Below are 115,343 nucleotides of genomic sequence, written 5' to 3' on the forward strand. Positions count from 1 at the left end.
CGTTCTCGATCTGCATAACCTTGTCGCCAGGGGCGAAGGTCCAGCCAAACCGTTCGACCTTGCGCTCGCCGGCAGGGTTGAGAGCGGCCTGCAATTCGACGTTCAGAGATCGGGCGCCGACACCGCCCCGGTTCATCGGACACAGGATCTGGATGTCACGAATCGGATTGAGGCCAAATCGCTTGGGGATGCGGGTTTTCACGAGCTCGATGATGCGAGCAACGACCTTCTCTGGTTCATCAGCCTGGACGAAGTAGAAGTCGCTTTCGCCTTCCGGCGGACTGAGATCGGGGATTGCGCCCTGATTGATGCGATGGGCGCTGACAATGATCCGGCTCTGAGCTTGACTTTGGCCAATTTTACACTTGTTCATCTTGTACGCGGAACCCTGAACATCGGATCGTTCTCGACGATTTCATGAGCGCTCGTGAGCATGAGTTTCATGCGCCCCATATTGCCAAAGGTCGTCCAGCGCCCCTTCACGTTCGACCAGTAGAAGAGCTCGAAGCGATCGGTATCTGGAATGGGGCGCAGCCGTGCGACCGGATTTGAAGTCCGACGGTTGATAACTAAATAACCGCCACTGCTCTTTTCTATGTCGTGATGCGTGAACTGAGCAGCAATCTGGGCAAGCGTTGGGTCGGATTTTGCCATAGCGCTCAATGTGCTCGATGGGTGCCGCGCGGGCCAGGATGAATCGGTTTGCCGACTCAATTTGTCGCAGCTGGACGAGGTTGCTGCGATTCATCGTGCCGATTCTACCGATGGGATGCAACATGCCCGCCTTCTCCCCCGCTCTTGCGATCCGCTGCCGCCGCGTTTTGTGGCCCGGCTTGCCGTCTTCACCGATCTGTTCACACGCCCCACTTGGCTGAATGTTCTGACGCTGCTCGCCGGCGTTATCCTGGCGCCCGGCCGGCGCACTGTCACGGCGGCGCTGCGCATCTTAGGGCGGGAGCGCGATCGCGATTTCTGTACTTTCCATCGCGTCCTCAACCGAGTGGCGTGGTCGTCGCGGGCCGCGGCAGGCCACCTGCTGCTCCTGCTGATCAAGGTCTTCGTGCCGGCCGGCGAGGCGGTGGTGATCGGGCTCGATGACACCATTGAGCGGCGCTGGGGGCCCAAGATCAGCGCCCGCGGCATCTATCGCGATCCGGTGCGCTCCTCCAAGGGGCACTTCGTCAAAGCCAGCGGCCTGCGCTGGCTTTCTGCCATGTTGCTGGTGCGCGTGCCGTGGGCCGATCGCGTCATGGCGCTGCCTTTCCTCACGCTGCTCGCCCCCTCCAAACGCTTCTATGACGGCAAATCGCGCTCGCCCAAGACGCTGCTCGATTGGGCCCGCCAGGCCGCCCGGCAAATCCGCCGCTGGTTGCCCGATCGATATATCGTACTGGTCGCCGACAGCGCCTTTGCGGCCATCGAATTCCTTGCCGCAGTCCGCAAGCACGTCTGCGTCGTCACCCGCCTGCGCCTCGATGCCAACCTGTTCGAATTTCCCCGACCAAAGCGCAAAGCTCGTGGCCGCCCTCCAATTCGAGGCAAGCCCCACAAAAAACTCTCTGCCATCCTCAAGGATCGCAACGTGTCCTGGACGCGTTATCGGGTCAGTCTCTGGTACGGCCGAACCAATCGCACCGTCGAGATCGCAACCGGCACTGCGCTGTGGTATCGCGGCGGTGTTCCGCCGGTGCCGATCCGCTGGCTGCTCGTCCGCGACCCAACCGGCGAACTCGACCCACAGGCTTTCCTGGCGACCGATCTCAACGCTCATCCCCGCGACATCCTCGCTTGGTTCGTCAGTCGCTGGCAGGTCGAAGTCACCTTCGAGGAAGTTCGCGCTCACCTCGGTGTCGAGACCCAGCGCCAGTGGTCGGACAAAGCCATTCTGCGCTCCACCCCGATTTTGCTCGGCCTCTACTCCATCATCACTCTATGGACCCACGACCTCGCCAAGGCACGAAAGCTGAAGCCCAGAACCGCAGCTTGGTATCCAAAAGCCACCCTGACCTTTAGCGATGCGATCGCCGCCGTTCGACGCCAAATATGGGCTCATCAGATTTCTTTCATGTCCCGGCCGCGCCGTGACAGCATAGAAATTCCGCGCCATATCTGGCGCCGGATGGAGAACGCGCTCGCCTACGCCGCATAAATCGGCCAAAGTCGAGCTGAGCGGCCTGCCGGAAAACCTCGGTGAGCCGCACCACCGGCACGGCGCCGGAGAAAATGATGTCGGCCAGCACCTGGCCGGGACCGACCGAAGGCAGCTGATCGATGTCGCCGACGATCAACATGGCGGCCCCGTCCGGAACTGCCTTCAGCAACGCCCGCATCAGCATGGTGTCGACCATCGAGGCCTCGTCGACGACCAAGAGGTCGCAGTCGAGCAGGTTGTTCTCGCCGCGTTTGAAGCCACCTGTCTTGGGGTCGACTTCGAGCAGGCGGTGAATGGTCTTGGCCTCGAAGCCGGTCGCCTCGGTCATGCGCTTGGCGGCGCGGCCGGTCGGCGCACACAGCAGCAGGTTGGTGCCCTTGGCCGCCAGGATATTCAGGATGCCTTTGACGATCGTGGTCTTGCCCACCCCGGGTCCGCCGGTCATGACCACGACCTTGGATATCAGGGCGAGGCGAACCGCGGCGACCTGGCTTTCCGCGAAGGACATTCCGATTTGCTTCTCCACCCAACGCAAGGCCTTGTCGGGATCGATCGTTGGCCACGGTGGCACGCCGTTGGCCAGATGCAACAGGCGATCGGCAACGGTACGTTCGGCCCGATGAAGAGCGGTAAGGAAAACACACGGCGCATCACCAACCCGCTCTGCGACCACGGTCCCCTCTCGCAGTTCAAGTTCGAGCGCGGCACGGATCAGGCCCGAGGGAACCTCGAGAAGCTTCTGCGCGAGCGGGATCAGTTCGTCAGTCGGTAACCCACAATGCCCGTCATCCATCGCCTCGGTCAGGGCATAGGAGATTCCAGCGCGCACCCGCATCATCGCTGTCTTTTCGACGCCGAGCTTCATGGCGATGGTGTCGGCCGTCTTGAAGCCGATGCCGCGGATATCGCGTGCCAGCCGATAGGGGTTCTCGGTCATCACCTGGATCGCATCGGAACCGTAGGTCTTGAAGATCCGCACCGCACGTGCCGTTCCGACGCCGTGGCTGTGTAGGAACACCATGATCTCGCGGACGGCCTTCTGCTCGGCCCAGGCAGCCAAGATACTGGCGGCGCGGACCGGGCCGATGCCGCCAACCTCGCGCAGCCTGGCAGGGGTCGACTCGATGATGTCGAAAACCTTGTCGCCGAAGGCGCGTACGAGCTTCTTGGCATAGACCGGTCCGACACCACGGATCATTCCCGAGGCGAGATACTTCTCGATGCCGTCAGCCGACGTCGGCGGCGATGTTCGCAGGAACCGTGCCTTGAACTGCTGACCGTGGGTCCGGTCATTGATCCAGTCGCCTGTGGCTGTGATCCACTCGCCCGCGGCGATGGTCGCAGCATGGCCGACGGCCGTCACGAGGTCCCGATGGCCACGCGCCTTGACGCGCAGCACGCAGAAGCCGTTTTCGGCGTTGTGGAACGTGACACGCTCGACGATGCCGGCCAAGACGTCCTGGGGTGATGCGTCGCTCTGAGGTTTCAATAATGTCGCCGTTTCAGGGGACTATCGGCTGCGCGTCGGGCCGACTCGCCGGTAGCTTGGCTGAATTGGTGGCGCGGGATATTGATGATGGCGAAGCGTCTGCGCTCCTCCGCCGCTGTCTCAGCGTCCGCTTCGACGACGATTTCGACAGTCTCCTCGCTCGCATGAATCTCCACGCGAACGGGTGATTCGCCAAAATCGACTTCATGTCGCCGCCCACTTCGACCGCGAATGATCGCAAAGGACATTTGCATATACTCCTTGGGGATGCCCCGGGTTTCGTTGAATTTCTGAAGAGGTCGGCGTTGCCCACCCTGAGCCGGTAGGCTCAGGGTGCCGCTTCCACAAAGGAGAGCAACGCCATGACGAGGGATATCACACCCATTCAGCATGCAAAATCGATTATGTGAATGCTGATCGAACATTGACCCCCATCGGCGTCGTCGAGACCCTTTCAGGCCGTTGATTTCATTGATTTGAGATGGCGGGACCCTACGCCGATCATGGTCGAGACCCCACGCCGAAACACAACGAAAGCATTTATCCGTTTGGGCGCGAGGAAGGCACGCGCGTTGGCACGGCGCTGCGAATGGTTCTTTTGCGATCCGCCCACAGCTATCCTGATTTTGCCAAAGCGATCTTTCAGCGCGCCATTGGTGACAAGGACAGGCGTCGGAAGGTTTACAGCGACCTGATGACGTTCTCGCCCATCATGTCTCAGGTTGCCCCCGACTTGCTGGCCGATCTTGCCGAAGCTCAACTCATGGAAGAGCTTCCACTTGATGAATACAACCGAAAGCGCAAAGAGCGGGAGGAATATTACAAGCGCCTCGAAGAAGTGCGCGCTATTCCCGAGGGTGACCACACGCCTAACCAGCAGCGCATGCTGGATCACACTCACTTTCCCATCGGCGCTGACCGCTTCGATGAGGACGATATTGGCATCGAGCAATACAACAATTTCTATCAGCCGCCATCGGCACTCCATGAACCGTTCAAAAGCCTGTTCGAAAACAGTCCGGCGGTCGCTCTGCGGTTGATCCGCAATCTCTCGAACCATGCGACGGAAGGCTGGAAGCAGCTTCACATCATGCGGAAACGAGAGCTGGGTACCCCGATCCCGGTGCCCGTTGAGTTTCCGTGGGGCAAGCAGGAATTTTGGGGAGACTGGCGCGCCTATAGCTGGGGCCAAGGTCAGCTGGCACCGACCGCGCTTGAATGCGCGTTTCTTGCGCTCACCTATTGGGCGTTCAAACAAGTCGATAGCGGTAGGCCCCACCAGCGACGTCATCAAAGACTTCGTGGAGGGAAACGAGTGCCTTGCGGTTCTTGGCATCGCCCTCGACCTCCCACTTGAATCGTGGGCAACGACCGAGACGACGCTGGCCTTGGCGGCGTGCCAGCGTATTTGGGCTTTCGACCGGGCGCCCCATTCGCAAGAGTCATCGAAAAACATCGACCTCTTGGGCTACGGCTTCCTATCTCGCCTGCACGGCGAAAAGGCCGAGGCAAAAATCTATCTGGACGACCGTAAATATCGCAAGCGAACCGTCACGCAACTCGCGATGTTCTTCGCTCTGAACGAGGACGAAACTCTTCGCAACAAATTCAAAGATTCGCTTGCTCAATTCCCGAACGATCTTCCGTACGAAAACGAAGAGGACAGGACTGATCAAAGCTGCACCGATCATTTGAAGGAAGACGCCGACGGCTGGGCAGGTCTTGGTGACAAAGCAAACTACAAGCAAAGCCCATACGGCGAGGATCGCGTTGCGATCACGTACGATCGCCCAAATCCTCTCACGCCCGCACAGGAAAAGAGGCTAGAGAAGAGCACGATGGTACTTCAAGGGTTCAGCATCGCCGGCTGGGCTGGCCAATCGTTGTCAAGCAACAAGCTCGAAGACGGTATGACCCTCGCCGCCGCCGTCTCTCACGTGAAAGGCCTAGACACCGGGGCAGCTTTTGATTTCCGCGACGATATGGCGTCGTCGCTGCCGTCCGTGGCGGCGAGCGTTGCGGCGTGTGTCGTCCGTTTCGGTCCCCCGGATAACGCGGATCGCACGTGGGCTTCTTGGGGCGTGCTGGCGCGCATCGAAACGATGCTGGAAAATCCAGACAAATTCGGCGGTTCGATTATTCCTTGGCATCCGAAACGACGCCTGGCAGTCGCCGTGTTTCACGACCGCCGCTCCGAGACGCCCCGCGCGGACAGTGTCGAGCGACTTATGAAGCTGACGCTTCACCCGATCAACGTGGTGAGCGAGCTCGCATTCGAAGCGCTGTTCGCTGACAAGGACGAACACGGTCGCTGGGTCGCCGGGCAACTTGCTATGGGCCTGTGTATCGTTCACAGCGCCCGTGCCGATAACCTTGCGCGTGCTCTGGCGGCCCTCAAGAACAACACGCCGGGTCCGATGCCCAAGCTCCCTCCGGCATGGGCCAAGGGTGGGTCGCACCGAGGCCGGGAAATGCCAAACAATTACTGGCACATTCCGGACCCGTTCTTTGACTCGCAGACTGCCGCAAAACTCTTCAAGAACATGCCCCTCGAAGCGTGGATGGCGTCTGACACTCGACCGCGTATGGAAGGGTTGCTTGTCGAACTCACCGATTGGACGAGGGAAAGCCTTCTTCCTTCGTGGCGCGACGACAAGAAGAAAAAAACGCAGCGATGATCGGCGTTCAGACCTCCATGAATGGACCGCGGCCTTCGGCGATATTCTGGCACGGGCCGTTCCGTTCGTTACGCTGGATGTAGCCCGCAAAAGGCTTGTCGCGCCTTTCCTTGAAGAAAACGAGGTGGCGCTGTCCGTCCTTGCCAGCTTTGCCGACCGATTGGTCTGTCGTCATGTATTTGATGCGGCGGTTATCCCTGCCAACACCTTCCCGCTGTTGGACGACTGCGTGACGCGACTGATCAATGACGGCGTGTTCAGGCCGAACGGTTGGCGTGCGGGAGAAGTGCATGGCCTTGCGGCGGGCTGACCTGATGGTTGAGAACTGTACGTATGGACAGCCATACGATCAGCGCGCTGAATCGACTTGAAGTGGTGGAGACGGGCCGGCCACGGCGTTGGTCTGAGGAGGAGAAGGCGCGGATTGTTTTGAAAAGAGGTCTCATGCGCAACCTTCTGTTTATCGGTGTGCTTGCACTTCCCATCCTCGTCGGCTTTGGGTCGCCTTCGACCGCGGCTCCGCGGGGTCGTTCGTACATCCCCCCGGCTCGGCAGGACGTTTACTGCCGCAGGGACTACCTGGGGATATCCGGGCAATTGCCAGTTCTCGACCTATGACCAGTGCATGGCTACTGCATCCGGCACCCACGCCTATCGCGGCATGAATCCGATCTACGCGTTCCAGCGACAGGCAGGACAATTGCGCTGATGTGTGATCGTCACACGTGATTGAGACATCAGGCTTGCTCATATAACGGGACCTACCGCGCGAGGCTGAGAGAGACGTTGGACTTCCGGACTTCCGCCTGACCGGACGTCCCCCGTTCGAGTGCGCTCGCAACGAAGCCCGCAGGTGTATCAAGACGCGAAGCAACAGGGATTGGGACGCAGTGGCTCATCCGCATCTCGCGCTGACGTGCGCCGCTCTTCGATTCAATTAAAAGGAAAAACAACGCGAAAGCTGTCAAACAGACATCTGCTTGTTGCGTTCTTGTCAGCTTCTTCTATGGTGACCACACGAATGTTCTACTTTGGGTAGTTTTCACGTAGCGCTCGTGGCGCGAAATCGACGCTACCCGACCTGCCAGAGAATGAGGGAGATCTCCAAATGTTGGATGCCCCCACGACTGCGCTCCTACGGGTGGTCCTCGACGACGTCTGCAAGAATCTTTCACGGTACGATAACGGTGCTCGCACCCATGTCGCCTCGAAAATTCTGGAAGCCGCGACCACAGGTGAGATAAGACCTGACCGCCTCAAACAGATCGGTCACGATGCCCTTTCTAAAGCTCCGACAATGTGGCGAGAGGCTCGCCAAGTATGATGTTGTCACTGAGGTGCCACGAGACCCGGTAAGCGATCTCGTCGAGGAACAGCGTGCCGCCCGAGGCACGCTCGAAATAGCCCGCGCGTGAGGCGACGGCGCCGGTATAGGCACCCTTCTCGACGCCGAACAATTCTGACTCGACGAGCTGCTCCGGAATCGCGGCGCAGTTGATCGCGACGAACGGACCAGCATTGCGCCGGCTCATCGTGTGCAGTTGGCTGGAGAACAGCTCCTTCCCGACGCCGGACTCGCCGACAAACAATACGGTCGCATCAGTCGCCGCAACGCGCTCAAGCTGCCACCGCGTACGGACGAAGGCCGCGGAGACGCCGACCGCAACATCGCCCCTAGTCGCTCGCTTCAATCAATTTGCAAGGACATGAATTTTGTGATTCGCTTTGGTCGCATCGGATGCGGCGGAGGCAATCATGGCTGCGAAGGAGATTTCGGTAAAGAAGTATGTTGTGCGGCTGAGCGGTGAGGAACGTGAGCAACTCGAAGCGCTGATACGCAAAGGCAAGAGCGCAGCGCAGCGGCTGCTGAAGGCGCGGATATTGTTGAAGGCCGATGTGTCGGAAGCCGGCGAAGGCTGGAGTGACAACCGGATTATCAAGGCGCTGGAGACCAGCGCATCGATGGTTTACCGGGTCCGGAAGCAACTGGTGGAAGAAGGCTTCGAGGCTGTGTTGAGCCGCAAGCAACGGGCGACACCGGCGGTTGCACGGATTTTTGACGGCGAGAAAAAAGCCAAACTGATTGCGCTGGCTTGTTCCAAACCTCCCAAGGGACGCGCGCGCTGGACCTTGCGGCTGTTGGAGAAAAAGGTCGTGGAACTGCAAATTGTCGATCGCGCCAGCGACTCGACGATTGGGCGGGCACTAAAAAAAACATTCTCCAGCCCCATCGCCAGCAGTGCTGGGTCATCCCGCCGAAGGCCAATGGCGCGTTCGTAGCCGCCATGGAAGATGTGCTGGCGGTCTACACGCGGCCACGCGATCCCGATTACCCGCTGGTGTGCCTGGACGAGACCTCCAAGCAGTTCCTTGCCGAGACGCGCCTGCCGATCCCGATGAAGCGGGGACGCCCGGCCCGCTGCGATTACGAGTACGAGCGCAACGGCACCGCCAACATCTTCATGATGTTTGCACCGCTCGAAGGCTGGCGCCACGTCAAGGTCACCGATCGCCATACCGCCGTGGACTACGCTCACGTCTTGAAAGAATTGGCCGATCGCTACTTCGCCAACGCCAAGACCGTCGTACTGGTCCAGGACAATCTCAATATCCACGGCAAGGGGTCACTCTACGAAGCGTTTCCAGCCGCCGAGGCCAGGCGACTGGTCGAGCGCTTCGAATGGCACTACACTCCAAAGCACGGTAGTTGGCTTGATCTGGCCGAGTCCGAACTCGGCGTCCTCACGTCCCAGTGCCTCGACCGTCGGATTGCCGATAAACAAACCCTCGTCGAGGAAATCGCCGCATGGGAGCACGACCGCAATGCCAACCACACCAAGGCCAATTGGCAATTCTCAACCCCCAATGCCCGTATCAAACTCAAGCATCTCTACCCTGCAATCTGAATGAATCGGGCGACTAGCATCCACCTCGGCAGGCACCTCCTGTTCGGCAAGGGACTTTTGCCGAAGCGTGACGCGGGCGGCTCTTCCATTCAAGGCCGAAATACTGCCGCTCAGGCGCGTCGTCGCCCCAGGCATCGGCATGCTGACCGATGATCACGCAGCGCGGCGCGCCCATGGCGGCGCATTCGATCTCGCGAAAGATCACGGGGGTGTCGAACAATTTCGTGGTGTAGCCCGCGGGATAGCCGACCTGGAGCCAGCATACCGGTGCGGCGGCAAGGCCGTAGCTTGCAATATGCTCGGCGGCTTCCGATGAATCGTCCCAGTAGAACTCGCCGAAATAGGTGCCGTTGTCGCGGTCGAACTCGAAGTGCCGCGTGGTGTTGTGTCAAGAAGGCGCGAGAGCGTCATGCTGTGCGAGAGATGGAGGATGTGGACCCTTAGCTCGACTTTGGCCGATTTATGCGGCGTAGGCGAGCGCGTTCTCCATCCGGCGCCAGATATGGCGCGGAATTTCTATGCTGTCACGGCGCGGCCGGGACATGAAAGAAATCTGATGAGCCCATATTTGGCGTCGAACGGATGCGATCGCATCGCTAAAGGTCAGCGCGGCTTTTGGATACCAAGCCGCGGTTCTGGGCTTGAGCTTTTGTGCCTTGGCGCGGTCGTGGGTCCATAGCGTGATGATGGAGTAGAGGCCGAGCAAGATCGGGGTAGTGCGCAGAATGGCTTTGTCCGACCATTGGCGCTGGGTCTCGACACCGAGGTGAGCGCGAACTTCCTCGAAGGTGACTTCGACCTGCCAGCGAGTGACGAACCAGGCGAGGATGTCGCGGGGAAGAGCGTTGAGATCGGTCGCCAGGAAGGCCTGCGGGTCGAACTCGCCGGTTGGGTCGCGGACGAGAAGCCAGCGGATCGGTACCGGCGGAACGCCGCCGCGATACCACAGCGCGGCGCCGGTTGCGATCTCGACAATGCGATTGGTTCGGCCGTACCAGAGACTGACCCGGTAGCGCGTCCAGGACACGTTGCGATCCTTGAGGATGGCAGAGAGTTTTTTGTGGGGCTTACCTCGGATTGGAGGAGCGACGTGAGCTGATACTGCATGAAGCCGCGACTCGTCTTGGCATCAACAAAATGACGGTCATTCGCTTGATCCGGGACGGGATACTGCCCGGCAGACAGATCTGTGCCGGGGCGCCCTATGTGATCCGCGAAGAAGATCTCGATCGGCCCACGGTGCGTCGTGCAATCCGCAACGGCCGTGCAGTATCATCAGACGCACGACAGCAAAAGCTGCCTTTTCAATAACATCATGAGGTAGTGCATCATGTCACGAGCCTGTTCAACCCCAGAAGCAGTCGGTCGTTGCCGTGCCGCGGAGCATAGATAGCTTCCTGGTCGACCAGCACCGTGTCGACGACGCGACACATCTCGATCAGCTGTTGCCAATCCCGGCTATTGCGGGCGAAGCGCGAGACCTCCCGCGCACAGACTGCGCCGACCTTGCCGAGGCAGACCTCGGCCACCATCCGCTCGAAGCCAGCGCGCTGGACGCTGCCGGCAGCGGAACGTCCAAGATCATCGTCGATCACCTCGATCTTGGACCACCCCAGCGCCGTCAATCTGTCGCGCATCGCGTATTGCAACGCACTGCTCTCACGATTGTGCAGAACCTGATGGGCGGAGGACTGACGCACATAGAGGATCGCCTTGCGCTCAAGGTGGTGAGGGCGGACCTTGTCACTGATCATGACCGTCCTCCCTCTTCGCGGGCGTTGCGCTTACCCGTGCATGGTCCAGCACCAGCTGCGTCATCAAGTTCACCAGCGCATCCTGCGCCTCCTTCGGCAGCTCCCGCCACTCCGGAATCCCGACGGTGCTGTGCGCGATGCCGCCCGCGAACAGGTCCATCTGATGCATGCCGAACCGCCGGTTGCGCCGAACCTGGTTCGCCGATATCGCCGTCCTGCTTGCCATGAGCCTCTCCCCGATTCTGGTCGTGAGAGACTCCGCATGCACCGGAAAGCGGCTCATTCAATGTTGATGCTGCGCTCTTGACCGCTGAATCGAGAAGCGCCGACAGCGCGTTGAGCGCTTCCACGCTGACAAAGGGCTCTGCTGTTAGGCTGCCACCGCCAGCACATGCCGCGCGGTCGAACATCCACGATGGGATCTCCAGAAAACGCTGCGTCTCCGATCCATCCAGCGTACAGCGGAAAATAACGCCGTCCGCCTTGTCGATCACAGCATGGACGAAAACCTCGCGGCCTGCCCAAGGGTGAAGCCGGTACAGAACCTCACGGCAAACGGTCCCGTGGGCGTTCTCAAGCCTTGTTGTACAATGGCCGACGTCCACACTCGAGCCTTGACGGCGGCACACCGGATCAAGCCTACTTCAACCCGCTGCCAATCCGCATGGCAGCCTAACCCCGGCAGATGCTCCACTTATCGACGCGGAGATTCTGTTCAGACAACCGGGGCCACCTCTGCTTTGCGGGAATTCTTCACCATGGTCCGCCCTCCGAATGCTTATGGCTAGGCAAAGGAACGCGGCGCGCCGACGCGCTCCGGAAATCGATGAGGTTGCTCATGCTGTCCTCGCTTTTATGTTGCGAATGGGTGGAAATTTCGTCGGAAAATGCCAGCCACCGCGGCGGTTGGCGCCCCCGGCGTGAACTGGCGCCCTCATGGCACCTCGCGAATGTGCGGTGACGCTGGCTTCCCCACAACGAAATAGACGAACCCGTACCCGGGGACGAATGCCGACAAGACGGCATTCAGGAGGATCTGTTTTGCAATCCTCGAAAGATCCCCATTACCCGGCTAGCAAATACGGCAATCGTCAAAATCCAGTGCGAAAATGAACCCATAATCGAATCCCAATTTCTGACGCGTCTAGCGAGCTCCGACTAAAAACGGCCTCAGCTGGCCGGGGGTAAATGCTGAGGCCGTTCGTAACTGCTCGAGCTGTTCCGCAACTCGAAGCCTAGTTGAAACGCCACCTATCGGCCGCTTGTTCCCGAACAGGAACGGCCGACACTCGGACCGGTCTGCGCACGCCATGCGTGCCCATCGACCGCTTCCAGACCGGACTGAAGAGACGGCCCAACGCATGACAAGGCGCATCGCAGCCATAAAAACAGCAATGCAATTTTGAAGGCTCTCAGCATCGTCGCATTCAACGATCGAGCCTATGACGATCGGCAAGATCGAGCGATGCAGCGCATAGCGCTAATGCTCAGCTCCACTCATAATCGCGCCATCAACATGTGGTCATTGCGAATCGCTACCATTCGGCACTCAAGAAGCCTCAACGTCACAACTTAAATGCCGAAGAATCTCGTGGCCGCTTTTGGAGCCACTTCATCTTCTCATACGTGCTCTGCAATAAGAGGTGGACCCTCTGCTCCACGAAGCGAGACTGAAAAAACTCGCGATGGGGTTTATGCGTCGGACGATCTCTGCGATAAGGCGACCGAATACTTGACGGCAACAGCGGTCGAGCGGCCTGCAAAATGAAATGGGAGACATCGGGTTGCGAATGGAATTCTCGCGCATCAATCAGTCTAAGGCCGTCTTCGATGACATTTATGCTTTGGATGATCCCAGGACATATTTCTCTGTGCTGGGAGACTTGGATTATATGATCCCGGACGTGGCCGAGCCGGTGGTGCGCCAGATTCTGGCGGCGAAAGCTTCGGCAACTGGCCTTAGGCCGAGTGTGCTTGATGTTGGCTGTTCATACGGCATCAACGCCGCGGTGCATCGGTTTCCACTGACCTTCGGGGGCTTGCGTCATCGCTACGCGCGGCGCGAGATGAGGGCGATCAGTTCCGAGACACTGGTGCGTCTCGATCGCAATTTCTACGCGTCTTGGCCGGATGTCGGCCTGGCGCGATTTATCGGTCTCGATATATCGGCACGGGCGATCAGCTATGCAACGAGTGTTGGTCTTCTTGAGCAGGGCATTGTCGCCGATCTTGAACGTGAGTCGCTATCGACGGACAGCGCGCGCATTATCCGTTCCGCTGATGTCATCATGTCGACGGGTTGCATCGGCTACGTCACCGAAAAGACGTTCAGCAGAATCCTCGATGCGACAGAGAAGCGTCCATGGATCATCTCCTTCGTGCTGCGAATGTTCCCGTTCGATGCATTGGCTGCGACGTTCGCGAAGCATGGCCTTGTGACGGAGCGTCTGACCGGAGCGACATTTATCCAGCGTCGCTTTCGCGATGCCGAAGAATTCGAAGGTAGCTTGGCCGCCTTGGCGGCTCTTGGCGTCGATGCGACAGGTCTTGAATCGGAAGGGCTGTTTCACGCCGATCTGATCTTGTCCCGCCCTGAGGCGGATGTGCACGTCGCCCCCCTGGAAGACATTGTCACCGTCGCCAGCGGCAGGGGGCGGCCGATCGGGCCTCGTTATGTCCGTATTGAAGGCAACGAGGGCTTGCAGGTCGCACTGGAGCCGTGACGGGCTTGTTTTCCGAAGACAGCCGTGGGTGTGAGCCAGAGAACCGGGCACCCAAGTGGATCATGCCCTGACTCCTTGCATGGTCCCTTTCTATCAGGTAGGTCGTCTACAGGGAGGCCTTGCTCATGACAGTTTCGCCGATTTCGAATCCATCCGCGTCCGCGCCGTATATCGAGATCGATGCTGTGTCGAAGTCCTACGATGGGGGACGGAGTGTTGCCGTTTCCAACGTATCGCTCGACGTGCAGCAAGGTACGCTGGTCGCGCTGGTAGGTGGCTCGGGATCTGGCAAGACCACGCTGTTGAAGACCATCAATCGTCTCGTCGATCCTGACGTTGGAGAAGTCAGGATCGACGGCGTGCCTGTCAGCGCGGCCGAACCGCCGATGCTGCGGCGGAGCATCGGCTATGTCTTTCAGGGGATCGGCTTGTTCCCGCACATGCGGGTCGCCGACAACATTGCGGTGACGCTCAGGCTGCTTGGCTGGAAGGCGAACGAGATCGAAACGCAGGTGGCCGAGATGCTGGATGTGGTCGACCTGCCGCAGGACTACGCCAGCCGATTTCCACATATGCTGTCCGGAGGCCAGCGCCAACGGGTTGGCGTCGCGCGTGCCATCGCCGCCCGACCGCGCATCGTTTTGATGGACGAGCCGTTGGGTGCGCTCGATCCTGTCACACGCGACAGCCTGGGGTCCTCCTACCGCGAGCTGCACGACCGGTTTGGCATCACGACCCTGATGGTCACCCATGATATCCAAGAAGCTGTGCTGATGGCTGATCGGATCGTCGTCATGAAGAACGGCCACGTGCTTGCGGACGATACGCCGCACGCCCTGATGATGGGGTCTGATGATCCCGACGTTGCCGCTTTGATGGAGGTGCCGAGACGTCAGGCGGAGCGTATCGCCGCGCTTGCGGCCAGGAACGGATCTGCCCGTGCCTGATGCTGGCGCAGAGCTGCTGTCCGGTGCCCAATCAGACGCTTTGTTCGACGCCTGGCGTCTGCTTCCGACCTATCTCACACCGCACATTGTCCTTTGCGCCACGGCGCTGGGGCTTGGGCTTCTCATCAGCCTGCCGCTGGCGGCCCTCGCCGCGGATCGGCCATGGCTGCGCAGGCTGGTGCTTGCCATCGCGAGCCTGATCCAGACGATACCGGGGCTTGCGTTGCTCGCCCTGTTCTATCCTTTGCTCCTTGCGCTCTCGACATTGACCGTGCGGCTGTTCGGCTTCGGCATCCCCGCGCTCGGTTTCCTGCCGACGCTGATCGCGTTGACGCTCTACGCCATGCTTCCGATTCTGCGCAACGGCGTAGTCGGCCTGAACGGCGTCAATCCGGCCATCGTCGAAGCGGCGGAAGGCGTTGGCATGACGCCGGGGCAGATTCTGACGCGGGTCAAGGCGCCGCTCGCCACGCCCGTCATCATGGCCGGGGTGCGGACTGCAGCCGTTTGGACGATCGGAGCGGCCACGCTGTCGACGCCCGTTGGCCAAACCAGCCTTGGCAACTACATCTTTACGGGATTGCAGACCGAGAATTGGGGCTCCGTGTTGTTCGGCTGCGTTGCCGCCGCCGGGCTTGCTCTGGTCACCGATCTCTTTCTCGGTCTGGTGGAGACAGGCGCGTCTGAACGCAGGAGAAAGCGCGTGGCGATCGGGATCGGCGGGCTTGCTTTGGGCACGCTCGCCGGCCTGACATCGCTGCTCTCGAACGAAGCCGCAACCTATACGATCGGCGCAAAGAGCTTTTCCGAGCAGTTCATCCTGGCGAATCTGATGGGTGACCGGCTGAAGGCCGAGGGAGCCGGTGTGACGCGCAAGGACGGGCTCGGCTCGGCCATCGCTTTTCGCGCCCTGGTGCACAATGACATCGATGCTTACGTCGATTACTCCGGCACGCTCTGGCGCAATGTCATCGGCCGCGCCGATGCGCCATCGCACGAGAAGATGCAGGCGGAGATCGTCCGCTGGATGAAAGCAGAGCGGGGCGTGACAGTGCTTGGCGCGCTCGGCTTCGAGAATGCCTACGTTCTCGCGATGAAGCGAGAGCGAGCGCAGGAGCTAGGGATCACGTCGATCGCCGATCTCGCCCGTGTCGCACCTCAACTCACCATCGGCGATGATCTCGAATTTCTGGGACGACCGGAATGGAGCTCGCTGAAGAGCGCCTATGGCCTGTCCTTCAAAGCGCGACGCTCGTTCAACCCGACGATGATGTATCACGCCCTCGAATCCGGCGAGGCCGACGTCATCTCCGCATTCTCCAGCGACGGGCGTATCGCGGCGCAGAACCTTCTCGCGCTGGCCGACCCGAAGCATGCGATACCGTCCTACGACGCGTTGATCCTCATCGCACCGAAGCACGCCGGCGATGCGCGGTTGAAGCGAGCGCTTGCGCCTCTTGTCGGCTCGGTTTCGGTCGAGGCCATGCGCGCCGCTAACCTCATGGTCGACAGCGATATGGACAAGGCTTCTCCGGAAGCGGCGGCGCGAGCCTTGGCAAAGGCACTGCACTTGCGGTCGCGATAGATGTAAAAATAAGATCAAGGGTGCTTTCGTTCGATGCTCGCGGATGACCGTCACTCGTCTTATAAGATGCGTCGACGAGGGCCGTAGCGGCGTCCACATAAAACGTCGGCCGGGCTGCTTTCGTTACCTTTTTAAAGTCGGGCTGATTCTGATTCCGGAGCAGTCTGGCTTGCCAGTGCGCGCGCTTTGGCTTCTGCATCGCCGCCCTTGGGCGCGATCCAGGCTTTGAAGTCGGGTGAGCGTCATGCAGCGACCACGCTCTGAGGGCTGATCTGGTCGGCTAGAAAGATCTCGCGGAATGGTTGGTTCGCGAGGTCACAATGTCAAAGGATAGTCGTAAGGATAGCGATAAGGATAGTCATACGCCTATGCTCGAACACGGTGCCGACACGCTGCAGCGTGTCGAGATCATCACTGGGACGGGCCGGCGTCGGCGCTGGTCGGCCGATGCGAAGGCGGCGATTGTCGCGGAGAGTTTTGCGCCGGGTGCAAGCGTGTCCGCGGTGGCGCGGCGACACGACATCAGTCCAAGCCTGTTGTTTCTCTGGCGTCGCCAGGCAACGCGGGCGCAGGTCGCGGAGCGCGGGGACAGAGGCATGCCAGCTGGCTTTGTGCCGGTCGCGATCACCGGCAGCGGGGGCGAATTGCCGTCGCGCGAGGAGCGGGCAGCAATCGAGATCGAGGTCGGCGCGGTTCGCATCCGTGTCAGAGGAGCGGTCGACCGGCGGGCGCTGTGCGAGGTGCTGGCGGCGGTCGGGACAGTTGTCTGATGATCGGGCTGCGACCCGGGTTGTCGATCTGGATCGCGACGCAGCCGGTCGATTTCCGTCGCGGCATGGACTCGCTTGCGATGCTGGTGAGCGAGGCGTTTGGAGTGGATCCGTTCTTATGTGTCGGACGAGATTATGTGGCGGAGGCGCCCTAACGCCAGCCAGGGCCGGCCACGGCAGGATTCCTCCGCCACATAATAATCAGATGCTGGCCAGCAGCTGCAGGATGGTGTCGTTCGGCCGGAAGCGCGCGCTGCGGTCGCCTGAGACGCCCGCCTTCTCGAGTCCCCGGTGTGTTTCGGCGTGGGGTCTCAACCATGATCGGCGTGGGGGTCCCATCATTTCAATTCAATGAAATCAATGGCCTGAAGGAGTCCGACGACGCCGATGGGGGTCATTTTTCAATCAGCATTCACAGGTAGTCATCCGGCGACACGATGGGGAGCCCGGCCATGATGACGTCCACCTGCGCGGTGGAGCGCGCTTTCAACAGTCGACTCATGAGATCAGGCGGGTTCAATGCCATTCGCAGCTCCTCACAGGCTAAAATCGAGGGAATCCTTCGCGCCGGACTGCATCATCCGGGCTTTAAGGGCATCAATCTCGCGCTGGAGAGCGCTAGCGATCTTCTTCACATCGGTCTCGGTGTAATCGTAGGCCGATTTATTACCCAATTTCGCGATTGTGCGGATGGCCTTAATGGCAGTCCGGGTGCGATTCTCGGCCAGTTCCACGAATTTATCGCGCTTCCCGGCCTTGCCCTTGGTATTTTCAGTGGCCTTTTCTAGCATCGCAGCACCTCCGATTGGCTCGCATTTTGCGCATAAAAAATTCGATAATATTTTCCCTAAATTACACGAAATAATGAGTCCAGGAGAATCTGCTTTGCGCGATGAAGATTCGTGCACCCTCATCGCGGGCCACCGAGCGACACGAACGCTTCGACAAATATTTCCAACATTCTTTGCGATTTCGGTTTACGTGTTGGAATTGTGCGTCTATACCTTGGGCCACGCTTCGCGTCGACGCGATTTCGTCACGAAAGGAATATTGAATGGATTTTGACTCTAGGTATCAGGACGAGAAGAACGGTCCCCTCAAAAAGGACCTGAGAGATCGCCTGAGACGGTTCCGTAGTCTCTTCACTCTTGCTGAGATTGGCGACACTCTCAAATTCAGCGGGCCGTTCGTCAGCCAGCTTCTCAACGAGAAAAACCCCGCCCGCGTGGACAGCAAACACATCGAGCGCATAGTCCGTGCGATCGAGGAAGGCGAAGTGAAGCACGCGAAGAAGCTGGGATTGAACAAGCCGCAGCATCAGATTGGTTCCCCGACGCCGGCTTATGACGAGAAGCAAACTCTCGACTACCACCTTGCCGCAATTGACGCGCTCGGGTGGAAGATCACGGGACTTCAACGTAAGGATTAATTTTGGTTATCTAAAAACAAATCGGCGGACTCCCATTAAAGGGGCCCGCCATTTTCTTTTCCTCTTAGCTCGACTTTGGCCGATTTATGCGGCGTAGGCGAGCGCGTTCTCCATCCGGCGCCAGATATGGCGCGGAATTTCTATGCTGTCACGGCGCGGCCGGGACATGAAAGAAATCTGATGAGCCCATATTTGGCGTCGAACGGCGGCGATCGCATCGCTAAAGGTCAGGGTGGCTTTTGGATACCAAGCTGCGGTTCTGGGCTTCAGCTTTCGTGCCTTGGCGAGGTCGTGGGTCCATAGAGTGATGATGGAGTAGAGGCCGAGCAAAATCGGGGTGGAGCGCAGAATGGCTTTGTCCGACCACTGGCGCTGGGTCTCGACACCGAGGTGAGCGCGAACTTCCTCGAAGGTGACTTCGACCTGCCAGCGAGTGACGAACCAGGCGAGGATGTCGCGGGGAAGAGCGGTGAGATCGGTCGCCAGGAAGGCCTGCGGGTCGAACTCGCCGGTTGGGTCGCGGACGAGAAGCCAGCGGATCGGTACCGGCGGAACGCCGCCGCGATACCACAGCGCGGTGCCGGTTGCGATCTCGACAATGCGATTGGTTCGGCCGTACCAGAGACTGACCCGGTAGCGCGTCCAGGACACGTTGCGATCCTTGAGGATGGCAGAGAGTTTTTTGTGGGGCTTGCCTCGAATTGGAGGGCGGCCACGAGCTTTGCGCTTTGGTCGGGGAAATTCGAACAGGTTGGCATCGAGGCGCAGGCGGGTGACGACGCAGACGTGCTTGCGGACTGCGGCAAGGAATTCGATGGCCGCAAAGGCGCTGTCGGCGACCAGTACGATATATCGATCGGGCAACCAGCGGCGGATTTGCCGGGCGGCCTGGCGGGCCCAATCGAGCAGCGTCTTGGGCGAGCGCGATTTGCCGTCATAGAAGCGTTTGGAGGGGGCGAGCAGCGTGAGGAAAGGCAGCGCCATGACGCGATCGGCCCACGGCACGCGCACCAGCAACATGGCAGAAAGCCAGCGCAGGCCGCTGGCTTTGACGAAGTGCCCCTTGGAGGAGCGCACCGGATCGCGATAGATGCCGCGGGCGCTGATCTTGGGCCCCCAGCGCCGCTCAATGGTGTCATCGAGCCCGATCACCACCGCCTCGCCGGCCGGCACGAAGACCTTGATCAGCAGGAGCAGCAGGTGGCCTGCCGCGGCCCGCGACGACCACGCCACTCGGTTGAGGACGCGATGGAAAGTACAGAAATCGCGATCGCGCTCCCGCCCTAAGATGCGCAGCGCCGCCGTGACAGTGCGCCGGCCGGGCGCCAGGATAACGCCGGCGAGCAGCGTCAGAACATTCAGCCAAGTGGGGCGTGTGAACAGATCGGTGAAGACGGCAAGCCGGGCCACAAAACGCGGCGGCAGCGGATCGCAAGAGCGGGGGAGAAGGCGGGCATGTTGCATCCCATCGGTAGAATCGGCACGATGAATCGCAGCAACCTCGTCCAGCTGCGACAAATTGAGTCGGCAAACCGATTCATCCTGGCCCGCGCGGCACCCATCGAGCACATTGAGCGCTATGGCAAAATCCGACCCAACGCTTGCCCAGATTGCTGCTCAGTTCACGCATCACGACATAGAAAAGAGCAGTGGCGGTTATTTAGTTATCAACCGTCGGACTTCAAATCCGGTCGCACGGCTGCGCCCCATTCCAGATACCGATCGCTTCGAGCTCTTCTACTGGTCGAACGTGAAGGGGCGCTGGACGACCTTTGGCAATATGGGGCGCATGAAACTCATGCTCACGAGCGCTCATGAAATCGTCGAGAACGATCCCATGTTCAGGGGTCCGCGTACCCCATGAACGAGTTCAAAATTGGCCAAAGTCAAGCTAAGGACGCGTGCACTATCTGGCGCACGCCAGACGATCTCGTGTGGAGATGGTCCAAGCAGCGGTCGAACCGGCAAGGACAATCCGTTCCTGTCCAAGTACCGCATCACACGGCGAGCGCTTTGCAGTTCCCGGAATTTGGCGAACACGAGATGAAGACGGGCCTGCACCTCCTCATCGGGATTGAGAATAATTGTGCCCGCTCGATCATAGGCGAGCCCCGCTGGCAGGGGCAGCCGCAGTTCGCCCCGCGCCGCCTTCTGGCGTTCCCCTTGGTGAAGGCGCATTCGAAGCTGATGCAACTCCGCCTCGCTCATGATGCCGGACAAGCCCAACAGCAGGCGGTCGTGGTAGGCGCGAGGATCGTAAAGCCGCTCACCATCCGCAATGAGCACGCCGAACACCGAGCACAGTTCGAGAAGCTGATGCCAGTCCCGGTTATTGCGGGCCAAGCGAGAAGCGTCGAGGCTCACCACAAGACCGGCGTTGCCAAGGCCGATCTCGGCAATGAGCTTCTGGAAACCATGACGATCCACACCGCCAGCACCGGATTTGCCCAGATCCTCGTCAATGACCTGGACGCGCTCCGGCGGCCAGCCCAGACCGATGGCGCGATCGACGAGGCGGTACTGCAGCTCCGTGCTCTCCTGGTGCTGGCGCACCTGGTTCACGGATGACTGCCGCACATAGACATAGGCCAACTTGGCTCGGTGCGCAGTCGTGAGCCGCTCGTCAGCGACGGTCGAGCTGATCAGCACGACGCAGTCCCCTTCCGGGCGTGCCGGGAACCGCTTGCATTCGCCGCAGCAGCGTGGCGACGATTTGAGCGATCTGGGTTTGCGTCGCGGTCGACAGATTCGGCCACAGGCGCGGAACGTCGGCCGTCGGACGGCCGGGTGGATTTGCCAACATCGGCAGGGGTCGATACGCAACGCGACCTGGAAGCGGTCGGTGGGTCATCGCGAATCACCTTCTCGTCGAGAAGGCTCAGACTCGCGCTCAAATGTTGCATCAATGGGATCAGCGTACGTACGCTGATGCGCGGCAGATCGGCGGCGTTCGGGCGGGAAGTGATTGGCGTCTCGGCAAGATCCGTCGACGCGATCCGCACTGCCCGCGGCCGGCCGTCCGGTAGCGCGACAACGACGTAGGCGGGACCGCGCCCCGACCGCTCCTTCAGCACCTCAAGCCGGTGCCCGAACAGAAAATGATGCGGGTCCGTGATCGTGACGTGAGACACGACCCGTTCCAAAATAGGGGCACTCTGTCGTGTTCGGTGACCCCACCTACGCCGACGCCGTCCTCGACCGCCTGGTCCATAACGCCCACCGGATCGATCTCAACGGCGAGAGCATGCGGCGAACCCGCAAACCCGGCCGAAAAGCCTGAGCAAGTGGCGCTGTGGACATGCCGCTGCGCTTGGACAACGCAAAGGGCGTTGCCCACATGCCCACAGCAGAAACAGCAGACGAAGAAGACCTTCAAGCCGCGATTCAAGGTTGACCACGCGGCTTGCCCGATGCCAGAAAACAGACAGCCAGAACGCCTCGCGCCCCGGGCGACATCAAATCGGAATGGTGGGCGAGATCATCTCGGAATCCTGGGCGAGATCATATCGGTACACCCGGGCGAGATCATCGGAATCGGCAGTTCGCCATTCTTATGCACGATCATCTTACGCCTACGCTGTCGATCTCTCTGATAGAACTGTTTCATAAGCACGATGCATCGTCGTTTGCGATAAGCTTCGCGAAACATGCGCTGCTGAGGTAGAGTTTCCGCTGGGGCGTAGAGCGGCTGAAGTTCGGGACGGCAGTCAGCGTAGTGCGGGATCAATCCCCAGCGCATCGGTGTTTCTACTTGCGCGCCGGTATCCGGATGTAAACGCAATACCAGCGCCGTTGTTGTTCGACTCCCCGCTTTCGCCCCCGCAGGAACGTGGCTGTCCCGGTGATCTGGGTTCGTTGGGGCCCTGCGACTGATTCTCTTCGACCAACGGGTGCTGGGAATGCGCATCGTCATGACCTCTTCTTGCTTGTTTCCACAAGCCACGCCTTTGATGAGATTCATGTACTCCAATCACTTTGTAGTTTCAGAGCGATTTCATGGGCAAAGAATGTGGGTAATCGTAAGACGACCAAGACGGCCAGTGAGGACCTGCTCTGCTAGCGATGGCCTCGACAATTCCTGCGCGCAGTTTTGTCTCATGAAGTTCGTCTCGCTCGCCACATCGAGCACGAGGGCTGCAGCAACCGGAGAACATGACAATTATCCAACAGAGGCATTCAGACTGCATTCAGTGACATCGCTCATTTTCTGCCATGAAGAAAAGGACGATCTCAACCCGAAGCGTGGAACCAAAACGATCGTTCCTTCGTTAAGCGGCCTGTCCCCCTCGCTGCGCGTCTGCAGTTCTCTCCTCACAATATGGAAGCGTTCAGATGAAGCTCCTTCGATCGTCGGCTTTCGCCCTTATGCTGGGCGGAGCCTTCCCCGCCTACATGAATCGGCCGGCGCATGCCCAGGCCGTGATCGACATCAGCGTCGAGATTGCCCCGCCGCCGCTTCCCTATTACGAGCAGCCGGTCTGTCCGGCCGAGGGCTATATCTGGGTGCCCGGCTACTGGGCCTGGGATCCGAGCGAGCTCGACTATTACTGGGTGCCGGGCACCTGGGTCGAGCCGCCGCAGCGCGAGCTCCTGTGGACGCCCGCTTATTGGGGCTGGGTCGGTGGTCGCTATGCCTTCCACCCGGGCTACTGGGGACGGGAAGTCGGCTTCTATGGCGGCATCGACTATGGCTTCGGCTATACCGGCGAGGGCTATCTCGGCGGCCATTGGGACCATGGCGCCTTCTTCTACAACCGCGCGGTCAACAACATCACCAATGTCAGGATCACCAACGTCTACAATCAGACGGTGGTCGTGAACAACACGGTCAATCGCGTCAGCTTCAACGGCGGCAATGGCGGCACCACCGTGCGGCCGACGCCGCAGCAGGAAGCGTTCGCGCGTCAGCAGCACGTTGCGGCGACGCCAGCACAGGTCCAGCATGTCCAGACCGCGAGCAGGGACCGCGCGCTGTTTTCGAAGCAGAACCACGGTGAGCCCACGGTCGCCGCCACAGTGCGCCCCGGTGTCATGCAAGGCGAGGGCGTGACGCGCGCGAGCCGCACACCGGCTGCGCCTGCCGCCGCGCCGAACCGCGAGCCTGCCCGGCAAGAGGAAGCGCCGCGTCCGGGGCAGGTGCCGCCGCGCGCAACGGAGATGAGTAAAGAACCTCCGAAAATCGGGCCAAAAGCGCCCGCCGAAGTGCCGCGCCGTCCACCGCAGGAGGCGCCAAAGGCCGAGCAGGCGCGTCCCGTCGAGCCGTCCCACGAACTGCCGAAGGCAGCACCGAAGGTTGAGCCGAGGGTTGAGCCAAGAGTCGAACCAAGGGTCGAGGAGCGACGGCCGGCGCCGCCGCAAGCGGAACTGCCTCCCGCTCCCGCTGCGCACGAGCAGCCACCGCGCATGGCGCCCCCGCCGCCTCATCCGCCCGCGGCACAGCGCCCACCCCAACACGAGGAGGAGAAGAAGTAGCGCTCCGTTTGAGCATGATCCTGGAGCCCAGAGCGCGGCCTTCGTGGGCGTGGGCGGTCATTTCCATGGCGCCCACGCATAAGACGCTGGCCTTGCGAACATCGTGCTGGTGACGGGCGACGCCTATGTCGACCATCCGAGCGATAGGAGGCGAGATCCTCTGCTTCGCGAAGCAAGACGAAGTGCGATGGGGTTTATGCATCGGCCAATCTCTGCAATAAGGCACCGATGACTCGAAGGCAGCAGCCGTCGAGTGGCTTGTAAAGTGAAATGGGAGACATCGGGTTGCGAGCAGATTTTTCGCGCATCAATCAGTCTAAGGCCGTCTTCAATGACATTTATGCTTTGGATGATCCCAGGGCATATTTCTCTGTGCTGGGAGATTTGGATTATATGATCTCGGACGTGGCCGAGCCGGTGGTACGCCAAATTCTGGCAGCGAAAGCTTCGGCAACCGGCCTTAGGCCGACCGTGCTCGATGTTGGCTGTTCATACGGCATCAACGCCGCGGTGCATCGGTTTCCGCTGACCTTCGGCGGCTTGCGTCACCGCGACGCGAGATGAGGGCGATTAGTTCCGAGACACTGGTGCGTCTCGATCGCAGTTTCTATGCGTCTTGGCCGGATGTCGGCCTGGCGCGATTTATCAGTCTCGATATATCGGCGCCGGCGATCAGCTATGCAACGGGTGTTGGTCTTCTTGAGCAGGGCATTGTCGCCGATCTTGAACGTGAGTCGCTATCGGCGGACAGCGCGCGTGTTATCCGCTCCGCTGATGTCATCATGTCGACGGGTTGCATCGGCTACGTCACCGAAAAGACGTTCAGCAAAATCCTCGATGCAACAGGGAAGCGTCCATGGATCATCTCCTTCGTGCTGCGAATGTTCCCGTTCGATTCGTTGGCTGCGACGTTCGCGAAGCATGGCCTTGTGACGGAACGCCTGACCGGCGCGACATTTATTCAGCGTCGCTTTCGCGATGCGGAGGAGTTCGAAAGTAGTCTGGCCGCCTTGGCGGCTCTTGGCGTCGATGCGAATGGTCTTGAATCGGAGGGGCTGTTTCACGCCGATCTGATCTTGTCCCGTCCTGAAGCGGATGCGCACGTCGCCCCCTTGGAAGACATCGTCACCGTCGCCAGTGGCAGGGGGCGGCCGATCGGGCCCCGTTATGTTCATGTTGAAGGCAACGAGGGCTTGCAGGTCGCGTTGGAGCCGTGACGGGCCTGTTTTCCGAACACAGCCGTGGGTCTGAGCCAGAGAACCGGGCAACCGAGTGGATCATGCCCTGACTCCCTTCATGGTCCCTTTCTGTCAGGTCGGGCGTCTACAGGGAGGCCTTGCTCATGACAGCTTTGCCGATTTCGAGTCTATCTGCGTCCGTGCCGCACATCGAGATCGATGCTGTGTCGAGACGGGTCGAATCCGGTGCACGCCCCGCAATCCGAGCTACTTGCCGTTCGAACTCACCCTCGGCGATGAGGCGAGCATCATCGGCCGTGGTGAGGAAAGTCGCGTGCCTCTAGCTGTCATGATGCCAGGGGGGCCAGTCGGCGTCGTATGTCGGCGGGCTTTCCTCTTGCGCCCAGGGCAAGCCGCGTCCTCTATGATAACGCTCGAGCTGCTCCTCGGTCCAAGAACTAACGTCGCCGTACCAGTTGTGGGCGTCTGCCCGGCTTTTCATTTTAGAATGTCCTTGGTTCCGAGAACGTCCGGATTGTCCAGAAATCCGCCAGGCGTCCGTTCGTCAAGATTATTGATCGCGTCCTTCATAGCCTTGAGGAGCGCCTTTAGCTCTGGCGGCAGAGGCTCAGGACCGGGAAACTTGATGAATTGATCATATACCGCGTTCAGTTCGTCGATCGGATTCTTTTCTGGCATCACACATCTCCTGTGATCATAGGCATACCAGATTCGTGAGTGATTAAGTCCCCGCCGGAGACTAGCAAGGGATGAATATGCCGACAAAGCCAACGCGGGAAAGCATAGAGGCCGAGCTGAACGCCAGCGAGGGCGAGCGCTTCAGCAGGGAGGCTAAGGACATTTTGCGCGGCATTGATGAGCTCGAAGCTAGGCTCCAGGAGACGGAGCAAGAGCGCGGGCTGCCTAGCGCGAAGCCGATCCTGGAGCGACTGGCCAATCTCGAAATGGACCCGAATGGTATCGATCGCGTCGGGGAGCTGATCGACGCCTTGTTTAACATCGCTGAGGGGAAGCAGGACGAGCTTCCCGAGCATATTCGACAGGAGCTCGCGGAGACCGCGGACGCCGAGATCTCGGCGCTCGACCAGCTTCAAGACGTCCTCGACGCGCAGCGGCGCTGATACTCATGGCAGAGGCTCGCGATCGGGAAGAGACACGTCGATCTGTCGAATCTTGGCGATTTCAGAGGCCTGCTCTTTCACGCCGAAGGCTTTTCCATCGGATAGACCAATCTGCGTCTCTTGCCCGACTGAAGCAGCCGGGTTGCTTGATCCAAGTTAATTCGGCTGCAGAAACGATAAGCTGATGACGCCCCACGGCGCGCGCAGGCTGAAGGTCCCGGCCCCCAATCGAAACCGCGCGATCGCCTGAGGGGCGCCGCGGTGCTTTGTCATTGTCCTCAATCCTGCCTTGTTCCACACTCATCTACGATTGCGATTCTCTTCGGAGGCAACCAGATGATCACGAGAGTGGTGGTTGGGTCGCAGTGGTGCGGACCGACTTGCGAATGGCTTGTCGATTACGATCTCAACGGCAAGAGCAGTCGCCTGTCGATTGTGGCCCATGACGCTATCGAGGCAAAGCAGATCGCCAGTGCGGCGCTGGGAATCGCGTTTGGGATGTGAGTGGCCTCGACCGCCGGTGCGGTAACGGAGCCAGCGGGAGGCACGCCCATGCGGCGCGCCGTAGCGGTAGGCGGCTGTACGTGCGGTGCTTGGCCATGGGCTTTCGTCCTTCGAAAACCCGGCATACCGGTCAAACCTTAAGTTTGACCATGTCCGGCCCGAGGGGCCCACTCCACCACGTTTCACTAGCTTCCTGTGGTGTTGCAGCGCGCACTGGTCTTTGCCAGCGGTCGCCGTTCTGTCGTCGCTTTCTTGCACAACCTATCCGTTACTCATCTATTTTCTTTTCTGGCCGTTCCGCACGCAAACTCCCTAGAAAATGGAAAGAAATGCACCTCGCCACCACAGCCTATGATGGGGCGGTGTCCTGTCTCCAGAATCGCATGACAATGATCCGCTCATCGGGGGGCATGAAGTCCCTTGGTACATCATCCTTGAGACATTCAACTTCAGCGTGAGGGGTGATCGTCGCGTTGACGGTCCGTGTTGTTGTGTTGAGCTGTGTCCGGCTCAAGACGTGAATGTCCCTTGCCCGACGTAAGACGGCAGTATTCCGCCAGCGCGGCGAGAAGTGCATCGTTTTTTGGAGGAGTTCGCAGAACGTCTTTGGCACGCCGATTGCCTAAGACGCGGGGATCCGTCACGACCATGACGGTCTCTAGCCCCCGGCCAAGAGTTCAGATGAAATTTGTTCGATTGATCCAAATCAGCGTCATGCTGATGCTGCCGCGCCCGTCGTGCTCCCGGCTGTCGCGAGGTCGCTCAAATCCTTGATCGCGCTTCCTCTCCTTCCGTGTTCAGACGCGGTGGCCAAACGCTCAGGCGCGTCACAGGGGACCAGATAGATCGCCAATTGTTGCAGATCCTATGAGTCCTGAGCGGATTTTGTGGAGATAGCCGGTCAGTCGCGGAACAGTTGAAAGCAGTGGTTTGCCACGCAAGTGGCATACGTGGAGGTTTCGTCCATGGGGGCGGACTACGAACATCGCGATACATGTGTCGAGATCGAGACCGAGCTGGCAACGCTCTGGGCGGAGCTTCTGGGGCTAGAGCGGGTCGGGCGGCACGACCACTTCTTCGAACTGGGCGGCGACTCGCTGCTGGCGGTGCAACTGATGGAGCGGCTGCGGCGGCTGTCGCTTGGGGTCGAGGTGCGCACCCTGTTCGCCAAGCCGGTGCTGGCGGATCTGGCGGCGAGCCTTGGCAGCCATCAGGAGGTGGCGGTCCCGGCCAACCTGATCAGCGAGCAGAGTACGGCGATCACGCCAGAGATGCTGCCGCTGATCGAGCTTACGCAGGGCGAGATCGACCGGATCGTCGCCACGGTGCCGGGTGGGGCCGGCAACATCCAGGACATTTATGGCTTGTCGCCGCTGCAGGACGGCATCCTGTTCCATCATCTGTTGGCCGGCCAGGGCGATCCGTACCTGCTGGTCAGTCAGATGGCGTTCGCCGACCGTGGGCTATTGGAGCGCTATCTTGGTGCGGTTCAGCGGGTGGTGGACCGGCACGATATCCTGAGGACGTCGTTTGTCTGGGAAGGCCTGTCGCGCCCGGCCCAGGTGGTGTGGCGCAATGCGCCACTGGGGGTGAGCGAGGTCGCGCTGGCTGGCTGTGATGGTCCCGGCCCCGATGAGCTCCGGCTGAGGTTTGATCCGCGCCGGCAGCGTATCGAGCTTGGCCGGGCGCCGCTGTTGCGGTTTGTGATCGCGCGCGAGGCGGGCGGCGCGCGCTGGCTGCTGCTGCAGCTGCAGCACCATTTGATCGGGGATCACACGACGCTGGAGGTGATGCATGCCGAGGTCCGGGCCGTGCTGGAGGGACGAGAGCATGAGCTGAGCGCACCACAGCCGTTCCGCAACCTGGTGGCGGCGGCACGGCTGGGCGTTGATGCAAAGGCGCACGAAGAGTTCTTCCGGACGATGCTGGCCGACATCGACGAGCCGAGCACGCCGTTTGGCTTGCGCGAGGTCCACGGCGACGGCAGCGGGGCCCGTGAGGCGCAGCGGATGCTGCCGCAGGCGCTCAACGCGCGGCTGCGGGTGCAGGCACGGCGGCTTGGGGTGAGCCTGGCGAGCCTGTGCCATCTGGCCTGGGGCCAGGTGGTGGCGCGCAGCAGCGGCCGCGAGCAGGTGGTGTTCGGCACGGTGCTGTTCGGCCGCATGCATGGCGGCGCCGGTGGCGACCGCACCATGGGGCTGTTCATCAACACCCTGCCGCTGCGGCTTGACCTGGACGGAAGCGGGGTCGAGGCGAGCGTGCGGACCACGCACGCCCGGCTTTCCGAGCTGCTGGCGCATGAACATGCCTCGCTGGCCTTGGCGCAACGCTGCAGCGGCGTTGCGGCGCCGGCGCCGCTGTTCAGTTCGCTGTTGAACTACCGCCACAACATGCCGGCGGCAATGCTCCGGCGCCGGCGCCGACGATGGGCTATCCGGCGTGGAATGGCTGGGCGGGGAGGAGCGCACCAACTATCCGCTGACCTTGTCGGTGGAGGACTTTGGCGAGGCGCTCGGGGTGACGGCGCAGGTGGCGGAAGGCGTCTCAGCGGATCGGGTCTGCGGCTACATGCAGCGGACGCTCGAGCAGCTGGCGGAGGCGCTGGAGCGGGCGCCGAACACGCCGGTGCGCGAGCTGGACATCCTGCCGGCCGCTGAGCGGGCGTATCTGCTGGAGGAGCTGAACCGGACGGCGGCGGCGTATCCGTCGGACAAGTGCATCCACGAGCTGTTCGAGGCGCAGGTAGCCAGGGCGCCGGAGGCGGTGGCGGTGGTCTGTGCGGAGGAGCGCGTGAGCTATGGCGAGCTCAATGCGCGGGCCAACCGTCTGGCGCATCATCTGACCGGGCTCGGGGTGAGGCCGGATCAGCCGGTGGCGATCTGCCTTGCGCGCAGCGTGGCGATGGTGGTGGGGCTTTTGGCGATCCTGAAGGCGGGCGGGGCGTATCTGCCGCTGGACCCGGCCTATCCGTCGGCGCGGCTGCGCCAGGTGCTCGACGACGCGGCGCCGCCGCTGGTGCTGGCCGATGCGGCCGGCCGTGCCGCGCTGGGCTGCGAGGCGCTGCTCGATAGGACGGTGGTGGACCTCGACACGGCAACGCCGGCCTGGGCGAACCTGCCGGCCTCCGATCCGGACCCGCGCGCGCTCGGCCTGAGCTCACGCCACCTCGCCTATGTGATCTACACCTCGGGATCATCAGGCACCCCCAAGGGCGTCGAAATGCCCCATGGGTCGCTTATGAATTTGCTTTGGTCCTCGCCGGAGCTTGGTGCACCAAAACGACGTACACTTCAGTTTACGACTTTGAACTTCGACGTCTCGTTCCAGGAATTGTTCAGTTGCTGGAGGGACGGCGGGCTACTCGTGCTCGTGCGGGAAGAGACCCGTGCCGACTTCTCCGAGTTGCCGGACTTTGTGTGGAGAGAAGGGATCGAGCGGCTTTTCCTCCCATTCGTAGCCTTGAATCATTTTGCGGAAGTCGGGTGCGCTCGAGGGCGCTGCTGCCCTCTTTGAAGGAAGTCTATACAGCGGGTGAGCAATTGCGAGCCACCCCGAGCTCAGGTCGTTCTTCGAAAATCACCCGAGGGCGAGATTGATAAATCAGTATGGGCCCACGGAAACCCACGCAATCACGGAGCACCGTCTCGCGGCTGATCCATCATGCTGGCCGCAATTGCCTCCCATTGGGCGTCCGATCGCGAACACGCAGGTGTATCTTCTGGACGGTCATGGCGCGCCTGTTCCGTTCGGGGCGGTGGGAGAGCTTTACATCGGCGGGGCCGGCGTTGCGCGCGGCTATCTGAACCGGCCGGAGCTGACGGCGGAGCGGTTCATCGCCAGCCCCTTTGTGGCAGGCGACCGGCTGTACAAGACCGGGGATCTGGCGCGCTATCTGCCGGACGGCAATCTGGAGTTCTTGGGCCGCAACGACGAGCAGGTGAAGATCCGCGGCTTCCGGATCGAGCCGGGTGAGATCGCGGCGCGGCTTTGCGAGCATGCCTTGGTGCGCGAGGCGGTGGTGGTGGCGCGCGAGGACCGCAGCGGCGATAAACACCTTGTCGGCTATGTGGTGTGTGCGCCTGAAGCAGCTTCGAACGGGCCGGATGGCGGCGCGCTGGCCGGCGCGTTGCGCGCGCATGTGAGTGCGCACCTGCCGGACTACATGGTGCCGAGTGCGTTTGTGCGGGTTGCGGCACTGCCCTTGACGCCGAACGGCAAGCTGGACCGCCAGGCGCTGCCGGCACCGGAGGATGAGGCGTATGCGCGGCGGAGCTACGAGCCGCCGCAAGGCGAGATCGAGACCGCGCTGGCAACGCTCTGGGCGGAGCTTCTGGGGCTAGAGCGGGTCGGGCGGCACGACCACTTCTTCGAACTGGGCGGCCACTCGCTGCTGGCGGTGCGGCTGTTGAGCCGGCTGTCGCAGGCGCTGGGTGTAGAGCTGCCGCTGAGGACGTTGTTTGCCAAACCGGTGCTAGCCGATCTGGCGGTGAGCATCGTGGAGGAGTTGAGCCGCTCCGGTCCGCAACACCTGCCGGCGATGGTCGGCGGGTCGCGCGAAGCGCCCCTGGTGCTGTCGTTTGCGCAGCAGCGGCTGTGGTTTTTGGCGCAGCTGGATGAGACCAGCACGACCTATCACATGCCGTTGGCGTGGCGGCTGCGCGGCGTGCTCGACCGCAGCGCCTGGCAGCGCAGCCTTGACCGTGTGTTGGCGCGTCATGAGGCGCTGCGCAGCATCTTTGTCGCCTCGGAGGGCAAGCCCTCGGTTGAGGTTCTGCCGCCGGATGCGGGGCTGCCGGTCATAGAGCACGATCTGCAGGGTATGCCGGATGCAGACGAGGCGCTTTTGGATTTGTGCCAGGAAGAGGCGCGCACGCCGTTCGCTCTGGCGCGCGGCCCGCTGATCCGCGGCCGGCTGATCCGGCTGTCGGACGAGGAGCACGTCTTCCTGCTGACCCAGCATCACATTGTCTCGGATGGCTGGTCGCTGGGCGTGTTGGCGCGTGAACTCAGTCAGCTGTACCGGGCGTTTGAGGCCGGACAAGACGATCCGCTGCCGCCGCTTGCGATCCAGTATCCGGACTATGCCGCCTGGCAGCGGCAGTGGCTCTCGGGCGAGCGGCTCTCGAACCAGGCGCAGTATTGGCGCAACACCCTGTCTGGCGCGCCGGCGCGCCTGGCGTTGCCAACGGACCGGCCGCGGCCGGCGCAACAGTCCTTTGCCGGAGCCAGTGTGCCTGTCGTGATCGATGCAGATCTGACGCGGGGCTTGAGGCGGCTGAGCCGGCAGCATGGCACGACCTTGTTCACGACGGTGTTGGCGGCGTGGGCGGCGGTGCTGTCGCGTCTATCGGGGCAGGACGACATCGTGATCGGGGTGCCGACTGCCAATCGCGGTCGCCGTGAGATCGAAGAGCTGATTGGCTTCTTCGTCAACACCCTGGCACTTCGCCTCGACCTGTCGGGCGAGCCGAGCGTGGCGGAGCTGTTGGAGCGGACGCGGCGCACGGCCTTGGCGGCGCAGGAGCATCAGGACCTGCCGTTTGAGCAGGTGGTGGAGATTGTGCAGCCGCCCCGGCGTCTTGATCACACGCCGGTGTTCCAGGTGATGCTGGCCTGGGGAACAACGCCGGTGGATCCTTCGATCTTCCCGGGCTGATGGTGGAGATGGTGGGGAATGGGTACGATCAGGTCAAGTTTGATCTGGAGCTGAACTTAAGCGAGCATGGCGAGGTCATCGCCGGAATGCTGGGCTATGCGACCGCGCTGTTCGATCAAGCGAGCATTGCGCGGCAGTGCGGTTATCTGCTGGCGCTGCTGCGGGCGATGGTTGCCGATGCAGAGCAGCCGGTGAGCCGGATTGGGCTGCTGCCGGCCGCTGAGCGGGCGTATCTGCTGGAGGAGCTGAACCGGACGGCGGCGGCGTATCCGTCGGACAAGTGCATCCACGAGCTGTTCGAGGCGCAGGTAGCCAGGGCGCCGGAGGCGGTGGCGGTGGTCTGTGCAGAGGAGCGCGTGAGCTATGGCGAGCTCAATGCGCGGGCCAACCGTCTGGCGCATCATCTGACCGGGCTCGGGGTGAGGCCGGATCAGCCGGTGGCGATCTGCCTTGCGCGCAGTCCGGCGATGGTGGTGGGGCTTTTGGCGATCCTGAAGGCGGGGGCGCGTATCTGCCGCTGGATCCGGCCTATCCGTCGGCGCGGCTGCGCCAGGTGCTCGACGACGCGGCGCCGCCGCTGGTGCTGGCCGATGCGGCCGGCCGTGCCGCGCTGGGCTGCGAGGCGCTGCTCGATAGGACGGTGGTGGACCTCGACACGGCAACGCCGGCCTGGGCGAACCTGCCGGCCTCCGATCCGGACCCGCGCGCGCTCGGCCTGAGCTCACGCCACCTCGCCTATGTGATCTACACCTCGGGATCATCAGGCACCCCCAAGGGCGTCATGGTCGAGCATGCGAGCACCGTGAACCTGCTGCAGTGGAGCAGTGCCGTGTTTGCGGAATCAGAGATCAGCCGCATGCTGTTCTCCACCTCGATCAGTTTTGACCTGTCGGTCTATGAGTGCTTCGTTCCGCTGTCGCAAGGCGGCACCCTGTATGTTGTCGACAATGCGCTGGCGCTGGCGCAAACGTCATTGGATGTCACGCTGATCAACACAGTGCCTTCGGCGCTCGCCGCTCTGCTCGACAAGAACGCAGTGCCGGCTTCGGCAAGCATCATCAATCTGGCGGGTGAGCGGCTGAAGGCAGGTCTGATCGAGAAGATCTTCGAGAGCAGTCGGATCGAGAAGCTTTGTAATCTGTACGCACCTTCCGAGACAACGACGTACTCGACCTGGATTTGCATGCCGAGGGGAGAGGCTGTCGTTGAGACGATTGGCCGTCCAATCGCGAACACGCAGGTGTATCTTCTGGACGGTCATGGCGCGCCTGTTCCGTTCGGGGCGGTGGGAGAGCTTTACATCGGCGGGGCCGGCGTTGCGCGCGGCTATCTGAACCGGCCGGAGCTGACGGCGGAGCGGTTCATCGCCAGCCCCTTTGTGGCAGGCGACCGGCTGTACAAGACCGGGGATCTGGCGCGCTATCTGCCGGACGGCAATCTGGAGTTCTTGGGCCGCAACGACGAGCAGGTGAAGATCCGCGGCTTCCGGATCGAGCCGGGTGAGATCGCGGCGCGGCTTTGCGAGCATGCCTTGGTGCGCGAGGCGGTGGTGGTGGCGCGCGAGGACCGCAGCGGCGATAAACACCTTGTCGGCTATGTGGTGTGTGCGCCTGAAGCAGCTTCGAACGGGCCGGATGGCGGCGCGCTGGCCGGCGCGTTGCGCGCGCATGTGAGTGCGCACCTGCCGGACTACATGGTGCCGAGTGCGTTTGTGCGGGTTGCGGCACTGCCCTTGACGCCGAACGGCAAGCTGGACCGCCAGGCGCTGCCGGCACCGGAGGATGAGGCGTATGCGCGGCGGAGCTACGAGCCGCCGCAAGGCGAGATCGAGACCGCGCTGGCAACGCTCTGGGCGGAGCTTCTGGGGCTAGAGCGGGTCGGTCGGCACGACCACTTCTTCGAACTGGGCGGCCACTCGCTGCTGGCGGTGCAACTGATGGAGCGGCTGCGGCGGCTGTCGCTTGGGGTCGAGGTGCGCACCCTGTTCGCCAAGCCGGTGCTGGCGGATCTGGCGGCGAGCCTTGGCAGCCATCAGGAGGTGGCGGTCCCGGCCAACCTGATCAGCGAGCAGAGTACGGCGATCACGCCAGAGATGCTGCCGCTGATCGAGCTTACGCAGGGCGAGATCGACCGGATCGTCGCCACGGTGCCGGGTGGGGCCGGCAACATCCAGGACATTTATGGCTTGTCGCCGCTGCAGGACGGCATCCTGTTCCATCATCTGTTGGCCGGCCAGGGCGATCCGTACCTGCTGGTCAGTCAGATGGCGTTCGCCGACCGTGGGCTATTGGAGCGCTATCTTGGTGCGGTTCAGCGGGTGGTGGACCGGCACGATATCCTGAGGACGTCGTTTGTCTGGGAAGGCCTGTCGCGCCCGGCCCAGGTGGTGTGGCGCAATGCGCCACTGGGGGTGAGTGAGGTCGCGCTGGCTGGCTGTGATGGTCCCGGCCCCGATGAGCTCCGGCTGAGGTTTGATCCGCGCCGGCAGCGTATCGAGCTTGGCCGGGCGCCGCTGTTGCGGTTTGTGATCGCGCGCGAGGCGGGCGGCGCGCGCTGGCTGCTGCTGCAGCTGCAGCACCATTTGATCGGGGATCACACGACGCTGGAGGTGATGCATGCCGAGGTCCGGGCCGTGCTGGAGGGACGAGAGCATGAGCTGAGCGCACCACAGCCGTTCCGCAACCTGGTGGCGGCGGCACGGCTGGGCGTTGATGCAAAGGCGCACGAAGAGTTCTTCCGGACGATGCTGGCCGACATCGACGAGCCGAGCACGCCGTTTGGCTTGCGCGAGGTCCACGGCGACGGCAGCGGGGCCCGTGAGGCGCAGCGGATGCTGCCGCAGGCGCTCAACGCGCGGCTGCGGGTGCAGGCACGGCGGCTTGGGGTGAGCCTGGCGAGCCTGTGCCATCTGGCCTGGGGCCAGGTGGTGGCGCGCAGCAGCGGCCGCGAGCAGGTGGTGTTCGGCACGGTGCTGTTCGGCCGCATGCATGGCGGCGCCGGTGGCGACCGCACCATGGGGCTGTTCATCAACACCCTGCCGCTGCGGCTTGACCTGGACGGAAGCGGGGTCGAGGCGAGCGTGCGGACCACGCACGCCCGGCTTTCCGAGCTGCTGGCGCATGAACATGCCTCGCTGGCCTTGGCGCAACGCTGCAGCGGCGTTGCGGCGCCGGCGCCGCTGTTCAGTTCGCTGTTGAACTACCGCCACAACATGCCGGCGGCAATCTCCGGCGCCGGAGCGGACGATGGGCTATCCGGCGTGGAATGGCTGGGCGGGGAGGAGCGCACCAACTATCCGCTGACCTTGTCGGTGGAGGACTTTGGCGAGGCGCTCGGGCTGACGGCGCAGGTGGCGGAAGGCGTCTCAGCGGATCGGGTCTGCGGCTACATGCAGCGGACGCTCGAGCAGCTGGCGGAGGCGCTGGAGCGGGCGCCGAACACGCCGGTGCGGGAGCTGGACATCCTGCCGGCCGCTGAGCGGGCGTATCTGCTGGAGGAGCTGAACCGGACGGCGGCGGCGTATCCGTCGGAGGCGTGCATCCACGAGCTGTTCGAGGCGCAGGTAGCCAGGGCGCCGGAGGCGGTGGCGGTGGTCTGTGCGGAGGAGCGCGTGAGCTATGGCGAGCTCAATGCGCGGGCCAACCGTCTGGCGCATCATCTGACCGGGCTCGGGGTGAGGCCGGATCAGCCGGTGGCGATCTGCCTTGCGCGCAGTCCGGCGATGGTGGTGGGGCTTTTGGCGATCCTGAAGGCGGGGGCGCGTATCTGCCGCTGGATCCGGCCTATCCGTCGGCGCGGCTGCGCCAGGTGCTCGACGATGCGGCGCCGCCGCTGGTGCTGGCCGATGCGGCCGGCCGTGCCGCGCTGGGCTGCGAGGCGCTGCTCGATAGGACGGTGGTGGACCTCGACACGGCAACGCCGGCCTGGGCGAACCTGCCGGCCTCCGATCCGGACCCGCGCGCGCTCGGCCTGAGCTCACGCCACCTCGCCTATGTGATCTACACCTCGGGATCATCAGGCACCCCCAAGGGCGTCATGGTCGAGCATCGGGGCTTGGCCAATCTCGGGTTGGCTCAGATCGGACTTTTTGGCGTTTGTTCAAATAGCCGAGTAGTGCAGTTCGCCTCGTTCGGTTTTGATGCAAGCGCCTGGGAGCTCGTTATGGCATTCGGCGCAGGAGCCGCATTGCATTTGCCTGCGGATGAGCTCCGTCAAGCGAGTAACAAGCTGTCGGATTACCTGCGAAACGAAGCCATCACCCATGCGACGTTACCTCCCGCATTGCTTCAGGGAAGCAAAAATCTGGAATGTTTGGCCTCGCAAGTTCTCATTCTTGCCGGAGAGCTGCCAAAGGCTGAGCTCATCCGAAGTCTGGCGCCCGCATCCATTGTCAACGCTTATGGACCTACCGAAGCAACAGTCTGCGCGACGGTTTGGAGTTGCCCAGCTGGATTTGATGGAGACATTGTCCCGATTGGGCGTCCGATCGCGAACACGCGGGTGTATCTTCTGGACGGTCATGGCGCGCCTGTTCCGTTCGGGGCGGTGGGAGAGCTTTACATCGGCGGGGCCGGCGTTGCGCGCGGCTATCTGAACCGGCCGGAGCTGACGGCGGCGCGGTTCATCGCCAGCCCCTTTGTGGCAGGCGACCGGCTGTACAAGACCGGGGATCTGGCGCGCTATCTGCCGGACGGCAATCTGGAGTTCTTGGGCCGCAACGACGAGCAGGTGAAGATCCGCGGCTTCCGGATCGAGCCGGGTGAGATCGCGGCGCGGCTTTGCGAGCATGCCTTGGTGCGCGAGGCGGTGGTGGTGGCGCGCGAGGACCGCAGCGGCGATAAACACCTTGTCGGCTATGTGGTGTGTGCGCCTGAAGCAGCTTCGAACGGGCCGGATGGCGGCGCGCTGGCCGGCGCGTTGCGCGCGCATGTGAGTGCGCACCTGCCGGACTACATGGTGCCGAGTGCGTTTGTGCGGGTTGCGGCACTGCCCTTGACGCCGAACGGCAAGCTGGACCGCCGGCGCTGCCGGCACCGGAGGATGAGGCGTATGCGCGGCGGAGCTACGAGCCGCCGCAAGGCGAGATCGAGACCGCGCTGGCAACGCTCTGGGCGGAGCTTCTGGGGCTAGAGCGGGTCGGTCGGCACGACCACTTCTTCGAACTGGGCGGCCACTCGCTGCTGGCGGTGCAACTGATGGAGCGGCTGCGGCGGCTGTCGCTTGGGGTCGAGGTGCGCACCCTGTTCGCCAAGCCGGTGCTGGCGGATCTGGCGGCGAGCCTTGGCAGCCATCAGGAGGTGGCGGTCCCGGCCAACCTGATCAGCGAGCAGAGTACGGCGATCACGCCAGAGATGCTGCCGCTGATCGAGCTTACGCAGGGCGAGATCGACCGGATCGTCGCCACGGTGCCGGGTGGGGCCGGCAACATCCAGGACATTTATGGCTTGTCGCCGCTGCAGGACGGCATCCTGTTCCATCATCTGTTGGCCGGCCAGGGCGATCCGTACCTGCTGGTCAGTCAGATGGCGTTCGCCGACCGTGGGCTATTGGAGCGCTATCTTGGTGCGGTTCAGCGGGTGGTGGACCGGCACGATATCCTGAGGACGTCGTTTGTCTGGGAAGGCCTGTCGCGCCCGGCCCAGGTGGTGTGGCGCAATGCGCCACTGGGGGTGAGTGAGGTCGCGCTGGCTGGCTGTGATGGTCCCGGCCCCGATGAGCTCCGGCTGAGGTTTGATCCGCGCCGGCAGCGTATCGAGCTTGGCCGGGCGCCGCTGTTGCGGTTTGTGATCGCGCGCGAGGCGGGCGGCGCGCGCTGGCTGCTGCTGCAGCTGCAGCACCATTTGATCGGGGATCACACGACGCTGGAGGTGATGCATGCCGAGGTCCGGGCCGTGCTGGAGGGACGAGAGCATGAGCTGAGCGCACCACAGCCGTTCCGCAACCTGGTGGCGGCGGCACGGCTGGGCGTTGATGCAAAGGCGCACGAAGAGTTCTTCCGGACGATGCTGGCCGACATCGACGAGCCGAGCACGCCGTTTGGCTTGCGCGAGGTCCACGGCGACGGCAGCGGGGCCCGTGAGGCGCAGCGGATGCTGCCGCAGGCGCTCAACGCGCGGCTGCGGGTGCAGGCACGGCGGCTTGGGGTGAGCCTGGCGAGCCTGTGCCATCTGGCCTGGGGCCAGGTGGTGGCGCGCAGCAGCGGCCGCGAGCAGGTGGTGTTCGGCACGGTGCTGTTCGGCCGCATGCATGGCGGCGCCGGTGGCGACCGCACCATGGGGCTGTTCATCAACACCCTGCCGCTGCGGCTTGACCTGGACGGAAGCGGGGTCGAGGCGAGCGTGCGGACCACGCACGCCCGGCTTTCCGAGCTGCTGGCGCATGAACATGCCTCGCTGGCCTTGGCGCAACGCTGCAGCGGCGTTGCGGCGCCGGCGCCGCTGTTCAGTTCGCTGTTGAACTACCGCCACAACATGCCGGCGGCAATCTCCGGCGCCGGCGCCGACGATGGGCTATCCGGCGTGGAATGGCTGGGCGGGGAGGAGCGCACCAACTATCCGCTGACCTTGTCGGTGGAGGACTTTGGCGAGGCGCTCGGGGTGACGGCGCAGGTGGCGGAAGGCGTCTCAGCGGATCGGGTCTGCGGCTACATGCAGCGGACGCTCGAGCAGCTGGCGGAGGCGCTGGAGCGGGCGCCGAACACGCCGGTGCGGGAGCTGGACATCCTGCCGGCCGCTGAGCGGGCGTATCTGCTGGAGGAGCTGAACCGGACGGCGGCGGCGTATCCGTCGGAGGCGTGCATCCACGAGCTGTTCGAGGCGCAGGTAGCCAGGGCGCCGGAGGCGGTGGCGGTGGTCTGTGCGGAGGAGCGCGTGAGCTATGGCGAGCTCAATGCGCGGGCCAACCGTCTGGCGCATCATCTGACCGGGCTCGGGGTGAGGCCGGATCAGCCGGTGGCGATCTGCCTTGCGCGCAGTCCGGCGATGGTGGTGGGGCTTTTGGCGATCCTCAAGGCGGGGGGCGCGTATCTGCCGCTGGATCCGGCCTATCCGTCGGCGCGGCTGCGCCAGGTGCTCGACGATGCGGCGCCGCCGCTGGTGCTGGCCGATGCGGCCGGCCGTGCCGCGCTGGGCTGCGAGGCGCTGCTCGATAGGACGGTGGTGGACCTCGACACGGCAACGCCGGCCTGGGCGAACCTGCCGGCCTCCGATCCGGACCCGCGCGCGCTCGGCCTGAGCTCACGCCACCTCGCCTATGTGATCTACACCTCGGGATCATCAGGCACCCCCAAGGGCGTCATGGTCGAGCATGCGAGCACCGTGAACCTGCTGCAGTGGAGCAGTGCCGTGTTTGCGGAATCAGAGATCAGCCGCATGCTGTTCTCCACCTCGATCAGTTTTGACCTGTCGGTCTATGAGTGCTTCGTTCCGCTGTCGCAAGGCGGCACCCTGTATGTTGTCGACAATGCGCTGGCGCTGGCGCAAACGTCATTGGATGTCACGCTGATCAACACAGTGCCTTCGGCGCTCGCCGCTCTGCTCGACAAGAACGCAGTGCCGGCTTCGGCAAGCATCATCAATCTGGCGGGTGAGCGGCTGAAGGCAGGTCTGATCGAGAAGATCTTCGAGAGCAGTCGGATCGAGAAGCTTTGTAATCTGTACGCACCTTCCGAGACAACGACGTACTCGACCTGGATTTGCATGCCGAGGGGAGAGGCTGTCGTTGAGACGATTGGCCGTCCAATCGCGAACACGCAGGTGTATCTTCTGGACGGTCATGGCGCGCCTGTTCCGTTCGGGGCGGTGGGAGAGCTTTACATTGGCGGGGCCGGCGTTGCGCGCGGCTATCTGAACCGGCCGGAGCTGACGGCGGAGCGGTTCATCGCCAGCCCCTTTGTGGCAGGCGACCGGCTGTACAAGACCGGGGATCTGGCGCGCTATCTGCCGGACGGCAATCTGGAGTTCTTGGGCCGCAACGACGAGCAGGTGAAGATCCGCGGCTTCCGGATCGAGCCGGGTGAGATCGCGGCGCGGCTTTGCGAGCATGCCTTGGTGCGCGAGGCGGTGGTGGTGGCGCGCGAGGACCGCAGCGGCGATAAACACCTTGTCGGCTATGTGGTGTGTGCGCCTGAAGCAGCTTCGAACGGGCCGGATGGCGGCGCGCTGGCCGGCGCGTTGCGCGCGCATGTGAGTGCGCACCTGCCGGACTACATGGTGCCGAGTGCGTTTGTGCGGGTTGCGGCACTGCCCTTGACGCCGAACGGCAAGCTGGACCGCCAGGCGCTGCCGGCACCGGAGGATGAGGCGTATGCGCGGCGGAGCTACGAGCCGCCGCAAGGCGAGATCGAGACCGCGCTGGCAACGCTCTGGGCGGAGCTTCTGGGGCTAGAGCGGGTCGGGCGGCACGACCACTTCTTCGAACTGGGCGGCCACTCGCTGCTGGCGGTGCGGCTGTTGAGCCGGCTGTCGCAGGCGCTGGGTGTAGAGCTGCCGCTGAGGACGTTGTTTGCCAAACCGGTGCTAGCCGATCTGGCGGTGAGCATCGTGGAGGAGTTGAGCCGCTCCGGTCCGCAACACCTGCCGGCGATGGTCGGCGGGTCGCGCGAAGCGCCCCTGGTGCTGTCGTTTGCGCAGCAGCGGCTGTGGTTTTTGGCGCAGCTGGATGAGACCAGCACGACCTATCACATGCCGTTGGCGTGGCGGCTGCGCGGCGTGCTCGACCGCAGCGCCTGGCAGCGCAGCCTTGACCGTGTGTTGGCGCGTCATGAGGCGCTGCGCAGCATCTTTGTCGCCTCGGAGGGCAAGCCCTCGGTTGAGGTTCTGCCGCCGGATGCGGGGCTGCCGGTCATAGAGCACGATCTGCAGGGTATGCCGGATGCAGACGAGGCGCTTTTGGATTTGTGCCAGGAAGAGGCGCGCACGCCGTTCGCTCTGGCGCGCGGCCCGCTGATCCGCGGCCGGCTGATCCGGCTGTCGGACGAGGAGCACGTCTTCCTGCTGACCCAGCATCACATTGTCTCGGATGGCTGGTCGCTGGGCGTGTTGGCGCGTGAACTCAGTCAGCTGTACCGGGCGTTTGAGGCCGGACAAGACGATCCGCTGCCGCCGCTTGCGATCCAGTATCCGGACTATGCCGCCTGGCAGCGGCAGTGGCTCTCGGGCGAGCGGCTCTCGAACCAGGCGCAGTATTGGCGCAACACCCTGTCTGGCGCGCCGGCGCGCCTGGCGTTGCCAACGGACCGGCCGCGGCCGGCGCAACAGTCCTTTGCCGGAGCCAGTGTGCCTGTCGTGATCGATGCAGATCTGACGCGGGGCTTGAGGCGGCTGAGCCGGCAGCATGGCACGACCTTGTTCACGACGGTGTTGGCGGCGTGGGCGGCGGTGCTGTCGCGTCTATCGGGGCAGGACGACATCGTGATCGGGGTGCCGACTGCCAATCGCGGTCGCCGTGAGATCGAAGAGCTGATTGGCTTCTTCGTCAACACCCTGGCACTTCGCCTCGACCTGTCGGGCGAGCCGAGCGTGGCGGAGCTGTTGGAGCGGACGCGGCGCACGGCCTTGGCGGCGCAGGAGCATCAGGACCTGCCGTTTGAGCAGGTGGTGGAGATTGTGCAGCCGCCCCGGCGTCTTGATCACACGCCGGTGTTCCAGGTGATGCTGGCCTGGGGGAACAACGCCGGTGGATCCTTCGATCTTCCCGGGCTGATGGTGGAGATGGTGGGGAATGGGTACGATCAGGTCAAGTTTGATCTGGAGCTGAACTTAAGCGAGCATGGCGAGGTCATCGCCGGAATGCTGGGCTATGCGACCGCGCTGTTCGATCAAGCGAGCATTGCGCGGCAGTGCGGTTATCTGCTGGCGCTGCTGCGGGCGATGGTTGCCGATGCAGAGCAGCCGGTGAGCCGGATTGGGCTGCTGCCGGCCGCTGAGCGGGCGTATCTGCTGGAGGAGCTGAACCGGACGGCGGCGGCGTATCCGTCGGACAAGTGCATCCACGAGCTGTTCGAGGCGCAGGTAGCCAGGGCGCCGGAGGCGGAGGCGGTGGTCTGTGCGGAGGAGCGCGTGAGCTATGGCGAGCTCAATGCGCGGGCCAACCGTCTGGCGCATCATCTGACCGGGCTCGGGGTGAGGCCGGATCAGCCGGTGGCGATCTGCCTTGCGCGCAGTCCGGCGATGGTGGTGGGGCTTTTGGCGATCCTGAAGGCGGGGGCGCGTATCTGCCGCTGGATCCGGCCTATCCGTCGGCGCGGCTGCGCCAGGTGCTCGACGATGCGGCGCCGCCGCTGGTGCTGGCCGATGCGGCCGGCCGTGCCGCGCTGGGCTGCGAGGCGCTGCTCGATAGGACGGTGGTGGACCTCGACACGGCAACGCCGGCCTGGGCGAACCTGCCGGCCTCCGATCCGGACCCGCGCGCGCTCGGCCTGAGCTCACGCCACCTCGCCTATGTGATCTACACCTCGGGATCATCAGGCACCCCCAAGGGCGTCATGGTCGAGCATCGGGGTTTGGCCAATCTTGTAGCATGGCATGTGCAAACGTTTTGTCCGCAGCGAGATACCTGCTGCGCATTCACGGCTGGAGTCGCATTCGATGCCAGCAGTTGGGAGCTATGGTCTGCGTTATGTAACCGCAGCAGATTGCTGCTCCCGCCCAGAGCATCAGCGGGAGATTCTCTCCATCTGTTGAAATGGTGGCGTGATCAATCGCTGGACGTCGCCTTTTTGATCACGCCGCTCGCTACAATCGCGTTAGAAGATAAGCTGATAAATCCTACATTGGAGTACTTGCTTATTGGCGGGGATCGTCTCCAGCGTGTGCCTGGGCCTCTACCAGCGGCTCTCAAGCTAATAAACAACTACGGCCCTACCGAAGTGACGGTCGTGGCGACCTCAGGACGGCTCTTCAGCGACAACGCTGTGCCGCATATTGGCCGTCCAATCGCGAACACGCAGGTGTATCTTCTGGACGGTCATGGCGCGCCTGTTCCGTTCGGGGCGGTGGGAGAGCTTTACATCGGCGGGGCCGGCGTTGCGCGCGGCTATCTGAACCGGCCGGAGCTGACGGCGGAGCGGTTCATCGCCAGCCCGTTTGTGGATGGCGACCGGCTGTACAAGACCGGGGATCTGGCGCGCTATCTGCCGGACGGCAATCTGGAGTTCTTGGGCCGCAACGACGAGCAGGTGAAGATCCGCGGCTTCCGGATCGAGCCGGGTGAGATCGCGGCGCGGCTTTGCGAGCATGCCTTGGTGCGCGAGGCGGTGGTGGTGGCGCGCGAGGACCGCAGCGGCGATAAACACCTTGTCGGCTATGTGGTGTGTGCGCCTGAAGCAGCTTCGAACGGGCCGGATGGCGGCGCGCTGGCCGGCGCGTTGCGCGCGCATGTGAGTGCGCACCTGCCGGACTACATGGTGCCGAGTGCGTTTGTGCGGGTTGCGGCACTGCCCTTGACGCCGAACGGCAAGCTGGACCGCCAGGCGCTGCCGGCACCGGAGGATGAGGCGTATGCGCGGCGGAGCTACGAGCCGCCGCAAGGCGAGATCGAGACCGCGCTGGCAACGCTCTGGGCGGAGCTTCTGGGGCTAGAGCGGGTCGGGCGGCACGACCACTTCTTCGAACTGGGCGGCCACTCGCTGCTGGCGGTGCAACTGATGGCGCGGCTGCGGCGGCTGTCGCTTGGGGTCGAGGTGCGCACCCTGTTCGCCAAGCCGGTGCTGGCGGATCTGGCGGCGAGCCTTGGCAGCCATCAGGAGGTGGCGGTCCCGGCCAACCTGATCAGCGAGCAGAGTACGGCGATCACGCCAGAGATGCTGCCGCTGATCGAGCTTACGCAGGGCGAGATCGACCGGATCGTCGCCACGGTGCCGGGTGGGGCCGGCAACATCCAGGACATTTATGGCTTGTCGCCGCTGCAGGACGGCATCCTGTTCCATCATCTGTTGGCCGGCCAGGGCGATCCGTACCTGCTGGTCAGTCAGATGGCGTTCGCCGACCGTGGGCTATTGGAGCGCTATCTTGGTGCGGTTCAGCGGGTGGTGGACCGCGATATCCTGAGGACGTCGTTTGTCTGGGAAGGCCTGTCGCGCCCGGCCCAGGTGGTGTGGCGCAATGCGCCACTGGGGGTGAGCGAGGTCGCGCTGGCTGGCTGTGATGGTCCCGGCCCCGATGAGCTCCGGCTGAGGTTTGATCCGCGCCGGCAGCGTATCGAGCTTGGCCGGGCGCCGCTGTTGCGGTTTGTGATCGCGCGCGAGGCGGGCGGCGCGCGCTGGCTGCTGCTGCAGCTGCAGCACCATTTGATCGGGGATCACACGACGCTGGAGGTGATGCATGCCGAGGTCCGGGCCGTGCTGGAGGGACGAGAGCATGAGCTGAGCGCACCACAGCCGTTCCGCAACCTGGTGGCGGCGGCACGGCTGGGCGTTGATGCAAAGGCGCACGAAGAGTTCTTCCGGACGATGCTGGCCGACATCGACGAGCCGAGCACGCCGTTTGGCTTGCGCGAGGTCCACGGCGACGGCAGCGGGGCCCGTGAGGCGCAGCGGATGCTGCCGCAGGCGCTCAACGCGCGGCTGCGGGTGCAGGCACGGCGGCTTGGGGTGAGCCTGGCGAGCCTGTGCCATCTGGCCTGGGGCCAGGTGGTGGCGCGCAGCAGCGGCCGCGAGCAGGTGGTGTTCGGCACGGTGCTGTTCGGCCGCATGCATGGCGGCGCCGGTGGCGACCGCACCATGGGGCTGTTCATCAACACCCTGCCGCTGCGGCTTGACCTGGACGGAAGCGGGGTCGAGGCGAGCGTGCGGACCACGCACGCCCGGCTTTCCGAGCTGCTGGCGCATGAACATGCCTCGCTGGCCTTGGCGCAACGCTGCAGCGGCGTTGCGGCGCCGGCGCCGCTGTTCAGTTCGCTGTTGAACTACCGCCACAACATGCCGGCGGCAATCTCCGGCGCCGGCGCCGACGATGGGCTATCCGGCGTGGAATGGCTGGGCGGGGAGGAGCGCACCAACTATCCGCTGACCTTGTCGGTGGAGGACTTTGGCGAGGCGCTCGGGGTGACGGCGCAGGTGGCGGAAGGCGTCTCAGCGGATCGGGTCTGCGGCTACATGCAGCGGACGCTCGAGCAGCTGGCGGAGGCGCTGGAGCGGGCGCCGAACACGCCGGTGCGCGAGCTGGACATCCTGCCGGCCGCTGAGCGGGCGTATCTGCTGGAGGAGCTGAACCGGACGGCGGCGGCGTATCCGTCGGAGGCGTGCATCCACGAGCTGTTCGAGGCGCAGGTAGCCAGGGCGCCGGAGGCGGTGGCGGTGGTCTGTGCGGAGGAGCGCGTGAGCTATGGCGAGCTCAATGCGCGGGCCAACCGTCTGGCGCATCATCTGACCGGGCTCGGGGTGAGGCCGGATCAGCCGGTGGCGATCTGCCTTGCGCGCAGTCCGGCGATGGTGGTGGGGCTTTTGGCGATCCTGAAGGCGGGGGGCGCGTATCTGCCGCTGGATCCGGCCTATCCGAGCGCGCGGCTGCGCCAGGTGCTCGACGATGCGGCGCCGCCGCTGGTGCTGGCCGATGCGGCCGGCCGTGCCGCGCTGGGCTGCGAGGCGCTGCTCGATAGGACGGTGGTGGACCTCGACACGGCAACGCCGGCCTGGGCGAACCTGCCGGCCTCCGATCCGGACCCGCGCGCGCTCGGCCTGAGCTCACGCCACCTCGCCTATGTGATCTACACCTCGGGATCATCAGGCACCCCCAAGGGCGTCATGGTCGAGCATGCGAGCACCGTGAACCTGCTGCAGTGGAGCAGTGCCGTGTTTGCGGAATCAGAGATCAGCCGCATGCTGTTCTCCACCTCGATCAGTTTTGACCTGTCGGTCTATGAGTGCTTCGTTCCGCTGTCGCAAGGCGGCACCCTGTATGTTGTCGACAATGCGCTGGCGCTGGCGCAAACGTCATTGGATGTCACGCTGATCAACACAGTGCCTTCGGCGCTCGCCGCTCTGCTCGACAAGAACGCAGTGCCGGCTTCGGCAAGCATCATCAATCTGGCGGGTGAGCGGCTGAAGGCAGGTCTGATCGAGAAGATCTTCGAGAGCAGTCGGATCGAGAAGCTTTGTAATCTGTACGCACCTTCCGAGACAACGACGTACTCGACCTGGATTTGCATGCCGAGGGGAGAGGCTGTCGTTGAGACGATTGGCCGTCCAATCGCGAACACGCAGGTGTATCTTCTGGACGGTCATGGCGCGCCTGTTCCGTTCGGGGCGGTGGGAGAGCTTTACATCGGCGGGGCCGGCGTTGCGCGCGGCTATCTGAACCGGCCGGAGCTGACGGCGGAGCGGTTCATCGCCAGCCCGTTTGTGGATGGCGACCGGCTGTACAAGACCGGGGATCTGGCGCGCTATCTGCCGGACGGCAATCTGGAGTTCTTGGGCCGCAACGACGAGCAGGTGAAGATCCGCGGCTTCCGGATCGAGCCGGGTGAGATCGCGGCGCGGCTTTGCGAGCATGCCTTGGTGCGCGAGGCGGTGGTGGTGGCGCGCGAGGACCGCAGCGGCGATAAACACCTTGTCGGCTATGTGGTGTGTGCGCCTGAAGCAGCTTCGAACGGGCCGGATGGCGGCGCGCTGGCCGGCGCGTTGCGCGCGCATGTGAGTGCGCACCTGCCGGACTACATGGTGCCGAGTGGGTTTGTGCGGGTTGCGGCACTGCCCTTGACGCCGAACGGCAAGCTGGACCGCCAGGCGCTGCCGGCACCGGAGGATGAGGCGTATGCGCGGCGGAGCTACGAGCCGCCGCAAGGCGAGATCGAGACCGCGCTGGCAACGCTCTGGGCGGAGCTTCTGGGGCTAGAGCGGGTCGGGCGGCACGACCACTTCTTCGAACTGGGCGGCCACTCGCTGCTGGCGGTGCGGCTGTTGAGCCGGCTGTCGCAGGCGCTGGGTGTAGAGCTGCCGCTGAGGACGTTGTTTGCCAAACCGGTGCTAGCCGATCTGGCGGTGAGCATCGTGGAGGAGTTGAGCCGCTCCGGTCCGCAACACCTGCCGGCGATGGTCGGCGGGTCGCGCGAAGCGCCCCTGGTGCTGTCGTTTGCGCAGCAGCGGCTGTGGTTTTTGGCGCAGCTGGATGAGACCAGCACGACCTATCACATGCCGTTGGCGTGGCGGCTGCGCGGCGTGCTCGACCGCAGCGCCTGGCAGCGCAGCCTTGACCGTGTGTTGGCGCGTCATGAGGCGCTGCGCAGCATCTTTGTCGCCTCGGAGGGCAAGCCCTCGGTTGAGGTTCTGCCGCCGGATGCGGGGCTGCCGGTCATAGAGCACGATCTGCAGGGTATGCCGGATGCAGACGAGGCGCTTTTGGATTTGTGCCAGGAAGAGGCGCGCACGCCGTTCGCTCTGGCGCGCGGCCCGCTGATCCGCGGCCGGCTGATCCGGCTGTCGGACGAGGAGCACGTCTTCCTGCTGACCCAGCATCACATTGTCTCGGATGGCTGGTCGCTGGGCGTGTTGGCGCGTGAACTCAGTCAGCTGTACCGGGCGTTTGAGGCCGGACAAGACGATCCGCTGCCGCCGCTTGCGATCCAGTATCCGGACTATGCCGCCTGGCAGCGGCAGTGGCTCTCGGGCGAGCGGCTCTCGAACCAGGCGCAGTATTGGCGCAACACCCTGTCTGGCGCGCCGGCGCGCCTGGCGTTGCCAACGGACCGGCCGCGGCCGGCGCAACAGTCCTTTGCCGGAGCCAGTGTGCCTGTCGTGATCGATGCAGATCTGACGCGGGGCTTGAGGCGGCTGAGCCGGCAGCATGGCACGACCTTGTTCACGACGGTGTTGGCGGCGTGGGCGGCGGTGCTGTCGCGTCTATCGGGGCAGGACGACATCGTGATCGGGGTGCCGACTGCCAATCGCGGTCGCCGTGAGATCGAAGAGCTGATTGGCTTCTTCGTCAACACCCTGGCACTTCGCCTCGACCTGTCGGGCGAGCCGAGCGTGGCGGAGCTGTTGGAGCGGACGCGGCGCACGGCCTTGGCGGCGCAGGAGCATCAGGACCTGCCGTTTGAGCAGGTGGTGGAGATTGTGCAGCCGCCCCGGCGTCTTGATCACACGCCGGTGTTCCAGGTGATGCTGGCCTGGGGAACAACGCCGGTGGATCCTTCGATCTTCCCGGGCTGATGGTGGAGATGGTGGGGAATGGGTACGATCAGGTCAAGTTTGATCTGGAGCTGAACTTAAGCGAGCATGGCGAGGTCATCGCCGGAATGCTGGGCTATGCGACCGCGCTGTTCGATCAAGCGAGCATTGCGCGGCAGTGCGGTTATCTGCTGGCGCTGCTGCGGGCGATGGTTGCCGATGCAGAGCAGCCGGTGAGCCGGATTGGGCTGCTGCCGGCCGCTGAGCGGGCGTATCTGCTGGAGGAGCTGAACCGGACGGCGGCGGCGTATCCGTCGGAGGCGTGCATCCACGAGCTGTTCGAGGCGCAGGTAGCCAGGGCGCCGGAGGCGGTGGCGGTGGTCTGTGCAGAGGAGCGCGTGAGCTATGGCGAGCTCAATGCGCGGGCCAACCGTCTGGCGCATCATCTGACCGGGCTCGGGGTGAGGCCGGATCAGCCGGTGGCGATCTGCCTTGCGCGCAGTCCGGCGATGGTGGTGGGGCTTTTGGCGATCCTGAAGGCGGGGGGCGCGTATCTGCCGCTGGATCCGGCCTATCCGTCGGCGCGGCTGCGCCAGGTGCTCGACGACGCGGCGCCGCCGCTGGTGCTGGCCGATGCGGCCGGCCGTGCCGCGCTGGGCTGCGAGGCGCTGCTCGATAGGACGGTGGTGGACCTCGACACGGCAACGCCGGCCTGGGCGAACCTGCCGGCCTCCGATCCGGACCCGCGCGCGCTCGGCCTGAGCTCACGCCACCTCGCCTATGTGATCTACACCTCGGGATCATCAGGCACCCCCAAGGGCGTCATGGTCGAGCATCGGGGCTTGGCCAATCTCGGGTTGGCTCAGATCGGACTTTTTGGCGTTTGTTCAAATAGCCGAGTAGTGCAGTTCGCCTCGTTCGGTTTTGATGCAAGCGCCTGGGAGCTCGTTATGGCATTCGGCGCAGGAGCAGATTGCCGCATTGCATTTGCCTGCGGATGAGCTCCGTCAAGCGAGTAACAAGCTGTCGGATTACCTGCGAAACGAAGCCATCACCCATGCGACGTTACCTCCCGCATTGCTTCAGGGAAGCAAAAATCTGGAATGTTTGGCCTCGCAAGTTCTCATTCTTGCCGGAGAGCTGCCAAAGGCTGAGCTCATCCGAAGTCTGGCGCCCGCATCCATTGTCAACGCTTATGGACCTACCGAAGCAACAGTCTGCGCGACGGTTTGGAGTTGCCCAGCTGGATTTGATGGAGACATTGTCCCGATTGGGCGTCCGATCGCGAACACGCGGGTGTATCTTCTGGACGGTCATGGCGCGCCTGTTCCGTTTGGGGCGGCAGGAGAGCTTTACATCGGTGGGGCCGGCGTTGCGCGCGGCTATCTGAACCGGCCGGAGCTGACGGCGGCGCGGTTCATCGCCAGCCCCTTTGTGGCAGGCGACCGGCTGTACAAGACCGGGGATCTGGCGCGCTATCTGCCGGACGGCAATCTGGAGTTCTTGGGCCGCAACGACGAGCAGGTGAAGATCCGCGGCTTCCGGATCGAGCCGGGTGAGATCGCGGCGCGGCTTTGCGAGCATGCCTTGGTGCGCGAGGCGGTGGTGGTGGCGCGCGAGGACCGCAGCGGCGATAAACACCTTGTCGGCTATGTGGTGTGTGCGCCTGAAGCAGCTTCGAACGGGCCGGATGGCGGCGCGCTGGCCGGCGCGTTGCGCGCGCATGTGAGTGCGCACCTGCCGGACTACATGGTGCCGAGTGCGTTTGTGCGGGTTGCGGCACTGCCCTTGACGCCGAACGGCAAGCTGGACCGCCAGGCGCTGCCGGCACCGGAGGATGAGGCGTATGCGCGGCGGAGCTACGAGCCGCCGCAAGGCGAGATCGAGACCGCGCTGGCAACGCTCTGGGCGGAGCTTCTGGGGCTAGAGCGGGTCGGGCGGCACGACCACTTCTTCGAACTGGGCGGCCACTCGCTGCTGGCGGTGCAACTGATGGCGCGGCTGCGGCGGCTGTCGCTTGGGGTCGAGGTGCGCACCCTGTTCGCCAAGCCGGTGCTGGCGGATCTGGCGGCGAGCCTTGGCAGCCATCAGGAGGTGGCGGTCCCGGCCAACCTGATCAGCGAGCAGAGTACGGCGATCACGCCAGAGATGCTGCCGCTGATCGAGCTTACGCAGGGCGAGATCGACCGGATCGTCGCCACGGTGCCGGGTGGGGCCGGCAACATCCAGGACATTTATGGCTTGTCGCCGCTGCAGGACGGCATCCTGTTCCATCATCTGTTGGCCGGCCAGGGCGATCCGTACCTGCTGGTCAGTCAGATGGCGTTCGCCGACCGTGGGCTATTGGAGCGCTATCTTGGTGCGGTTCAGCGGGTGGTGGACCGGCACGATATCCTGAGGACGTCGTTTGTCTGGGAAGGCCTGTCGCGCCCGGCCCAGGTGGTGTGGCGCAATGCGCCACTGGGGGTGAGCGAGGTCGCGCTGGCTGGCTGTGATGGTCCCGGCCCCGATGAGCTCCGGCTGAGGTTTGATCCGCGCCGGCAGCGTATCGAGCTTGGCCGGGCGCCGCTGTTGCGGTTTGTGATCGCGCGCGAGGCGGGCGGCGCGCGCTGGCTGCTGCTGCAGCTGCAGCACCATTTGATCGGGGATCACACGACGCTGGAGGTGATGCATGCCGAGGTCCGGGCCGTGCTGGAGGGACGAGAGCATGAGCTGAGCGCACCACAGCCGTTCCGCAACCTGGTGGCGGCGGCACGGCTGGGCGTTGATGCAAAGGCGCACGAAGAGTTCTTCCGGACGATGCTGGCCGACATCGACGAGCCGAGCACGCCGTTTGGCTTGCGCGAGGTCCACGGCGACGGCAGCGGGGCCCGTGAGGCGCAGCGGATGCTGCCGCAGGCGCTCAACGCGCGGCTGCGGGTGCAGGCACGGCGGCTTGGGGTGAGCCTGGCGAGCCTGTGCCATCTGGCCTGGGGCCAGGTGGTGGCGCGCAGCAGCGGCCGCGAGCAGGTGGTGTTCGGCACGGTGCTGTTCGGCCGCATGCATGGCGGCGCCGGTGGCGACCGCACCATGGGGCTGTTCATCAACACCCTGCCGCTGCGGCTTGACCTGGACGGAAGCGGGGTCGAGGCGAGCGTGCGGACCACGCACGCCCGGCTTTCCGAGCTGCTGGCGCATGAACATGCCTCGCTGGCCTTGGCGCAACGCTGCAGCGGCGTTGCGGCGCCGGCGCCGCTGTTCAGTTCGCTGTTGAACTACCGCCACAACATGCCGGCGGCAATCTCCGGCGCCGGCGCCGACGATGGGCTATCCGGCGTGGAATGGCTGGGCGGGGAGGAGCGCACCAACTATCCGCTGACCTTGTCGGTGGAGGACTTTGGCGAGGCGCTCGGGGTGACGGCGCAGGTGGCGGAAGGCGTCTCAGCGGATCGGGTCTGCGGCTACATGCAGCGGACGCTCGAGCAGCTGGCGGAGGCGCTGGAGCGGGCGCCGAACACGCCGGTGCGGGAGCTGGACATCCTGCCGGCCGCTGAGCGGGCGTATCTGCTGGAGGAGCTGAACCGGACGGCGGCGGCGTATCCGTCGGAGGCGTGCATCCACGAGCTGTTCGAGGCGCAGGTAGCCAGGGCGCCGGAGGCGGTGGCGGTGGTCTGTGCGGAGGAGCGCGTGAGCTATGGCGAGCTCAATGCGCGGGCCAACCGTCTGGCGCATCATCTGACCGGGCTCGGGGTGAGGCCGGATCAGCCGGTGGCGATCTGCCTTGCGCGCAGTCCGGCGATGGTGGTGGGGCTTTTGGCGATCCTGAAGGCGGGGGCGCGTATCTGCCGCTGGATCCGGCCTATCCGAGCGCGCGGCTGCGCCAGGTGCTCGACGATGCGGCGCCGCCGCTGGTGCTGGCCGATGCGGCCGGCCGTGCCGCGCTGGGCTGCGAGGCGCTGCTCGATAGGACGGTGGTGGACCTCGACACGGCAACGCCGGCCTGGGCGAACCTGCCGGCCTCCGATCCGGACCCGCGCGCGCTCGGCCTGAGCTCACGCCACCTCGCCTATGTGATCTACACCTCGGGATCATCAGGCACCCCCAAGGGCGTCATGGTCGAGCATCGGGGTTTGGCCAATCTTGTAGCATGGCATGTGCAAACGTTTTGTCCGCAGCGAGATACCTGCTGCGCATTCACGGCTGGAGTCGCATTCGATGCCAGCAGTTGGGAGCTATGGTCTGCGTTATGTAACCGCAGCAGATTGCTGCTCCCGCCCAGAGCATCAGCGGGAGATTCTTCCATCTGTTGAAATGGTGGCGTGATCAATCGCTGGACGTCGCCTTTTTGATCACGCCGCTCGCTACAATCGCGTTAGAAGATAAGCTGATAAATCCTACATTGGAGTACTTGCTTATTGGCGGGGATCGTCTCCAGCGTGTGCCTGGGCCTCTACCAGCGGCTCTCAAGCTAATAAACAACTACGGCCCTACCGAAGTGACGGTCGTGGCGACCTAGGACGGCTCTTCAGCGACAACGCTGTGCCGCATATTGGCCGTCCAATCGCGAACACGCAGGTGTATCTTCTGGACGGTCATGGCGCGCCTGTTCCGTTCGGGGCGGTGGGAGAGCTTTACATCGGCGGGGCCGGCGTTGCGCGCGGCTATCTGAACCGGCCGGAGCTGACGGCGGCGCGGTTCATCGCCAGCCCCTTTGTGGCAGGCGACCGGCTGTACAAGACCGGGGATCTGGCGCGCTATCTGCCGGACGGCAATCTGGAGTTCTTGGGCCGCAACGACGAGCAGGTGAAGATCCGCGGCTTCCGGATCGAGCCGGGTGAGATCGCGGCGCGGCTTTGCGAGCATGCCTTGGTGCGCGAGGCGGTGGTGGTGGCGCGCGAGGACCGCAGCGGCGATAAACACCTTGTCGGCTATGTGGTGTGTGCGCCTGAAGCAGCTTCGAACGGGCCGGATGGCGGCGCGCTGGCCGGCGCGTTGCGCGCGCATGTGAGTGCGCACCTGCCGGACTACATGGTGCCGAGTGGGTTTGTGCGGGTTGCGGCACTGCCCTTGACGCCGAACGGCAAGCTGGACCGCCAGGCGCTGCCGGCACCGGAGGATGAGGCGTATGCGCGGCGGAGCTACGAGCCGCCGCAAGGCGAGATCGAGACCGCGCTGGCAACGCTCTGGGCGGAGCTTCTGGGGCTAGAGCGGGTCGGTCGGCACGACCACTTCTTCGAACTGGGCGGCCACTCGCTGCTGGCGGTGCGGCTGTTGAGCCGGCTGTCGCAGGCGCTGGGTGTAGAGCTGCCGCTGAGGACGTTGTTTGCCAAACCGGTGCTAGCCGATCTGGCGGTGAGCATCGTGGAGGAGTTGAGCCGCTCCGGTCCGCAACACCTGCCGGCGATGGTCGGCGGGTCGCGCGAAGCGCCCCTGGTGCTGTCGTTTGCGCAGCAGCGGCTGTGGTTTTTGGCGCAGCTGGATGAGACCAGCACGACCTATCACATGCCGTTGGCGTGGCGGCTGCGCGGCGTGCTCGACCGCAGCGCCTGGCAGCGCAGCCTTGACCGTGTGTTGGCGCGTCATGAGGCGCTGCGCAGCATCTTTGTCGCCTCGGAGGGCAAGCCCTCGGTTGAGGTTCTGCCGCCGGATGCGGGGCTGCCGGTCATAGAGCACGATCTGCAGGGTATGCCGGATGCAGACGAGGCGCTTTTGGATTTGTGCCAGGAAGAGGCGCGCACGCCGTTCGCTCTGGCGCGCGGCCCGCTGATCCGCGGCCGGCTGATCCGGCTGTCGGACGAGGAGCACGTCTTCCTGCTGACCCAGCATCACATTGTCTCGGATGGCTGGTCGCTGGGCGTGTTGGCGCGTGAACTCAGTCAGCTGTACCGGGCGTTTGAGGCCGGACAAGACGATCCGCTGCCGCCGCTTGCGATCCAGTATCCGGACTATGCCGCCTGGCAGCGGCAGTGGCTCTCGGGCGAGCGGCTCTCGAACCAGGCGCAGTATTGGCGCAACACCCTGTCTGGCGCGCCGGCGCGCCTGGCGTTGCCAACGGACCGGCCGCGGCCGGCGCAACAGTCCTTTGCCGGAGCCAGTGTGCCTGTCGTGATCGATGCAGATCTGACGCGGGGCTTGAGGCGGCTGAGCCGGCAGCATGGCACGACCTTGTTCACGACGGTGTTGGCGGCGTGGGCGGCGGTGCTGTCGCGTCTATCGGGGCAGGACGACATCGTGATCGGGGTGCCGACTGCCAATCGCGGTCGCCGTGAGATCGAAGAGCTGATTGGCTTCTTCGTCAACACCCTGGCACTTCGCCTCGACCTGTCGGGCGAGCCGAGCGTGGCGGAGCTGTTGGAGCGGACGCGGCGCACGGCCTTGGCGGCGCAGGAGCATCAGGACCTGCCGTTTGAGCAGGTGGTGGAGATTGTGCAGCCGCCCCGGCGTCTTGATCACACGCCGGTGTTCCAGGTGATGCTGGCCTGGGGAACAACGCCGGTGGATCCTTCGATCTTCCCGGGCTGATGGTGGAGATGGTGGGGAATGGGTACGATCAGGTCAAGTTTGATCTGGAGCTGAACTTAAGCGAGCATGGCGAGGTCATCGCCGGAATGCTGGGCTATGCGACCGCGCTGTTCGATCAAGCGAGCATTGAGCGGCAGTGCGGTTATCTGCTGGCGCTGCTGCGGGCGATGGTTGCCGATGCAGAGCAGCCGGTGAGCCGGATTGGGCTGCTGCCGGCCGCTGAGCGGGCGTATCTGCTGGAGGAGCTGAACCGGACGGCGGCGGCGTATCCGTCGGACAAGTGCATCCACGAGCTGTTCGAGGCGCAGGTAGCCAGGGCGCCGGAGGCGGAGGCGGTGGTCTGTGCGGAGGAGCGCGTGAGCTATGGCGAGCTCAATGCGCGGGCCAACCGTCTGGCGCATCATCTGACCGGGCTCGGGGTGAGGCCGGATCAGCCGGTGGCGATCTGCCTTGCGCGCAGTCCGGCGATGGTGGTGGGGCTTTTGGCGATCCTCAAGGCGGGGGGCGCGTATCTGCCGCTGGATCCGGCCTATCCGTCGGCGCGGCTGCGCCAGGTGCTCGACGACGCGGCGCCGCCGCTGGTGCTGGCCGATGCGGCCGGCCGTGCCGCGCTGGGCTGCGAGGCGCTGCTCGATAGGACGGTGGTGGACCTCGACACGGCAACGCCGGCCTGGGCGAACCTGCCGGCCTCCGATCCGGACCCGCGCGCGCTCGGCCTGAGCTCACGCCACCTCGCCTATGTGATCTACACCTCGGGATCATCAGGCACCCCCAAGGGCGTCATGGTCGAGCATGCGAGCACCGTGAACCTGCTGCAGTGGAGCAGTGCCGTGTTTGCGGAATCAGAGATCAGCCGCATGCTGTTCTCCACCTCGATCAGTTTTGACCTGTCGGTCTATGAGTGCTTCGTTCCGCTGTCGCAAGGCGGCACCCTGTATGTTGTCGACAATGCGCTGGCGCTGGCGCAAACGTCATTGGATGTCACGCTGATCAACACAGTGCCTTCGGCGCTCGCCGCTCTGCTCGACAAGAACGCAGTGCCGGCTTCGGCAAGCATCATCAATCTGGCGGGTGAGCGGCTGAAGGCAGGTCTGATCGAGAAGATCTTCGAGAGCAGTCGGATCGAGAAGCTTTGTAATCTGTACGCACCTTCCGAGACAACGACGTACTCGACCTGGATTTGCATGCCGAGGGGAGAGGCTGTCGTTGAGACGATTGGCCGTCCAATCGCGAACACGCAGGTGTATCTTCTGGACGGTCATGGCGCGCCTGTTCCGTTCGGGGCGGTGGGAGAGCTTTACATCGGCGGGGCCGGCGTTGCGCGCGGCTATCTGAACCGGCCGGAGCTGACGGCGGCGCGGTTCATCGCCAGCCCCTTTGTGGCAGGCGACCGGCTGTACAAGACCGGGGATCTGGCGCGCTATCTGCCGGACGGCAATCTGGAGTTCTTGGGCCGCAACGACGAGCAGGTGAAGATCCGCGGCTTCCGGATCGAGCCGGGTGAGATCGCGGCGCGGCTTTGCGAGCATGCCTTGGTGCGCGAGGCGGTGGTGGTGGCGCGCGAGGACCGCAGCGGCGATAAACACCTTGTCGGCTATGTGGTGTGTGCGCCTGAAGCAGCTTCGAACGGGCCGGATGGCGGCGCGCTGGCCGGCGCGTTGCGCGCGCATGTGAGTGCGCACCTGCCGGACTACATGGTGCCGAGTGGGTTTGTGCGGGTTGCGGCACTGCCCTTGACGCCGAACGGCAAGCTGGACCGCCAGGCGCTGCCGGCACCGGAGGATGAGGCGTATGCGCGGCGGAGCTACGAGCCGCCGCAAGGCGAGATCGAGACCGCGCTGGCAACGCTCTGGGCGGAGCTTCTGGGGCTAGAGCGGGTCGGGCGGCACGACCACTTCTTCGAACTGGGCGGCCACTCGCTGCTGGCGGTGCAACTGATGGCGCGGCTGCGGCGGCTGTCGCTTGGGGTCGAGGTGCGCACCCTGTTCGCCAAGCCGGTGCTGGCGGATCTGGCGGCGAGCCTTGGCAGCCATCAGGAGGTGGCGGTCCCGGCCAACCTGATCAGCGAGCAGAGTACGGCGATCACGCCAGAGATGCTGCCGCTGATCGAGCTTACGCAGGGCGAGATCGACCGGATCGTCGCCACGGTGCCGGGTGGGGCCGGCAACATCCAGGACATTTATGGCTTGTCGCCGCTGCAGGACGGCATCCTGTTCCATCATCTGTTGGCCGGCCAGGGCGATCCGTACCTGCTGGTCAGTCAGATGGCGTTCGCCGACCGTGGGCTATTGGAGCGCTATCTTGGTGCGGTTCAGCGGGTGGTGGACCGGCACGATATCCTGAGGACGTCGTTTGTCTGGGAAGGCCTGTCGCGCCCGGCCCAGGTGGTGTGGCGCAATGCGCCACTGGGGGTGAGCGAGGTCGCGCTGGCTGGCTGTGATGGTCCCGGCCCCGATGAGCTCCGGCTGAGGTTTGATCCGCGCCGGCAGCGTATCGAGCTTGGCCGGGCGCCGCTGTTGCGGTTTGTGATCGCGCGCGAGGCGGGCGGCGCGCGCTGGCTGCTGCTGCAGCTGCAGCACCATTTGATCGGGGATCACACGACGCTGGAGGTGATGCATGCCGAGGTCCGGGCCGTGCTGGAGGGACGAGAGCATGAGCTGAGCGCACCACAGCCGTTCCGCAACCTGGTGGCGGCGGCACGGCTGGGCGTTGATGCAAAGGCGCACGAAGAGTTCTTCCGGACGATGCTGGCCGACATCGACGAGCCGAGCACGCCGTTTGGCTTGCGCGAGGTCCACGGCGACGGCAGCGGGGCCCGTGAGGCGCAGCGGATGCTGCCGCAGGCGCTCAACGCGCGGCTGCGGGTGCAGGCACGGCGGCTTGGGGTGAGCCTGGCGAGCCTGTGCCATCTGGCCTGGGGCCAGGTGGTGGCGCGCAGCAGCGGCCGCGAGCAGGTGGTGTTCGGCACGGTGCTGTTCGGCCGCATGCATGGCGGCGCCGGTGGCGACCGCACCATGGGGCTGTTCATCAACACCCTGCCGCTGCGGCTTGACCTGGACGGAAGCGGGGTCGAGGCGAGCGTGCGGACCACGCACGCCCGGCTTTCCGAGCTGCTGGCGCATGAACATGCCTCGCTGGCCTTGGCGCAACGCTGCAGCGGCGTTGCGGCGCCGGCGCCGCTGTTCAGTTCGCTGTTGAACTACCGCCACAACATGCCGGCGGCAATCTCCGGCGCCGGAGCGGACGATGGGCTATCCGGCGTGGAATGGCTGGGCGGGGAGGAGCGCACCAACTATCCGCTGACCTTGTCGGTGGAGGACTTTGGCGAGGCGCTCGGGGTGACGGCGCAGGTGGCGGAAGGCGTCTCAGCGGATCGGGTCTGCGGCTACATGCAGCGGACGCTCGAGCAGCTGGCGGAGGCGCTGGAGCGGGCGCCGAACACGCCGGTGCGGGAGCTGGACATCCTGCCGGCCGCTGAGCGGGCGTATCTGCTGGAGGAGCTGAACCGGACGGCGGCGGCGTATCCGTCGGAGGCGTGCATCCACGAGCTGTTCGAGGCGCAGGTAGCCAGGGCGCCGGAGGCGGTGGCGGTGGTCTGTGCGGAGGAGCGCGTGAGCTATGGCGAGCTCAATGCGCGGGCCAACCGTCTGGCGCATCATCTGACCGGGCTCGGGGTGAGGCCGGATCAGCCGGTGGCGATCTGCCTTGCGCGCAGCGTGGCGATGGTGGTGGGGCTTTTGGCGATCCTGAAGGCGGGCGGGGCGTATCTGCCGCTGGACCCGGCCTATCCGTCGGCGCGGCTGCGCCAGGTGCTCGACGACGCGGCGCCGCCGCTGGTGCTGGCCGATGCGGCCGGCCGTGCCGCGCTGGGCTGCGAGGCGCTGCTCGATAGGACGGTGGTGGACCTCGACACGGCAACGCCGGCCTGGGCGAACCTGCCGGCCTCCGATCCGGACCCGCGCGCGCTCGGCCTGAGCTCACGCCACCTCGCCTATGTGATCTACACCTCGGGATCATCAGGCACCCCCAAGGGCGTCATGGTCGAGCATGCGAGCACCGTGAACCTGCTGCAGTGGAGCAGTGCCGTGTTTGCGGAATCAGAGATCAGCCGCATGCTGTTCTCCACCTCGATCAGTTTTGACCTGTCGGTCTATGAGTGCTTCGTTCCGCTGTCGCAAGGCGGCACCCTGTATGTTGTCGACAATGCGCTGGCGCTGGCGCAAACGTCATTGGATGTCACGCTGATCAACACAGTGCCTTCGGCGCTCGCCGCTCTGCTCGACAAGAACGCAGTGCCGGCTTCGGCAAGCATCATCAATCTGGCGGGTGAGCGGCTGAAGGCAGGTCTGATCGAGAAGATCTTCGAGAGCAGTCGGATCGAGAAGCTTTGTAATCTGTACGCACCTTCCGAGACAACGACGTACTCGACCTGGATTTGCATGCCGAGGGGAGAGGCTGTCGTTGAGACGATTGGCCGTCCAATCGCGAACACGCAGGTGTATCTTCTGGACGGTCATGGCGCGCCTGTTCCGTTCGGGGCGGTGGGTGAGCTTTACATTGGCGGGGCCGGCGTTGCGCGCGGCTATCTGAACCGGCCGGAGCTGACGGCGGCGCGGTTCATCGCCAGCCCCTTTGTGGCAGGCGACCGGCTGTACAAGACCGGGGATCTGGCGCGCTATCTGCCGGACGGCAATCTGGAGTTCTTGGGCCGCAACGACGAGCAGGTGAAGATCCGCGGCTTCCGGATCGAGCCGGGTGAGATCGCGGCGCGGCTTTGCGAGCATGCCTTGGTGCGCGAGGCGGTGGTGGTGGCGCGCGAGGACCGCAGCGGCGATAAACACCTTGTCGGCTATGTGGTGTGCGCCTGAAGCAGCTTCGAACGGGCCGGATGGCGGCGCGCTGGCCGGCGCGTTGCGCGCGCATGTGAGTGCGCACCTGCCGGACTACATGGTGCCGAGTGGGTTTGTGCGGGTTGCGGCACTGCCCTTGACGCCGAACGGCAAGCTGGACCGCCAGGCGCTGCCGGCACCGGAGGATGAGGCGTATGCGCGGCGGAGCTACGAGCCGCCGCAAGGCGAGATCGAGACCGCGCTGGCAACGCTCTGGGCGGAGCTTCTGGGGCTAGAGCGGGTCGGTCGGCACGACCACTTCTTCGAACTGGGCGGCCACTCGCTGCTGGCGGTGCAACTGATGGAGCGGCTGCGGCGGCTGTCGCTTGGGGTCGAGGTGCGCACCCTGTTCGCCAAGCCGGTGCTGGCGGATCTGGCGGCGAGCCTTGGCAGCCATCAGGAGGTGGCGGTCCCGGCCAACCTGATCAGCGAGCAGAGTACGGCGATCACGCCAGAGATGCTGCCGCTGATCGAGCTTACGCAGGGCGAGATCGACCGGATCGTCGCCACGGTGCCGGGTGGGGCCGGCAACATCCAGGACATTTATGGCTTGTCGCCGCTGCAGGACGGCATCCTGTTCCATCATCTGTTGGCCGGCCAGGGCGATCCGTACCTGCTGGTCAGTCAGATGGCGTTCGCCGACCGTGGGCTATTGGAGCGCTATCTTGGTGCGGTTCAGCGGGTGGTGGACCGGCACGATATCCTGAGGACGTCGTTTGTCTGGGAAGGCCTGTCGCGCCCGGCCCAGGTGGTGTGGCGCAATGCGCCACTGGGGGTGAGCGAGGTCGCGCTGGCTGGCTGTGATGGTCCCGGCCCCGATGAGCTCCGGCTGAGGTTTGATCCGCGCCGGCAGCGTATCGAGCTTGGCCGGGCGCCGCTGTTGCGGTTTGTGATCGCGCGCGAGGCGGGCGGCGCGCGCTGGCTGCTGCTGCAGCTGCAGCACCATTTGATCGGGGATCACACGACGCTGGAGGTGATGCATGCCGAGGTCCGGGCCGTGCTGGAGGGACGAGAGCATGAGCTGAGCGCACCACAGCCGTTCCGCAACCTGGTGGCGGCGGCACGGCTGGGCGTTGATGCAAAGGCGCACGAAGAGTTCTTCCGGACGATGCTGGCCGACATCGACGAGCCGAGCACGCCGTTTGGCTTGCGCGAGGTCCACGGCGACGGCAGCGGGGCCCGTGAGGCGCAGCGGATGCTGCCGCAGGCGCTCAACGCGCGGCTGCGGGTGCAGGCACGGCGGCTTGGGGTGAGCCTGGCGAGCCTGTGCCATCTGGCCTGGGGCCAGGTGGTGGCGCGCAGCAGCGGCCGCGAGCAGGTGGTGTTCGGCACGGTGCTGTTCGGCCGCATGCATGGCGGCGCCGGTGGCGACCGCACCATGGGGCTGTTCATCAACACCCTGCCGCTGCGGCTTGACCTGGACGGAAGCGGGGTCGAGGCGAGCGTGCGGACCACGCACGCCCGGCTTTCCGAGCTGCTGGCGCATGAACATGCCTCGCTGGCCTTGGCGCAACGCTGCAGCGGCGTTGCGGCGCCGGCGCCGCTGTTCAGTTCGCTGTTGAACTACCGCCACAACATGCCGGCGGCAATCTCCGGCGCCGGAGCGGACGATGGGCTATCCGGCGTGGAATGGCTGGGCGGGGAGGAGCGCACCAACTATCCGCTGACCTTGTCGGTGGAGGACTTTGGCGAGGCGCTCGGGCTGACGGCGCAGGTGGCGGAAGGCGTCTCAGCGGATCGGGTCTGCGGCTACATGCAGCGGACGCTCGAGCAGCTGGCGGAGGCGCTGGAGCGGGCGCCGAACACGCCGGTGCGCGAGCTGGACATCCTGCCGGCCGCTGAGCGGGCGTATCTGCTGGAGGAGCTGAACCGGACGGCGGCGGCGTATCCGTCGGACAAGTGCATCCACGAGCTGTTTGAGGCGCAGGTAGCCAGGGCGCCGGAGGCGGTGGCGGTGGTCTGTGCGGAGGAGCGCGTGAGCTATGGCGAGCTCAATGCGCGGGCCAACCGTCTGGCGCATCATCTGACCGGGCTCGGGGTGAGGCCGGATCAGCCGGTGGCGATCTGCCTTGCGCGCAGTCCGGCGATGGTGGTGGGGCTTTTGGCGATCCTCAAGGCGGGGGGCGCGTATCTGCCGCTGGATCCGGCCTATCCGTCGGCGCGGCTGCGCCAGGTGCTCGACGACGCGGCGCCGCCGCTGGTGCTGGCCGATGCGGCCGGCCGTGCCGCGCTGGGCTGCGAGGCGCTGCTCGATAGGACGGTGGTGGACCTCGACACGGCAACGCCGGCCTGGGCGAACCTGCCGGCCTCCGATCCGGACCCGCGCGCGCTCGGCCTGAGCTCACGCCACCTCGCCTATGTGATCTACACCTCGGGATCATCAGGCACCCCCAAGGGCGTCATGGTCGAACATCGGGGAGCGGTGCGTCTAGTAGCGGGGAACGATTTCGTCGAGATCTCGCCGCAGGACGTCTTTCTCAATGCCTCCTCGCCGACATTCGACGCGACCGCGTTCGAAGTCTGGGGAGCCTTGGCAAACGGCGCCACGGTTGTGCTCTATCCTGGACGTTACCTCTCCACGGCAACGCTGGCCCAGATCATCCGAGACCGAGGCATCACGATCGCCTGGATGACTGCGCGGTTGTTTGACGTCTATGTCGGGGAGGGGCGGAGCACTGATCGGCTGCAGCAGTTGCTGGTCGGGGGCGAAGAGGTCTCCGTCGCTTCCATCAGAGCATGTCAGAAGCGACATCCGACGCTGAGGATTTCAAATGGCTACGGGCCGACGGAGAACACCACCTTCAGTATCTGCTATCCTGTGCCTCCCGATCTCGATGACCAGACCCGGGTGCCGCTCGGCCGACCAATTCGGAATTCGGTGGCGTATCTGTTGGACGAGCGGCTACAGCCGGTACCGCTGGGAGCAATTGGTGAAATCTATGTCGGCGGGGCCGGCGTTGCGCGCGGCTATCTGAACCGGCCGGAGCTGACGGCGGCGCGGTTCATCGCCAGCCCCTTTGTGGCAGGCGACCGGCTGTACAAGACCGGGGATCTGGCGCGCTATCTGCCGGACGGCAATCTGGAGTTCTTGGGCCGCAACGACGAGCAGGTGAAGATCCGCGGCTTCCGGATCGAGCCGGGTGAGATCGCGGCGCGGCTTTGCGAGCATGCGGTGCGCGAGGCGGTGGTGGTGGCGCGCGAGGACCGCAGCGGCGATAAACACCTTGTCGGCTATGTGGTGTGTGCGCCTGAAGCAGCTTCGAACGGGCCGGATGGCGGCGCGCTGGCCGGCGCGTTGCGCGCGCATGTGAGTGCGCACCTGCCGGACTACATGGTGCCGAGTGGGTTTGTGCGGGTTGCGGCACTGCCCTTGACGCCGAACGGCAAGCTGGACCGCCAGGCGCTGCCGGCACCGGAGGATGAGGCGTATGCGCGGCGGAGCTACGAGCCGCCGCAAGGCGAGATCGAGACCGCGCTGGCAACGCTCTGGGCGGAGCTTCTGGGGCTAGAGCGGGTCGGTCGGCACGACCACTTCTTCGAACTGGGCGGCCACTCGCTGCTGGCGGTGCAACTGATGGCGCGGCTGCGGCGGCTGTCGCTTGGGGTCGAGGTGCGCACCCTGTTCGCCAAGCCGGTGCTGGCGGATCTGGCGGCGAGCCTTGGCAGCCATCAGGAGGTGGCGGTCCCGGCCAACCTGATCAGCGAGCAGAGTACGGCGATCACGCCAGAGATGCTGCCGCTGATCGAGCTTACGCAGGGCGAGATCGACCGGATCGTCGCCACGGTGCCGGGTGGGGCCGGCAACATCCAGGACATTTATGGCTTGTCGCCGCTGCAGGACGGCATCCTGTTCCATCATCTGTTGGCCGGCCAGGGCGATCCGTACCTGCTGGTCAGTCAGATGGCGTTCGCCGACCGTGGGCTATTGGAGCGCTATCTTGGTGCGGTTCAGCGGGTGGTGGACCGGCACGATATCCTGAGGACGTCGTTTGTCTGGGAAGGCCTGTCGCGCCCGGCCCAGGTGGTGTGGCGCAATGCGCCACTGGGGGTGAGCGAGGTCGCGCTGGCTGGCTGTGATGGTCCCGGCCCCGATGAGCTCCGGCTGAGGTTTGATCCGCGCCGGCAGCGTATCGAGCTTGGCCGGGCGCCGCTGTTGCGGTTTGTGATCGCGCGCGAGGCGGGCGGCGCGCGCTGGCTGCTGCTGCAGCTGCAGCACCATTTGATCGGGGATCACACGACGCTGGAGGTGATGCATGCCGAGGTCCGGGCCGTGCTGGAGGGACGAGAGCATGAGCTGAGCGCACCACAGCCGTTCCGCAACCTGGTGGCGGCGGCACGGCTGGGCGTTGATGCAAAGGCGCACGAAGAGTTCTTCCGGACGATGCTGGCCGACATCGACGAGCCGAGCACGCCGTTTGGCTTGCGCGAGGTCCACGGCGACGGCAGCGGGGCCCGTGAGGCGCAGCGGATGCTGCCGCAGGCGCTCAACGCGCGGCTGCGGGTGCAGGCACGGCGGCTTGGGGTGAGCCTGGCGAGCCTGTGCCATCTGGCCTGGGGCCAGGTGGTGGCGCGCAGCAGCGGCCGCGAGCAGGTGGTGTTCGGCACGGTGCTGTTCGGCCGCATGCATGGCGGCGCCGGTGGCGACCGCACCATGGGGCTGTTCATCAACACCCTGCCGCTGCGGCTTGACCTGGACGGAAGCGGGGTCGAGGCGAGCGTGCGGACCACGCACGCCCGGCTTTCCGAGCTGCTGGCGCATGAACATGCCTCGCTGGCCTTGGCGCAACGCTGCAGCGGCGTTGCGGCGCCGGCGCCGCTGTTCAGTTCGCTGTTGAACTACCGCCACAACATGCCGGCGGCAATCTCCGGCGCCGGAGCGGACGATGGGCTATCCGGCGTGGAATGGCTGGGCGGGGAGGAGCGCACCAACTATCCGCTGACCTTGTCGGTGGAGGACTTTGGCGAGGCGCTCGGGGTGACGGCGCAGGTGGCGGAAGGCGTCTCAGCGGATCGGGTCTGCGGCTACATGCAGCGGACGCTCGAGCAGCTGGCGGAGGCGCTGGAGCGGGCGCCGAACACGCCGGTGCGCGAGCTGGACATCCTGCCGGCCGCTGAGCGGGCGTATCTGCTGGAGGAGCTGAACCGGACGGCGGCGGCGTATCCGTCGGAGGCGTGCATCCACGAGCTGTTCGAGGCGCAGGTAGCCAGGGCGCCGGAGGCGGTGGCGGTGGTCTGTGCGGAGGAGCGCGTGAGCTATGGCGAGCTCAATGCGCGGGCCAACCGTCTGGCGCATCATCTGACCGGGCTCGGGGTGAGGCCGGATCAGCCGGTGGCGATCTGCCTTGCGCGCAGCGTGGCGATGGTGGTGGGGCTTTTGGCGATCCTGAAGGCGGGCGGGGCGTATCTGCCGCTGGACCCGGCCTATCCGTCGGCGCGGCTGCGCCAGGTGCTCGACGACGCGGCGCCGCCGCTGGTGCTGGCCGATGCGGCCGGCCGTGCCGCGCTGGGCTGCGAGGCGCTGCTCGATAGGACGGTGGTGGACCTCGACACGGCAACGCCGGCCTGGGCGAACCTGCCGGCCTCCGATCCGGACCCGCGCGCGCTCGGCCTGAGCTCACGCCACCTCGCCTATGTGATCTACACCTCGGGATCATCAGGCACCCCCAAGGGCGTCATGGTCGAGCATGCGAGCACCGTGAACCTGCTGCAGTGGAGCAGTGCCGTGTTTGCGGAATCAGAGATCAGCCGCATGCTGTTCTCCACCTCGATCAGTTTTGACCTGTCGGTCTATGAGTGCTTCGTTCCGCTGTCGCAAGGCGGCACCCTGTATGTTGTCGACAATGCGCTGGCGCTGGCGCAAACGTCATTGGATGTCACGCTGATCAACACAGTGCCTTCGGCGCTCGCCGCTCTGCTCGACAAGAACGCAGTGCCGGCTTCGGCAAGCATCATCAATCTGGCGGGTGAGCGGCTGAAGGCAGGTCTGATCGAGAAGATCTTCGAGAGCAGTCGGATCGAGAAGCTTTGTAATCTGTACGCACCTTCCGAGACAACGACGTACTCGACCTGGATTTGCATGCCGAGGGGAGAGGCTGTCGTTGAGACGATTGGCCGTCCAATCGCGAACACGCAGGTGTATCTTCTGGACGGTCATGGCGCGCCTGTTCCGTTCGGGGCGGTGGGAGAGCTTTACATCGGCGGGGCCGGCGTTGCGCGCGGCTATCTGAACCGGCCGGAGCTGACGGCGGCGCGGTTCATCGCCAGCCCCTTTGTGGCAGGCGACCGGCTGTACAAGACCGGGGATCTGGCGCGCTATCTGCCGGACGGCAATCTGGAGTTCTTGGGCCGCAACGACGAGCAGGTGAAGATCCGCGGCTTCCGGATCGAGCCGGGTGAGATCGCGGCGCGGCTTTGCGAGCATGCCTTGGTGCGCGAGGCGGTGGTGGTGGCGCGCGAGGACCGCAGCGGCGATAAACACCTTGTCGGCTATGTGGTGTGTGCGCCTGAAGCAGCTTCGAACGGGCCGGATGGCGGCGCGCTGGCCGGCGCGTTGCGCGCGCATGTGAGTGCGCACCTGCCGGACTACATGGTGCCGAGTGGGTTTGTGCGGGTTGCGGCACTGCCCTTGACGCCGAACGGCAAGCTGGACCGCCAGGCGCTGCCGGCACCGGAGGATGAGGCGTATGCGCGGCGGAGCTACGAGCCGCCGCAAGGCGAGATCGAGACCGCGCTGGCAACGCTCTGGGCGGAGCTTCTGGGGCTAGAGCGGGTCGGTCGGCACGACCACTTCTTCGAACTGGGCGGCCACTCGCTGCTGGCGGTGCAACTGATGGAGCGGCTGCGGCGGCTGTCGCTTGGGGTCGAGGTGCGCACCCTGTTCGCCAAGCCGGTGCTGGCGGATCTGGCGGCGAGCCTTGGCAGCCATCAGGAGGTGGCGGTCCCGGCCAACCTGATCAGCGAGCAGAGTACGGCGATCACGCCAGAGATGCTGCCGCTGATCGAGCTTACGCAGGGCGAGATCGACCGGATCGTCGCCACGGTGCCGGGTGGGGCCGGCAACATCCAGGACATTTATGGCTTGTCGCCGCTGCAGGACGGCATCCTGTTCCATCATCTGTTGGCCGGCCAGGGCGATCCGTACCTGCTGGTCAGTCAGATGGCGTTCGCCGACCGTGGGCTATTGGAGCGCTATCTTGGTGCGGTTCAGCGGGTGGTGGACCGGCACGATATCCTGAGGACGTCGTTTGTCTGGGAAGGCCTGTCGCGCCCGGCCCAGGTGGTGTGGCGCAATGCGCCACTGGGGGTGAGCGAGGTCGCGCTGGCTGGCTGTGATGGTCCCGGCCCCGATGAGCTCCGGCTGAGGTTTGATCCGCGCCGGCAGCGTATCGAGCTTGGCCGGGCGCCGCTGTTGCGGTTTGTGATCGCGCGCGAGGCGGGCGGCGCGCGCTGGCTGCTGCTGCAGCTGCAGCACCATTTGATCGGGGATCACACGACGCTGGAGGTGATGCATGCCGAGGTCCGGGCCGTGCTGGAGGGACGAGAGCATGAGCTGAGCGCACCACAGCCGTTCCGCAACCTGGTGGCGGCGGCACGGCTGGGCGTTGATGCAAAGGCGCACGAAGAGTTCTTCCGGACGATGCTGGCCGACATCGACGAGCCGAGCACGCCGTTTGGCTTGCGCGAGGTCCACGGCGACGGCAGCGGGGCCCGTGAGGCGCAGCGGATGCTGCCGCAGGCGCTCAACGCGCGGCTGCGGGTGCAGGCACGGCGGCTTGGGGTGAGCCTGGCGAGCCTGTGCCATCTGGCCTGGGGCCAGGTGGTGGCGCGCAGCAGCGGCCGCGAGCAGGTGGTGTTCGGCACGGTGCTGTTCGGCCGCATGCATGGCGGCGCCGGTGGCGACCGCACCATGGGGCTGTTCATCAACACCCTGCCGCTGCGGCTTGACCTGGACGGAAGCGGGGTCGAGGCGAGCGTGCGGACCACGCACGCCCGGCTTTCCGAGCTGCTGGCGCATGAACATGCCTCGCTGGCCTTGGCGCAACGCTGCAGCGGCGTTGCGGCGCCGGCGCCGCTGTTCAGTTCGCTGTTGAACTACCGCCACAACATGCCGGCGGCAATCTCCGGCGCCGGCGCGGACGATGGGCTATCCGGCGTGGAATGGCTGGGCGGGGAGGAGCGCACCAACTATCCGCTGACCTTGTCGGTGGAGGACTTTGGCGAGGCGCTCGGGGTGACGGCGCAGGTGGCGGAAGGCGTCTCAGCGGATCGGGTCTGCGGCTACATGCAGCGGACGCTCGAGCAGCTGGCGGAGGCGCTGGAGCGGGCGCCGAACACGCCGGTGCGCGAGCTGGACATCCTGCCGGCCGCTGAGCGGGCGTATCTGCTGGAGGAGCTGAACCGGACGGCGGCGGCGTATCCGTCGGAGGCGTGCATCCACGAGCTGTTCGAGGCGCAGGTAGCCAGGGCGCCGGAGGCGGTGGCGGTGGTCTGTGCGGAGGAGCGCGTGAGCTATGGCGAGCTCAATGCGCGGGCCAACCGTCTGGCGCATCATCTGACCGGGCTCGGGGTGAGGCCGGATCAGCCGGTGGCGATCTGCCTTGCGCGCAGCGTGGCGATGGTGGTGGGGCTTTTGGCGATCCTGAAGGCGGGCGGGGCGTATCTGCCGCTGGATCCGGCCTATCCGAGCGCGCGGCTCAAGCAGGTTCTTGAGGATGCGGCGCCGCGGCTCTTGCTGGCTGATGCGGCCGGCCGTGCCGCGCTGGGCTGCGAGGCGCTGCTCGATAGGACGGTGGTGGATCTCGACACGGCAACGCCGGCCTGGGCGAACCTGCCGGCCTCCGATCCGGACCCGCGCGCGCTCGGCCTGAGCTCACGCCACCTCGCCTATGTGATCTACACCTCGGGATCATCAGGCACCCCCAAGGGCGTCATGGTCGAGCATGCGAGCACCGTGAACCTGCTGCAGTGGAGCAGTGCCGTGTTTGCGGAATCAGAGATCAGCCGCATGCTGTTCTCCACCTCGATCAGTTTTGACCTGTCGGTCTATGAGTGCTTCGTTCCGCTGTCGCAAGGCGGCACCCTGTATGTTGTCGACAATGCGCTGGCGCTGGCGCAAACGTCATTGGATGTCACGCTGATCAACACAGTGCCTTCGGCGCTCGCCGCTCTGCTCGACAAGAACGCAGTGCCGGCTTCGGCAAGCATCATCAATCTGGCGGGTGAGCGGCTGAAGGCAGGTCTGATCGAGAAGATCTTCGAGAGCAGTCGGATCGAGAAGCTTTGTAATCTGTACGCACCTTCCGAGACAACGACGTACTCGACCTGGATTTGCATGCCGAGGGGAGAGGCTGTCGTTGAGACGATTGGCCGTCCAATCGCGAACACGCAGGTGTATCTTCTGGACGGTCATGGCGCGCCTGTTCCGTTCGGGGCGGTGGGTGAGCTTTACATTGGCGGGGCCGGCGTTGCGCGCGGCTATCTGAACCGGCCGGAGCTGACGGCGGCGCGGTTCATCGCCAGCCCCTTTGTGGCAGGCGACCGGCTGTACAAGACCGGGGATCTGGCGCGCTATCTGCCGGACGGCAATCTGGAGTTCTTGGGCCGCAACGACGAGCAGGTGAAGATCCGCGGCTTCCGGATCGAGCCGGGTGAGATCGCGGCGCGGCTTTGCGAGCATGCCTTGGTGCGCGAGGCGGTGGTGGTGGCGCGCGAGGACCGCAGCGGCGATAAACACCTTGTCGGCTATGTGGTGTGTGCGCCTGAAGCAGCTTCGAACGGGCCGGATGGCGGCGCGCTGGCCGGCGCGTTGCGCGCGCATGTGAGTGCGCACCTGCCGGACTACATGGTGCCGAGTGGGTTTGTGCGGGTTGCGGCACTGCCCTTGACGCCGAACGGCAAGCTGGACCGCCAGGCGCTGCCGGCACCGGAGGATGAGGCGTATGCGCGGCGGAGCTACGAGCCGCCGCAAGGCGAGATCGAGACCGCGCTGGCAACGCTCTGGGCGGAGCTTCTGGGGCTAGAGCGGGTCGGGCGGCACGACCACTTCTTCGAACTGGGCGGCCACTCGCTGCTGGCGGTGCAACTGATGGCGCGGCTGCGGCGGCTGTCGCTTGGGGTCGAGGTGCGCACCCTGTTCGCCAAGCCGGTGCTGGCGGATCTGGCGGCGAGCCTTGGCAGCCATCAGGAGGTGGCGGTCCCGGCCAACCTGATCAGCGAGCAGAGTACGGCGATCACGCCAGAGATGCTGCCGCTGATCGAGCTTACGCAGGGCGAGATCGACCGGATCGTCGCCACGGTGCCGGGTGGGGCCGGCAACATCCAGGACATTTATGGCTTGTCGCCGCTGCAGGACGGCATCCTGTTCCATCATCTGTTGGCCGGCCAGGGCGATCCGTACCTGCTGGTCAGTCAGATGGCGTTCGCCGACCGTGGGCTATTGGAGCGCTATCTTGGTGCGGTTCAGCGGGTGGTGGACCGGCACGATATCCTGAGGACGTCGTTTGTCTGGGAAGGCCTGTCGCGCCCGGCCCAGGTGGTGTGGCGCAATGCGCCACTGGGGGTGAGCGAGGTCGCGCTGGCTGGCTGTGATGGTCCCGGCCCCGATGAGCTCCGGCTGAGGTTTGATCCGCGCCGGCAGCGTATCGAGCTTGGCCGGGCGCCGCTGTTGCGGTTTGTGATCGCGCGCGAGGCGGGCGGCGCGCGCTGGCTGCTGCTGCAGCTGCAGCACCATTTGATCGGGGATCACACGACGCTGGAGGTGATGCATGCCGAGGTCCGGGCCGTGCTGGAGGGACGAGAGCATGAGCTGAGCGCACCACAGCCGTTCCGCAACCTGGTGGCGGCGGCACGGCTGGGCGTTGATGCAAAGGCGCACGAAGAGTTCTTCCGGACGATGCTGGCCGACATCGACGAGCCGAGCACGCCGTTTGGCTTGCGCGAGGTCCACGGCGACGGCAGCGGGGCCCGTGAGGCGCAGCGGATGCTGCCGCAGGCGCTCAACGCGCGGCTGCGGGTGCAGGCACGGCGGCTTGGGGTGAGCCTGGCGAGCCTGTGCCATCTGGCCTGGGGCCAGGTGGTGGCGCGCAGCAGCGGCCGCGAGCAGGTGGTGTTCGGCACGGTGCTGTTCGGCCGCATGCATGGCGGCGCCGGTGGCGACCGCACCATGGGGCTGTTCATCAACACCCTGCCGCTGCGGCTTGACCTGGACGGAAGCGGGGTCGAGGCGAGCGTGCGGACCACGCACGCCCGGCTTTCCGAGCTGCTGGCGCATGAACATGCCTCGCTGGCCTTGGCGCAACGCTGCAGCGGCGTTGCGGCGCCGGCGCCGCTGTTCAGTTCGCTGTTGAACTACCGCCACAACATGCCGGCGGCAATCTCCGGCGCCGGCGCCGACGATGGGCTATCCGGCGTGGAATGGCTGGGCGGGGAGGAGCGCACCAACTATCCGCTGACCTTGTCGGTGGAGGACTTTGGCGAGGCGCTCGGGGTGACGGCGCAGGTGGCGGAAGGCGTCTCAGCGGATCGGGTCTGCGGCTACATGCAGCGGACGCTCGAGCAGCTGGCGGAGGCGCTGGAGCGGGCGCCGAACACGCCGGTGCGCGAGCTGGACATCCTGCCGGCCGCTGAGCGGGCGTATCTGCTGGAGGAGCTGAACCGGACGGCGGCGGCGTATCCGTCGGAGGCGTGCATCCACGAGCTGTTCGAGGCGCAGGTAGCCAGGGCGCCGGAGGCGGTGGCGGTGGTCTGTGCGGAGGAGCGCGTGAGCTATGGCGAGCTCAATGCGCGGGCCAACCGTCTGGCGCATCATCTGACCGGGCTCGGGGTGAGGCCGGATCAGCCGGTGGCGATCTGCCTTGCGCGCAGCGTGGCGATGGTGGTGGGGCTTTTGGCGATCCTGAAGGCGGGCGGGGCGTATCTGCCGCTGGATCCGGCCTATCCGAGCGCGCGGCTCAAGCAGGTTCTTGAGGATGCGGCGCCGCGGCTCTTGCTGGCTGATGCGGCCGGCCGTGCCGCGCTGGGCTGCGAGGCGCTGCTCGATAGGACGGTGGTGGATCTCGACACGGCAACGCCGGCCTGGGCGAACCTGCCGGCCTCCGATCCGGACCCGCGCGCGCTCGGCCTGAGCTCACGCCACCTCGCCTATGTGATCTACACCTCGGGATCATCAGGCACCCCCAAGGGCGTCATGGTCGAGCATGCGAGCACCGTGAACCTGCTGCAGTGGAGCAGTGCCGTGTTTGCGGAATCAGAGATCAGCCGCATGCTGTTCTCCACCTCGATCAGTTTTGACCTGTCGGTCTATGAGTGCTTCGTTCCGCTGTCGCAAGGCGGCACCCTGTATGTTGTCGACAATGCGCTGGCGCTGGCGCAAACGTCATTGGATGTCACGCTGATCAACACAGTGCCTTCGGCGCTCGCCGCTCTGCTCGACAAGAACGCAGTGCCGGCTTCGGCAAGCATCATCAATCTGGCGGGTGAGCGGCTGAAGGCAGGTCTGATCGAGAAGATCTTCGAGAGCAGTCGGATCGAGAAGCTTTGTAATCTGTACGCACCTTCCGAGACAACGACGTACTCGACCTGGATTTGCATGCCGAGGGGAGAGGCTGTCGTTGAGACGATTGGCCGTCCAATCGCGAACACGCAGGTGTATCTTCTGGACGGTCATGGCGCGCCTGTTCCGTTCGGGGCGGTGGGAGAGCTTTACATCGGCGGGGCCGGCGTTGCGCGCGGCTATCTGAACCGGCCGGAGCTGACGGCGGCGCGGTTCATCGCCAGCCCCTTTGTGGCAGGCGACCGGCTGTACAAGACCGGGGATCTGGCGCGCTATCTGCCGGACGGCAATCTGGAGTTCTTGGGCCGCAACGACGAGCAGGTGAAGATCCGCGGCTTCCGGATCGAGCCGGGTGAGATCGCGGCGCGGCTTTGCGAGCATGCCTTGGTGCGCGAGGCGGTGGTGGTGGCGCGCGAGGACCGCAGCGGCGATAAACACCTTGTCGGCTATGTGGTGTGTGCGCCTGAAGCAGCTTCGAACGGGCCGGATGGCGGCGCGCTGGCCGGCGCGTTGCGCGCGCATGTGAGTGCGCACCTGCCGGACTACATGGTGCCGAGTGGGTTTGTGCGGGTTGCGGCACTGCCCTTGACGCCGAACGGCAAGCTGGACCGCCAGGCGCTGCCGGCACCGGAGGATGAGGCGTATGCGCGGCGGAGCTACGAGCCGCCGCAAGGCGAGATCGAGACCGCGCTGGCAACGCTCTGGGCGGAGCTTCTGGGGCTAGAGCGGGTCGGGCGGCACGACCACTTCTTCGAACTGGGCGGCCACTCGCTGCTGGCGGTGCAACTGATGGCGCGGCTGCGGCGGCTGTCGCTTGGGGTCGAGGTGCGCACCCTGTTCGCCAAGCCGGTGCTGGCGGATCTGGCGGCGAGCCTTGGCAGCCATCAGGAGGTGGCGGTCCCGGCCAACCTGATCAGCGAGCAGAGTACGGCGATCACGCCAGAGATGCTGCCGCTGATCGAGCTTACGCAGGGCGAGATCGACCGGATCGTCGCCACGGTGCCGGGTGGGGCCGGCAACATCCAGGACATTTATGGCTTGTCGCCGCTGCAGGACGGCATCCTGTTCCATCATCTGTTGGCCGGCCAGGGCGATCCGTACCTGCTGGTCAGTCAGATGGCGTTCGCCGACCGTGGGCTATTGGAGCGCTATCTTGGTGCGGTTCAGCGGGTGGTGGACCGGCACGATATCCTGAGGACGTCGTTTGTCTGGGAAGGCCTGTCGCGCCCGGCCCAGGTGGTGTGGCGCAATGCGCCACTGGGGGTGAGCGAGGTCGCGCTGGCTGGCTGTGATGGTCCCGGCCCCGATGAGCTCCGGCTGAGGTTTGATCCGCGCCGGCAGCGTATCGAGCTTGGCCGGGCGCCGCTGTTGCGGTTTGTGATCGCGCGCGAGGCGGGCGGCGCGCGCTGGCTGCTGCTGCAGCTGCAGCACCATTTGATCGGGGATCACACGACGCTGGAGGTGATGCATGCCGAGGTCCGGGCCGTGCTGGAGGGACGAGAGCATGAGCTGAGCGCACCACAGCCGTTCCGCAACCTGGTGGCGGCGGCACGGCTGGGCGTTGATGCAAAGGCGCACGAAGAGTTCTTCCGGACGATGCTGGCCGACATCGACGAGCCGAGCACGCCGTTTGGCTTGCGCGAGGTCCACGGCGACGGCAGCGGGGCCCGTGAGGCGCAGCGGATGCTGCCGCAGGCGCTCAACGCGCGGCTGCGGGTGCAGGCACGGCGGCTTGGGGTGAGCCTGGCGAGCCTGTGCCATCTGGCCTGGGGCCAGGTGGTGGCGCGCAGCAGCGGCCGCGAGCAGGTGGTGTTCGGCACGGTGCTGTTCGGCCGCATGCATGGCGGCGCCGGTGGCGACCGCACCATGGGGCTGTTCATCAACACCCTGCCGCTGCGGCTTGACCTGGACGGAAGCGGGGTCGAGGCGAGCGTGCGGACCACGCACGCCCGGCTTTCCGAGCTGCTGGCGCATGAACATGCCTCGCTGGCCTTGGCGCAACGCTGCAGCGGCGTTGCGGCGCCGGCGCCGCTGTTCAGTTCGCTGTTGAACTACCGCCACAACATGCCGGCGGCAATGTCCGGCGCCGGCGCCGACGATGGGCTATCCGGCGTGGAATGGCTGGGCGGGGAGGAGCGCACCAACTATCCGCTGACCTTGTCGGTGGAGGACTTTGGCGAGGCGCTCGGGCTGACGGCGCAGGTGGCGGAAGGCGTCTCAGCGGATCGGGTCTGCGGCTACATGCAGCGGACGCTCGAGCAGCTGGCGGAGGCGCTGGAGCGGGCGCCGAACACGCCGGTGCGCGAGCTGGACATCCTGCCGGCCGCTGAGCGGGCGTATCTGCTGGAGGAGCTGAACCGGACGGCGGCGGCGTATCCGTCGGAGGCGTGCATCCACGAGCTGTTCGAGGCGCAGGTAGCCAGGGCGCCGGAGGCGGTGGCGGTGGTCTGTGCGGAGGAGCGCGTGAGCTATGGCGAGCTCAATGCGCGGGCCAACCGTCTGGCGCATCATCTGACCGGGCTCGGGGTGAGGCCGGATCAGTCGGTGGCGATCTGCCTTGCGCGCAGTCCGGCGATGGTGGTGGGGCTTTTGGCGATCCTGAAGGCGGGGGCGCGTATCTGCCGCTGGATCCGGCCTATCCGTCGGCGCGGCTGCGCCAGGTGCTCGACGATGCGGCGCCGCGGCTCTTGCTGGCCGATGCGGCCGGCCGTGCCGCGCTGGGCTGCGAGGCGCTGCTCGATAGGACGGTGGTGGATCTCGACACGGCAACGCCGGCCTGGGCGAACCTGCCGGCCTCCGATCCGGACCCGCGCGCGCTCGGCCTGAGCTCACGCCACCTCGCCTATGTGATCTACACCTCGGGATCATCAGGCACCCCCAAGGGCGTCATGGTCGAGCATCGGGGCTTGGCCAATCTCGGGTTGGCTCAGATCGGACTTTTTGGCGTTTGTTCAAATAGCCGAGTAGTGCAGTTCGCCTCGTTCGGTTTTGATGCAAGCGCCTGGGAGCTCGTTATGGCATTCGGCGCAGGAGCCGCATTGCATTTGCCTGCGGATGAGCTCCGTCAAGCGAGTAACAAGCTGTCGGATTACCTGCGAAACGAAGCCATCACCCATGCGACGTTACCTCCGCATTGCTTCAGGGAAGCAAAAATCTGGAATGTTTGGCCTCGCAAGTTCTCATTCTTGCCGGAGAGCTGCCAAAGGCTGAGCTCATCCGAAGTCTGGCGCCCGCATCCATTGTCAACGCTTATGGACCTACCGAAGCAACAGTCTGCGCGACGGTTTGGAGTTGCCCAGCTGGATTTGATGGAGACATTGTCCCGATTGGGCGTCCGATCGCGAACACGCGGGTGTATCTTCTGGACGGTCATGGCGCGCCTGTTCCGTTTGGGGCGGCAGGAGAGCTTTACATCGGCGGGGCCGGCGTTGCGCGCGGCTATCTGAACCGGCCGGAGCTGACGGCGGCGCGGTTCATCGCCAGCCCCTTTGTGGCAGGCGACCGGCTGTACAAGACCGGGGATCTGGCGCGCTATCTGCCGGACGGCAATCTGGAGTTCTTGGGCCGCAACGACGAGCAGGTGAAGATCCGCGGCTTCCGGATCGAGCCGGGTGAGATCGCGGCGCGGCTTTGCGAGCATGCCTTGGTGCGCGAGGCGGTGGTGGTGGCGCGCGAGGACCGCAGCGGCGATAAACACCTTGTCGGCTATGTGGTGTGTGCGCCTGAAGCAGCTTCGAACGGGCCGGATGGCGGCGCGCTGGCCGGCGCGTTGCGCGCGCATGTGAGTGCGCACCTGCCGGACTACATGGTGCCGAGTGCGTTTGTGCGGGTTGCGGCACTGCCCTTGACGCCGAACGGCAAGCTGGACCGCCAGGCGCTGCCGGCACCGGAGGATGAGGCGTATGCGCGGCGGAGCTACGAGCCGCCGCAAGGCGAGATCGAGACCGCGCTGGCAACGCTCTGGGCGGAGCTTCTGGGGCTAGAGCGGGTCGGTCGGCACGACCACTTCTTCGAACTGGGCGGCCACTCGCTGCTGGCGGTGCGGCTGTTGAGCCGGCTGTCGCAGGCGCTGGGTGTAGAGCTGCCGCTGAGGACGTTGTTTGCCAAACCGGTGCTAGCCGATCTGGCTCGCGAGATTTCTATTACCTTGCTGGAAGGAGAATTTGATCGTGACGAGCTTCAGAAGTTTCTCGGTGGCTAGATAATGACAGATTTAGTTAGGACCGGCTTGGAAAAGCTGGATGTTGAAGGCTTAACTAAGCTTCTCTTACTCGCCAAAGATAGAAACCGGGGTGGCAGACGAAAAGGGACTGTGATCCCAAAGGTTGAACGCGAAGGCGCTCTAGCACCTTCGTTTGCGCAGCAGCGGCTGTGGTTTTTGGCGCAGCTGGATGAGACCAGCACGACCTATCACATGCCGTTGGCGTGGCGGCTGCGCGGCGTGCTCGACCGCAGCGCCTGGCAGCGCAGCCTTGACCGTGTGTTGGCGCGTCATGAGGCACTGCGCAGCATCTTTGTCGCCTCGGAGGGCAAGCCCTCGGTTGAGGTTCTGCCGCCGGATGCGGGGCTGCCGGTCATAGAGCACGATCTGCAGGGTATGCCGGATGCAGACGAGGCGCTTTTGGATTTGTGCCAGGAAGAGGCGCGCACGCCGTTCGCTCTGGCGCGCGGCCCGCTGATCCGCGGCCGGCTGATCCGGCTGTCGGACGAGGAGCACGTCTTCCTGCTGACCCAGCATCACATTGTCTCGGATGGCTGGTCGCTGGGCGTGTTGGCGCGTGAACTCAGTCAGCTGTACCGGGCGTTTGAGGCCGGACAAGACGATCCGCTGCCGCCGCTTGCGATCCAGTATCCGGACTATGCCGCCTGGCAGCGGCAGTGGCTCTCGGGCGAGCGGCTCTCGAACCAGGCGCAGTATTGGCGCAACACCCTGTCTGGCGCGCCGGCGCGCCTGGCGTTGCCAACGGACCGGCCGCGGCCGGCGCAACAGTCCTTTGCCGGAGCCAGTGTGCCTGTCGTGATCGATGCAGATCTGACGCGGGGCTTGAGGCGGCTGAGCCGGCAGCATGGCACGACCTTGTTCACGACGGTGTTGGCGGCGTGGGCGGCGGTGCTGTCGCGTCTATCGGGGCAGGACGACATCGTGATCGGGGTGCCGACTGCCAATCGCGGTCGCCGTGAGATCGAAGAGCTGATTGGCTTCTTCGTCAACACCCTGGCACTTCGCCTCGACCTGTCGGGCGAGCCGAGCGTGGCGGAGCTGTTGGAGCGGACGCGGCGCACGGCCTTGGCGGCGCAGGAGCATCAGGACCTGCCGTTTGAGCAGGTGGTGGAGATTGTGCAGCCGCCCCGGCGTCTTGATCACACGCCGGTGTTCCAGGTGATGCTGGCCTGGGGGAACAACGCCGGTGGATCCTTCGATCTTCCCGGGCTGATGGTGGAGATGGTGGGGAATGGGTACGATCAGGTCAAGTTTGATCTGGAGCTGAACTTAAGCGAGCATGGCGAGGTCATCGCCGGAATGCTGGGCTATGCGACCGCGCTGTTCGATCAAGCGAGCATTGAGCGGCAGTGCGGTTATCTGCTGCGCTGCTGCGGGCGATGGTTGCCGATGCAGAGCAGCCGGTGAGCCGGATTGGGCTGCTGCCGGCCGCTGAGCGGGCGTATCTGCTGGAGGAGCTGAACCGGACGGCGGCGGCGTATCCGTCGGAGGCGTGCATCCACGAGCTGTTCGAGGCGCAGGTAGCCAGGGCGCCGGAGGCGGAGGCGGTGGTCTGTGCGGAGGAGCGCGTGAGCTATGGCGAGCTCAATGCGCGGGCCAACCGTCTGGCGCATCATCTGACCGGGCTCGGGGTGAGGCCGGATCAGCCGGTGGCGATCTGCCTTGCGCGCAGTCCGGCGATGGTGGTGGGGCTTTTGGCGATCCTCAAGGCGGGGGGCGCGTATCTGCCGCTGGATCCGGCCTATCCGTCGGCGCGGCTGCGCCAGGTGCTCGACGATGCGGCGCCGCGGCTCTTGCTGGCCGATGCGGCCGGCCGTGCCGCGCTGGGCTGCGAGGCGCTGCTCGATAGGACGGTGGTGGACCTCGACACGGCAACGCCGGCCTGGGCGAACCTGCCGGCCTCCGATCCGGACCCGCGCGCGCTCGGCCTGAGCTCACGCCACCTCGCCTATGTGATCTACACCTCGGGATCATCAGGCACCCCCAAGGGCGTCATGGTCGAGCATCGGGGTTTGGCCAATCTTGTAGCATGGCATGTGCAAACGTTTTGTCCGCAGCGAGATACCTGCTGCGCATTCACGGCTGGAGTCGCATTCGATGCCAGCAGTTGGGAGCTATGGTCTGCGTTATGTAACCGCAGCAGATTGCTGCTCCCGCCCAGAGCATCAGCGGGAGATTCTCTCCATCTGTTGAAATGGTGGCGTGATCAATCGCTGGACGTCGCCTTTTTGATCACGCCGCTCGCTACAATCGCGTTAGAAGATAAGCTGATAAATCCTACATTGGAGTACTTGCTTATTGGCGGGGATCGTCTCCAGCGTGTGCCTGGGCCTCTACCAGCGGCTCTCAAGCTAATAAACAACTACGGCCCTACCGAAGTGACGGTCGTGGCGACCTCAGGACGGCTCTTCAGCGACAACGCTGTGCCGCATATTGGCCGTCCAATCGCGAACACGCAGGTGTATCTTCTGGACGGTCATGGCGCGCCTGTTCCGTTCGGGGCGGTGGGAGAGCTTTACATCGGCGGGGCCGGCGTTGCGCGCGGCTATCTGAACCGGCCGGAGCTGACGGCGGAGCGGTTCATCGCCAGCCCCTTTGTGGCAGGCGACCGGCTGTACAAGACCGGGGATCTGGCGCGCTATCTGCCGGACGGCAATCTGGAGTTCTTGGGCCGCAACGACGAGCAGGTGAAGATCCGCGGCTTCCGGATCGAGCCGGGTGAGATCGCGGCGCGGCTTTGCGAGCATGCCTTGGTGCGCGAGGCGGTGGTGGTGGCGCGCGAGGACCGCAGCGGCGATAAACACCTTGTCGGCTATGTGGTGTGTGCGCCTGAAGCAGCTTCGAACGGGCCGGATGGCGGCGCGCTGGCCGGCGCGTTGCGCGCGCATGTGAGTGCGCACCTGCCGGACTACATGGTGCCGAGTGCGTTTGTGCGGGTTGCGGCACTGCCCTTGACGCCGAACGGCAAGCTGGACCGCCAGGCGCTGCCGGCACCGGAGGATGAGGCGTATGCGCGGCGGAGCTACGAGCCGCCGCAAGGCGAGATCGAGACCGCGCTGGCAACGCTCTGGGCGGAGCTTCTGGGGCTAGAGCGGGTCGGTCGGCACGACCACTTCTTCGAACTGGGCGGCCACTCGCTGCTGGCGGTGCAACTGATGGAGCGGCTGCGGCGGCTGTCGCTTGGGGTCGAGGTGCGCACCCTGTTCGCCAAGCCGGTGCTGGCGGATCTGGCGGCGAGCCTTGGCAGCCATCAGGAGGTGGCGGTCCCGGCCAACCTGATCAGCGAGCAGAGTACGGCGATCACGCCAGAGATGCTGCCGCTGATCGAGCTTACGCAGGGCGAGATCGACCGGATCGTCGCCACGGTGCCGGGTGGGGCCGGCAACATCCAGGACATTTATGGCTTGTCGCCGCTGCAGGACGGCATCCTGTTCCATCATCTGTTGGCCGGCCAGGGCGATCCGTACCTGCTGGTCAGTCAGATGGCGTTCGCCGACCGTGGGCTATTGGAGCGCTATCTTGGTGCGGTTCAGCGGGTGGTGGACCGGCACGATATCCTGAGGACGTCGTTTGTCTGGGAAGGCCTGTCGCGCCCGGCCCAGGTGGTGTGGCGCAATGCGCCACTGGGGGTGAGCGAGGTCGCGCTGGCTGGCTGTGATGGTCCCGGCCCCGATGAGCTCCGGCTGAGGTTGATCCGCGCCGGCAGCGTATCGAGCTTGGCCGGGCGCCGCTGTTGCGGTTTGTGATCGCGCGCGAGGCGGGCGGCGCGCGCTGGCTGCTGCTGCAGCTGCAGCACCATTTGATCGGGGATCACACGACGCTGGAGGTGATGCATGCCGAGGTCCGGGCCGTGCTGGAGGGACGAGAGCATGAGCTGAGCGCACCACAGCCGTTCCGCAACCTGGTGGCGGCGGCACGGCTGGGCGTTGATGCAAAGGCGCACGAAGAGTTCTTCCGGACGATGCTGGCCGACATCGACGAGCCGAGCACGCCGTTTGGCTTGCGCGAGGTCCACGGCGACGGCAGCGGGGCCCGTGAGGCGCAGCGGATGCTGCCGCAGGCGCTCAACGCGCGGCTGCGGGTGCAGGCACGGCGGCTTGGGGTGAGCCTGGCGAGCCTGTGCCATCTGGCCTGGGGCCAGGTGGTGGCGCGCAGCAGCGGCCGCGAGCAGGTGGTGTTCGGCACGGTGCTGTTCGGCCGCATGCATGGCGGCGCCGGTGGCGACCGCACCATGGGGCTGTTCATCAACACCCTGCCGCTGCGGCTTGACCTGGACGGAAGCGGGGTCGAGGCGAGCGTGCGGACCACGCACGCCCGGCTTTCCGAGCTGCTGGCGCATGAACATGCCTCGCTGGCCTTGGCGCAACGCTGCAGCGGCGTTGCGGCGCCGGCGCCGCTGTTCAGTTCGCTGTTGAACTACCGCCACAACATGCCGGCGGCAATCTCCGGCGCCGGCGCCGACGATGGGCTATCCGGCGTGGAATGGCTGGGCGGGGAGGAGCGCACCAACTATCCGCTGACCTTGTCGGTGGAGGACTTTGGCGAGGCGCTCGGGGTGACGGCGCAGGTGGCGGAAGGCGTCTCAGCGGATCGGGTCTGCGGCTACATGCAGCGGACGCTCGAGCAGCTGGCGGAGGCGCTGGAGCGGGCGCCGAACACGCCGGTGCGCGAGCTGGACATCCTGCCGGCCGCTGAGCGGGCGTATCTGCTGGAGGAGCTGAACCGGACGGCGGCGGCGTATCCGTCGGACGTGCATCCACGAGCTGTTCGAGGCGCAGGTAGCCAGGGCGCCGGAGGCGGTGGCGGTGGTCTGTGCGGAGGAGCGCGTGAGCTATGGCGAGCTCAATGCGCGGGCCAACCGTCTGGCGCATCATCTGACCGGGCTCGGGGTGAGGCCGGATCAGCCGGTGGCGATCTGCCTTGCGCGCAGTCCGGCGATGGTGGTGGGGCTTTTGGCGATCCTCAAGGCGGGGGGCGCGTATCTGCCGCTGGATCCGGCCTATCCGTCGGCGCGGCTGCGCCAGGTGCTCGACGACGCGGCGCCGCCGCTGGTGCTGGCCGATGCGGCCGGCCGTGCCGCGCTGGGCTGCGAGGCGCTGCTCGATAGGACGGTGGTGGACCTCGACACGGCAACGCCGGCCTGGGCGAACCTGCCGGCCTCCGATCCGGACCCGCGCGCGCTCGGCCTGAGCTCACGCCACCTCGCCTATGTGATCTACACCTCGGGATCATCAGGCACCCCCAAGGGCGTCATGGTCGAGCATGCGAGCACCGTGAACCTGCTGCAGTGGAGCAGTGCCGTGTTTGCGGATCAGAGATCAGCCGCATGCTGTTCTCCACCTCGATCAGTTTTGACCTGTCGGTCTATGAGTGCTTCGTTCCGCTGTCGCAAGGCGGCACCCTGTATGTTGTCGACAATGCGCTGGCGCTGGCGCAAACGTCATTGGATGTCACGCTGATCAACACAGTGCCTTCGGCGCTCGCCGCTCTGCTCGACAAGAACGCAGTGCCGGCTTCGGCAAGCATCATCAATCTGGCGGGTGAGCGGCTGAAGGCAGGTCTGATCGAGAAGATCTTCGAGAGCAGTCGGATCGAGAAGCTTTGTAATCTGTACGCACCTTCCGAGACAACGACGTACTCGACCTGGATTTGCATGCCGAGGGGAGAGGCTGTCGTTGAGACGATTGGCCGTCCAATCGCGAACACGCAGGTGTATCTTCTGGACGGTCATGGCGCGCCTGTTCCGTTCGGGGCGGTGGGAGAGCTTTACATCGGCGGGGCCGGCGTTGCGCGCGGCTATCTGAACCGGCCGGAGCTGACGGCGGCGCGGTTCATCGCCAGCCCCTTTGTGGCAGGCGACCGGCTGTACAAGACCGGGGATCTGGCGCGCTATCTGCCGGACGGCAATCTGGAGTTCTTGGGCCGCAACGACGAGCAGGTGAAGATCCGCGGCTTCCGGATCGAGCCGGGTGAGATCGCGGCGCGGCTTTGCGAGCATGCCTTGGTGCGCGAGGCGGTGGTGGTGGCGCGCGAGGACCGCAGCGGCGATAAACACCTTGTCGGCTATGTGGTGTGTGCGCCTGAAGCAGCTTCGAACGGGCCGGATGGCGGCGCGCTGGCCGGCGCGTTGCGCGCGCATGTGAGTGCGCACCTGCCGGACTACATGGTGCCGAGTGCGTTTGTGCGGGTTGCGGCACTGCCCTTGACGCCGAACGGCAAGCTGGACCGCCAGGCGCTGCCGGCACCGGAGGATGAGGCGTATGCGCGGCGGAGCTACGAGCCGCCGCAAGGCGAGATCGAGACCGCGCTGGCAACGCTCTGGGCGGAGCTTCTGGGGCTAGAGCGGGTCGGGCGGCACGACCACTTCTTCGAACTGGGCGGCCACTCGCTGCTGGCGGTGCAACTGATGGCGCGGCTGCGGCGGCTGTCGCTTGGGGTCGAGGTGCGCACCCTGTTCGCCAAGCCGGTGCTGGCGGATCTGGCGGCGAGCCTTGGCAGCCATCAGGAGGTGGCGGTCCCGGCCAACCTGATCAGCGAGCAGAGTACGGCGATCACGCCAGAGATGCTGCCGCTGATCGAGCTTACGCAGGGCGAGATCGACCGGATCGCAGCTGAATCAGTCGCCACGGTGCCGGGTGGGGCCGGCAACATCCAGGACATTTATGGCTTGTCGCCGCTGCAGGACGGCATCCTGTTCCATCATCTGTTGGCCGGCCAGGGCGATCCGTACCTGCTGGTCAGTCAGATGGCGTTCGCCGACCGTGGGCTATTGGAGCGCTATCTTGGTGCGGTTCAGCGGGTGGTGGACCGGCACGATATCCTGAGGACGTCGTTTGTCTGGGAAGGCCTGTCGCGCCCGGCCCAGGTGGTGTGGCGCAATGCGCCACTGGGGGTGAGCGAGGTCGCGCTGGCTGGCTGTGATGGTCCCGGCCCCGATGAGCTCCGGCTGAGGTTTGATCCGCGCCGGCAGCGTATCGAGCTTGGCCGGGCGCCGCTGTTGCGGTTTGTGATCGCGCGCGAGGCGGGCGGCGCGCGCTGGCTGCTGCTGCAGCTGCAGCACCATTTGATCGGGGATCACACGACGCTGGAGGTGATGCATGCCGAGGTCCGGGCCGTGCTGGAGGGACGAGAGCATGAGCTGAGCGCACCACAGCCGTTCCGCAACCTGGTGGCGGCGGCACGGCTGGGCGTTGATGCAAAGGCGCACGAAGAGTTCTTCCGGACGATGCTGGCCGACATCGACGAGCCGAGCACGCCGTTTGGCTTGCGCGAGGTCCACGGCGACGGCAGCGGGGCCCGTGAGGCGCAGCGGATGCTGCCGCAGGCGCTCAACGCGCGGCTGCGGGTGCAGGCACGGCGGCTTGGGGTGAGCCTGGCGAGCCTGTGCCATCTGGCCTGGGGCCAGGTGGTGGCGCGCAGCAGCGGCCGCGAGCAGGTGGTGTTCGGCACGGTGCTGTTCGGCCGCATGCATGGCGGCGCCGGTGGCGACCGCACCATGGGGCTGTTCATCAACACCCTGCCGCTGCGGCTTGACCTGGACGGAAGCGGGGTCGAGGCGAGCGTGCGGACCACGCACGCCCGGCTTTCCGAGCTGCTGGCGCATGAACATGCCTCGCTGGCCTTGGCGCAACGCTGCAGCGGCGTTGCGGCGCCGGCGCCGCTGTTCAGTTCGCTGTTGAACTACCGCCACAACATGCCGGCGGCAACGCCGGCGCCGGCGCCGACGATGGGCTATCCGGCGTGGAATGGCTGGGCGGGGAGGAGCGCACCAACTATCCGCTGACCTTGTCGGTGGAGGACTTTGGCGAGGCGCTCGCGGGTGACGGCGCAGGTGGCGGAAGGCGTCTCAGCGGATCGGGTCTGCGGCTACATGCAGCGGACGCTCGAGCAGCTGGCGGAGGCGCTGGAGCGGGCGCCGAACACGCCGGTGCGCGAGCTGGACATCCTGCCGGCCGCTGAGCGGGCGTATCTGCTGGAGGAGCTGAACCGGACGGCGGCGGCGTATCCGTCGGACAAGTGCATCCACGAGCTGTTTGAGGCGCAGGTAGCCAGGGCGCCGGAGGCGGTGGCGGTGGTCTGTGCGGAGGAGCGCGTGAGCTATGGCGAGCTCAATGCGCGGGCCAACCGTCTGGCGCATCATCTGACCGGGCTCGGGGTGAGGCCGGATCAGCCGGTGGCGATCTGCCTTGCGCGCAGCGTGGCGATGGTGGTGGGGCTTTTGGCGATCCTCAAGGCGGGGGGCGCGTATCTGCCGCTGGATCCGGCCTATCCGTCGGCGCGGCTGCGCCAGGTGCTCGACGACGCGGCGCCGCCGCTGGTGCTGGCCGATGCGGCCGGCCGTGCCGCGCTGGGCTGCGAGGCGCTGCTCGATAGGACGGTGGTGGATCTCGACACGGCAACGCCGGCCTGGGCGAACCTGCCGGCCTCCGATCCGGACCCGCGCGCGCTCGGCCTGAGCTCACGCCACCTCGCCTATGTGATCTACACCTCGGGATCATCAGGCACCCCCAAGGGCGTCATGGTCGAGCATCGGGGTTTGGCCAATCTTGTAGCATGGCATGTGCAAACGTTTTGTCCGCAGCGAGATACCTGCTGCGCATTCACGGCTGGAGTCGCATTCGATGCCAGCAGTTGGGAGCTATGGTCTGCGTTATGTAACCGCAGCAGATTGCTGCTCCCGCCCAGAGCATCAGCGGGAGATTCTCTCCATCTGTTGAAATGGTGGCGTGATCAATCGCTGGACGTCGCCTTTTTGATCACGCCGCTCGCTACAATCGCGTTAGAAGATAAGCTGATAAATCCTACATTGGAGTACTTGCTTATTGGCGGGGATCGTCTCCAGCGTGTGCCTGGGCCTCTACCAGCGGCTCTCAAGCTAATAAACAACTACGGCCCTACCGAAGTGACGGTCGTGGCGACCTCAGGACGGCTCTTCAGCGACAACGCTGTGCCGCATATTGGCCGTCCAATCGCGAACACGCAGGTGTATCTTCTGGACGGTCATGGCGCGCCTGTTCCGTTCGGGGCGGTGGGAGAGCTTTACATCGGCGGGGCCGGCGTTGCGCGCGGCTATCTGAACCGGCCGGAGCTGACGGCGGAGCGGTTCATCGCCAGCCCGTTTGTGGATGGCGACCGGCTGTACAAGACCGGGGATCTGGCGCGCTATCTGCCGGACGGCAATCTGGAGTTCTTGGGCCGCAACGACGAGCAGGTGAAGATCCGCGGCTTCCGGATCGAGCCGGGTGAGATCGCGGCGCGGCTTTGCGAGCATGCCTTGGTGCGCGAGGCGGTGGTGGTGGCGCGCGAGGACCGCAGCGGCGATAAACACCTTGTCGGCTATGTGGTGTGTGCGCCTGAAGCAGCTTCGAACGGGCCGGATGGCGGCGCGCTGGCCGGCGCGTTGCGCGCGCATGTGAGTGCGCACCTGCCGGACTACATGGTGCCGAGTGCGTTTGTGCGGGTTGCGGCACTGCCCTTGACGCCGAACGGCAAGCTGGACCGCCAGGCGCTGCCGGCACCGGAGGATGAGGCGTATGCGCGGCGGAGCTACGAGCCGCCGCAAGGCGAGATCGAGACCGCGCTGGCAACGCTCTGGGCGGAGCTTCTGGGGCTAGAGCGGGTCGGTCGGCACGACCACTTCTTCGAACTGGGCGGCCACTCGCTGCTGGCGGTGCAACTGATGGAGCGGCTGCGGCGGCTGTCGCTTGGGGTCGAGGTGCGCACCCTGTTCGCCAAGCCGGTGCTGGCGGATCTGGCGGCGAGCCTTGGCAGCCATCAGGAGGTGGCGGTCCCGGCCAACCTGATCAGCGAGCAGAGTACGGCGATCACGCCAGAGATGCTGCCGCTGATCGAGCTTACGCAGGGCGAGATCGACCGGATCGTCGCCACGGTGCCGGGTGGGGCCGGCAACATCCAGGACATTTATGGCTTGTCGCCGCTGCAGGACGGCATCCTGTTCCATCATCTGTTGGCCGGCCAGGGCGATCCGTACCTGCTGGTCAGTCAGATGGCGTTCGCCGACCGTGGGCTATTGGAGCGCTATCTTGGTGCGGTTCAGCGGGTGGTGGACCGGCACGATATCCTGAGGACGTCGTTTGTCTGGGAAGGCCTGTCGCGCCCGGCCCAGGTGGTGTGGCGCAATGCGCCACTGGGGGTGAGTGAGGTCGCGCTGGCTGGCTGTGATGGTCCCGGCCCCGATGAGCTCCGGCTGAGGTTTGATCCGCGCCGGCAGCGTATCGAGCTTGGCCGGGCGCCGCTGTTGCGGTTTGTGATCGCGCGCGAGGCGGGCGGCGCGCGCTGGCTGCTGCTGCAGCTGCAGCACCATTTGATCGGGGATCACACGACGCTGGAGGTGATGCATGCCGAGGTCCGGGCCGTGCTGGAGGGACGAGCATGAGCTGAGCGCACCACAGCCGTTCCGCAACCTGGTGGCGGCGGCACGGCTGGGCGTTGATGCAAAGGCGCACGAAGAGTTCTTCCGGACGATGCTGGCCGACATCGACGAGCCGAGCACGCCGTTTGGCTTGCGCGAGGTCCACGGCGACGGCAGCGGGGCCCGTGAGGCGCAGCGGATGCTGCCGCAGGCGCTCAACGCGCGGCTGCGGGTGCAGGCACGGCGGCTTGGGGTGAGCCTGGCGAGCCTGTGCCATCTGGCCTGGGGCCAGGTGGTGGCGCGCAGCAGCGGCCGCGAGCAGGTGGTGTTCGGCACGGTGCTGTTCGGCCGCATGCATGGCGGCGCCGGTGGCGACCGCACCATGGGGCTGTTCATCAACACCCTGCCGCTGCGGCTTGACCTGGACGGAAGCGGGGTCGAGGCGAGCGTGCGGACCACGCACGCCCGGCTTTCCGAGCTGCTGGCGCATGAACATGCCTCGCTGGCCTTGGCGCAACGCTGCAGCGGCGTTGCGGCGCCGGCGCCGCTGTTCAGTTCGCTGTTGAACTACCGCCACAACATGCCGGCGGCATGCTCCGGCGCCGGCGCCGACGATGGGCTATCCGGCGTGGAATGGCTGGGCGGGGAGGAGCGCACCAACTATCCGCTGACCTTGTCGGTGGAGGACTTTGGCGAGGCGCTCGGGGTGACGGCGCAGGTGGCGGAAGGCGTCTCAGCGGATCGGGTCTGCGGCTACATGCAGCGGACGCTCGAGCAGCTGGCGGAGGCGCTGGAGCGGGCGCCGAACACGCCGGTGCGCGAGCTGGACATCCTGCCGGCCGCTGAGCGGGCGTATCTGCTGGAGGAGCTGAACCGGACGGCGGCGGCGTATCCGTCGGAGGCGTGCATCCACGAGCTGTTTGAGGCGCAGGTAGCCAGGGCGCCGGAGGCGGTGGCGGTGGTCTGTGCGGAGGAGCGCGTGAGCTATGGCGAGCTCAATGCGCGGGCCAACCGTCTGGCGCATCATCTGACCGGGCTCGGGGTGAGGCCGGATCAGCCGGTGGCGATCTGCCTTGCGCGCAGCGTGGCGATGGTGGTGGGGCTTTTGGCGATCCTCAAGGCGGGCGGGCGTATCTGCCGCTGGACCCGGCCTATCCGAGCGCGCGGCTCAAGCAGGTTCTTGACGATGCGGCGCCGCCGCTGGTGCTGGCCGATGCGGCCGGCCGTGCCGCGCTGGGCTGCGAGGCGCTGCTCGATAGGACGGTGGTGGACCTCGACACGGCAACGCCGGCCTGGGCGAACCTGCCGGCCTCCGATCCGGACCCGCGCGCGCTCGGCCTGAGCTCACGCCACCTCGCCTATGTGATCTACACCTCGGGATCATCAGGCACCCCCAAGGGGGCACAGAATGAGCATCGGGCTATCGTCAATCGCTTGATCTGGATGCAAAGAGCCTTTGGTCTCAAGGCGACTGATGTCCTCTTGCAGAAGACGCCATTCGGCTTCGATGTCTCGGTCTGGGAGTTCTTCTGGACGCTGCTTGAAGGGGCGACCCTGGTGCTGGCGCCTGCGGGTGCGCACAAAGATCCCGATGCATTGGTCGACTTGATCATCAGAGAACACATCACGACGGCTCACTTCGTCCCATCCATGCTGGTCAGCTTTATGGATACGAAGGGTGTTGATCGCTGCACATCGCTGCAGCGTCTCATCTGCAGTGGCGAGGCGCTTCCTGCGGCCAGTGTGCATCAGGTTCGGCGACTATTGCCTTGGACCGGCCTGCACAATCTATACGGTCCGACGGAAGCTGCGATCGACGTCACCGCGTGGAGTTGCCCCGTTGATTTTGATGGGTCGGTTGTCCCGATTGGCCGTCCGATTGCGAACACGCGGGTGTATCTTCTGGACGGTCATGGCGCGCCTGTTCCGTTCGGGGCGGCAGGCGAGCTCTACATCGGCGGGGCCGGCGTTGCGCGCGGCTATCTGAACCGGCCGGAGCTGACGGCGGCGCGGTTCATCGCCAGCCCCTTTGTGGCAGGCGACCGGCTGTACAAGACCGGGGATCTGGCGCGCTATCTGCCGGACGGCAATCTGGAGTTCTTGGGCCGCAACGACGAGCAGGTGAAGATCCGCGGCTTCCGGATCGAGCCGGGTGAGATCGCGGCGCGGCTTTGCGAGCATGCCTTGGTGCGCGAGGCGGTGGTGGTGGCGCGCGAGGACCGCAGCGGCGATAAACACCTTGTCGGCTATGTGGTGTGTGCGCCTGAAGCAGCTTCGAACGGGCCGGATGGCGGCGCGCTGGCCGGCGCGTTGCGCGCGCATGTGAGTGCGCACCTGCCGGACTACATGGTGCCGAGTGCGTTTGTGCGGGTTGCGGCACTGCCCTTGACGCCGAACGGCAAGCTGGACCGCCAGGCGCTGCCGGCACCGGAGGATGAGGCGTATGCGCGGCGGAGCTACGAGCCGCCGCAAGGCGAGATCGAGACCGCGCTGGCAACGCTCTGGGCGGAGCTTCTGGGGCTAGAGCGGGTCGGGCGGCACGACCACTTCTTCGAACTGGGCGGCCAGTCGCTGCTGGCGGTGCGGCTGTTGGAGCCGGCTGTCGCAGGCGTCGCTTGGGGTCGAGCTGCGCAGGACGTTGTTTGCCAAACCGGTGCTGGCCGATCTGGCGGCGAGCGTCGGGAGGAGTCAGAGCCGCTCCGGTCCGCAACACCTGATCGGCGATGGTCGGCGGGTCGCGCGAAGCGCCGCTGGTGCTGCGTTTGCGCAGCAGCGGCTGTGGTTTTTGGCGCAGCTGAATCAGGATAGCACGACCTATCACATGCCGCTGGCGTGGCGGCTGCGCGGCGTGCTCGATCGCATCGCTGGCAGCGCAGCCTTGACCGTGTGTTGGCGCGTCATGAGGCGCTGCGCAGCATCTTTGTCGCCTCGGAGGGCAAGCCCCGGGTTGAGATCAGCCGCCGGATGCGGGGCTGCCGGTCATCCTGAGAGCACGATCTGCAGGGTATGCCGGATGCAGACGAGGCGCTTTTGGATCTGTGCCAGGAAGAGGCGCGCACGCCGTTCGCTCTGGCACGCGGCCCGCTGATCCGGGGCCGGCTGATCCGGCTGTCGGACGAGGAGCACGTCTTCCTGCTGACCCAGCATCACATTGTCTCGGATGGCTGGTCGCTGGGCGTGTTGGCGCGTGAGCTCAATCAGCTGTACCGGGCGTTTGAGGCTGGAGAGGACGATCCGCTGCCGCCGCTTGCGATCCAGTATCGGACTATGCCGCCTGGCAGCGGCAGTGGCTGGGCGAACGGCTCTCGAACCAGGCGCAGTATTGGCGCAACACCCTGTCGGGCGCTCCGGCACGTCTGGCGTTGCCAACGGACCGGCCGCGGCCGGCGCAACAGTCCTTTGCCGGAGCCAGTGTGCCTGTCGTGATCGATGCAGATCTGACGCGGGGCTTGAGGCGGCTGAGCCGGCAGCATGGCACGACCTTGTTCACGACGGTGCCATGGCGGCGTGGGCGGCGGTGCTGTCGCGTCTATCGGGGCAGGACGACATCGTGATCGGGGTGCTGAGCGCATGCATCGCGGTCGCCGTGAGATCGAAGAGCTGATTGGCTTCTTCGTCAACACCCTGGCGGTTCGCCTCGACCTGGACGTCGGGCGAGCCGAGCGTGGCGGAGCTGTTGGCGCGGACGCGGCGCACGGTCTTGGCGGTGCAGGCGCATCAGGACCTCGCTGTTTGAGCAGGTGGTGGAGATCGTTGCGGCCCGGCGCGGCGCCGGCGCCGCTGTTCAGTTCATCTTGATCACACGCCGTTGTTCCAGGTGATGCTGGCTTGGGAGAACAACGCCGGTGGATCCTTCGATCTTCCCGGGCTGATGGTGGAGATGGTGGGGAATGGGTACGATCAGGTCAAGTTTGATCTGGAGCTGAACTTAAGCGAGCATGGCGAGGTCATCGCCGGAATGCTGGGCTATGCGACCGCGCTGTTCGATCGGCTACAAGCGAGCATTGCGCGAGCAGCTGGCGGTTATTCGCTGGCGCTGCTGCGGGCGATGGTTGCCGATGCAGAGCAGCCGGTGAGACGGATCCTGCCGGCCGCTGAGCGGGCGTATCTGCTGGAGGAGCTGAACCGGACGGCGGCGGCGTATCCGTCGGAGGCGTGCATCCACGAGCTGTTTGAGGCGCAGGTAGCCAGGGCGCCGGAGGCGGAGGCGGTGGTCTGTGCGGAGGAGCGCGTGAGCTATGGCGAGCTCAATGCGCGGGCCAACCGTCTGGCGCATCATCTGACCGGGCTCGGGGTGAGGCCGGATCAGCCGGTGGCGATCTGCCTTGCGCGCAGTCCGGCGATGGTGGTGGGGCTTTTGGCGATCCTGAAGGCGGGGGCGCGTATCTGCCGCTGGATCCGGCCTATCCGTCGGCGCGGCTGCGCCAGGTGCTTGACGACGCGGCGCCGCCGCTGGTGCTGGCCGATGCGGCCGGCCGTGCCGCGCTGGGCTGCGAGGCGCTGCTCGATAGGACGGTGGTGGACCTCGACACGGCAACGCCGGCCTGGGCGAACCTGCCGGCCTCCGATCCGGACCCGCGCGCGCTCGGCCTGAGCTCACGCCACCTCGCCTATGTGATCTACACCTCGGGATCATCAGGCACCCCCAAGGGCGTCATGGTCGAGCATGCGAGCACCGTGCGCTTGTTCGTGGAGCAGTGCCGTGTTTGCGGAACATGAGATCATGCCGTGCCTGTTCTCATTCCTTCTCGTTTTGACCTCTCGGTCTATGAGTGCTTGTTCCGCTGTCGCAAGGCGGCACCCTGTATGTTGTCGACAATGCGCTGGCGCTGGCGCAAACGTCATCTGGATGTCACGCTGATCAACACAGTGCCTTCGGCGCTCGCCGCTCTGCTCGACAAGAACGCAGTGCCGGTTTCCGCAAGCGTGATTTTCGTGCGGCGAGCGGCTGAAGGTAGGCCTCATAGAGAAGGCGTTCGAGAGCAGTCGCGTAGAGAAGATCAATAACCTTTACGCGCATCTGAAACCACCACATGTCACCAACCGGATCTGCCGTCGAACCGCCGCCTCGGGCTGTCGTTGAGACGATTGGCGTCATTGCGAACACGCGGGTGTATCTGCTTGACGGTTACGGTGCGCCTGTTCCGTTCGGGGCGGTGGGCGAGCTTTACATCGGCGGGGCCGGCGTTGCGCGCGGCTATCTGAACCGGCCGGAGCTGACGGCGGCGCGGTTCATCGCCAGCCCCTTTGTGGCAGGCGACCGGCTGTACAAGACCGGGGATCTGGCGCGCTATCTGCCGGACGGCAATCTGGAGTTCTTGGGCCGCAACGACGAGCAGGTGAAGATCCGCGGCTTCCGGATCGAGCCGGGTGAGATCGCGGCGCGGCTTTGCGAGCATGCCTTGGTGCGCGAGGCGGTGGTGGTGGCGCGCGAGGACCGCAGCGGCGATAAACACCTTGTCGGCTATGTGGTGTGTGCGCCTGAAGCAGCTTCGAACGGGCCGGATGGCGGCGCGCTGGCCGGCGCGTTGCGCGCGCATGTGAGTGCACACCTGCCGGACTACATGGTGCCGAGTGCGTTTGTGCGGGTTGCGGCACTGCCCTTGACGCCGAACGGCAAGCTGGACCGCCAGGCGCTGCCGGCACCGGAGGATGAGGCGTATGCGCGGCGGAGCTACGAGCCGCCGCAAGGCGAGATCGAGACCGCGCTGGCAACGCTCTGGGCGGAGCTTCTGGGGCTAGAGCGGGTCGGTCGGCACGACCACTTCTTCGAACTGGGCGGCCACTCGCTGCTGGCGGTGCGGCTGTTGAGCCGGCTGTCGCAGGCGCTGGGTGTAGAGCTGCCGCTGAGGACGTTGTTTGCCAAACCGGTGCTAGCCGATCTGGCGGTGAGCATCGTGGAGGAGTTGAGCCGCTCCGGTCCGCAACACCTGCCGGCGATGGTCGGCGGGTCGCGCGAAGCGCCCCTGGTGCTGTCGTTTGCGCAGCAGCGGCTGTGGTTTTTGGCGCAGCTGGATGAGACCAGCACGACCTATCACATGCCGTTGGCGTGGCGGCTGCGCGGCGTGCTCGACCGCAGCGCCTGGCAGCGCAGCCTTGACCGTGTGTTGGCGCGTCATGAGGCACTGCGCAGCATCTTTGTCGCCTCGGAGGGCAAGCCCTCGGTTGAGGTTCTGCCGCCGGATGCGGGGCTGCCGGTCATGGAGCACGATCTGCAGGGTATGCCGGATGCAGACGAGGCGCTTTTGGATTTGTGCCAGGAAGAGGCGCGCACGCCGTTCGCTCTGGCGCGCGGCCCGCTGATCCGCGGCCGGCTGATCCGGCTGTCGGACGAGGAGCACGTCTTCCTGCTGACCCAGCATCACATTGTCTCGGATGGCTGGTCGCTGGGCGTGTTGGCGCGTGAACTCAGTCAGCTGTACCGGGCGTTTGAGGCCGGACAAGACGATCCGCTGCCGCCGCTTGCGATCCAGTATCCGGACTATGCCGCCTGGCAGCGGCAGTGGCTCTCGGGCGAGCGGCTCTCGAACCAGGCGCAGTATTGGCGCAACACCCTGTCTGGCGCGCCGGCGCGCCTGGCGTTGCCAACGGACCGGCCGCGGCCGGCGCAACAGTCCTTTGCCGGAGCCAGTGTGCCTGTCGTGATCGATGCAGATCTGACGCGGGGCTTGAGGCGGCTGAGCCGGCAGCATGGCACGACCTTGTTCACGACGGTGTTGGCGGCGTGGGCGGCGGTGCTGTCGCGTCTATCGGGGCAGGACGACATCGTGATCGGGGTGCCGACTGCCAATCGCGGTCGCCGTGAGATCGAAGAGCTGATTGGCTTCTTCGTCAACACCCTGGCACTTCGCCTCGACCTGTCGGGCGAGCCGAGCGTGGCGGAGCTGTTGGAGCGGACGCGGCGCACGGCCTTGGCGGCGCAGGAGCATCAGGACCTGCCGTTTGAGCAGGTGGTGGAGATTGTGCAGCCGCCCCGGCGTCTTGATCACACGCCGGTGTTCCAGGTGATGCTGGCCTGGGGGAACAACGCCGGTGGATCCTTCGATCTTCCCGGGCTGATGGTGGAGATGGTGGGGAATGGGTACGATCAGGTCAAGTTTGATCTGGAGCTGAACTTAAGCGAGCATGGCGAGGTCATCGCCGGAATGCTGGGCTATGCGACCGCGCTGTTCGATCAAGCGAGCATTGCGCGGCAGTGCGGTTATCTGCTGGCGCTGCTGCGGGCGATGGTTGCCGATGCAGAGCAGCCGGTGAGCCGGATTGGGCTGCTGCCGGCCGCTGAGCGGGCGTATCTGCTGGAGGAGCTGAACCGGACGGCGGCGGCGTATCCGTCGGACAAGTGCATCCACGAGCTGTTCGAGGCGCAGGTAGCCAGGGCGCCGGAGGCGGAGGCGGTGGTCTGTGCGGAGGAGCGCGTGAGCTATGGCGAGCTCAATGCGCGGGCCAACCGTCTGGCGCATCATCTGACCGGGCTCGGGGTGAGGCCGGATCAGCCGGTGGCGATCTGCCTTGCGCGCAGTCCGGCGATGGTGGTGGGGCTTTTGGCGATCCTCAAGGCGGGGGGCGCGTATCTGCCGCTGGATCCGGCCTATCCGTCGGCGCGGCTGCGCCAGGTGCTCGACGACGCGGCGCCGCCGCTGGTGCTGGCCGATGCGGCCGGCCGTGCCGCGCTGGGCTGCGAGGCGCTGCTCGATAGGACGGTGGTGGACCTCGACACGGCAACGCCGGCCTGGGCGAACCTGCCGGCCTCCGATCCGGACCCGCGCGCGCTCGGCCTGAGCTCACGCCACCTCGCCTATGTGATCTACACCTCGGGATCATCAGGCACCCCCAAGGGCGTCATGGTCGAGCATCGAGCACCGGCCAATCTTGCTAGCATGGCATGTGCAAACGTTTTGTCCGCAGCGAGATACCTGCTGCGCATTCACCTCGATCGCATTCGATGCCAGCAGTTGGGAGCTATGGTCTGCGTTATGTAACCGCAGCGATTGCTATGTTGTCGACAATCAGCGGGAGCTGGCCATCTGTTGAAATGTGGCGTGATCAATCGCTGGACGTCGCCTTTTTGATCACGCCGCTCTGCTCGACAATCGCGTTAGAAGATAAGCTGATAAATCCTACAATTGGCGGGTGAGCGGCTGAAGGCGGGGATCGTCTCCAGCGTGTGCCTCGGCCTCTACCAGCGGCTCGAAGCTTTAAACAACTGTACGGCACCTTCCGAAGTGACGGTCGTGGCGACCTCAGGACGGCTCTTCAGCGACAACGCTGTGCCGCATATTGGCCGTCCAATCGCGAACACGCAGGTGTATCTTCTGGACGGTCATGGCGCGCCTGTTCCGTTCGGGGCGGTGGGAGAGCTTTACATCGGCGGGGCCGGCGTTGCGCGCGGCTATCTGAACCGGCCGGAGCTGACGGCGGAGCGGTTCATCGCCAGCCCGTTTGTGGATGGCGACCGGCTGTACAAGACCGGGGATCTGGCGCGCTATCTGCCGGACGGCAATCTGGAGTTCTTGGGCCGCAACGACGAGCAGGTGAAGATCCGCGGCTTCCGGATCGAGCCGGGTGAGATCGCGGCGCGGCTTTGCGAGCATGCCTTGGTGCGCGAGGCGGTGGTGGTGGCGCGCGAGGACCGCAGCGGCGATAAACACCTTGTCGGCTATGTGGTGTGTGCGCCTGAAGCAGCTTCGAACGGGCCGGATGGCGGCGCGCTGGCCGGCGCGTTGCGCGCGCATGTGAGTGCGCACCTGCCGGACTACATGGTGCCGAGTGCGTTTGTGCGGGTTGCGGCACTGCCCTTGACGCCGAACGGCAAGCTGGACCGCCAGGCGCTGCCGGCACCGGAGGATGAGGCGTATGCGCGGCGGAGCTACGAGCCGCCGCAAGGCGAGATCGAGACCGCGCTGGCAACGCTCTGGGCGGAGCTTCTGGGGCTAGAGCGGGTCGGTCGGCACGACCACTTCTTCGAACTGGGCGGCCACTCGCTGCTGGCGGTGCAACTGATGGAGCGGCTGCGGCGGCTGTCGCTTGGGGTCGAGGTGCGCACCCTGTTCGCCAAGCCGGTGCTGGCGGATCTGGCGGCGAGCCTTGGCAGCCATCAGGAGGTGGCGGTCCCGGCCAACCTGATCAGCGAGCAGAGTACGGCGATCACGCCAGAGATGCTGCCGCTGATCGAGCTTACGCAGGGCGAGATCGACCGGATCGTCGCCACGGTGCCGGGTGGGGCCGGCAACATCCAGGACATTTATGGCTTGTCGCCGCTGCAGGACGGCATCCTGTTCCATCATCTGTTGGCCGGCCAGGGCGATCCGTACCTGCTGGTCAGTCAGATGGCGTTCGCCGACCGTGGGCTATTGGAGCGCTATCTTGGTGCGGTTCAGCGGGTGGTGGACCGGCACGATATCCTGAGGACGTCGTTTGTCTGGGAAGGCCTGTCGCGCCCGGCCCAGGTGGTGTGGCGCAATGCGCCACTGGGGGTGAGCGAGGTCGCGCTGGCTGGCTGTGATGGTCCCGGCCCCGATGAGCTCCGGCTGAGGTTTGATCCGCGCCGGCAGCGTATCGAGCTTGGCCGGGCGCCGCTGTTGCGGTTTGTGATCGCGCGCGAGGCGGGCGGCGCGCGCTGGCTGCTGCTGCAGCTGCAGCACCATTTGATCGGGGATCACACGACGCTGGAGGTGATGCATGCCGAGGTCCGGGCCGTGCTGGAGGGACGAGAGCATGAGCTGAGCGCACCACAGCCGTTCCGCAACCTGGTGGCGGCGGCACGGCTGGGCGTTGATGCAAAGGCGCACGAAGAGTTCTTCCGGACGATGCTGGCCGACATCGACGAGCCGAGCACGCCGTTTGGCTTGCGCGAGGTCCACGGCGACGGCAGCGGGGCCCGTGAGGCGCAGCGGATGCTGCCGCAGGCGCTCAACGCGCGGCTGCGGGTGCAGGCACGGCGGCTTGGGGTGAGCCTGGCGAGCCTGTGCCATCTGGCCTGGGGCCAGGTGGTGGCGCGCAGCAGCGGCCGCGAGCAGGTGGTGTTCGGCACGGTGCTGTTCGGCCGCATGCATGGCGGCGCCGGTGGCGACCGCACCATGGGGCTGTTCATCAACACCCTGCCGCTGCGGCTTGACCTGGACGGAAGCGGGGTCGAGGCGAGCGTGCGGACCACGCACGCCCGGCTTTCCGAGCTGCTGGCGCATGAACATGCCTCGCTGGCCTTGGCGCAACGCTGCAGCGGCGTTGCGGCGCCGGCGCCGCTGTTCAGTTCGCTGTTGAACTACCGCCACAACATGCCGGCGGCAATCTCCGGCGCCGGCGCCGACGATGGGCTATCCGGCGTGGAATGGCTGGGCGGGGAGGAGCGCACCAACTATCCGCTGACCTTGTCGGTGGAGGACTTTGGCGAGGCGCTCGGGGTGACGGCGCAGGTGGCGGAAGGCGTCTCAGCGGATCGGGTCTGCGGCTACATGCAGCGGACGCTCGAGCAGCTGGCGGAGGCGCTGGAGCGGGCGCCGAACACGCCGGTGCGCGAGCTGGACATCCTGCCGGCCGCTGAGCGGGCGTATCTGCTGGAGGAGCTGAACCGGACGGCGGCGGCGTATCCGTCGGAGGCGTGCATCCACGAGCTGTTTGAGGCGCAGGTAGCCAGGGCGCCGGAGGCGGTGGCGGTGGTCTGTGCGGAGGAGCGCGTGAGCTATGGCGAGCTCAATGCGCGGGCCAACCGTCTGGCGCATCATCTGACCGGGCTCGGGGTGAGGCCGGATCAGCCGGTGGCGATCTGCCTTGCGCGCAGCGTGGCGATGGTGGTGGGGCTTTTGGCGATCCTGAAGGCGGGCGGGGCGTATCTGCCGCTGGACCCGGCCTATCCGAGCGCGCGGCTCAAGCAGGTTCTTGAGGATGCGGCGCCGCCGCTGGTGCTGGCTGATGCGGCCGGCCGTGCCGCGCTGGGCTGCGAGGCGCTGCTCGATAGGACGGTGGTGGATCTCGACACGGCAACGCCGGCCTGGGCGAACCTGCCGGCCTCCGATCCGGACCCGCGCGCGCTCGGCCTGAGCTCACGCCACCTCGCCTATGTGATCTACACCTCGGGATCATCAGGCACCCCCAAGGGCGTCATGGTCGAGCATGCGAGCACCGTGAACCTGCTGCAGTGGAGCAGTGCCGTGTTTGCGGAATCAGAGATCAGCCGCATGCTGTTCTCCACCTCGATCAGTTTTGACCTGTCGGTCTATGAGTGCTTCGTTCCGCTGTCGCAAGGCGGCACCCTGTATGTTGTCGACAATGCGCTGGCGCTGGCGCAAACGTCATTGGATGTCACGCTGATCAACACAGTGCCTTCGGCGCTCGCCGCTCTGCTCGACAAGAACGCAGTGCCGGCTTCGGCAAGCATCATCAATCTGGCGGGTGAGCGGCTGAAGGCAGGTCTGATCGAGAAGATCTTCGAGAGCAGTCGGATCGAGAAGCTTTGTAATCTGTACGCACCTTCCGAGACAACGACGTACTCGACCTGGATTTGCATGCCGAGGGGAGAGGCTGTCGTTGAGACGATTGGCCGTCCAATCGCGAACACGCAGGTGTATCTTCTGGACGGTCATGGCGCGCCTGTTCCGTTCGGGGCGGTGGGTGAGCTTTACATTGGCGGGGCCGGCGTTGCGCGCGGCTATCTGAACCGGCCGGAGCTGACGGCGGCGCGGTTCATCGCCAGCCCCTTTGTGGCAGGCGACCGGCTGTACAAGACCGGGGATCTGGCGCGCTATCTGCCGGACGGCAATCTGGAGTTCTTGGGCCGCAACGACGAGCAGGTGAAGATCCGCGGCTTCCGGATCGAGCCGGGTGAGATCGCGGCGCGGCTTTGCGAGCATGCCTTGGTGCGCGAGGCGGTGGTGGTGGCGCGCGAGGACCGCAGCGGCGATAAACACCTTGTCGGCTATGTGGTGTGTGCGCCTGAAGCAGCTTCGAACGGGCCGGATGGCGGCGCGCTGGCCGGCGCGTTGCGCGCGCATGTGAGTGCGCACCTGCCGGACTACATGGTGCCGAGTGCGTTTGTGCGGGTTGCGGCACTGCCCTTGACGCCGAACGGCAAGCTGGACCGCCAGGCGCTGCCGGCACCGGAGGATGAGGCGTATGCGCGGCGGAGCTACGAGCCGCCGCAAGGCGAGATCGAGACCGCGCTGGCAACGCTCTGGGCGGAGCTTCTGGGGCTAGAGCGGGTCGGGCGGCACGACCACTTCTTCGAACTGGGCGGCCACTCGCTGCTGGCGGTGCAGTTGCTCAGTCGCGCACTCGATCTCGGGCTCAAGTTCAGCGCCGCCGACCTCTTCCAAGCCCCGTTCTAAAGGAACTTGCATCAAAGATTCATTTGGAACCACAGCCCAGCAGCTCGGGAGTGATTTGTGTTTCTCGAGAAACCGGATCGCAGCCGCCGCTGTTCTTTGTTCCCACAGGTTTGGGCGATTGCTCCTATGTCCTTAGTTTGGTGCAGGAGATGGACACAGGATGTCCTGTCTACGCTTTGCCATGGCCGCCATTTAGTGAAGTTCAATTTCCAACTCTTAAAGAGATGGCCTCGCAACTCAATTTGGCAATCCGAAAGATCCAGCCACGAGGTCCATATCGCCTCGCTGGATACTCATCAGGAGGAATTTTGGCTTACGCAATTGCGCAACGGTTACTGGATCAAGACGAAGCTGTTTCATTCATCGCTCTAATTGACGTTGTGCTATCTTCGCGTCCATCACGCGTATCGCCCACCCAAATGGTACAAGAAGTGCTCCTGGAATCTCTCGAACCAGACGACGAGAGGTTCGAACTACTTGAACGCTTCTCTGGACGAAGTTCAATTTCTCAATTCCTTGAAAAGGCACAGAAAATTGGAGTGATCCCTTTCGATCGCAACCTGCACAATGACATCCTGACGTATGAAAGGGCCATACAGTTCCAACGGGCGCTGGACTCGTATCAAGTTCCGTCCCTCCCAATCGAGGTATACCAGTTCTATGCCAATGAACCTCTTCGCCACCGGGCACGATCTCGCAAAAATTCTATAGGTCCAGAAGCACGCTCGCCTTTGCGGGGTGGGACCGAATTTTGAGTGCGGAGGCCATTCATGCCGTTCCAATTCCAGGTGACCACATAACTATGATGAATGTCCCGGCGAACCGCCAAGTTCTGGCTCGATGCCTATCAACGGCTCTTGGCCAGTCAGCGACGGGCGCCGAATAAAGGGTTCATAGGGCACAGGCGGAAACGTATGCTGAACCGCGCCGGGTTTGCCGGAGGCTCCAACTCCTGAGAGGATGGAGCCATGACGAGCAAGACGACGAACAAGTTTTCACCCGAGGTCCGGGCCCGAGCGGTACGGATGGTTCTGGATCACGCGAACGAGCACCCCTCTCGCTGGGCGGCGGTGACATCGATTGCCGCCAAGATTGGCTGCACGCCGCAGACGCTGCATGACTGGGTCAGGAAGGCCGAGATCGACAGCGGGCAGCGGGCCGGCGCTCCGACCGACATGGCCGAGAAGCTGAAGGCCCTCGAACGGGAGAACCGCGAGCTTCGGCAGGCCAACGAGATCCTGCGCAAGGCAAGCGCGTATTTTGCGATGGCGGAGCTCGACCGCCGGTCCAAGCCATGATCGCCTTCATCGACGATCATCGTGGGGCGCATGGGGTCGAGCCGATCTGCAAGGTCTTGCCGATCGCCCCCTCGACCTACCACGCCCATGTCGCCAAGCGGCGCGATCCGGCCAGGCTGTCGGCCCGCGCCAGGCAGGATGCAGCCCTGAAGATCGAGGTTCGGCGAGTGTTCGATCAGAACTTCTCCGTCTATGGCGTGCGCAAGGTCTGGCGCCAGCTCAAGCGCGAAGGCTTCGATGTTGCCCGTTGCACAGTGTCGCTGTCAATCGGCCCTTTAATTGCGGTTTGATGTCAAGCCACCTCCTTGCTTCCTTGCTCTCCACTTGGCCCGGCGGTAGCGCTTGCCCCGTTGGAGCTGGTCGGGTTGGTGCGCCACGACGGCGCGAAGAAGGAGGTAGATCAATTGACCTAAAACCTTCAAGCAGCCTTGCTGTGCAGGAGATGAGGGTAGGCCCCTCGGGCTCGGATTGCAGGATCAGAGTCCAAACCACCACAAGCTGCTTCGACACAACGGTCGAGGTGGTGAGCGTTGTTGGAAAAGGCGGGCGCAAGCCCGTCAGGTAAGCCTCAGGAAGGCGAGCGGAAGCGAACCGCCGATGAAGCATCGAAAACCAGTACAGACGTTGTCGAAACCAAGGGTTCAACCCTTCCTTGGGAGCAAGCCGATCGGGAGCCTGGTTACTGGATGGGTGACGACCGGTGTAGAGGCGGCGCGATCCTGATGGCAGGCTCTTACACGGAACGTGGGAACCTGGGTCGTGATGCCAAGGGAGAACCTGAAAGCGGCAGCACCGCTGAGGGAGAGTACCGATGCACGGCGCAGGGGCGGACGGGTTCGCAGTAGTGATGAAGCCTGGTAATGCAGGTGGAGCGAAGGGACCCGATCATCTGGCCAACGACAACAGCCAACCCGCAATGGGGATGAACTGATGTCCGAGGCAAAGCCGTATGATATCTCCAAGCACCTTGTTTGGCAGGCTTGGAAACAGGTCAAAGCAAACCAAGGGGCCGCGGGCGTGGATGGCGTCTCCGTCGCGGCGTTCGAAAAGGACCTGAAGAGGAATCTCTACAAGGTCTGGAATCGCATGTCGTCGGGGACGTATTTTCCACCGCCTGTTCGTCTCGTGGAAATCCCCAAATCCGATGGCAAGAGTGTCAGGAAACTCGGCATTCCCGCCGTCGGAGACCGAGTGGCCCAGACAGTCGCAAAGATGGTCATAGAAAAGGAAGTGGAGCCAGTCTTCCACCCCGACTCTTACGGCTATCGGCCCGGACGCTCTGCGCTCGATGCGGTGGGGAAGGCGCGCGAGCGCTGCTGGAAATTCGATTGGGTCATAGACTTGGACATCAAGTCGTTCTTCGATACGATTCCATGGGACCTGATGGAAAAAGCTGTAGCCCACCATGTGGAATTGGGCTGGGTTCGTCTCTACGTCAGACGGTGGCTGCAAGCCACCGTGGAGCGGAAAGACGGGACCCGCGACGAGCGAACACGAGGAACCCCTCAGGGTTCTGTCGTCTCGCCCGTACTCTCCAATCTCTTCATGCATTATTGTTTCGATGCATGGATGCAACGGACCTTCTCACACCTGCGCTTCGAAAGATTCGCTGATGATGCGATCGTCCATTGCAGGAGTGAGGAGGAGGCCAAAGCCGTACTGGGAGCGATCCGTAATCGCCTTGCCGAGTGCGGTCTGGAACTCCACCCGGAGAAAACCCGGATCGTCTACTGCAAGGACAACAATCGGAGCGGGGGTACGAGCAAATCACGTTCGACTTCCTCGGCTACACGTTCCGGCCGCGCAAAGCTCGGGACAGCAAGGGTGAGAAGTTTGTCAGCTTCGCACCGGCCATCAGCCGCAAGGCAGCCAAGGGAATCCGGCAGGCTATCCGCGAATGGCGGGTGACAAGCAGGAGCAACCAAACGCTGGAAGACCTAGCCAAACTGATCGACCCTGTCGCGAGAGGATGGCTGAACTACTACGGGCGGTATTACCGCTCGGAGTGCGTCAACGTCCTTCGTCACGTCAACATGGTGCTCACCCGGTGGGTGATGGGGAAATATAAAGGTTCAAGCGCCGGAAAACTGCGGCCATATACTGGCTAGGACGTCTCGCAAAACGAGCGCCAAGCCTGCTGTATCTGTGGAAAGTCGGCATCAGACCAACGGCTGGATGATAGAAGCCGGATGAAGCGCGAGCTTCACGTCCGGATTCGTGAGCGCCTGGGGTGAAATTCCCCCGGGCGACTCGACCGGAGACGGGGCGAGCGCGGCTTATCTACGATTGTTAGCCGTTGATGCATCGCTGGGGTCATGGTCCTTTATATGGACGCCTCCCGCTTGCCAAGTCTCGCTTAGATGAGATGCTACACAGAATACGGTTGCAGTTTTATATCCGGCCTGTTTGTGCAGGTGAGATACCTGCTGGCCCTGATGGAATTCGCTGATCCACGCCTCATTTTCCGAGAGGGCTCGAAGCCCGAAGAACCATTCAGGTTTAGTGGATCACGGTCCGACCTGTTTGCCAGTGAAATGGACCCCGGTTTTGGGACCAGAGGCTAAGTTGGAAAAGGGCCGCTCCGTTTGATAGACGGAGGGCATGATGACGAAGAAGACACGACGGAAGATCGACGCGGCGTTGAAGGCAAAGATCGCGCTGGAAGCCGTGCGGGAGCAGGCGACGGTGGCCGATCTGGCCCAGCGCTATGAGGTTCACCCAAACCAGATCTATGCCTGGAAGAAGCAGCTGCTGGACCAGGCGGCCCGGGCTTTTGACGCGGGTGTCGGGCGCGAGAGCGAGGAAACGCGCGAACGCGAGATCGAGAAGCTGCACGCCAAGATTGGACAACTGACAGTCGAGCGCGATTTTTTAGCGCGGAGGTCCGGAAGATGAGCACGCCGGACCGTCGAGGAATGCTCGATCGCGCCGACCAGGCGCTGTCGATCCGCCGGCAATGCATGTTGCTTGGCATCGCCCGTTCTGGGGTCTACCGGCCGCCACGGCCGGCCAACGACAACGACCTTGCCCTGATGCAGCGGATCGACGAGCTGTTCACCGCCTGGCCATTCCTGGGCTCGCGGCGGATGACCGCGATGCTGAAGACTGAGGGGCTTCAGATCAATCGCAAGCGCGTGCAGCGGTTGATGCGCAAGATGGGCATCGCGGCGCTGGGACCGAAGCCGAACACGACAAAGCCGGCGCCGGGCCACAAGATCTATCCCTATCTGCTGCGCAACATGACGATCGACCGGCCGAACCAGGTATGGGCGGCCGACATCACGTATCTGCCCATCGGCCGCGGCTTTCTCTATCTCGTCGCCATCATCGACTGGGCGAGCCGTGCGGTTCTGGCGTGGCGGTTGTCGAATACGATGGAGGTCTCGTTCTGCGTGACGGCTCTGGAAGAGGCGCTGGCGAAGTACGGCACGCCGGAGATTTTCAACACCGACCAGGGCAGCCAGTTCACCAGCGTGGCCTTCACCGGCGCGCTGGCGGCCGCAAAGATCAAGATCTCCATGGATGGCCGCGGTCGTTGGATGGACAACGTCTTCATCGAGCGGCTGTGGCGGTCTCTCAAGCATGAGGACATCTATCTCAAGGGCTATGCCGACGGCCGCGAGGCCAAGGCAGGGATCGCGAGCTGGATCGCCTTCTACAACGATCGTCGCCTTCATCAGTCCCTCGGCTATCGCACGCCGATGGCGGTCTGGCGCGAACGGATGCAGGCCGCGAAGGCTGTGGACATGGTGGACAACGCTGACGCGTTGACCACATGCCCACAGCAACAGCAGCAGACAGAATCTCTGGCTGCGTGATAGAAAGGGATCAGGAGCGATCAGTTTCAACTAACAAGCCGGTTCAACCGGTCCCGCTTCGCGGGTCCATTTCAGTCGCGTCGTCGACACGGTGCTGGTTGACCAGGAAACTATCTATGCTCCGCGGCACGGCAACGACCGACTGCTTCTGGGGTTGAAGGGAAGCCTCAACGAGTATGAGCTGGACCTTTTACGACAACGTTCGCTCTCGGCACGCTACGAGAAGGCCCGCCGCGGCGAACTGGTTGCGGCCACGCCGGTCGGTTTTGTGAAAGTCGGTGATCGCTACGAGAAGGATCCGGATCGGCGTGTGCAGGACGCCATTACGCTCGTCTTCGACAAGATCGAGGAACTCGGGAGCGCGCGGCAGGCGCTGCTGTGGTTCCATGAGCACAGCCTCGACCTTCCGGTGAAGCAGCCGAACGGCGACACAGCCTGGCGGCGGCCCAGCTACGCGACCCTCCACAGGATGGTCGAGAACCCGGTCTACGGCGGAGCCTACGCCTATGGTAGAACAGCCGTAGCGACGGGGTACGGCGTCCATGGCGCAGGCGCGAATGTAGCGCGACGATCTGGGAGAGAGGTCGTATTGCCTCACATATCGATGCTCCCGAGTGCGATCGGTTGCCTCATTTAATTTGCTCCCGGCCAGGGTTGAGGAGGAGGCCGGGTGCGGAGATGGCCGGGGTTTCGGAGCGCCCGGCCTCCTCCTCTGGCATCTGGCACATCATTGGGTTGTTGTGCCCTCGCGCCCCAGCAGCGTTTTCTCCGCAGGAACGAACAATAACGCGTTCGCTTGCTCGCTGCGCCAGGATTTAAGCCGACGTTGAAGCGTTCGAAGAAGCTTGTTCGGATAGGCTCCAGGATATTCCACCTGCAACCGGGAGAGCAGTTCGCTACCAGTCCGCCAGGGCTCGGCTTCAAACCATTTTCGCAAATCTAGCGTTGCCCCGATGAGCGGGTCGGGACGACGCCGGCCTCTTTTTCGGTTTCACGATTGGCCGATCCGTCGGCCGCATAGCTCCGTCCTTCCAGGCGGTTCGTAGGCTTGCCAGGAAGAGATCGATCGATTGCGATGCCGCAGCAGGATGGGCGATTGGCTGGGTATCCGCGAGCGCCGCGAGGCGTTCCTGCGCGCCGCGGATGTCGCGCAACAACGCGACCGGGTCGAGAGTGGCATAGATTTCTTGGAGATGGTGGCGAACCGCGTCGGGCGTGCGGGCGTCGGCGGCCAAGCGCTGGTGTGGCGTTGCCGGCGCGCTGTATGTCTTGCGCACACGAGCACCGTCGCGCTGCTTGGCTATCAATTTGAACGAGGGTTGGAAGAAGTTCACGAACAGTCGCGCCGATCTGCCGCGCATCAGTGTGCGTACGCTGATCCCATTGATGCAACATTTGAGCGCGAGTCTGGGCCTTCTCAACGAGAAGGTGATTCGCGATGCCCCACCGACCGCTTCCAGGTCACGTTGCGTATCGACCCCTGCCGGCGTTAGCAAATCCCTCCGGCCATCCGACAGCCGACATTCCGCGCCTTTGGCCGAATCTGTCGACCGCGACGCAAACGCAGATTGCTCAAACAATCGCCGCGCTGATGCGGCGAATGCAAGCGATCCCCGGCACGCCCGGAAGGGGACTGGGTCGTGCTGATCAGATCGAACATCGCTGACGAGCGGCTCACGACCGCACACCGAGCCAAGTTGGCCTACGTCTACGTGCGGCAGTCATCCGTGAACCAGGTGCGCCAACATCAGGAGAGCACCGAGCTGCAGTACCGCCTTGTCGATCGTGCCATCGGTCTGGGCTGGCCGCCTGAGCGCGTCCAGGTGATTGACGAGGATCTGGGCAAATCCGGCGCTGGCGGCGTGGATCGCCATGGTTTCCAGAAGCTCATCGCCGAGATCGGCCTTGGCAACGCAGGTCTTGTGGTGAGTCTCGACGCTTCTCGCTTGGCCCGCAACAACCGGGACTGGCATCAGCTTCTCGAACTGTGCTCGGTATTCGGTGTGCTCATTGCGGATGGCGAGCGGCTTTACGATCGATCATGTTGATACCTTCATTTGTTTGCTCTCGGGTCGAAAACGAGGTGATCTCGAGCTCCTGTTTTAAGCTCTCGCAATGCGACAATGCTGGCTTCCGTATCAGGAAAGAGGAATCGCTTGTCCCAAGGATCGCGCTGGATATCAATGGTGCCGCTGCGGATACGTCGCTTGATCCAAGAACTCGAAACTCCCAAACGCTTTGCCATTGCGGTCACCGGCAGCCAGCCAGCAATGTGACGAGCACGCGTTGCGACGCCGTCCTGCAGTACGCGATGGCGCTGCCGCACGATCTGAACGGTTCGTACTGGAACATAATTTCGGCGCGGTGAGCGGTGCCCCTCCTGGGTCAAGGTGTTGGCGATTTCGGCATCATCGAAACCCTGGCGGGCCAGCTCAAGGATCCGTGCTTGCATCTCAGTCCCTCGAGTTAGAGCATGCAGGGCATGGACCCTCGGCTCGACTTCCAATTCGGATATCTCGCCACCACACCAGACGATCCGGACCGCGATTCGATCGCGCGTGATGCGGTGGAGAACAACCTTGTCAATCAGCGTTCGTAATAACTGCTTCTTATCTGCCCGGCTCACATCAGGCCGCCGCCAGAGCTCAGGCAAGTGTGGACCAAGCGCAAGAAACTCATTCTGCTCCTCTGGGGTCAACATGGCTGATTTGCTCTTCGTGGCTCGGCGGGTGGTCAGCGCCTCTTCAGCCTGCCGGAGTTCGCGTAACGCTTTTTCCCATCGTCGCTCCAGCTCAGCGGCGATGAGGCGATTGTCAGGATCGACCCGATTATACTGTCGTTCGGCCAGGAGCGCCTGATAGCGCAGTCGCTCAACCTGCTGCTCTTCGGCGCGATCAAGCGCTTCGTCAGTCTGCTGCCGCGCATTGAGCGCACGCCTCCAGGCCTCCACCTCAGCGGGAGCGATCGCTGCAAAGAATGCAGCCACCACCTGTGCGTCGATCGGATCGGCGGGAAGATGCTGGCATAGCGTCTTGCCTTGGTGGTTCAACAGGGCATTGCAGACGTAGCGAGACCCGCCCTTGTATTGTATCGACATCTTGTGGCCGCACCGGCCGCACCAGGTGATGCCCTGCAAGATAGCGGCCCCTCTCGGGGCACGCCACGCGTTTGATTGCGTTGGTATTCGGCATGGTTGTCGCGCAACATGGCCTGGATCCGCTCAAAGCCATCCCAATCGATGTATGCAGGATAGCGGTCCTTTACTACTACCTTCCACTCTGCCATTGGGCAGCGGGCCGTCTTCAGTTTACCACTTGCATAGGTCGTGCGGCAGGACCTGGTACGGCCATAGACGAAAGCGCCAGCATAGGCCGGATTCCTCAAAATTCCGGAAATCATGCTGGCCGATGGTGTCCGCCACGCAATATCGCCGAACCGGTCCCGCCGCGGTATGGAGAGCGCACGATCTCGGAATGACCGGATTACCTTGCCTACGGAGCCTCCCTCCAGAAACGTCGTGAAAACCAGTGATATCCGCTGCTGCACCTCCCTGCTTGGATCCTTCGATGCCACGCCATTGGCGTCACGTTCCAAACCCGCCGGTAACAGTAACGTCAACTCGCCGCGCTCGGCCTTGGCGCGCAGCCCCGCCGTCAGACGACCGCGCAGAGTGTGCAACTCCACTTCGGAGATTGTGCCCTTTAAGCCGAGTAACAGGCGCCCATTGGTTGAGCCAGGATCGTAGACGCCGTCGCGATCCGCAATGAGGCATTGCCGGTAGCCGCACAGATCGAGTAGCGGGTACCAATCAGAGCAGTTGCGCGCGAGACGCGTCACCTCGTAGGAGAGAATGATTCCGATTTCACCCAACGTGACGCGAGCGATAACGTCCTTGAAGCCCTCGCGATGCGCTGCTGTCGATCCACTCAATCCAAGGTCGGCATCAACGACATCAACATTGGTATCATCCCAACCGAGATCGGTGGCTCGCTGTCGCAGTGCATACTGCAGTCGCAGGCTCTCCTGGTTGGTCATCACCTGATGAGGCGTGGACTGCCGAATGTAAATTACGGCTCTGCGACACAGGTGGCTCCCCGTCACGAGATCCGACCTCATGGCTCTCCTCCCAGCGAACCACGCGAGCTCGCCAATTTTGATTCGGAGCCGTGCCCTAAAGAATCATTTGTCGGCTGATTCGCCAAGCTCGTCAGCACCACTTCTCTTGAAAGCCGAAGCAAGTCTCGAATGCTTTCGAGCGAAAGCTTGCTTGACGGGACAGACAGCCGCTCGCCATAGAGGTTGGTTGCTGCAGCTCGAACTCTCAGCAAAATGCCGTCGCGATAATGAACGAGAACGCAGCCGCCGGGTCGGAGCGAGCTTCCGGCCGATACCAAATCAAAGCACCGTCCGTATAGTGGATGGGTTGGGTCGGTTACGGTAATCTGCTCCAACTGATCAGATGGCTCCCGAATAGGGGCATCATGCGGTGTGGTCGTACGATCCACGCGCCTACCACGACCGCTTGCTGTTGGGCTTGTCCGGCATCATGAGCGAGGCGGAGTTGCATCAACTTCGGATGCGCCTTCACCAAGGGGAGCGCCAGAAGGCGGCGCGGGGCGAACTGCGGCTACCTCTGCCAGCCGGGCTCGCCTACGATCGAGCAGGCATGATTATTCTCAATCCCGATGAGGAGGTGCAGGCTCGTCTGCATCTCGTGTTCGCCAAGTTCCGGGAACTGCAAAGCGCTCGCCGTGTGATGCGTTACTTGGACAGGAACGGATTGTTCTTGCCGGCTCGACCGCTGCTTGGACCGTCTCCACACGAGATCGTCTGGCGTGCGCCAGATAGTACACGCGTCCTTAATATCCTTCAGAATCCGGCCTATGCTGGCGCTTATGTTTATGGCCGCCGGCAAAAGGATCCGAGCCGATGCCGGCCGGGATCGCTGACGGGAACGGTCAAGGTGGCGATCGCGGATTGGGCGGTATGCCTCCACGCCGCTCACCCAGGCTATATCGGCTGGGAGGAGTTCATGGCCAACCAGGGGCGACTGGCGGATAACATCTGCCGCTTTGAGGCAGGACACTCGGGTGTACCGCGCAAGGGGGCAGCCCTGTTGCAGGAATTGGGATTTGCGGTCGTTGTGGACGGCGCATGAGCATGCGCTACACGGGCCCGAATGCCGACTATCCGGTCTATTGCTGCCGCTCGGATCGGGACCAGCAAGGCAGTGCGATGTGCCAGGAAGTCCGGGCCTTGGCAGTTGACGCGCTGGTTGAGCGGGTGGTCCTCGATGCTCTGGTGCCGGATCAGATTGAGATCGCAATCGCAGCCGCGGGCCAACTGGAGCAGGAGAGCCGTCAGCTCGAGCGCCAGTGGGCGCTTCGCGTGGAGCGCGCCCGCTACGACGCCGAGCGCGCTCGGCGTCAATATGACGCCGTAGAGCCCGAGAACCGTCTTGTGGCGCGCTCACTCGAGCGGGCTTGGGAGGAGAGGCTGCGCGTCGTCGAGGCGGTCGAGCAGGAGCATGCGCGTTGGCGCGCGCAAGAGCCGCTTCTGATTGGCCCAGTGGAACGCGCAGGGCTACAAGCGCTCGCCGAGAACCTGCCGCGGATTTGGAACGCGGCGACCACGTCGGCAGCTGATCGCAAGCGCATTCTTCGATTTGTCATCCGCCAAGTCGTTCTTGATCAGAAGCGAGCCCAAGGTCAGGTGTGGCTCAAGATCGTCTGGCAGACCGGCGCAATCAGCGAGCATCACGTGCAACGCCGCGTTCACACCTACCGCGATTACATCGACATTGCTCGATTGCGTCAACGGATCGTCGAGTTGAACGCTGAACACAAAATGGATGGCGAGATCGCGGCAATACTCAATCAGGAAGGCTTCGTCGCGGCTCGAGGCTGCGACTTCAAAGGCGAGAATGTCTGGCTATTACGTACCCGCTGGGGCATTCCCACCGTTAAAATCAACGGCGTGGACAAGAATCCGATGCGCTGGCCCGACGGCAGCTTCTCGATTCAGGGCGCAGCGGCTGAGCTTGGGGTGACCCCGCAGACGGTGTTCGATTATCTCGCGCGGGGATTGCTGGCAGGTCGGCAGCTAACCAAAGGCCAGCCATGGCAGATCGAGCTCTCAGACGACCAAATCAGTCAGCTTCGTAATCGGGTACGACGCACCAAGCGTTCGAAGAAGGAGGCATCATGAAGTCATTGGCTCTGGGAAGATCTTCCCCACTCGCCGAAGGGCTGGTTGGCGGTGATCAGCATGGAGCGCCGCTCGTAACGGGCGCTGATGAGCTCGAAGAGCACACTGGTCTCGGCCTGGTCCTTGGTGACGTATGCGAGATCATCGAGGATGAGCAGGTCGAACTTGTCGAGCTTGGCCAGCACGCTCTCGAGGACGAGGTCGCGGCGGGCCTGCTGCAGCTTCTGGACGAGATCTGTGGTGCGGGTGAACAGCACCCTGTAGCCGTTCTCGATGAGGGCGAGACCGATCGCCGAGGCGAGATGGCTCTTGCCGGTGCCCGGCGGGCCGAACAAGAGCAGGTTTGCGCCTTTCTCCAACCAGGTGTCGCCGGCGACGATGGCCATGACCTGAGCCTTGGAGACCATCGGTACAGCGTCGAACTCGAAGGCGTCGAGGGTCTTTCCGGGCAGAAGGCGGCCCTCTGTGAGGTGCCGCTCAATGCGGCGGCGATCGCGCTCGGCCAGTTCGTGCTCGGCGAGCACAGTGAGGAAGCGCGCGGCGGGCCAGCCCTCCTTGTCGGCCTGCTCGGCGAACTGTGGCCAGATCACCTTGCTGGCGGGCAGTCGCAGCTCGTTAAGGAGCAGGCTGAGCTTGGCGGGGTCAATCGAGGCGCTCTTCATGCTGCGTCTCCCAGGCTGGCGCCGATGAGCGCTTCGTAGGCCTGAAGCGGCGCAAGGCGGACGACCACGTTGGGCAGGCGCGCGGGATCGGGCGCGAAGCGGGCACGCACCGCGGCCATGTCGGGGAGCCGGTGATTGTCGAGGCAGATGGACAGCTCCTCGGCCAGTTCGCTCTCGCAGCCGCGCTCGTGGGCGAGGCCAAGAAGCTCGACCATGATGCGGCAGGCCTGGCGCTCGGGCAGACGCTCGACGAGGAGATCGAAGGTCCGCCGGTAGGCCTCGCGCGGGAAGAGCCGGTCGCGATAGACAAGATTGAGCAACGCCATCGGCTTCCTTCTGAGCGAATGGATGACGTGCCGGTAGTTGACGACCTGGTCATGCTTGCCGGACGGGGAAGCACGCCCGCGCGGTAGCGTCATGAGATGGGTGCCGCCGATGAAGACATCGAGCCGATCGTCGTAGAGGCGCACACGCAAGCGATGGCCGATCAGGCGCGAGGGCACGGTATAGAAGACCTTGCGCAGCGTGAAGCCGCCTGAGGAGGTGACGCGCACGCTGAGTTCCTCATAGTCGGTGGTGCGCCGCTCAGGTAGTTCCCGAAGCTGGGCGCGCTCGGCATCGATGCGCTTGGCGTTGCGGGCATTGCGGCGGCCGACGATCTCGTCGACGAAGCGGCGATAGGAGGCGAGATCATCGAAGTCGACGGTGCCACGCAGCAACAGTGCATCCTCGATCGCCCGCTTGAGATGGCCGTGCGGGCCCTCGATCGAGCCGTTCTCGTGGGCGATGCCGGCATTGTTGCGTGACGGCGTCATGCCGTAATGGCTGCACAGCTCGTCATAGCGGCGGGTGAGATCCTCGCGCGCGTCCTTGTCCAGGTTGCGGAAGGCGGCCGACAGGCTGTCCGAGCGGTGCTCGCGCGGCACCCCACCGAGGGACCAGAGTGCGTTCTGTAGGCCTTCCGCCAGCGCCACGAAGCTCTCGCCGCCGAGCACGACATGGGCGTGCTCGAAGCCCGAATAGGCGAGCCGGAAATGATAGAGCCGGTGGTCGAGCGGCTGACCGGCGATGGCGACGCCGAACGAGGCCACGTCGGTGAAGTCCGACAGACCGAGCCTGCCGGGTTCGTGCGCCTGGCGGAAGATGACCTCCTGCTCCTCACCGTGGACGGCACGCCAGCCTCGGATGCGCCGTTCCAGCGTCCGGCGCACTCCTTCGCCCAACTTGGGATGGCGCCGCATCATCTCCTCGAAAATGGCCACGGGCCGGATGCCGGGCGCTGCCCGCAGCAGCGGCACAACTTCAGCGTCGAAAATGTCGGCGAGCGGATCGGGACGCCGTCGTCCGCGCGGCTCCTTCTTCTGCGAAGGTAGTATCGGATCCTTCTCGATCCGGTAGGCCGTTGCCACGCTGATCGACGCCTTCGCCGCGGCGACAGGCGTCGGATGGGTCTTCCTGAGCTTCATGTAGAGCCTCAATTGATGGTCGGTTATGTGGCGGCCGGGCACAAAAGTGATTCCTCCGAATCGGAAAAACCACCGGCATACCGGCCGACCGCGACCACCAGAGAAAGGCCTCGAAGAGGCCGCCGCCGCTGGACGGAAACTCCGGTCGGGCTACGCCCTCCCTACGTTCCCGTCCAGCGGCGGCATTCTCATCTTGATTGACGCTGCACTCTCACTTTGATCGCCGCGCCGCACGCGAAGATCCGCCGGAAGGCGCGCGCGGAGTGGCTCGCCCTTAAGCCGGACGCCCACGAAGGCTATGTGAACTGGGAGAGGTTCGAAGCGATCCGTACAATGGTCTCCAGTAACGTGCCCACGAGCCGGCATCATGGTGCGCCCAAGCATGGCGAGGCGCTGCTCGCTGGGCTCATCCGCTGCCGACGTTGTGGCCGCAAGCTGACGCTGCGCTATAGCGGTATGAAGCATCATATTCCCCGTTACAGCTGCTCGCGCGGCTGGATGGATAACGGCGAACCGCGCTGCATCGCGTTCGGAGGCTTGCGCGTCGATGATGCAATCGAAGAGGCACTTCTCGGCGTCGTCGGACCCGGCGCCGTCGTGGCGGCTACGGCCGCTGCAGCCCAGGCCACACATCAGAGGGATCAAGTTCGCGAAGCGCTCGGCCGTGATCTCGAAGTGGCCCGTTACGCCGCCGATCGCGCCTTCCGGCAATATGACGCGGCTGATCCGGCAAACCGCCTGGTTGCCGCGGAGCTTGAGGCGCGCTGGAATCGCTCGCTTGCCCGCGTCGCCGAGGTAGCGAGCAAGATTGCCGCGCATGACGCGGCGACCGCACCGACAGCGATCGATCCAGCGCTGCTCAGTGTGCTGGCCTCAAACCTCAAGTCAGTTTGGTCAGGGCCGACCACCGATGCGCGGCTGAAGAAGCGCATCGTCCGTACGCTAATCCACGAGGTCGTTGCCGATATCGATGACGAAGCGTCCGAGATCGTCCTCGTCGTGCATTGGGCGGGCGGCGCTCACAGCGAGATGCGGCTGCCCAAGCGTCGACGCGGGCAGCGTAACAGCACCTCCGACGACATCATTGCAGCCATCCGGCAACTGGTTCTGATCGCCAGCGACGACCTGATTGCGGGCCTGCTCAACCGCAACGGCCTCAAGACGGGCAACGGCAACCGTTGGACCCGTGAGCGCGTCACAACCACGCGATCTTATCATCGGATACCCGTCTTCCGGCGGGCCGAGGATAGCGTCGAGCCCTGGCTCAATCTCTCCCACGCCGCCAGGCTTCTCAAGGTCGCATCCAAGACGCTGCGCTTAGCCGCAGAAGCTGGTCAGATCGAAGCCGTCCACCCTCTGCCGGATGGGCCATGGATCTTCGCGCGCGCGGCCTTGACCACGGATGCCGCCACATCCATCACCGAACGAGCGCGGCAGAACCCAAGATACCCCGCAGGATCGCATCCCGATCAGCAAAGTCTCTTCTCTTCAACAACATAGACAAATGGGTGTTCTGATGCGCGGTTGTAAAATTCGATCCATCGGACGATTCCGGCTTTGGCCTCGCGACCATCCGAATAACCCTTGAGATAGATGTCCTCGTATTTGAGCGAGCGCCACAGCCGCTCGATGAACACGTTGTCCATCCAGCGCCCACGACCGTCCATCGAGATCCTGACGCCGGTGGCGGCCAGCGTGCCGGTGAAGGCGGCGCTGGTGAACTGGCTGCCCTGGTCGGTATTGAAGATCTCAGGCCGGCCGAAGCGCGCCAAGGCCTCTTCGAGCGCAGACACGCAGAACGATGTGTCCATCGTGTTCGACAGGCGCCAGGCCAGCACCGCACGGCTCGCCCAATCGATGATAGCCACCAGATACAGAAAGCCCTGGCCGATCGGCAGATAGGTGATATCGGCCGCCCACACTTGATTCGGTCGGTCGATCACCATATGGCGCAGGAGATACGGGAAGATCTTGTGTCCCGGCGCCGGCTTTGTGGTTCTGGGCTTTGGTCCCAGCGCCGCGATGCCCATCTTGCGCATCAACCGCTGCACGCGCTTGCGATTGATGCGACAGCCTTCGCTATTGAGCATCGCCGTCATCCGCCGCGAGCCCAAGAACGGCCAGGCCGTGAACAGCTCGTCGATCCGCCGCATCAGCTCAAGGTCGTTGTCATTGGCCGGCCGCGGCGGCCGATACACGCTCGATCGCGCAACGCTCAGCAGTTGGCATTGCCGGCGGATCGATAGACTCGCATGATCGCGCTGAAGCAATCCTCGGCGATCCGGCGCGCTCATCTTTCGGACCTCCTGGCTAAGAAATCCCGCTCGACCGTCAATTGTCCGATCTTGGCGTGGAGCTTCTCGACCTCCAGTTCGTGGGCCGCCTCGCCATCCCGACCAGCGCCCGCGTCGAACGCCCGAACCGCTTGATCCTGAAGCTGTTTCTTCCAGGCATAAATCTGGTTCACATGCACCTGGTAGCGCTGCGCCAGATCCGTCACCGTTGATTGTTCTCGCAGCGCCTCCAAGGCGATCTTTGCCTTCAGCGC

43 protein-coding genes, 28 pseudogenes and 1 other annotated feature (2 of these 72 cut by a window edge) are annotated in these 115,343 nt (G+C 64.6%); of the genes and pseudogenes, 49 read left to right on the plus strand and 22 right to left on the minus strand.

Features of this window, described 5'->3' with window-relative positions:
- Both NLN62_RS51385 and NLN62_RS51390 read right to left on the minus strand, forming a co-directional pair.
- Positions 1-343, minus strand: a pseudogene (locus NLN62_RS51385) (ATP-dependent RecD-like DNA helicase) (its annotated part extends 401 nt beyond the left edge of the window); the annotation flags it as partial.
- A gap of 26 nt (positions 344-369) precedes the next feature.
- Positions 370-654, minus strand: a complete 285-nt coding sequence (locus NLN62_RS51390; RefSeq protein ID WP_254113946.1) for a hypothetical protein — start codon at positions 652-654, stop codon at positions 370-372.
- Positions 655-823: 169 nt separating this feature from the next.
- On the opposite strand from NLN62_RS51390, the gene NLN62_RS51395 reads away from it, so the two are divergent.
- A complete protein-coding gene (locus tag NLN62_RS51395) occupies positions 824-2,149 on the plus strand; it encodes a transposase (RefSeq protein WP_254107167.1) in 1,326 nt (441 codons plus the stop codon).
- 16 nt (positions 2,150-2,165) lie between these two features.
- On the opposite strand, the pseudogene NLN62_RS51400 reads toward NLN62_RS51395, so the two are convergent.
- Positions 2,166-3,641 (minus strand): annotated as a pseudogene (locus tag NLN62_RS51400) (AAA family ATPase); the annotation flags it as partial.
- Positions 3,638-3,889, minus strand: a complete 252-nt coding sequence (locus tag NLN62_RS51405) for a hypothetical protein (protein ID WP_254114306.1) — start codon at positions 3,887-3,889, stop codon at positions 3,638-3,640. The pseudogene NLN62_RS51400 and the gene NLN62_RS51405, both read right to left, overlap by 4 nt.
- Positions 3,890-4,122: 233 nt before the next feature.
- Here NLN62_RS51405 and NLN62_RS51410 point away from each other — a divergent pair, with 233 nt between their 5' ends.
- The 5 genes and pseudogenes from NLN62_RS51410 to NLN62_RS51430 all read left to right on the plus strand — a co-directional run bounded on the left by NLN62_RS51410 (position 4,123) and on the right by NLN62_RS51430 (position 7,643).
- Positions 4,123-4,998 (plus strand): hypothetical protein, encoded by an 876-nt coding sequence (locus NLN62_RS51410; protein ID WP_254114307.1) that lies wholly within the window; start codon positions 4,123-4,125, stop codon positions 4,996-4,998.
- Positions 4,943-6,319 (plus strand): hypothetical protein, encoded by a 1,377-nt coding sequence (locus NLN62_RS51415; protein WP_254114308.1) that lies wholly within the window; start codon positions 4,943-4,945, stop codon positions 6,317-6,319. Before NLN62_RS51410 ends, NLN62_RS51415 begins: the two co-directional genes overlap by 56 nt.
- Positions 6,240-6,629 (plus strand): hypothetical protein, encoded by a 390-nt coding sequence (locus tag NLN62_RS51420; protein ID WP_254114309.1) that lies wholly within the window; start codon positions 6,240-6,242, stop codon positions 6,627-6,629. Before NLN62_RS51415 ends, NLN62_RS51420 begins: the two co-directional genes overlap by 80 nt.
- Positions 6,630-6,763: 134 nt before the next feature.
- Positions 6,764-7,028: pseudogene (locus NLN62_RS51425) on the plus strand (DUF3551 domain-containing protein).
- Positions 7,029-7,427: 399 nt separating this feature from the next.
- Positions 7,428-7,643, plus strand: coding sequence for a hypothetical protein (locus NLN62_RS51430; RefSeq protein WP_254114310.1), 216 nt, complete (start codon positions 7,428-7,430; stop codon positions 7,641-7,643).
- 31 nt (positions 7,644-7,674) lie between these two features.
- Here NLN62_RS51430 and NLN62_RS51435 read toward each other — a convergent pair.
- Positions 7,675-7,980, minus strand: a pseudogene (locus tag NLN62_RS51435) (sigma 54-interacting transcriptional regulator); the annotation flags it as partial.
- Positions 7,981-8,074: 94 nt separating this feature from the next.
- Here NLN62_RS51435 and NLN62_RS51440 point away from each other — a divergent pair.
- A protein-coding gene (locus NLN62_RS51440) for an IS630 family transposase (protein WP_254114113.1) occupies positions 8,075-9,225 on the plus strand; the annotation gives its coding sequence in 2 pieces (ribosomal slippage) (positions 8,075-8,537 and positions 8,537-9,225; 1,152 coding nt in all).
- Positions 9,226-9,238: 13 nt separating this feature from the next.
- On the opposite strand, the pseudogene NLN62_RS51445 reads toward NLN62_RS51440, so the two are convergent.
- Positions 9,239-9,529, minus strand: a pseudogene (locus NLN62_RS51445) (4-vinyl reductase); the annotation flags it as partial.
- Between the two features lie 156 nt (positions 9,530-9,685).
- On the minus strand, positions 9,686-10,252 hold the full coding sequence (locus tag NLN62_RS51450) for a hypothetical protein (RefSeq protein ID WP_254114311.1): 567 nt from the start codon (positions 10,250-10,252) through the stop codon (positions 9,686-9,688).
- A 50-nt stretch (positions 10,253-10,302) separates the two neighbouring features.
- On the opposite strand from NLN62_RS51450, the gene NLN62_RS53870 reads away from it, so the two are divergent.
- Positions 10,303-10,536: a helix-turn-helix domain-containing protein gene (locus NLN62_RS53870; RefSeq protein ID WP_371933186.1), complete on the plus strand. Its 234-nt coding sequence runs from the start codon at positions 10,303-10,305 to the stop codon at positions 10,534-10,536.
- 35 nt (positions 10,537-10,571) lie between these two features.
- On the opposite strand, the pseudogene NLN62_RS51455 reads toward NLN62_RS53870, so the two are convergent.
- Together NLN62_RS51455 and NLN62_RS51460 are read right to left on the minus strand one after the other, a co-directional pair.
- Positions 10,572-10,979: pseudogene (locus NLN62_RS51455) on the minus strand (recombinase family protein); the annotation flags it as partial.
- Positions 10,969-11,205 (minus strand): hypothetical protein, encoded by a 237-nt coding sequence (locus NLN62_RS51460; RefSeq protein ID WP_254114312.1) that lies wholly within the window; start codon positions 11,203-11,205, stop codon positions 10,969-10,971. The pseudogene NLN62_RS51455 and the gene NLN62_RS51460, both read right to left, overlap by 11 nt.
- Positions 11,206-12,769: 1,564 nt before the next feature.
- On the opposite strand from NLN62_RS51460, the gene NLN62_RS51465 reads away from it, so the two are divergent.
- From NLN62_RS51465 to tnpB, 5 genes are all read left to right on the plus strand, one after another.
- Positions 12,770-13,702, plus strand: coding sequence for a class I SAM-dependent methyltransferase (locus NLN62_RS51465; protein ID WP_254114313.1), 933 nt, complete (start codon positions 12,770-12,772; stop codon positions 13,700-13,702).
- Between the two features lie 125 nt (positions 13,703-13,827).
- The gene (locus NLN62_RS51470) at positions 13,828-14,649 is read left to right on the plus strand and encodes an ATP-binding cassette domain-containing protein (RefSeq protein WP_254114314.1); all 822 of its coding nucleotides are present in this window, start codon (positions 13,828-13,830) and stop codon (positions 14,647-14,649) included.
- Positions 14,650-14,689: 40 nt separating this feature from the next.
- Positions 14,690-16,234, plus strand: coding sequence for an ABC transporter permease/substrate-binding protein (locus NLN62_RS51475; RefSeq protein WP_254114386.1), 1,545 nt, complete (start codon positions 14,690-14,692; stop codon positions 16,232-16,234).
- A 368-nt stretch (positions 16,235-16,602) separates the two neighbouring features.
- Positions 16,603-17,004 carry a transposase gene (locus tag NLN62_RS53120; RefSeq protein WP_371933187.1) on the plus strand — a complete coding sequence of 134 codons (402 nt, stop codon included), beginning with the start codon at positions 16,603-16,605 and terminating at the stop codon, positions 17,002-17,004.
- The gene (gene tnpB / locus NLN62_RS51485; RefSeq protein WP_254114315.1) at positions 17,004-17,159 is read left to right on the plus strand and encodes an IS66 family insertion sequence element accessory protein TnpB; all 156 of its coding nucleotides are present in this window, start codon (positions 17,004-17,006) and stop codon (positions 17,157-17,159) included. Before NLN62_RS53120 ends, tnpB begins: the two co-directional genes overlap by 1 nt.
- A gap of 381 nt (positions 17,160-17,540) precedes the next feature.
- Here the strand turns inward: tnpB and NLN62_RS51490 are convergent, their stop codons facing one another.
- Entirely contained in the window at positions 17,541-17,795 is a 255-nt protein-coding gene (locus NLN62_RS51490; protein ID WP_254114316.1) for a hypothetical protein, read from the minus strand.
- A gap of 263 nt (positions 17,796-18,058) precedes the next feature.
- Here NLN62_RS51490 and NLN62_RS51495 point away from each other — a divergent pair, with 263 nt between their 5' ends.
- Positions 18,059-18,433, plus strand: a complete 375-nt coding sequence (locus NLN62_RS51495; RefSeq protein WP_254114317.1) for a hypothetical protein — start codon at positions 18,059-18,061, stop codon at positions 18,431-18,433.
- Between the two features lie 84 nt (positions 18,434-18,517).
- On the opposite strand, the gene NLN62_RS51500 is transcribed toward NLN62_RS51495, so the two are convergent.
- Complete coding sequence (locus tag NLN62_RS51500) at positions 18,518-19,843, minus strand: transposase (RefSeq protein ID WP_254114318.1); 1,326 nt, start codon at positions 19,841-19,843, stop codon at positions 18,518-18,520.
- 169 nt (positions 19,844-20,012) lie between these two features.
- Between NLN62_RS51500 and NLN62_RS51505 the strand changes: the two genes are divergently transcribed.
- Positions 20,013-20,297: a hypothetical protein gene (locus NLN62_RS51505; RefSeq protein WP_254114319.1), complete on the plus strand. Its 285-nt coding sequence runs from the start codon at positions 20,013-20,015 to the stop codon at positions 20,295-20,297.
- Here NLN62_RS51505 and NLN62_RS51510 read toward each other — a convergent pair.
- Together NLN62_RS51510 and NLN62_RS51515 are read right to left on the minus strand one after the other, a co-directional pair.
- A complete protein-coding gene (locus NLN62_RS51510; RefSeq protein WP_254114320.1) occupies positions 20,246-21,082 on the minus strand; it encodes a recombinase family protein in 837 nt (278 codons plus the stop codon). The genes NLN62_RS51505 and NLN62_RS51510 overlap by 52 nt on opposite strands.
- On the minus strand, positions 21,076-21,564 hold the full coding sequence (locus NLN62_RS51515; RefSeq protein ID WP_254114321.1) for a hypothetical protein: 489 nt from the start codon (positions 21,562-21,564) through the stop codon (positions 21,076-21,078). Before NLN62_RS51515 ends, NLN62_RS51510 begins: the two co-directional genes overlap by 7 nt.
- 29 nt (positions 21,565-21,593) lie before the next feature.
- Between NLN62_RS51515 and NLN62_RS51520 the strand changes: the two are divergent.
- Positions 21,594-21,713: pseudogene (locus NLN62_RS51520) on the plus strand (ATP-binding protein); the annotation flags it as partial.
- Between the two features lie 198 nt (positions 21,714-21,911).
- On the opposite strand, the gene NLN62_RS51525 reads toward NLN62_RS51520, so the two are convergent.
- A complete protein-coding gene (locus tag NLN62_RS51525; protein ID WP_254114322.1) occupies positions 21,912-22,394 on the minus strand; it encodes an SOS response-associated peptidase family protein in 483 nt (160 codons plus the stop codon).
- A 371-nt stretch (positions 22,395-22,765) separates the two neighbouring features.
- Here NLN62_RS51525 and NLN62_RS53170 point away from each other — a divergent pair, with 371 nt between their 5' ends.
- Both NLN62_RS53170 and NLN62_RS51535 read left to right on the plus strand, forming a co-directional pair.
- Complete coding sequence (locus NLN62_RS53170) at positions 22,766-23,905, plus strand: YXWGXW repeat-containing protein (protein WP_305881692.1); 1,140 nt, start codon at positions 22,766-22,768, stop codon at positions 23,903-23,905.
- A 270-nt stretch (positions 23,906-24,175) separates the two neighbouring features.
- Positions 24,176-25,122, plus strand: a pseudogene (locus NLN62_RS51535) (class I SAM-dependent methyltransferase).
- 459 nt (positions 25,123-25,581) lie between these two features.
- Here NLN62_RS51535 and NLN62_RS51540 read toward each other — a convergent pair.
- Positions 25,582-25,782: a hypothetical protein gene (locus NLN62_RS51540; protein ID WP_254114323.1), complete on the minus strand. Its 201-nt coding sequence runs from the start codon at positions 25,780-25,782 to the stop codon at positions 25,582-25,584.
- 71 nt (positions 25,783-25,853) lie between these two features.
- Here NLN62_RS51540 and NLN62_RS51545 point away from each other — a divergent pair, with 71 nt between their 5' ends.
- The 27 genes and pseudogenes from NLN62_RS51545 to NLN62_RS51690 all read left to right on the plus strand — a co-directional run.
- Complete coding sequence (locus tag NLN62_RS51545) at positions 25,854-26,225, plus strand: hypothetical protein (protein WP_254114324.1); 372 nt, start codon at positions 25,854-25,856, stop codon at positions 26,223-26,225.
- Positions 26,226-26,561: 336 nt separating this feature from the next.
- Positions 26,562-26,729 (plus strand): hypothetical protein, encoded by a 168-nt coding sequence (locus NLN62_RS51550; protein WP_254114325.1) that lies wholly within the window; start codon positions 26,562-26,564, stop codon positions 26,727-26,729.
- Positions 26,730-27,730: 1,001 nt separating this feature from the next.
- Positions 27,731-35,947, plus strand: a pseudogene (locus tag NLN62_RS53875) (amino acid adenylation domain-containing protein); the annotation flags it as partial.
- 48 nt (positions 35,948-35,995) lie between these two features.
- Positions 35,996-37,137, plus strand: a pseudogene (locus tag NLN62_RS53880) (amino acid adenylation domain-containing protein); the annotation flags it as partial.
- Positions 37,138-37,206: 69 nt separating this feature from the next.
- Positions 37,207-37,515 (plus strand): annotated as a pseudogene (locus tag NLN62_RS51565) (hypothetical protein); the annotation flags it as partial.
- Positions 37,506-40,589, plus strand: a pseudogene (locus tag NLN62_RS53885) (amino acid adenylation domain-containing protein); the annotation flags it as partial. The pseudogenes NLN62_RS51565 and NLN62_RS53885, both read left to right, overlap by 10 nt.
- A 3-nt stretch (positions 40,590-40,592) precedes the next feature.
- Positions 40,593-52,102, plus strand: a pseudogene (locus NLN62_RS51575) (amino acid adenylation domain-containing protein); the annotation flags it as partial.
- 54 nt (positions 52,103-52,156) lie between these two features.
- Positions 52,157-52,779 (plus strand): annotated as a pseudogene (locus NLN62_RS53890) (AMP-binding protein); the annotation flags it as partial.
- Positions 52,780-53,044: 265 nt separating this feature from the next.
- Complete coding sequence (locus NLN62_RS51580; RefSeq protein ID WP_254114327.1) at positions 53,045-54,991, plus strand: condensation domain-containing protein; 1,947 nt, start codon at positions 53,045-53,047, stop codon at positions 54,989-54,991.
- A gap of 8 nt (positions 54,992-54,999) precedes the next feature.
- Entirely contained in the window at positions 55,000-59,859 is a 4,860-nt protein-coding gene (locus tag NLN62_RS51585) for a non-ribosomal peptide synthetase (protein ID WP_254114328.1), read from the plus strand.
- Positions 59,860-59,947: 88 nt separating this feature from the next.
- Positions 59,948-63,226, plus strand: a pseudogene (locus NLN62_RS51590) (amino acid adenylation domain-containing protein); the annotation flags it as partial.
- A gap of 186 nt (positions 63,227-63,412) precedes the next feature.
- Positions 63,413-66,481: pseudogene (locus NLN62_RS51595) on the plus strand (amino acid adenylation domain-containing protein); the annotation flags it as partial.
- Positions 66,482-66,667: 186 nt separating this feature from the next.
- Positions 66,668-69,736 (plus strand): annotated as a pseudogene (locus tag NLN62_RS51600) (amino acid adenylation domain-containing protein); the annotation flags it as partial.
- 186 nt (positions 69,737-69,922) lie between these two features.
- Positions 69,923-72,991: pseudogene (locus NLN62_RS51605) on the plus strand (amino acid adenylation domain-containing protein); the annotation flags it as partial.
- A gap of 186 nt (positions 72,992-73,177) precedes the next feature.
- A pseudogene (locus NLN62_RS51610) lies at positions 73,178-75,513 on the plus strand (AMP-binding protein); the annotation flags it as partial.
- A gap of 122 nt (positions 75,514-75,635) precedes the next feature.
- A pseudogene (locus NLN62_RS53895) lies at positions 75,636-78,059 on the plus strand (condensation domain-containing protein); the annotation flags it as partial.
- Positions 78,002-80,398: an amino acid adenylation domain-containing protein gene (locus NLN62_RS53900; RefSeq protein WP_371933188.1), complete on the plus strand. Its 2,397-nt coding sequence runs from the start codon at positions 78,002-78,004 to the stop codon at positions 80,396-80,398. The pseudogene NLN62_RS53895 and the gene NLN62_RS53900, both read left to right, overlap by 58 nt.
- A gap of 14 nt (positions 80,399-80,412) precedes the next feature.
- A pseudogene (locus NLN62_RS53905) lies at positions 80,413-81,300 on the plus strand (condensation domain-containing protein); the annotation flags it as partial.
- 178 nt (positions 81,301-81,478) lie between these two features.
- Positions 81,479-81,901 (plus strand): annotated as a pseudogene (locus NLN62_RS53910) (AMP-binding protein); the annotation flags it as partial.
- Positions 81,902-81,978: 77 nt separating this feature from the next.
- Positions 81,979-84,435 carry a condensation domain-containing protein gene (locus tag NLN62_RS51625; protein WP_254114330.1) on the plus strand — a complete coding sequence of 819 codons (2,457 nt, stop codon included), beginning with the start codon at positions 81,979-81,981 and terminating at the stop codon, positions 84,433-84,435.
- A gap of 48 nt (positions 84,436-84,483) precedes the next feature.
- Positions 84,484-99,344, plus strand: a pseudogene (locus NLN62_RS53915) (amino acid adenylation domain-containing protein).
- 140 nt (positions 99,345-99,484) lie between these two features.
- Complete coding sequence (locus NLN62_RS51670) at positions 99,485-100,099, plus strand: thioesterase domain-containing protein (RefSeq protein ID WP_254114388.1); 615 nt, start codon at positions 99,485-99,487, stop codon at positions 100,097-100,099.
- Between the two features lie 213 nt (positions 100,100-100,312).
- Positions 100,313-100,902: pseudogene (locus NLN62_RS51675) on the plus strand (transposase); the annotation flags it as partial.
- Positions 100,597-100,713: a sequence feature (AL1L pseudoknot), on the plus strand. It overlaps the preceding pseudogene by 117 nt.
- Before the next feature lie 670 nt (positions 100,903-101,572).
- Complete coding sequence (ltrA, locus tag NLN62_RS51680) at positions 101,573-102,550, plus strand: group II intron reverse transcriptase/maturase (RefSeq protein ID WP_371933189.1); 978 nt, start codon at positions 101,573-101,575, stop codon at positions 102,548-102,550.
- Positions 102,547-102,750 (plus strand): group II intron maturase-specific domain-containing protein, encoded by a 204-nt coding sequence (locus tag NLN62_RS53920; protein WP_371933190.1) that lies wholly within the window; start codon positions 102,547-102,549, stop codon positions 102,748-102,750. Before ltrA ends, NLN62_RS53920 begins: the two co-directional genes overlap by 4 nt.
- 496 nt (positions 102,751-103,246) lie before the next feature.
- A protein-coding gene (locus NLN62_RS51685) for an IS3 family transposase (RefSeq protein WP_254107226.1) occupies positions 103,247-104,460 on the plus strand; the annotation gives its coding sequence in 2 pieces (ribosomal slippage) (positions 103,247-103,523 and positions 103,523-104,460; 1,215 coding nt in all).
- A 64-nt stretch (positions 104,461-104,524) separates the two neighbouring features.
- Positions 104,525-105,043 (plus strand): annotated as a pseudogene (locus NLN62_RS51690) (recombinase family protein); the annotation flags it as partial.
- A 144-nt stretch (positions 105,044-105,187) separates the two neighbouring features.
- Here NLN62_RS51690 and NLN62_RS51695 read toward each other — a convergent pair.
- Positions 105,188-105,812, minus strand: a pseudogene (locus NLN62_RS51695) (ISNCY family transposase); the annotation flags it as partial.
- 345 nt (positions 105,813-106,157) lie between these two features.
- Here NLN62_RS51695 and NLN62_RS51700 point away from each other — a divergent pair.
- Positions 106,158-106,508, plus strand: a complete 351-nt coding sequence (locus tag NLN62_RS51700) for a recombinase family protein (protein WP_254114333.1) — start codon at positions 106,158-106,160, stop codon at positions 106,506-106,508.
- Positions 106,509-106,513: 5 nt separating this feature from the next.
- Here NLN62_RS51700 and NLN62_RS53925 read toward each other — a convergent pair whose 3' ends face one another.
- Both NLN62_RS53925 and NLN62_RS53930 read right to left on the minus strand, forming a co-directional pair.
- Positions 106,514-107,596 carry a zinc ribbon domain-containing protein gene (locus tag NLN62_RS53925; protein ID WP_371933191.1) on the minus strand — a complete coding sequence of 361 codons (1,083 nt, stop codon included), beginning with the start codon at positions 107,594-107,596 and terminating at the stop codon, positions 106,514-106,516.
- Positions 107,506-108,495, minus strand: coding sequence for a recombinase family protein (locus NLN62_RS53930; RefSeq protein WP_371933192.1), 990 nt, complete (start codon positions 108,493-108,495; stop codon positions 107,506-107,508). Before NLN62_RS53930 ends, NLN62_RS53925 begins: the two co-directional genes overlap by 91 nt.
- A 451-nt stretch (positions 108,496-108,946) precedes the next feature.
- Here NLN62_RS53930 and NLN62_RS51710 point away from each other — a divergent pair, with 451 nt between their 5' ends.
- Positions 108,947-109,618, plus strand: a complete 672-nt coding sequence (locus tag NLN62_RS51710; RefSeq protein ID WP_254114334.1) for a recombinase family protein — start codon at positions 108,947-108,949, stop codon at positions 109,616-109,618.
- Positions 109,615-110,667, plus strand: coding sequence for a hypothetical protein (locus NLN62_RS51715; protein ID WP_254114335.1), 1,053 nt, complete (start codon positions 109,615-109,617; stop codon positions 110,665-110,667). The genes NLN62_RS51710 and NLN62_RS51715 overlap by 4 nt, the downstream gene beginning before the upstream one ends.
- Before the next feature lie 20 nt (positions 110,668-110,687).
- Here the strand turns inward: NLN62_RS51715 and istB are convergent.
- A pseudogene (gene istB, locus NLN62_RS51720) lies at positions 110,688-111,329 on the minus strand (IS21-like element helper ATPase IstB); the annotation flags it as partial.
- The gene (istA, locus tag NLN62_RS51725) at positions 111,326-112,795 is read right to left on the minus strand and encodes an IS21 family transposase (protein WP_371933193.1); all 1,470 of its coding nucleotides are present in this window, start codon (positions 112,793-112,795) and stop codon (positions 111,326-111,328) included. The gene istA and the pseudogene istB, both read right to left, overlap by 4 nt.
- A gap of 237 nt (positions 112,796-113,032) precedes the next feature.
- Between istA and NLN62_RS51730 the strand changes: the two are divergent.
- Positions 113,033-114,295: pseudogene (locus NLN62_RS51730) on the plus strand (zinc ribbon domain-containing protein); the annotation flags it as partial.
- Here NLN62_RS51730 and NLN62_RS51735 read toward each other — a convergent pair.
- The gene (locus NLN62_RS51735; RefSeq protein WP_254114336.1) at positions 114,265-115,089 is read right to left on the minus strand and encodes an IS3 family transposase; all 825 of its coding nucleotides are present in this window, start codon (positions 115,087-115,089) and stop codon (positions 114,265-114,267) included. The pseudogene NLN62_RS51730 and the gene NLN62_RS51735 sit on opposite strands and share 31 nt — an antisense overlap.
- A protein-coding gene (locus NLN62_RS51740) for a transposase (RefSeq protein WP_254113983.1) crosses the window boundary here: on the minus strand, positions 115,086-115,343 show its 3' portion. The gene runs 30 nt beyond the window's last position; only the last 258 of its 288 coding nucleotides appear in the window; its start codon lies off the right edge, out of view; its stop codon occupies positions 115,086-115,088. Before NLN62_RS51740 ends, NLN62_RS51735 begins: the two co-directional genes overlap by 4 nt.

The organism is Bradyrhizobium sp. CCGUVB23 (assembly GCF_024199885.1).
GTDB lineage: Bacteria > Pseudomonadota > Alphaproteobacteria > Rhizobiales > Xanthobacteraceae > Bradyrhizobium.

Bases quoted from the DNA above. Each gene is read 5' to 3' on its own strand.
- NLN62_RS53930 (WP_371933192.1), bottom strand. From the start codon at position 108,495: ATGACCAACCAGGAGAGCCTGCGACTGCAGTATGCACTGCGACAGCGA.
- istA (WP_371933193.1), bottom strand. From the start codon at position 112,795: ATGAAGCTCAGGAAGACCCATCCGACGCCTGTCGCCGCGGCGAAGGCG.
- NLN62_RS51465 (WP_254114313.1), top strand. From the start codon at position 12,770: ATGGAATTCTCGCGCATCAATCAGTCTAAGGCCGTCTTCGATGACATT.
- NLN62_RS51625 (WP_254114330.1), top strand. From the start codon at position 81,979: ATGCTGTTCTCCACCTCGATCAGTTTTGACCTGTCGGTCTATGAGTGC.
- NLN62_RS51715 (WP_254114335.1), top strand. From the start codon at position 109,615: ATGAGCATGCGCTACACGGGCCCGAATGCCGACTATCCGGTCTATTGC.
- NLN62_RS51585 (WP_254114328.1), top strand. From the start codon at position 55,000: ATGGTGGGGAATGGGTACGATCAGGTCAAGTTTGATCTGGAGCTGAAC.
- NLN62_RS51470 (WP_254114314.1), top strand. From the start codon at position 13,828: ATGACAGTTTCGCCGATTTCGAATCCATCCGCGTCCGCGCCGTATATC.
- NLN62_RS51540 (WP_254114323.1), bottom strand. From the start codon at position 25,782: ATGCCAGAAAAGAATCCGATCGACGAACTGAACGCGGTATATGATCAA.
- NLN62_RS51460 (WP_254114312.1), bottom strand. From the start codon at position 11,205: ATGGCAAGCAGGACGGCGATATCGGCGAACCAGGTTCGGCGCAACCGG.
- NLN62_RS51430 (WP_254114310.1), top strand. From the start codon at position 7,428: ATGTTGGATGCCCCCACGACTGCGCTCCTACGGGTGGTCCTCGACGAC.
- NLN62_RS51550 (WP_254114325.1), top strand. From the start codon at position 26,562: ATGATCACGAGAGTGGTGGTTGGGTCGCAGTGGTGCGGACCGACTTGC.
- NLN62_RS51495 (WP_254114317.1), top strand. From the start codon at position 18,059: ATGGATTTTGACTCTAGGTATCAGGACGAGAAGAACGGTCCCCTCAAA.
- NLN62_RS51390 (WP_254113946.1), bottom strand. From the start codon at position 654: ATGGCAAAATCCGACCCAACGCTTGCCCAGATTGCTGCTCAGTTCACG.
- tnpB (WP_254114315.1), top strand. From the start codon at position 17,004: ATGATCGGGCTGCGACCCGGGTTGTCGATCTGGATCGCGACGCAGCCG.
- NLN62_RS53170 (WP_305881692.1), top strand. From the start codon at position 22,766: ATGAAGCTCCTTCGATCGTCGGCTTTCGCCCTTATGCTGGGCGGAGCC.
- NLN62_RS51505 (WP_254114319.1), top strand. From the start codon at position 20,013: ATGGCAAAATCCGACCCAACGCTTGCCCAGATTGCTGCTCAGTTCACG.
- NLN62_RS51490 (WP_254114316.1), bottom strand. From the start codon at position 17,795: ATGCTAGAAAAGGCCACTGAAAATACCAAGGGCAAGGCCGGGAAGCGC.
- NLN62_RS51545 (WP_254114324.1), top strand. From the start codon at position 25,854: ATGAATATGCCGACAAAGCCAACGCGGGAAAGCATAGAGGCCGAGCTG.
- NLN62_RS51410 (WP_254114307.1), top strand. From the start codon at position 4,123: ATGGCGGGACCCTACGCCGATCATGGTCGAGACCCCACGCCGAAACAC.
- NLN62_RS51405 (WP_254114306.1), bottom strand. From the start codon at position 3,889: ATGTCCTTTGCGATCATTCGCGGTCGAAGTGGGCGGCGACATGAAGTC.
- NLN62_RS51525 (WP_254114322.1), bottom strand. From the start codon at position 22,394: ATGAATCTCATCAAAGGCGTGGCTTGTGGAAACAAGCAAGAAGAGGTC.
- NLN62_RS53120 (WP_371933187.1), top strand. From the start codon at position 16,603: ATGCTCGAACACGGTGCCGACACGCTGCAGCGTGTCGAGATCATCACT.
- NLN62_RS51735 (WP_254114336.1), bottom strand. From the start codon at position 115,089: ATGAGCGCGCCGGATCGCCGAGGATTGCTTCAGCGCGATCATGCGAGT.
- ltrA (WP_371933189.1), top strand. From the start codon at position 101,573: ATGTCCGAGGCAAAGCCGTATGATATCTCCAAGCACCTTGTTTGGCAG.